The following is a 94,253-nucleotide window of genomic DNA, read 5'->3' on the forward strand; positions in this document are numbered from 1 at the left end:
TCCTTGCCAAGTCAGGCGCTTCGTCGAACCGTCAGCTAAATTTACTCTATAAATCTGTGGGTTACCACCTCTGTCTGAGGTAAAAATCAAAGAGTCGCCGCTCGGATCCCAAAATGCCTCGGTATTGTTCGCGCGGCCACGGGTGATCTGCTTCAATTCCTTGGTTTCCAGGTCTTTGATATAGATCTGCAAGCTGCCGCTCTTCGACAACACAATCGCCAGCTTCTTGCCATCTGGCGAGAAACGCGGGTTGCCGTTATGGCGCGGGAACGACGTCACCATTTCACGGGTACCCTTGTAGATATCCATGATAAAGATCTGCGCCTGCTGGTTCTCGAAGCTGACGTAGGCCAACTTGCTGCCATCCGGCGACCAAGACGGCGACATCAACGGTTGCTGTGATTTCAGCACCAAGCGCTCGTTGAAGCCATCGTAGTCGGCCACGCGCAGCTGGTACGGATACTGGGCCTTGTCATCAATCACCACATAGGCGATGCGGGTCAGGAACGCCCCTTTCTCGCCCGTCAGCCTTTCGTACACAATATCTGAGATACGGTGGGCATAATGGCGCAGGCGTGACTCTTTCACCGTAGCCCGGTTGTTGATCATCAAGTGATCCTTGGTCAGCACCAGTTCGCCGTTTTCCAAGCCGCGGCTCTGGCCGCTGGTCAGCTGGCCGCGAACCACGTCGATCAGCTGGTAGCTGATGACATAGTTACCCTGCTCGTTCATAGTCACCGTACCGGTCACCAAGGCATCGACGCCCATTGATGTCCAGGCGTTATAATCGACTTGGTCTTCGCTCGCGGGGGTTTGCGGCATACTGCTGGTCGCGACCGGCGAAAACTTACCGCTTCGGCGCAAATCAGACGCAATGACCGCCGAGATATCGGTCGGCATCTGACCGGCCCCTTCCCACTTGAACGGCACCACACCGATCGGACGGGCCGAGTCCACCCCTTCGGTGATCACCAATTCCAGCTCTGCCTGTGCGATTTGGCTGAAACTCAACAGTGCCACGCACAAGCCCATTAACCAACGTTTCATCATTATTCCTTCCTTATTGCGGGCTTACTGTCAGTCTGATGCTGCGAAGCTGCTCAACCACGGCAGGGTCTTCCGGCATCGGGAACTGGCTCACCTTGACCACCGCGGCTTTGGCTGCCCGGCAGACAGCACTGTCGCCGCCATCTTCCGACGCATCTAGCACCAAACCATTACTCGACAGGCGCATGCGGATCACACACTCCTTGCCGATAAAGCTCTGCTCCACCAACAAATTCTGCTGGATCATCTGGGTGTAAATCGCCCCGTAGCGATCGCGCACGTCAGATATACTTTGGGCGCGGGCATCACCACGCTGCTCTGATTCAGCTTCCAGGCCGGCAAACATATCATTCAACGCTGCTTCCTGCTGGCGCTGTAGCTCACGGGCTTCCGCGGCCTTGCGTTCGGCTTCCTTACGGGCAGCCTCCGCTTTGCGCGCTTCTTCCTCGGCTTTCTTCTTGGCTGCAACCTGTGCCTGACGCTCAGCTTCGGCTTTGGCGGCAGCCGCTTCTGCCTGGCGCTTTGCTTCTTCAGCTTTACGCTGCTCGGCGACTTGACGCTGGCGCTCTGCCTCAGCTTTTTTGGCTGCTTCCTGTTTCGCTTTACGCTCAGCTTCTGCTTTGGCGGCTTGCTCGCGGGCAACACGGGCGGCTTCGTCCGCTTTACGCTTTTCTTCCGCGGCTTTGGCTCGCTCAGCCGCTACGCGCTTGCGCTCTTGCTCGGCTTCGCGGGCTTCTTTCTCAGCTTTAAGCTTATCCGCCTTGAGCTGACGCAGTCGCTGCTCTTCTTCCTGGCGCATTTTTTCCAAGGCATCAGCCTGCTGCTCCAAGCGCTTGAGCCTGTCCTGCTCGGCAGCTTTTGCCGCTTCGCGTTGCTGGCGGATACGCTGTGCCTGCTGGTTCACCAAAGCCGGATCGACCACCACCGCCTGAACGATGCTGCCCGAGGGCTTAGGTTTTGTCATGATGAAATCCGTTCCCCACAACAACATAGCGACCAGTGAACCATGCATAATTAACGAAATAATGAAGGCAGCACTATATTCTCTTTTTTTCATCCTGCCCGCCTGCTTATTGTTCGAGAGGTTCGGTCATCAGACCTACCGAACCAACACCGGCCTGGTTTAGGGCATCCAGCGTCTCGATAATGTAGGCGTATGGCGCACGCGCATCCCCACCGACGAGTACCGTCGACTCGGGGTTCAACTGCAGCTCTGCACGCACACGGGTAAGAAGTTCATTGAGGCCTAGACCACGTTGCATCTCCTGATCATCCACACTGATGCCCAGATGCCCGTCGCGGTCCACTTCCACAATGATCGGTGGCTTTTCGTTATTCTCACCGACCAGCTCAGCCGCCGTTTTGGCCGTAGTGGTGCTCGGTAAGTCAACATCAACTCCCTGGGTAATGAATGGCGCCGTCACCATGAAGATAATCAGCAGTACAAACATCACATCGATATAGGGCACAATGTTGATCTCACACGTCACCCTGCGTTTTTTCGGTTGATAAGACATCGCTTCTACTCCTGGTGAGCAGCAAATGCCTGGCGGTGCAAGATGCTAGAAAACTCATCCATGAAAGTGGCATAAGAGTGCTCAAGCTTGGCCACCTGGTTGGTCAACTTGTTGAAGAAGATAACCGCCGGGATCGCCGCGAACAGGCCAATGGCTGTTGCAATCAATGATTCGGCAATACCCGGGGCAACCATCGCCAGTGTCGCCTGCTTCACCGCACCAAGGGCGATAAAGGCATGCATAACCCCCCATACCGTACCGAACAAGCCGATGTACGGGCTGATCGAGCCAACTGTAGCCAGAAACGGCAGATTGGTTTCGAGCTCTTCCACTTCACGAGACATGGCCACACGCATCGCGCGCCCAGTGCCTTCCATCACCGCTTCAGGCGCCTTGCCGTTATTGCGATGCAGGCGGGCAAACTCCTTGAAACCCGCATGGAAAATTTGCTCGGTGCCGGTCAGGCTATCCTTGCGCGCTTCCACTTCTTGGTAAAGCTGCGACAGATCCACGCCAGACCAGAAACGGTCTTCAAAACGCTCCACGTTAGATTTAGCCCGTGACAAGACTTGGGAGCGCTTGATGATCATGGTCCAGGATGCAACAGACATACACATCAAAATGATCACAACAACCTTACCCAACAGGCTCGCCTGTAGGAAAAGGTCTAAAATCGAAAGTTCAGTCACTTAGTTATCTCCGATAAAATATGTTCTGGGATCTTGATAGGTTTCAACGTATCGGGGTGGACACAGGCTACCTGAATCGATGCGCTACACAAGGTTTGCCCGTTAGTGTTAACTAAAACCTGACAAAATTCGATTGATGCCCGGCGTATAGTATTAGGCCAGGTCCGTACAACAAGTTGATCATCCAACTTGGCGCCCTTGAGATAATCAACCTCCATATGGCGCACAACAAAACTGACTTTTTCGGCGAACAAGTCGTTAAGACTGACACCGACAGAACGGAAGAGTTCCGTCCTCGCCCGCTCAAAAAACTTAATATAGTTAGCATGATAAACCAGGCCACCGACATCAGTGTCTTCGTAGTAGACCCTGATCGGCCAGTCAAAAGGATGCTCTTCGGTCATTACCATTCCAACCTTGGTGTTCTCTCACTTATACCCAAGCTACTTCAAGTTGAAGGTTCAGCGAGAATTTATAAGCTTATAGACAAGGCATTGTTTAGATGATCTAGTGGCTCTAAATCGATAAACAATAACGCAGGATAGAAGCTTATAAAACTCGCCCTTCGGGAGGGTGTCAGCCCATTCACTCCTTCGTTGAAGCTTTTTGAAAGGGAATGCCATTCCTGCAAACCTTCGCCTTGTATTGAATGGGCTTACATCCCTCTGAATCCTTCACCTTGAGGTAACTTGGGTATATCAATGTATTTAGGCTTTTACTCAAGGGCTTACTATACCTAACTTGGCTACCGGATTGGAATCATGCATTCGCAGTAAACACACAGAGTTTTCCTTTTTGATGATCTTGTCACTGCCTGCCATCCGCTGCCGACACACTCTAAGGTTGCATTTTATCCAGTTACAAAAAAACAGCCCATTACTCAATTGCAATGGGCTGTTTCAATTGTATGTTTTTGTATCAGCGCGAACAGATTGACATCAAATCATTATGTTAGGCGCAAAAACAAAATATAAGCCAAGATAGGCAACGAGGCGTATGGCGTGAAAAACACCTGCCAGTACCAACGGCGTGGGACGAAGCCCACCCCGAAGACCATGGCGGCACACGTTGCCCAAATCAGGGCCGGCGAGATAATCGGTCCGAATCCGCCAATCGCCTGGGCGAAGAGTGTGGGCTCCCACACCACCAGCCCTGCCGATGCCATCGACATCAGCAGAGACGCTAAGCGCAGCAGACCGAAGTCTAGCCACTGGTGGGCACGCTTCACCCAGTGATCGAGGTTACTCACCGATATCCTCTTTATCCATATTTTCTGTCGCTTCAAGCCACAGCGCGTTGATGATACCGAATGAGCAGGCCAGAAGCACACCCAGGATCCAAGCGAAATACCACATAGTCTGTCTCCTTAGTACAGTGAGTTCTTGTTCTCTTCGATATATTTGGTATCAAGGCGGCCAAACATCTTGTAGTAACACCAAGACGTGTACGCCAGGATAATCGGTACCATCACTGCCGCAACACCGGTCATGATGTTCAGCGTCAGCTCAGAAGACGTCGCATCCCACATGGTCAAGCTGTGGTTTGGCACCAGGCTTGAAGGCATGATGAACGGGAACAAGGCAAAACCCGCCGTCAAAATCACGCCCGCCATAGTCAGGCTAGAAGTGATGAATGCCAGTGCGCCGCGGTTGGCACGAGAGCTCAGTACGGTCAGTACAGGCATCACTACCGCTAGCGCCGGTGCAATCCACAGTAGTGGGTATGCGTCAAAGTTAGCAAACAGCGCACCGCTCTGGCGCATGACTTCTTTGGTCAGCGGGTTAGAAGGCGCATTGGTCATGATTTCAGAGGTCACGATGTAACCTTCGATGCTCTGAGCCCAGATACCTGCAATGGCAAAACAAACTGCCGTACCCACTGAGGTAAGCATGGCAACGCGGCGAGCGCGCTCGCGGATAGCGTCGGTGGTTTTCATCTGCAGGTATGCCGCACCCTGGGTGGTGATCATCAAAATGCTCACGATACCGCACAGTAGGGCAAACGGGTTAAGCAGGCCGAAGAACGACCCCTTGTAAGTCGGGATCAGGAACTCGTTCAGCTCGAACGGTACACCCTGCATCAAGTTACCGAACGCCACACCGAAGATCACCGGCGGTACGAAGCTACCGACGAAGATGGCTTTATCCCACGTTTCACGCCATTTTGGATCTTCAATCTTTGAACGGTAGTCGAAACCGATCGGACGAAGCCATAGTGCTGCTAGCGTAATGATCATCGCAAAGTAAAAGCCAGAAAACGCTGTTGCGTAGACCAATGGCCATGCTGCGAAGAGTGCACCACCCGCGGTGATCAACCAAACCTGGTTACCGTCCCAGTGCGGGGCGATTGAGTTAATCATTACCCGGCGTTCGTTGTCTGTCTTGCCGATAATGCGCGACAGTACACCCACACCCATATCAAAACCATCAGTGACTGCGAAGCCGATGCATAGCACACCGATTAGCACCCACCAGATAAATCGCAATACTTCATATTCAAACATTGCTTAACTCTCCCTGATTATGCTTCAACCTGACGCGATACCACGTTCTGTGGTGCATCGGTTTTTTCAAAGTGGTAGCGGCCCGTTTTCAGGCTGCTAGGACCTAGACGAGCAAACTTGATCATCAGGTACAATTCAGCAATCAGGAACACTGTGTACAGTGCAATAATTGCCAGCAAAGAAGTAATGATGTCTGAAGCAGCAAGGTTAGATGCCGCCATCGATACCGGCAAGATCTCACCCACCGCCCATGGCTGGCGACCGTATTCGGCAACGAACCAACCGGCTTCTACTGCAATCCAAGGAAGTGGTAGGCCGTATAGCGCCGCTTTCAGCACCCACTTGTTCTCGGTGATCTTATGACGGCAAGACTGGATGAATGCCGCACCGATAATACCCAGCATCAGGAAGCCACATGCCACCATGATACGGAAGCTCCAGAACAGCGGCCATACTGTTGGGATAGAGTCATCCGCAGCACGGGCGATATCTTCTTCTGTTGCGTCCACAACGTTTTCAGCATAAGGCTTAAGCAGGAAACCGTAACCAAGGTCGTGCTTCACTTCGTCGAATGCTGCAATGTTTTCTGGAGTCTTGTCACCGGCACGCAGTTTCTCAAGCAAGCCGTAAGCCACCATACCGTTACGGATACGCTCTTCGTGCTCGTCTTTTAGATCACGCAGGCCGGTCACTTCGGTGTCGAAAGAACGCGTAGCGATGATACCCATGACATAAGGGATCTTGATCGCGTAATCCGTTTCCATCGTTTCCTGGTTAGGGATACCGAACAGAGTAAAGGCCGCAGGCGCTTCTTCGGTGTGCCATTCAGCTTCGATGGCCGCTAGCTTAGTCTTCTGAACGTCACCTAGCTCGTAACCTGATTCGTCACCCAACACGATGACAGATAGGATTGACGCCATACCGAACGCTGCTGCAATGGCGAATGAACGACGGGCAAAGGCAATATCGCGGCCTTTAAGGATGTAGTAAGAACTGATAGCCAGTACGAACATCGCACCTGTTACGTAACCAGATGCTACGGTGTGAACGAATTTCACCTGCGCAACCGGGTTTAGTACCACTTCTGCAAAGCTCACCATTTCCATACGCATGGTTTCGAAGTTGAACTCTGCCCCGACAGGGTTCTGCATCCAACCATTTGCCACCAGAATCCATAGCGCCGAGAAGTTAGAGCCAAGAGCAACCAACCAAGTAACAGCAAGGTGCTGGCGCTTGGATAGACGATCCCAACCAAAGAAGAACAGGCCGACTAGGGTAGATTCAAGGAAGAAAGCGATAAGGGCTTCGATAGCCAGCGGCGCACCGAAAATATCACCTACGTAGTGGGAGTAGTATGCCCAGTTAGTACCGAACTGGAACTCCATGGTAAGACCCGTGGATACACCCAGGGCGAAGTTAATGGCAAAAAGCTTACCCCAGAACTTGGTCATGTCCTTGTAGATTTGCTTTCCGGTCATTACGTAAACCGACTCCATGATGGCTAGTAGGAAAGCCATACCGAGAGTCAATGGGACGAACAAAAAGTGATACATCGCTGTTAATGCGAACTGTAACCGCGATAGTTCGACGATATCAGTGAACATTGAGAACTCCTTCTTTCGCCAGGCTGACTGACGACAGTACAACACAGTGCACTTATGGTTGGGCTTAGCAAAATGTAGCCAAACGACGCCGCAATTTTTTTCACCTTCCTGGCTGTCACCATCTTATAAATCAATGACATCCTTGATATGTTGCAACGCTGTACCAAATTAGTTAATTTGTTGTTAAGCTACAGCTAATAAAGTCATTGCTAATATTACTGGCATTCTCTCTCATGCTCAATGGATTTATCGCACAATTTGCTTTGATAAATATCAATAAACCTTGCTCATTTATTGACCACCCGCACCTTGGTTGACCCAGATCAAACTTTCCAGCCCTATACAGCCCACTCCAACCAAGACATCAAAACTACACTTTTTCAAATCGTGATTGAACGTATTAATGCCATTTCACTTTCTGTTTTATCACTTCATATATGGCTTATTTACCCTTAGAAAAAAGAGTATTGAATATGATTGAACTACATATTCAGCTAACACTAACCTTTAGCCGCTACTGACAAACAAGTCGCTACGGCCAGTAGCCGATAGAAATAAAGATTAGAAAAAATAATGCTAAAGCGAAAATTAACTCGCTTTTGGATAAATTTAAAATGCCTATAATCAGCCCCAGAAACAGATAAGGCCGCCCAGAGAGTAAAAGTCTTCTTTTTGGCGGGTTGTAGGCTGTTTCCCCAACCATTGAGATTTAGATTGAGGAAGTAGATATGGCTCGTATTTTTGAAAAAATCATTGCGCTTTACCAACCAAGCTTTGCGGAAATGTACAAAAGCAACTGCTAAAAACCGCTCACAAAGCAAGCAGGCGCTCTACCGGCTGTGAAATGGACCGGATTTTCTTTCTGTGATTTCGATTCGAGATGTCACGGAGATGTAACGAAAGACACAGCCATAAAACAAAAATCGTTGTGCTAGGCGATAAAAACAAAAACGAGGCCATAAGGCCTCGTTTTTTGTTTTCAAGCATTATGGTCAGTGCTTATTTACTCTCAGGCACATCAAACCCAAAATGCAGGTAAGCGCGGTGGGTGGCAATACGACCACGCGGGGTACGCTGCAGGAAACCCTGCTGGATAAGGTATGGCTCAAGCACATCTTCGATAGTGTCGCGCTCTTCACCAATTGCCGCGGCAAGGTTATCGAGGCCAACTGGCCCGCCCATGAACTTGTCGATGATTGCCATCAGCAATTTGCGGTCCATATAGTCAAAACCACTGCTGTCGACATCCAGCATATCCAAGGCTTTGGCTGCCACATCTGGGCAGATATGACCATTGCCTTTTACTTCGGCAAAGTCACGTACTCGGCGTAGCAGGCGGTTGGCAATACGCGGTGTACCACGGGCGCGCATCGCCACTTCCAAAGCCCCCGCTTCTTCCATTGAGAGGTCAAGACAGTTTGCACTGCGCTGGACAATCCCCTTAAGATCTTCCACCTTGTAGTATTCAAGGCGTTGGGTAATACCAAAACGGTCACGCAGCGGTGAGGTCAACGAACCTGCCCGGGTCGTCGCACCAATCAGGGTAAAAGGCGGCAGGTCAATCTTGATAGAGCGTGCTGCCGGGCCTTCTCCGATCATGATATCCAGCTGGTAGTCCTCCATCGCCGGATACAGCACCTCCTCGACCTGTGGGCTAAGACGGTGGATCTCATCGATGAACAGTACATCATTTTCTTCCAGGTTGGTCAGCAGCGCCGCCAAATCACCGGCTTTTTCCAATACCGGTCCCGACGTGGTGCGGATGCTCACGCCCATCTCGTTGGCAACGATGTTAGCCAGGGTGGTCTTCCCCAATCCCGGCGGACCGAAAATCAGCAAGTGATCCAAGGCTTCATCTCGCAGCTTGGCCGCTTTAATGAAGATCTCCATCTGATCCCGGACATGGTCCTGGCCCTTGTAGTCTTCGAGCAGCTTAGGGCGGATTGCGCGATCGATAATGTCCTCTTCGCGCGTTGTCGGGTAATCACTGGCGACCAGTCTGTCTGCTTCTATCATCGAGCCTTACCTACATTCAACATCAATAAAAACAGCCTTAAACCATCGAGCGCAGCGCGTCGCGGATAATGGCTTCGCTGGTCATCTCCGGCTGGGCCACCTGGGCCACCACCTTCGAGGCTTGCTGCGGCTTGTAGCCAAGGGCGACCAGGGCGCTGACCGCTTCGTCTTCGGCACGGGCCTGCGAGGCCGTATCCTGTACTGGCGCATTCGATGCCGCAGTATCAAGTGCCGGGGTAAACAGATCGCCCTCACCCCACCCCTTGAGGCGGTCTTTCATTTCGACCACCAAGCGCTCGGCCGTCTTCTTGCCGACGCCCGGAATTTTCACCAGTGTCGTCACATCTTCGTTTTCAACGCTGAGAACAAACTGGCTGGCTGTCATCGCCGATAGGATAGCGAGGCCAAGCTTAGGACCCACACCATTGGCCTTGATCACCTCGCGGAACAGGTCGCGCTCGCTTTTTTTGTTGAAGCCATACAGCAACTGCGCATCTTCACGCACTACGAAATGGGTCGAGATAATGGCTTCCTGACCAACTTCCGGCAATTCATAAAAGCAGCTCATCGGCATCTGGACCTCATAGCCCATGCCGTTCACCTCAAGCAATACCTCAGGTGGTTGTTTTTCAATGATGATTCCACGTAGTCGGCCAATCACAGCAAGATCTCTTTTCTCAATCCACAAAATTGGCTCTAGGATAGTAAAGAGCTGGATGTATATCCAGCTCTTTTTTCATTCCTGCTGACTGCCCGCCCCCAAGGCTATGCACGTTGCTGGCGCATGCCCACTACCTGGTTAAGACTCTCGGCCAGGGTATTTAGCCGCTCGACCTGTTCAGCCAACAATGCCCCCTGTGAGGCCACGGCATCGGATACCTGGTTGGTTTCCACCACGCTGCTGGCCACGGCCTGGCTGGCACAGGTCAGCTCCCTGAGCGCTTCCACCTGCAGGCTGATGGTGTCAGCCAGCTGGGTGACATCGCCCGACACGCTGCTGACCTGCTCAATGATCCCGCTAAGCTCCGCCGTGCTGCTCTCAATAACCGCCTGCCCCTGCGATACCTCGCGCCGGCTGCGCTCTAGCAAAGCACGGATGTCCACCGCCGAGCTATTACTCTTGGCAGACAGCTCGCGCACCTGATCGGCAACAACGGCAAATCCCCGCCCCTGCTCGCCAGCCCGAGCCGCTTCTATCGCCGCATTGAGCGCCAGCAAATTCGTTTGCTCGGCCACGGACGTGATCACATCGGCCACCGACATGATTTCATCATTACTGCTAAGGATACGGGCGATCGCTTCCTTCGAAGCCTGGAGAGACTCAGAGCTAGTCTCAGCCTGGCGGTAGATAATATCGCTGCGCTGTTTAAGCTCAGTCACAAACTGATCGGACGCTTCCATACCCTGAGTGAGGTGCTTGACCTGCTCGCTCATTTGCTCAGCGGCGCTGGCTTGCGACTCGCAATTTACGTTCAGTGTCCCCACCTGGTGGTGAAGCTCGGATGACTGCTGTTCAATCACGTTCGATACCTGGGTCAGTGATTCGGCATTACCACTGGCTTTATCCAGCACTTCAGCCAGCTGGCTGGCCCCTTGCTTGGCCTGCTCGGCAATCGCCTCGCTCGATTTGTGCGCGGTTTCTGCCTGCGCGATAGCCTGATGCCGCTGGCGCGATGCCCAAGCCTGGGCAATCACAATGACCACCAGAGGCAATAGGAAGCCGGACCAGGTTTCAATCATCTGGGAAGTTGAGCTCAATTCGACATTCGGGAATACCCGGCCCGACAAGTGACTATTGACCATCCAGCCGGAGACCACAACCACCAGCAGTGACCATGCGGTTGCCATCAGCAGCCTTGCCGACAAATAAAAGGCGACAATCAGCAAGGGCGACCAGAACGCCTGGGTCGATTCCACGATACCGCCCGTTTGGTAAATAATATTAACCGCATGGATCACCATCCCGAGAAAGCCAACATTCAGGGCAATGACCGGTTGCCGGCTGAAACGGAAGATCACGCCGGCGAGGCATTCGAAGGATACCAGCAACACCGAGGTCATCACCAAGGCGCTGTGGCCATGCTCGTACCACTTGAACAGGCTATAAATCCCGACGAAAAAAGAGGTTAAGGTAAAAAACAAGAAGGTATCGACATAGCGCGCATCATCGCCCTGCCAACTTGCAGTTGTCGGCATAAACAGTGCCCGCCAGAGTGCCAAAGGCGTCATGGAATCCGTTCCTTATTCTGTCTCGGTTATTATTGTCAGATATCGTTGGGGCTGATCTGCAGAGATCACCATCACAGGGTCATATGACCTCCGACCAATATAGCCATCAAACATTGTCGTAACAAAACAAAAAAGCAGCCAAAGGCTGCTTTTTTGATCAAACACTCATTACGCATATATCTTTGTAACGATATAATACTTTGTATTAAAGGCAGTTATCGATATCGGCCCCGCCGTGCCCCGCGGGCTTGCCCCGCCATCGCCACCAGTGTTTTATGGGTATGGGCATGGCAAATCGCCACCGCCAAGGCATCGGCCGCATCGGCCTGCGGTTTGCCCGGAAGCTTTAGCACCGAGCATACCATATGCTGCACCTGCGCTTTATCAGCCCCGCCGGTTCCCACCACAGCCTGCTTAATTAGACGCGCGGCGTATTCATTGACCGGCAAATCGGCATTCACCGCCGCCACAATGGCACTGCCTCGGGCTTGGCCCAGTTTCAGCGCCGAGCTGGCGTTCTTGCCCATGAACACTTCCTCGATAGCAAAGACATCGGGCTGAAACTGCGTGATCACCTCGCTCACGCCGGCATAGATTTGCTTGAGACGGCCTGGGATATCCTCGACAGACGTACGAATACAGCCACTGCCGAGGTATTCAAGATGCCGCCCGACTTGGCGGATCACGCCATAGCCGGTGATCCTCGAACCGGGGTCGATCCCTAAAATAATAGACATACTCTTTAAGCGTTACAGCTGCGCCGCAACCTCATCCGAGATATCGCCATTGTGATACACTTCTTGGACATCATCCAGATCTTCCAGCGCATCGATCAGGCGAAGCAGCTTAGGCGCAGTATCGGCGTCCAAGTCCGCCTTGGTCGATGGCACCAAAGTCACCTCGGCGTTCTGGGCTTCAAAACCAGCTCCATCCAGAGCATCTTTTACCGGACCAAAATCAGCTGGCGTGGTGTAGACGTCGATAGAACCGTCATCGTTGGTTTCGACATCATCAGCACCGCCTTCCAGTGCCGCTTCCATCACAGCATCTTCATCCAGGCCCGCTGCGTATGAGATAACCCCTTTCTTATCGAACAGGTAGTTGACGCTACCGTCGGTCCCCAGGTTACCGCCAGCCTTCGAGAACGCGTGACGCACACCCGATACGGTACGGTTGCGGTTGTCGGTCATACACTCAACCATGACCGCCGTACCACCCGGACCGTAACCTTCATAGATCACGGTTTCCATATTGTCATCGCCTTCACCGCCTGCACCGCGGCTGATCGCGCGGTTGACCGTATCACGCGTCATGTTGTTCGACAGTGCCTTGTCTACCGCTGCGCGCAATCGCGGATTATTATCAGCCTCAGGGCCACCTTCTTTGGCCGCAACCACGATCTCGCGGATCAGCTTGGTGAAAATTTTACCGCGCTTGGCATCCTGTGCCGCCTTACGGTGTTTAATGTTGGCCCATTTACTATGACCTGCCATATCACACTCCCATTTATTGCTCGCCAACTGGCGAAGTTCCACAAATGACCAACCTAGTTTTTATTGATTAAGTACCGGGACCGGCTTGGAAATTAAGGCTGGCTTTAAATCTCTGAGCACCATAGCACTATTTCTATCCTATGGCTTTTGTACCCCTAAAACAAAGACTGGCCTTTCGGCCAGTCTTAATCAAGGTTGTTGCTTACTCTTGCTCGGCGCTTTCTTTCGCCAAGTTGACCGCAATCGCCAGCTCTTCTAGCGCGGCTGGGTTAGCCAGGCTCGGTGCGTCTGTCAGTAGACACGCTGCCGCCGTTGTTTTCGGGAAGGCAATCACGTCACGGATGTTTTCCGTACCGCAAAGTAGCATCACCAAGCGGTCAAGGCCGAACGCCAGACCCGCGTGCGGTGGCGTACCGAACTTCAGAGCATCTAGTAGGAAACCGAACTTCAGCTTCTGCTCATCGGCATCGATACCTAGGATATCGAATACCGCAGACTGCATCTCAGCGTTGTGGATACGCACAGAACCACCGCCCACTTCGTAGCCGTTGATAACCATGTCGTAGGCGTTGGAGTTTGTTGCCGCTGGGTTCGCCTTCAACTCTGCTGGGCTCACGCCCAGTGGAGAGGTGAATGGGTGGTGCATCGCGTGCAGGTTACCTTCGTCGTCTTCCTCGAACATTGGGAAGTCGACAACCCATAGCGGTGCCCAAGCCTTAGTATCAGTCAACTCAAGATCCGTACCCAGCTTCAAACGAAGTGCGCCCATTGCTTCTTCAACAACACGCTTCTTGTCTGCGCCGAACAGGATGATATCACCAGACTCAGCCTGAGTACGGTCAAGCAGCTTGGCAACGACTTCTTCGTTCAGGAACTTTGCCACTGGAGACTGAACACCCTCGAAGCCCGCTTCGCGGTCGTTCACCTTCATCCATGCCAAGCCTTTCGCACCGTAGATACCAACAAACTTGGTGTACTCGTCGATTTGCTTACGCGTTAGCTGTGCGCCACCCGGCACGCGGATCACTGCCACACGGCCTTTCTCGTCGTTGGCTGGGCCTGAGAACACTTTGAAATCAACATCTTTCAGGATGTCAGCCACGTCAACTAGCTCAAGCGGGTTACGTAGGTCTGGCTTATCAGAGCCGTAACGGCGCATTGCTTCTTCGAATGGCATGATTGGGAACGTGCCAAGATCGACGTTTAGAAGCTCTTGCCACATTTCAGTGATCATGCGCTCAGTCACGCCACGTACCTGCTCGGCAGACATGAATGAGGTTTCGATATCGATCTGGGTGAATTCTGGCTGACGGTCAGCACGTAGGTCTTCGTCACGGAAACACTTCACGATCTGGTAGTAGCGATCGAAGCCAGACATCATCAGCAGCTGCTTGAACAACTGTGGAGACTGAGGCAGAGCATAGAAGCTACCTTTGTGAACACGGCTCGGTACCAAGTAGTCACGAGCACCTTCTGGTGTCGCTTTAGTCAGTACTGGTGTTTCGATATCCAGGAAGTCGTTGCTGTCTAGGAAGCGGCGAACAAAGCTCGATGCTTTCGCACGCAGCTTGATGCGGTCGCTCATTTCTGGACGACGAAGGTCTAGGTAACGGTACTTAAGGCGCTGCTCTTCAGTGTTCTTCTGGTTGAAGTCTAGCGGTAGAACGTCAGAGCGGTTGATGATCTCAAGGCCTGTCGCCAGGATTTCCACTTCACCGGTCGCCATGTCTTTGTTGACTTGGCTCTCAGGACGTACGCGTACTTCACCAGTTAGGCGAATACAGAATTCGTTGCGCAGTTGGTTAGCGATCTCGAATACATCTTTCATATCCGGATCAACAACAACCTGAACAATACCTTCACGATCTCGCATATCAATGAAGATAAGACCGCCTAAATCACGGCGACGGTTAACCCAGCCGCATAACTCTACTGTTTGCCCTGCTAGGGACTTGTTCAGGTGACCACAATATTGGGTGCGCATATGAAATTCCCGATCTGTTTACTAACTTTCCTGTGCGTATGGCTGTGCCCAAAGCAGTCGGCCACACACAAACTGAATCCTTCTCGGCCATTTTGGTTAAACATCACGCAACTAGCGCGCTCAGTCTGTCCGAGAGACAAAAATAACGAGGCATTATATACCCAAGCGCCTTCAACATACATGATCCACGAGAATTAATTGGCAATCCGCCTAAACAGCGAACCATTGAGCTGGTAGCCAACTTCTGGCCAAGCACTTTGTATTTTGAACATGCTGGGGAAATAAAGCGAAATACCACTTTAGGAAAAAGTACCCAATGAGATCAAGGAAAAATCCTTTTTCAGAGGCTTAAAAGATTGACCTAGCACTCAAACCCTAAGCACAATAACCAGTAAACCCTGTTTGGAAGCCTCGCCATGCCTTCAACTTACGCAAACCTCCCCATTCGCCTCGGCCTTGCCATGTGGTCCCACAACCACTGGCAGCAAAGTGTGTACGGCAGTGGTTGCAAACCGGGCGACAGGTTGGCGAGGTATGCCGAAGTGTTCCACACGGTCGAAGGCAATACCACCTTCTATGCCACCCCAGGGAGCCCGACCGTCAAGAAATGGCACGAGGCAACCGGCGATCATTTCCGCTTTACCTTCAAGCTGCCCCAGGCCATTACCCACCAAAACCAGTTAGTGCATTGCGATCAGCTACTGGCCGACTTCTTTACCACGATGGCCCCGCTCGAAGGCAAAATCGGGTTATGGAAAGTCCAGCTTCCAGCCCAGTTCGGTCCGGCCGCGCTGCCTGCTCTGGAAAAGTTTCTGCAAAGGCTGCCTGCCAGCTACCCCGTCGGTGTCGAGGTGCGCCATCCGGCTTTCTTTGCCAAGGGGGAAGAAGAAAAGCAGCTCAACCGATTGCTGATCGAGCACGGCGCCAACCGCATTATCATGGACAGCCGCCCGGTGTTTGCCGCTCCCCCGACGACGGAGGCGGTGATCGACGCCCACCAAAAGAAGCCCAAGGTCCCGGCCCATGCTATCGCAACGGCCGCCCGCCCGATGATCCGTTTCATCGGCCATCCCATTGATGCCAGCAACGACGCCTTCTTTGCCAACTGGCTGGTCCGCCTGCCGCAGTGGCTGCGCGACGGAAAAGAGCCATATTTGTTCATCCACACCCCGGACAACAACCACGCCCCAGAGCTGGCAACAAGGCTCTACCGTCTGCTGCAGCAAAAAGCCGTCGACGCAAAGCTACCGGATGTCGAGCTGCCGAAGGCCGAGCCGGACCCGCAGATAGCCTTGTTGTAGGCGATGGGCGCCTCACAACTCTCGATGTGGGCTTAGACACAGTGGTAATTTGACTCATCGGAGGCATAAGAAATAGGATAGCCATACACATGACAATCATGTTCAGCTACATGCCGTCAACGAAACAAATACCCTCTGGTTAATATGAGTTACCCAAATGTCTAATGTCGTTCAGTTCTCTATGTTCAGTGATAGTAAGAAAAACACCACTACCCCGGCAAACAAATCACTAAGCCCTAAAGCGTTACGGGAACAGGCGGCATTAAAACAAGACTACCGCTGTTATTTCTGCGGCAACCGTAAGGAGCCTAAAGAGCTCAACTGGCTTGATAAGGCTGGATTTAAGGTAAAGGCTCATGTTGTCTGTGGTACTTGCAGCTCTGCTGCTAAGTCACGTTCAATGGATGAACTACGAATAATCCTTGCTCTGAAGGCTATGGATTACAGAACGATTAAGCTCCCGCAGTATCTTGAGTTAAGAGAAAAAGGTATTCAGATAGACGGGGTACGTGAATACAGGTTCTACTTTGAAACTGTTGAGTGATTAGACACTAATAACCCAAGCCTCACCGAACCGCTTTCAACAAAAAAGCCCCCCGCAGGCTTAAACTACGGGGGGCGGTATCTTGCAGTGACAGCCTATGGCTATTACTGCAAAATCTGGCCCTTGTACTCGCCGTTAAGCGTCTCTAGGTACGCCGTGATCTTGCCGAGCTCGGCTTGCGACAACCGGACGCCCACCTGGTAGTACGCCATCTTGTCGACCGCTTCAGCCAAGGTTGCCACGCTACCATCATGGAAATACGGTGCAGTCAGGGCAACGTTACGCAGGGTCGGCACCTTGAAGCGGTGCATGTCGCGCTCTTCACCGGTGGCATTGAAGCGGCCGTAATCCACTTCGGTGACATTACCGCGATCGGCAAAGTAGTCTTTCTTGAGCCCCATGATTTCAAAACTCTGCCCGCCCATGGCCTCACCGACGTGGCAGGTACTGCATTTGTATTGCTTGAACAGCGCGTAGCCTTCCTGCTCGTCCGCCGTCAGGGCATCATGGTTGCCTCGCAGGAACTGGTCAAAGCGGCTGTTCGGCGTTACCAGGGTTTTCTCAAACTCGGCAATCGCATCGGTAATGCTGTGCTCCGTGATCCCCTCGGCATAAATCGCAGCAAAGGCGGCATTCATTTCTTCGTCAATTGCCAGCTTGTCGATGATCTGGTCCCAAGACTCAGATGCCATCTCCAGGGGGTTGAGCGGAGGGCCACCGGCCTGCGCCTGCAAATCATGGGCACGACCATCCCAGAACTGGTGAGTATTGAAAACCGAGTTAAACACCGTCGGCGCATTGATTGGGCCAGTGGCGCCGTCGACACCCACCGAGCTCACCAGGCGGTCAACACCACCGGTTTCCAGAGCGTGGCAGCTGGCACAGGATACGGTATTGTCGCCTGAAAGGCGGGTATCATGATAAAGCTTGTCACCCAGCTCGACTTTCGCCATATCGACATCGAACGTGGTACGGATTGGCTGCACCGCTTCGTATTTGAATTCTTTGGTGATCTTGGCCTGGCCCTGGTGGTGACGCAGACGCTCCTGCTTCACCCAGTCTTGGAGTGTCGCGGTTTCTTCTGGTGACAATTTCGAGCGCCAGTGCATGGTCAGGTACAGAGCCGGCGGCATCGAGTTGTCTGCCATCACCGACTCCAGCTTTGCCAGGTCAACTTCGGAGACAAGTTCGCCGGTTCGAACCTGCTCCATCATCGCTTCGATGTTGAAATGGCGCATTGCGCGGGTTACGTCAGCGTCCATCAGTTGCTTGGCGACAGGCAGCTGACCGTAAAAAGGCATTTCGCTATCACTGGTATGGCAGTATGAACAACCGTTTTTGTTCAGTACATCGAACGCTGCCGTTGAAAGCGGATTGATATCCTGTTTGGCCATTTCATGGTAGCGGTCAATCGCCAGTTGCTGGTCAAACTTATCGACCACATAGACTGTGGCCAAATAGCCGGCCAGCCCCAAGCCTACTGCATAATATAATTTACGCATTTTCTACTCCCCAAAAAAATTGTCGGGGAAGATAAAAGTATCGCCAATCCATTGCCAATTGAAAAAAACGTAATCCCCCATTCATTTATCCGATAAAACATTCACTTAACATAAATAGGCCAGGCAATACGCAGCTGGGTGCACTTACTGACAGCAAGCACTAGCCAGCAAACACTTTGTTAACAAATATTTCGTTACAACTTGGTTTAATAATGACAGCAGCAAACATGCGGAAAGGTCGGCAGCAAAAGCAAAATCAATAAAGACAAATGGCCCGTTTTTCACTACAATACGCGACCTTTCAGCGGTGATGGATCACCTCAGTATGAAGATAGGCGCCCTCTGCGTGACAAAGTTCATACTTATCATTTGGAATTTCTGTTTTTTTGTATAGATGAGGTTCGTGAAGATGGCCGGTCACGACAATATTTTTGCGGCACCGATAGATAAAATCGGTGATTTCACATTTGACGAACGCGTAGCCGAAGTTTTCCCGGATATGATTCAACGCTCGGTGCCGGGCTACAGCAATATCATTTCAGCCATCGGTATGTTGGCTGAACGCTTCGCCAAGCCGCATTCGAAAGTTTACGATCTGGGCTGCTCACTGGGAGCGGCAACCTTGTCAATGCGCCGCCATATCCAGCAAGAAGGTTGCGAAATCATCGCGGTCGATAACTCCAGCGCCATGGTTGAACGCTGCCGCTTGCATATCAATGCCTATCGCTCCGATACCCCAGTCCAAGTGCTGGAAGCAGATATCCGTGATATCGAGATCAGCGATGCCTCCGTTGTAGTACTCAATTTTACCCTGCAGTTTTTGGCACCGGATGACCGCCAGGCGCTGCTGGAGAAAATCTACGCCGGCCTGCGCCCGGGGGGGATTTTGATCCTGTCTGAAAAATACATCTTTGACGATGAGCGTGCCCATGAGCTGCTTATCGACCTGCACCATGACTTCAAGCGTGCCAATGGCTACAGCGAGCTGGAAATCAGCCAAAAGCGCAGTGCCATTGAAAACGTCATGCTGCCTGACAGCATTGACACCCACAAGCAGCGCTTCAAAAAAATTGGCTTCTCAAGCTCAGAAGTCTGGTTCCAATGTTTCAACTTCGGCTCGATGTTTGCCATCAAATAAGGTTTCTATTGTCTATGTTTACTTTTGCTGAGTTTTACCAGCTGCTGGCCCAGCATGAAACACTGCGCCCTTGGCTAAACACCCTGCCAAAACAACTGAGTGATTGGGAAGAAAAAGCCCACGGCGACATGGCGCGCTGGATGCGTGCCCTGAAAAAATTCCCAACTGACAAGCCGGACATCATTGACCTGAAACATGCGGTCAGCGTTCGCAATGAGGGTGGCATTGCTGAAGGCGAGCAAAAGCGTCTAGAAAGCCTGCTGCGCCTGCTCCATCCGTGGCGCAAAGGCCCTTACGATATGCATGGTATCCATATCGATACCGAGTGGCGTTCAGACTGGAAATGGGACCGAGTTCTGCCGCATATCTCCCCACTAAAAGGCCGCACCGTATTGGATGTTGGCTGTGGTAACGGTTACCACATGTGGCGTATGCTGGGCGAAGAAGCCAAACTGACCGTGGGTATCGACCCGTCCAATCTGTTCCTGATCCAGTTCGAGGCTATCAAGCGCCTGATGGGCATGGACGAGCGCGCCTACCTGCTGCCGCTAGGCATCGAACAGTTGCCAGAGCTGAAGGCTTTCGATACCGTTTTCTCCATGGGGGTACTGTACCACCGCCGCTCACCGCTTGATCACATCATCCAACTGAAGAACCAGCTACGCAAAGACGGCGAGCTTATCCTAGAAACGCTGGTTATTGACGGGGACGAGAACGATGTGCTGGTCCCGACCCACCGCTACGCCCAGATGCACAACGTTTACTTCTTCCCATCAGCCAAGGCGCTGAAGGTGTGGATGGAAAAATGCGGTTTGGTCGATGTCAAAATCGTCGACGAATGCGTCACCACCGCCGACGAGCAGCGCTCGACAGACTGGATGACCAATAATTCCCTACCGGAATATTTGGACCCTTCTGACCCGACAAAAACGGTTGAAGGATACCCAGCCCCTAAACGAGCAGTGCTGATTGCTCGAAATCCTGACTAACTACTGACAAGGGGGTGCTGTTCGCATCCCTTTTTGTAGGTTAAAATATTGCCGCCTAAGAAAAAATAGAAGTACCTCCGGGAGACATAATGCTTCGCCGCTTTGTACCATTACTGACCTTTGCTGTCCTTTCAGGCTGTAGCCTCACCCAGCCACAACAAGATCATGAACAAACCATGCAGGCTATTAACGTCATGGAAGATCGTGTCAATTTTCAGCTTGCAACCATGATCAAACAAATAGATGACCAAAACGCCTATATTGCTAACCTGGAGACGAAAATCTCTACCTTGTCTGATGACATGAGTCAGCACTACAGCGATTCCGCCCTGCTTGCCTTCAGCGAAGAGGAAGAAGAGGCGGCCCCTGTCCCCGAAATCCGAGACAACGATCCGCGTATTGCCCACGGCAAAGTGATCCTTGGCGAAGAAGAATGGGTATGGCTGGATGCAACCCAGAGCTTTTATAAGGCCCGAGTCGATACGGGGGCGACAACCTCGTCTGTCAGCGCCACCAATATTCAGATATTCGAGCGTGACGGCAAAGAGTGGGCCCGTTTCAATATGAACCATACTTCGGACGAGGCCCCAAGTGAGGCCGACATGGTCGAAGCCCCTGTGGTTCGCTGGGTCAAGATCCGCCAGGCCAGTGCAAGTGACCTTAACCGCCGCCCGGTCATTGAAGCATGGGTAAAACTCGGCCAGCTTCATGAAAAAGCACAATTTACGTTGGCAGATCGCACTCAGATGACCTATCCAGTATTATTAGGACGTGAGTTTTTCAAAGACATAGCACTTGTTGATGTAGGTAAAAAGTTTGTTCAGGGAATGAATGAGCAGCAAGTACAACAAAACTAATAACAAATTTTGAGGATGTCATGACATCAAGAATCCCGTTTTATTTTCTTATTACCCTGCTAGTCATCGCAGGGGCGGCATTGAGCATGTACCGCCACGATGTCTATGGGGTGCCATGGACTCCGGGTGAAGAACGCGCGCTATGGGAACTCGAGGCTCGCATTGAATTTGATGCCATTGGTGATCCGGTCAAAGTCTCCATGGCCGCGCCGGAAACCCAGCAGGGGTTTACCCAAATTGATGAAAGCACCTCATCGCCGGGCTATGGTGTCGCTCTGATTGATACCAACAAAGGCCGCCGGGCCGAATGGTCTATCCGCGAAGCGACCGGTAAACAAATCCTTTATTACAAAACCCAAATGCTGGTCGACGATCAAGCCAGCTACAGCATGCTGCCACCCAAGGGCAACACGGTCGCTGTCAGCCTTGATAACCCGCAGCAGACAGCTGCTACGGCCCTGCTCGACCAAGCTCGCAGCTTATCCTCCGATAACGTTACCCTGACTCGTGAGCTGATTAAACAATTCAATGACCGCAACAACCAGAATGCGGCCTTGTTGCTCAACAGCCTAAGCCGCGAGCAGGCAATCATTAACCTGCTTTCTCTGGAAAAAGTCCATGCCCGCATTGTCGGCGGCCTGCAGCTAGAAGATGGCCGACGCCGCCAGAGCATCACCCCGATGGCCGAAGTATGGGACGGCAAGACTTGGCAGCTGTTTGACCTGCAAACCGGCCAAGAAGGCAAACCGGACAACATCCTGCTTTGGAACCAGCAGGGGCACTCGTTACTGGACGTTATTGGTGGCCGCAACTCCAACATCAGCTTCTCGATCATTGCCCAGGACATCACTCCGCAGCAGGCAACACGTGAGAAAGTCCAGGCCGAAGATCTGCTGAACTTCTCAATCCACAGCTTGCCGGTTGAAGAGCAAGCCATGTTTAAGACCATTATGCTGGTCCCTATCGGCGCATTGATTGTGGTCTTCCTGCGTATCATCATCGGCCTTAAGACTTCGGGTACCTTCATGCCGGTCCTCATCGCGGTAGCCTTTGTCCAGACCCAGCTTGTCACCGGTATCCTTGGCTTCCTGTTGATTGTCGGTACCGGTTTGGTGATCCGTAGCTACCTGTCCAAGCTCAACCTGCTTCTGGTGGCGAGGATTTCCGCGGTGATCATCACGGTAATTATGATTATCTCCATCTTTACCGTCGTGGCCTTCAAGATTGGTTTGGTCGAAGGCCTGACCATTACCTTCTTCCCGATGATCATCCTATCGTGGACCATCGAGCGTATGTCAATCCTGTGGGAAGAGGAAGGCGCGAAAGAAGTGTTGATCCAGGGCGGGGGCTCACTACTGACCGCAGTCTTCGTTTACCTAGCAATGACTAACCCGTTGATCCGCCACCTGACGTTCAACTTTATCGGTATTCAGCTGATCATCCTGGCGTTGATCCTGATGTTGGGTAACTACACAGGCTACCGTTTGAGTGAGCTGCGCCGCTTCAAGCCGCTCGCGGAGGACTAAACTATGTCACTGTTCTCACAGTTTACGTCCCCCTTCAAACTGCGTGAGCGCGGGATCATGGGGATGAACCAGCGCAACCACAGCTACATTGGCCGCTACAACGACCGTAGCCTGTATCCACTGGTGGACGACAAGCTCAAAACCAAGCTGATTGCCAAACAGGCTGGGGCCACGGTTCCGGAACTGATTGGCGTCATCGACAGCCAGGTGTTCGTCAAGCGCGTTCACGACATGGTCAAAGACTGGCCGGGTTTTGTGATCAAGCCAGCCCAGGGCTCTGGCGGTAAAGGTATTCTGGTGGTGGTCAAGCACAAGGATGGGGTTTATGTAAAACCGTCCGGTGCCGAGATGAACAAGCAGGATGTCGAGCGACACATCACTAACACCCTGGCGGGGCTGTTCTCGCTCGGTGGCAAGAACGATGTGGCAATGATCGAGAACCTGATCCAGTTCGATAATGTGTTCGACGGCTTCAGTTACGAAGGCGTGCCCGATGTCAGGGTTATCGTCTTCAAGGGCTATCCTGTAATGGCAATGATGCGCTGCTCGACCTCGGCCTCTGACGGCAAGGCTAACTTGCACCAGGGTGCGGTAGGGGTCGGCATCGATATTGCCACCGGTAAGGCTATCCGCGCCGTGCAGTTCGACCAACCGGTTGAACGCCATCCTGACACCGACCGTAAACTGAGTGAATTGGCCGTTCCCAACTGGCACAAGCTGCTGACATTGGCTTCAAGTGCGTGGGAGATGACCGGATTGGGCTATATGGGCACCGATATGGTCCTTGATAAGATCCAGGGGCCGATGGTACTGGAGCTCAATGCACGCCCGGGTTTGGCGATCCAGACCGCTAACGGTGCCGGCCTGCTACCTCGGCTACGGCACATCGAAAACTTGGGAGTTCCGGCCAAGCCACCAACACCAGAAGAACGTGTTGCCTATGCTGCTGAACAGTTTGGTGTCAAATCAAAGTTCTAGCAAAGCAAGTGATAACTCTCACATTAAGCCCCAGACTTGTGCTGGGGCTTTTTTATTCTGGCGTCATATGGCAATAATAGACTTCATTTTCCCCGGATAGTATCTTCCCTGCAGCGCAAAGGACTTATCAATGCACCCCATTTCCCAGCAACATGATCCCCTTTTCGATCAGTATATCGACCGCACCGGCAGCAACAGTATCAAATGGCAAAAGTACCAGGGCCAGGATGTACTGCCAATGTGGGTTGCTGATAGTGACTTCAAGGTTCCCCAAGCGATCACCGACGCCCTGCATAACCATGTTGACCATGGTATCTTCGGCTATGGCAGTGCACCCACGGCGCTGACAGAACTAATTATCGAGCGGATGCAGCGGCTGTACCGATGGCATGTTGAGCCTGAGTGGATAGTCTATCTGCCGGGATTGGTATGCGGCATCAACCTGGCGGTCCGCTCTGTTTGCAATGATAAGCAAGGGGTGGCTTGTCCAAGCCCGATATATCCGCCATTCAAGTCATCAGCCAAACTGGCTAAGCGTCCACTGAGCAAACTACCGGTAGAGATCGAGGATAAACGCTGGTTAATGTCCCTTGATGACAGTGCCTTACTACCTGATACGCGATTATTGCTGTTTTGCAACCCACTCAACCCCGGTGGCACAGTGTACCGCAGAGACGAGCTACAGGCTGTTGCTGACTTTGCCAACCAGCAGGACTTAATCGTCTGCTCTGATGAAATTCACTGTGATTTGATACTCGAGCCTGGCTGCCAGCATATTCCCTTTGCCAGCCTCAGCGAAGAGGCTTCACAGCGCTCTATCACCCTGCTTGCTCCCAGCAAAACTTTCAACATCGCCGGCCTCGGTGCCTCGATGGCCATTATTCCCAACTCGGCCTTGCGCAGAGATTTTATCCGCACAAAAGCCGGCATTGTGCCTGACGTCAATGTGCTGGCCTACACCGCAGCCCAGGCAGCCTATGAGCAAGGGCAACCTTGGCTCGACAGGCAGCTAGCCTACCTGCGACGAAATAAAGAAACCGTTGAGCACGCTATCAATGCCATGCCCTTCCTGAGCCTCCCCCCTATCGAGGGGACTTATCTGGCATGGATTGATGCGACGAAGCTGCCAGTGGCTTCTCCCTTTAAGTTCTTCGAGCAGGCTGGCGTGGGGCTATCACCCGGGGCAGATTTCGGCAATCCCGACTTTGTTAGGCTCAACTTTGCTTGCCGCCATCAAACACTGCTCGAGGCACTCGGCAGAATGGAAAAAGCCGTAATGGCATTGGAGAATGAACAAATGGCGAAAGAGTAACCACTTACTTGCCGTTTCACTTTTTTTATTAAAGAAATCATAGGCTGTACCGATACAAACTTCACAACACTGGTTCGGTTATCGGTACAGCAATTGATGCAAATTCATTCACTCGACAAAGCGCAGCTGATCAACGAAGTTCAGCTTGGCAGCCAGCTCAGCCATGCGGTTGAAGGCGGGCGTCGTGCTGATTTTGCCCTGATGCTGGCCCTGCTCTCCCCCGAGCAGCTTGAGATAACCCCGGTTGACGCACTGCCTGCCGCGGGCAAGACAGAAAGCGAGCTGCGGGCTTACTTTGAACTGCCAGACCCGCAGCCGCTGTCGACCACAGAAAGTAGCTACCAGAATGCAGCTCAGCAAGCCAAGGCGTTCCACCAAAGCGGCTTGGCCGACGCTCGTCTGCTTGATGGCCTCAAACCCACCCCACTCTCCTACCCGCCGCAAGGAACCAAAGGCATGCCGGAAGAGGTGTACCATAACCTTTCAGGCCATGAACGCCGCCTGCTGCCGCCTACCGAAGACGCCACGATAAAAGCCTCACCGCAGGATCTGTATCTTTCACTGGTACAAGCCAAGCGGTTTGCCGAAATGTACGGTGTTTAAACCAGCACAATTTCCGGCGACGAAAGCGAGAGCCAGCGTTGCTTGCTCCCCCCATGACACGGTTGTTGCATTGACCGTATTATCATTACAGCATTAAATTCGTGACCGCCCTCATAGCATCATCACTTTTTCGCTGCACTATGATCACACTTCACTAACATTTTATGGCTGGGTCGTAAGTTTGGGGGATTATTCACAGACAAGCGCACCATTGCTCCGTAACCTGAATCCATGACTCGCAAGTTGGCTTTTGACAGTGTCATATAGGAAGAACTATGAATATTGCACATTCAGTCATACTCATCACCGCGGCAGGCAGCCCCTTGGGTAAAGCGCTATCGCTCCATTTTGCTTCACTGGGGGCAAAACTGGCATTGGTCGATGAGCGCCAACACGCCCTTGGCCAGACCCTACAAGCTTGCCAGGCTGTTGGAGCCTCGTGCCAGTCCTATCTGATCCCGGACCTGAGCGAGCGGACAATTGCCACGCTGATCAATAACGTCCACCAACATTTTGGCAGGATCGAAGTCTTGGTTAACTGCTGGGTAGGCTCAGAGTTGCCGTCTCTGCTTAGCCCATCTTCAGTCGATCAATTCAGCCGTTCGATGAGCGAAAAAGCCACCCCATTCTTCACCTTCGGCAAGCAAACCGCCCATTACATGCGCGATCACAACTGCCCCGGGGTAATCATCAACCTGGCGGCCAATGAAGATTGCCAGCATAATTATATCCACTCAGGTTCGAAAGCCATTGTTTCGGGCTTGACCCAAAGCTGGGCCAAAGAACTGGCAGAATTCAACATTCGCGTTGGCGGTGTGGTGCCGCTGACCATCGACTGCCCTTGCAATAACCACCATCATAAGCTCAGCTCGCCACTTCAATACGAGATAGCCCGCAGTGCAGAATATATCGTCGCCAACGACTACTTCAACGGCAGGATGATTGAAGCCGAAGTGAGCTAAAGCCTCCTTGCCCCGGTAAATTGACAGTCCTTAAACGAAAAAAGCCCGCCAAAATGGCGGGCTACATAGGTAGTCTAAAGTGCGCTAGCTAAACAATGATTAAGCTTCTGCTTTCTCTTTTTTAGCTTTTGGTGCTTTCACTGCTTCCTGGTCTTCTTTTTTCTTGATGACCGTTGTGCCTTCGAAAGTTTCACCTTCAACAAACGCCTTACCGTAGTAAGAAGCTAGTAGAACTTCTTTTAGCTCAGCAATTAGCGGGTAGCGTGGGTTCGCACCAGTACACTGGTCATCGAACGCTTCAACCGCTAGCTCATCAAGCTTCGCAAGGAAGTCAGACTCAGCTACACCCGCAGCCTGGATAGACATTGGGATTTCTAGGTTAACTTTCAGCTCATCCAACCATGCTAGAAGACGCTCAATCTTCTGTGCAGTGCGATCACCTTCCTGAGATAGGCCTAGGTGGTCAGCAACTTCTGCATAACGACGGCGTGCCTGTGGACGGTCGTACTGAGAGAATGCAGTCTGCTTAGTTGGGTTGTCGTTTGCGTTGTAACGAACAACGTTAGAGATCAGCAGTGCATTCGCTAGGCCGTGAGGTACGTGGAACTCAGCACCAACCTTGTGCGCCATTGAGTGACAAACACCTAGGAAGGCGTTGGCAAACGCGATACCAGCGATAGTTGCTGCGTTGTGTACTTTCTCACGAGCGATTGGGTCGTTAGCACCGTTCGCGTAGCTTGAAGGTAGGTACTCTTTCAGCATCTTAAGTGCTTGTAGAGCCTGGCCGTCAGAGTATTCGTTCGCAAGAACAGATACGTAAGCTTCTAGGGCGTGAGTTACCGCATCGTAACCACCGAACGCGGTTAGCGACTTAGGCATGTTCATCACAAGGTTGGCATCAACGATAGCCATTTGTGGTGTTAGCTCGTAGTCCGCTAGAGGGTATTTAGCACCGGTTTTGTCATCAGTAACAACCGCAAATGGCGTAACTTCAGAACCTGTACCAGAAGTAGTTGTGATACATACCAACTCAGCTTTCTTACCCATTTTAGGGAACTTGTAGATACGCTTACGGATGTCCATGAAGCGCATTGCTAGTTCTTCGAAGTGTGTTTCTGGGTGCTCGTACATAACCCACATGATTTTCGCAGCATCCATTGGTGAACCACCACCTAGAGCTAAGATCACGTCTGGCTGGAAGCTTTGCATTGCAGCTGCACCTTTCTCTACAACAGATAGAGTAGGATCGGCCTCTACATCGAAGAATACTTGAACTTCAATACCCTGAGCTTTCAGTAGTTTTACTACCTCATCAGCGTAACCGTTGTTGAATAGGAAACGGTCAGTTACTAGGAATGCACGTTTCTTGCCTTCTAGGTCGCCAAGTGCGATTGGCAGGCTACCACGACGGAAGTAGATTGACTTAGGTAGTTTGTGCCACAACATGTTTTCAGCTCGCTTAGCTACAGTTTTCTTGTTGATAAGGTGCTTAGGACCTACGTTCTCAGAGATAGAGTTACCACCCCATGAACCACAACCCAGTGTTAGAGACGGTGCAACGTTGAAGTTGTACAGGTCACCGATACCACCGTGAGTTGTAGGGATGTTTACAAGAATACGTGCAGTCTTCAGCTTGTCACCGAAGTAGCGGATGCGGTCTGCATTCACGTCTTGGTTAGTGTAAAGACCAGATGTGTGGCCGATACCACCGATTTCAACCATAGTTACCGCCTGAGCAACTGCATCTTCGAAGTTGTCAGCGCGGAATAGACCTAGAGTTGGAGACAGTTTTTCGTGAGCGAATGCATCGTCGTAAGACACTTTGCCCAGACCTTCACCAACAAGAACTTTAGTGTCAGCTGGTACTTTAACGCCTGCCATTTCAGCGATTGCTGGCGCTGGCTGGCCTACGATTTTCGCGTTTAGGTTACCGTCGATAAGCAGTACTTTACGTACTTTCTCAGCTTCTGCCTTAGATAGAACGTATGCTTTGTGAGAAGCGAAACGCTCTTTCACTTCGTCGTAAACTTCGTCAACAACGATTGCAGCCTGCTCAGAAGCACATACTACACCGTTATCGAAAGTCTTAGACATCAGGATAGAAGCAACAGCACGCTTAACGTCTGCAGTTTCATCGATAACAACTGGAACGTTACCCGCACCAACACCGATTGCAGGCTTACCAGAAGAGTAAGCTGCTTTAACCATGCCTGGACCACCAGTTGCAAGGATAAGTGCAATGTCATCATGCTTCATCAGTGCGTTAGATAGCTCTACAGAAGGCTGGTCGATCCAACCAATGATGTCTTTTGGCGCACCAGCAGCGATAGCCGCTTCTAGAACCAATTTAGCTGCATCGTTAGTAGAGTTCTTCGCACGTGGGTGTGGCGAGAAGATGATACCGTTACGGGTTTTAAGAGAGATTAGAGATTTGAAGATAGCAGTAGAGGTTGGGTTTGTGGTTGGTACGATACCACAGATGATGCCAACAGGCTCTGCGATAGTCATAGTACCTAGGTTGTCATCCTCTTCCAGGATGCCACAGGTCTGCTCATCTTTATATTTGTTGTAGATAAATTCTGAAGCGAAGTGGTTCTTGATAACCTTGTCTTCGACGATACCCATACCTGACTCTTCTACCGCTTGTTGCGCTAGAGGAATACGTGCTTGGTTGGCAGCTAGTGATGCAGCACGGAAGATTTTGTCAACTTGCTCCTGAGAGTAAGTCGCAAACTCTTTCTGAGCCGCTTTAACGCGTGCAACCATTGCATCTAGTTCAGCCATATTAGTAACAGGCATAGTTAACTCCTAACTTAAGATTGAAAACTTTTTAGTAAGGATGCGTACACATCCTAAGGGTTACCTGGCGAGCATCCGGCTCCAAAAAACAACCTGGTAACACACATACTTAGTAAATTGCTTTCAAAACTGATTATATTCTTTCACACCTCGAAAAAAATTGATTTAGATCACTTGTAACCATTTAGAGTTACACTTTGTTATTTTTTGACGCATATCACCCAAAAGCAATAACCTAAACGGTTGTTTTGTGACCATTGCGCTTGATGAACAACAAAGCAGAGCCAAATCCCGCGGTTATCTAGCCATATTATTACGTAATAAAGCTACACAATTTGTCATATCGATACCATAACGAGAGCTAAATCACATTTTTTTGTCGTACTTGAATCAGTTTTGTTTCATTAATGTAGCACGCGATCTACTCATCAAAGAGTAACCTAAACCAACCGCTTTTACACCACCGCAACAACAATTTCATAAATAACTTTATATTGCGGTAGGTATAACTATTTTTAATTGGTTAAATGCAAACGATTGGCTTAAAGTATCGCCGATCAACAGGTTTGTACTGTTTTTATCAAAGGTTAGATCATCGGCTGGCCCCCTATTGTTGACTCGGCCGCGCTTGCTCACCGTGCGACTTTTCTAATCTTTGGCAACATTGGCTTCCTGTTGGGCTCTAAACTCCCATAATTAGTACTAAACCCCATATGCAACCACTTGAATTAGCTATTTTTCTGCAGTTTTTTGTCGGTCTGATCGCTGCCGTCAACCCCATCGGAATCATGCCGATCTTTGTCTCGCTGACTGGCCATATGAGCCCGGAGGAGCGAAACAAAACGGCCCTGACCGCCAATATCGCCGTTGCCGTGATCCTGACCGTGTCGCTCCTTGCTGGTCAGTTATTGCTGGATATGTTCAGTATTTCCCTCGATTCGTTCCGTGTTGCCGGTGGCCTGCTCCTATTGACCATCGCTTTCTCAATGATGAGCGGTAAGTTGGGTGAGGATAAACAGAACAAGCAGGAAAAATCCGAGTCCATCAGCCGCGAGCAGATTGGTGTTGTTCCGCTGGCAATGCCGTTAATGGCAGGCCCGGGTGCCATCAGTTCCACTATCGTGTACGGCTCCCGCTACCCGGGGATGAGCAGCACGGTTGGCATTGCCATGACTATCGTGGCGTTTGCGTTTTGCTGCTGGCTCTTGTTCCGAGCCGCCCCGATCATCGTCCGTTTTCTAGGCCAGACCGGCATCAACGTCATCACCCGTATTATGGGCCTGATCCTAGCAGCACTCGGCATCGAGTTCATTGCCAACGGACTACGCGCCCTATTCCCGGGACTAGCCTAACCCCAGCCCACTCTGTGGCCGGATAGCTCTCCGGCCATAGAACGCCGCCAGTCCGTTCGCGTCCGCATTCTCCCCAACAAGCTCGCACCAAGCCCTTCACCTTCATGCCAAAGGACTATTTTGCTTACTACGACCCAACTATTTGGTTTATTATTTATATACTTATATAAATAACTAAGGACTCATTGCTTTGGTTACCCTGACCCGCAAACAGCGCCTTTACCAAATCATCTTCGGCACCCAAACCAAAGCTGGCCGGAATTTCGATATCGCGCTAATTGTCGCGATCCTTTGCTCTGAAGTCGTTTTGATCCTGTCTACCATCCGCTCTGTCGATTTCAAATACAGTGAAACGCTCACCACGCTTGAATGGACATTCACCCTGCTGTTTACCATCGAATATGCATTGCGCCTGTATTGCTCCCCCAAACCATGGGCGTATGCCCGCAGCTTTTATGGTGTCATCGACCTCATTGCCGTTCTGCCCAGCTATCTCGCGTTTCTATTTCCGGGCTCGAACTACCTGCTTATCATACGCCTGATCCGTGTCATGCGAATTTTCAGGATCCTCAAGCTTGCCCGCTTCCTCAAAGACTCCAATATCCTGTTGCGAGCCCTCCTGATGGCACAGCGCAAGATCTTGGTGTTCTTCAGCACTGTGGCCATCTTGGTTACTGTCCTGGGTTCATTACTCTACATCGTCGAAGGGCCCGACAACGGCTTTACCAGTATTCCCACCAGCATCTACTGGGCCATCGTCACGATTACGACAGTGGGTTATGGCGATATTGTGCCGCAGACAAATATCGGCAAAGCCATTGCTTCTTTTACCATGCTACTGGGCTACTCGATCTTGGCAGTACCGACCGGGATCATTACCGCCGAGCTCAGTCAGGAGATGCAGACCCAGCGACATTTGATCCGCTGCACTAACTGCTCGGCCAGCGGCCATGAGAGTGATGCTAATTTCTGCAAAAAATGCGGGACCGAGCTTCCCGAACACCTTTGATTTGCCTGCTGACGCCGTCCATATTCGGGCTCTAACAACAAAAACGGCACCCTTACAACAGGGTGCCGTTTTTTAATTTTGTGGATTTATCGCGCTTTACTGTTGGCGATTTAAATAGTCCGCCGCCTTATCTGGAAAATCAGTAAATACGCCGTCAACATTGGCTGTTCGGTAAAAGATGTCCAGCATGTCATTGAAGTCATTGGCATAGGCTGGAATGCGTCCTTCGTCGGAACGGAAGGTGTACGGGTGAACCTGCATCCCGGCGTCATGGGCAGCCTTGACCAGCCCCGTCAGCCTGATGTTACCTTTTACTGATTCATCAGACACCACCATCGGCTTCCAAGGACCGATGCCATCGGCGTATTTTGCCACCGCGGCCATGCCTCCTGGTTGGAACATCCAATCATAGCTGTAAGGTTTCGCACTGCCGTCCTCACCATACACCATGGTTTCATTCCAGTCGGTATAAGCCATCAACTGAACCAGTTTGACCTCCATTCCCATCGCTGGCATCAACTCATCGTGAATACGCTTGAGCTCGTTGTAGTCGAATGTTTGCAGGTATACCTTGCTGTCTTTACTGGTATAGCCGTATTGCTTGAGCGCCTTAAGCACGGCCGCACTGATATCCTTGCCTTCATGGCGGTGGAACCAAGGTGCTTTGATTTCAGGATAAATACCAATATCGTAGCCGAGGGTCTTGTTCAGCCCTTGGATCATCTCGATCTCTTCTTCGAAAGTCGGCACCTTGAAGTCAGACTGCCACATTGGAAAACGCCCCGGGAACCCCTGCACCTGTTTGCCCTCTTCGAGCTTGAAGCCTTCAGTCACACTGAGCTGCTTGATTTCGGCCAGGGTAAAGTCAATCGCATAATAGCGGCCATCATCACGGGCACGGTCTGGGAATACCGCAGCCACATTGGTGACACGGTCAAGGTAGTGGTCATGCAATACCACCAGCCGGTTATCTTTGGTCATCACCACATCCTGCTCGATGTAATCCGGCTTCATGGCATAGGCCAGCGCTTTAGAGGCAAGAGTATGCTCGGGCAGGTAACCGGAGGCTCCGCGGTGGGCCACCACCACCTTATCGGCGTTGGTTTGAGCGAAGCACGGGGAAGCAATTAGGGCACTGCCTATCACGGCAGCAAGGCAAGCTGTTTTCATTATTATGTCCTAGTCAACGCGTTATGATTATCTGTTTTTAATATAAAACATAAAGATATGAACACATCATAGTACAAGCATAATAATGACTCACCAGTATTTCAGTAGCATGACTTTCGTTATGTGTGATCGATAACGCTCGAAATTGAACGTAAAATTTTCGAATGGTGATCTTGGTGTAACTTTTGATTATTAGGCATAAAAAAAGCCGGAGTTTTCACTCCGGCTCATTGAATTCAAAGAAGGTTATCCTTTACTTACGGCGCCAAGTCGTACCTTGAGGGCCGTCTTCCAGGATAATACCCATCGCGGTCAGCTTGTCGCGGGCTTCATCCGCTGCCGCCCAGTCTTTCGCTGCACGGGCATCCAGACGCTGCTGGATAAGTGCTTCGATTTCAGCGACGTCTTCGTCTTCACCGGCACCACCTTGTAGGAAGGCTTCCGGCTCTTGAGCCAATAGGCCAAGTACATCTGCCAACTCACGCATGCGTGCACCCAGTGCAGAAGCCGCATTGATATCTTCCGCTTTCAGGCGGTTGATTTCGCGCGCCATATCAAACAGCACAGAGTAAGCTTCAGGCGTGTTGAAGTCGTCGTCCATCGCTTCTTTGAAGCGGGCAACAAACTCATCACCACCGGCAGCAGCAACCGAAGTATCAAGACCACGGAGTGATGTGTACAGGCGCTCAAGCGCTGAACGAGCCTGCTTGAGGTTATCTTCGCTGTAATTCAGCTGGCTACGGTAATGGCCAGACATCAGGAAGTAACGCACGGTTTCGGCATCGAAGTAACCCAGTACATCACGGATAGTAAAGAAGTTACCCAGCGATTTGGACATCTTCTCGCGGTCAACCATTACCATGCCGCTGTGCATCCAAGTATTCACGTACTGGGAGCCCGTTGCACAGCATGACTGGGCAATTTCATTTTCATGGTGCGGGAACTGCAGATCAGAACCACCGCCATGGATATCGAAGTGATCACCCAGGATAGCCGAGTTCATTGCCGAACATTCAATGTGCCAGCCCGGGCGGCCTGCGCCCCATGGTGATTCCCAAGTTGGCTCACCCGGCTTGGACATCTTCCATAGCACGAAATCAAGCGGGCTACGCTTGGCTGTTTCGATATCAACACGGGCACCGGCTTGTAGCTGATCAAGGTCTTGCTTAGACAGCTTGCCGTACTCGTCGAACTTGCTCACTTCGAACATCACATCGCCATTGTCTGCCACATAGGCAAAACCACGCTCGATCAGGCGCTCACACATCGCGATAATTTCAGCGATAAATTCGGTCGCGCGAGGCTCGATATCCGGGCGCTTCATGCCCAGTGCATCAAAGTCAGCGTGCATTTCGCCGATCAAACGCTCAGTCAGAGAGTCACAGCTTTCGCCATTTTCCGCTGCGCGCTTGATGATCTTGTCATCAATGTCAGTGATGTTACGAACAAAAGTCAGATCGTAACCCGAATAACGCAGGTAGCGAGACACCACATCGAATGACACAAACGTACGACCGTGGCCGATGTGACAGAGATCGTAGATGGTAACCCCACAGACATACATGCCAACTTTACCTGGCTGAATGGGTTTAAATTCCTCTTTTTGTCTTGTCAGTGAGTTATAGATCTTCAACATGTCTCTTCGATACTCATTTGGTGGGGTTGCAATTCAAGAAGGTAATTACACCTTTATTGGCCGCCCATAGCAAGGAAAATCACGCCATCGGGACGATTCTGCCACAATATCGTCAGGGATACTGCCGCCTTCACTTTGCCTGTCCAAGGTGCCAAGCCTTCACGCATATTCTATAGTTAAGCAAAAGGTCAATATTTCGCCTATTTATCACAGAGTTTGCCATTGGCAACAGTTAATATTGACGCCTATGTCGGGTAAGATAGAATCCAACGTTTAAAGCAATATACACCTATTTAAAGGACAAGCTCATGGTAACGCTTCACACTACTTTTGGTGACATCAAAATCCAACTAAACACTGAAAAAGCACCTGAGACCTGTGCAAACTTTCTACAGTACTGTCGTGACGGTTTCTATAACGGCACTCTGTTCCACCGCGTTATCGATGGCTTCATGATCCAGGGCGGCGGTATGGCTTCTGGCATGGAAGAAAAAGAAACTCGTGCACCAATCAAGAACGAAGCCAACAACGGCCTAAGCAACAAAGTCGGCACACTGGCTATGGCGCGTACTATGGAGCCGCACTCTGCAAGCTCTCAGTTCTTCATCAACGTTAACGACAACAAATTCCTGGACTTCAAATCAGAAACACCTGATGGCTGGGGCTACTGCGTATTTGCTGAAGTGGTTGAAGGCATGGACGTAGTGAACAAGATCAAAGGCGTTGCAACGGGCAACTGGGGCTACGTGCACCAGGACGTACCGGTAGAAGAAGTTGTTATCAACAACGTGACTATCGAAGAGTAATGCTTCACAAAGGGTGGCCAATGTGCCACTCTTCCCCTCTATGACCACACTTTTTATTTCCGATCTGCACTTGAGTGCCGACAGGCCTGACATCACCGCCTGTTTCCTTCGCTTTATGTCCACCGAAGCCCGTGGCATCGATGCCCTTTATGTATTGGGCGATCTATTTGAAATGTGGATTGGCGATGATGATGATTCCCCGTTCCACCAGCAAATAAAATCAGCCTTCCGCCAGCTCACCGACAACGGCGTGCCGTGCTATTTTATCCACGGCAACCGGGACTTCCTGATAGGCAAACGCTTCAGCCAAGAAACCGGGGTCGAGCTGCTGCCCGAGCACACTGTGGTTGATCTCTATGGCACTCCAACCCTGCTCCTGCACGGTGACACTCTGTGCACGCTCGATGAAGGCTATCAGCGCTATCGCAAGAAGGTACATAACCGCTTTATTCAATGGCTTTTTTTCCGCCTGCCGCTGCGCTACCGCCAGCGTATCGGTGAGAAGATGCGAAGCGACAGCAGCCAGACCAACCGGACCAAAAGCCAGGCCATAATGGACGTCACCCCCGGTGAGGTTGTCCATGTCATGGCAGAGCTTGGGGTCAACCAGATGATCCACGGCCATACGCACCGGCCTGACGTCCATACCCTGTCCGTCAACGGGCAAGATGCACGCCGCATTGTGCTAGGCGACTGGTATAAGCATGGCTCGGTATTGATTTGTACCCCGCAGGACTGCCAGCTTGAAACGCGCGATTTTCAGCCTTAGCTGCCTGTAGCTACAACCAAACACAGGCGGCCCGGCCAAACACCGTGCCAATAAAAAAGGTACGCCATGCGTACCTTTTTCAATTCCAGTGGGATAGCCCCTACTCGGTCGAACCTGCCAGCGCCTCTTTGCCAGCAAGTACGCGCTCTTTTGCCCACGAGCGATACATGGTGATAGCGGTATAGAGCACCACGCCAATCACCAGCCATGCCAGCAAGTGCAAATCAAGCGACTTTACGAGATACGCCGCAATCACCACGCCAATTGGGCCTGTAATCGCCACCACCAACGCCGCACGACTGTTGATGCGGTTCATCCGAATGAAACCACCCGCCGAGAAGAAGCTCAAGAAGGCACAAGAACACATCATAATAGGAAATGCCGCCAGCGGATGCATGCCCAACAGGTAGACCATGGTCATGCAGGGGGCGTAAAGGCCGATACCGACAGTCATCAAGGCACCAAACAGGAAATTACCGGCAATCGCCACCGCCAGTTTCCAGCCCGTCAGACCAAGCTCTAAGCCACCGAGCGGGAACAGCTTGAGCTGTCCGGCCAGCATCAGGCTGGCAACCACCAGCAGAGCCCCACTCATTACCAAGCGGATCAACTGACGATCCCAACTGGAAACTAAACGCGCACCAAAAGTTGCCCCTAGGCAGGCTGCCAACACCATAGAAACCATTGTCGTCGGATCGACGTCCACAGCAGTCAGGAAAATCAGGGACTGAACCACGGTCGCCAGTACCGCCTGGCAATTGAGCGTACCCGGCAACAGCTGATCGTCAATCAGCTTGAATTGTTTATAACCGGCCGTTTTAATGGCAAAGCTGCCCACACCCAAGGTGTCACAGAAGTTAGCGAAACCGCCAATCAGGCCAATCGGTAAAATTTTAGTTTGTGCTTCCTGCTCTCGATTTTTTCGCCATGAAAGGAGCAACATAGCGATAAAAACCAGTCCACCTACAAGCAATCCCGCTTGTATGACTGCAAATACTGTCATGAGTTACACAAATTTTTTTGGAAAGCCGCGGATTATCTATCATGAACACGAATAATTCCATGCGTAACATCATGGCAATTTCCCAAAAAAATGTAAGACTGTCCTAATAGGCCGGTTTTTGTCATAATTTGCACGAAAAGCCATACATAGGCCAAATGAGGTAACAGCACTCATAATGGTGTAACTAGGTAATAACAAATATTTGCTTACATGAATTCATATCTTGCCAGACAGCCGGTATTAAACAGGGAAAAAGACACTATCGGTTATGAGCTGTTGTTCCGAGACGGCCCGAAAAACAGTTTCCCAGAAATTGGCGATGAGCAAGCGACTCACCGCCTGTTGACTGATAACTTTTTAAGCTCTGGCAATAATGAGGTAACCTCGGGCAAAAAAGCCTTCATCAACTTTCCCCACAGCAGCCTGATCAACCGTATTCCTCTGCTTTTCCCTAAGAAAAGCTTCATCATAGAAATACTGGAAACCTGCCAGCCCAACGATGAGCTGCTCGAGGCGGTAAAAGAGCTTCATCATGCCGGCTATACACTGGCACTGGATGATTTTACGCCCACACCGGAATGGAACCGTTTTATCCCCTTCGTTCACATCATCAAGTTTGATCTCCGGGTAATGCCAATAGCCAAAGCTGGTTTTTTCATCCGACGGCACAGGGATAAAGGCAGCCGTATTACTTTCCTGGCCGAAAAGGTCGAGACTAATGATGAGTTCATGGCAGCCAGTGACGCCGGCTTTGATCTCTTTCAGGGCTATTTCTTCAGCCGCCCGGAGATCGTTCGCAAGAAGGCTCTCAAGCCCTCGGCCCTGACAACCCTGAGGCTATACCGAGAAATCAGCCGCCCGGAAGTCAACTTTAGCAAGGTTGAAAAGATCATCGCTACCGATGTGACGCTATCTTACAAATTACTTCACCATGTCAACAACATGACCTACACCCGTGCCAAACCGATCTCCTCATTCAAACAGGCTTTGGTGTATTTGGGTGAAGAGAAACTACGCCGCTTTGTTACCTTTGTCGCTACCTCCCATGCAGTTGAAAACAAGCCCGAGTCACTTTATTTCCTATCGCTACAGCGCGCTCGTTTCAGCGAGCAGCTTAGCCAGCAGCTAAAGGTCAATATTGACAGTAACCAAGCCTTCCTCACCGGCTTATTCTCGCTACTTGACTGCATCCTTGATCAACCCATAGAAGCACTGATCGATCAATTGCCGCTCGACACTCCCGTGCAGCATGCCCTTATCAACCGCCAGGGCCACCTAGGCGGAATACTGCGCCTAGCCATTGCCTATGATCAAGCAGACTGGAAAACGATCAATCGACTCTGTCAGGCTCTCAACATCAATGAATCAGTCGTTGCACAGACCTACCTCGAATCTTTAAAATGGGTCACTGTTTTTGAGCAAACCTTACCGAGCAAACCATGACCCAACACACTCAGCCGTGTCCATGCGGCAGTCAGCGCCCACTGACTGAATGCTGCCAACCAATCCACCGTAACCCAAGCTTAGCCATCCACCCAGAACAGCTAATGCGCTCCCGTTACAGTGCCCATGTCCTTGGCCTGGTCGATTATGTTGTAGCGACCTACCACCCCTGCTGTGAAGCAGAGCAACACCGTGAAGCGATTGCCAAATCGGTACACAGCCAGTGGCTGGGCCTGGAAGTGATCAGCAGCGAAATAGCGACGGAGAACGAGGGTTTTGTCGAGTTCAAGGCATTCTACCGAGACGGCAACGATCAATACTGCCTGCACGAACGATCTCGCTTCCTCAAGGAAACCATCAATGGCCTGCCACAGTGGTTTTATATCGATGGTGAATATCCAGAGCCCCCTGCGCCCGATGAGAGCAAACCCGCACCGGCAGCCAGCGACAAGATCGGCCGCAACGATCCTTGCCCGTGCGGCAGTGGCAAAAAATACAAAAAGTGCTGTGGCTAATGACGGTAGGGCTACCTGGATATTCCGCCTCGCTCAGCTCCCCTATTTCGATAGGGGAGTGGACGCCAAGAAAGGTTATTCACCAAACCGAATAAACCGCAGCACACCAACCCACTCATCCCGCCCATCAATCGTTAACAACTCGTATATCTTCTTGTTGCAAGGCGCTCTTTTCACCTTCCGAATATAAAGCATAAAATCGTTTAAGATCTTCGCACTACGCCGCTATTTGATTGAGATCCATTCGCCACAAACCCCCACCCCGATAAAAAATTAAAATTTCCGTAAAATTGCTATTGCAAATTAAATCCAGCTTCGTTAGTGTGAAACACAAGCAAGCGTTAATAATGATTTATACAGAGTACATAACTATGCGTATCCCAATGGTAAACCTACATCACCATCATCATCCTGATTAGTCTTTCGGGAGGATACGCCTCGCTCTGGAAGACGCAATAATACTCTTCCAGCGGTCGTGATAGCACAGATTACAAGACCCTCGGAAGAGACATCTTCCGAGGGTTTTTTCGTTTTCAGGCTCAACATCGAGTACAGGGATTAAAACAATGCAGACACAACGACTACGAATTGCCATTCAAAAAAAAGGACGCCTGAGTAAAGAGTGCCAGGAGCTACTCAAACGTTGCGGCGTGAAGTTCAACATGATGGGTGAGCGTTTAGTGGTTCACTCTGAAAACATGCCAATCGACCTATTGCTGGTTCGCGATGACGATATCCCGGGTCTGATCATGGACGGTGTGGTTGACCTCGGTGTCATTGGTGAAAACGAGCTAGAAGAAGTAGGCCTTGAGCGTGAAGCCCGTGGCGAGCCTGCCAACTACATCAAACTACGCCGCCTGGACTTTGGTGGCTGCCGACTGTCCATTGCCATCGACAAGGATGCCGAGTACAACGGCCCGCAGGATCTGCAAGGTAAGCGTATTGCAACGACTTACCCACAGTTAGTGAAACGCTACATGGATCAGCAAGGCGTGAAGTTCAGCACCTGTATGCTCAACGGTTCTGTGGAAGTCGCCCCGCGTGCCGGCCTGGCCGATGCCATCTGTGATCTGGTATCGACGGGTGCAACACTGGAAGCCAATGGCCTCAAAGAAGCCGAAGTGATCCTGCGCTCAAAAGCGGTACTTATCCAGCAAACCGGCGAGCTGTCAGCCGACAAGCAAGCATTGATTGAGCGCCTGCTCACCCGTATGCAGGGCGTTATCCAGGCTAAGGAATCCAAGTACATCATGCTGCATGCACCAGCTGAGCGCCTTGACCAAATCAAAGCCCTACTGCCAGGTGCCGAAGACCCAACGGTATTGCCGCTGTCTCAGGACAAGAGCCGCGTTGCGGTACATCTTGTCAGCTCTGAAAACCTGTTCTGGGAAACCATGGAACAGCTTAAAGAACTGGGCGCGAGCTCAATCCTTGTCCTGCCTATCGAAAAAATGATGGAGTAAGCAATGAAAACAGTTGTGTGGCAATCCCTGAGCAAAAGCCAACAAGAAAGCCTGCTAGAGCGCCCGGCGATCACCGAGGGTGCCAATATTACTGCGATTGTCGAAGACGTCATTGCTGACGTCTGTGAACGTGGTGACCAAGCCCTGCTTGAGCTAACCGAGAAATTCGATGGCATCAAGCCAGATAGCATCAAGGTCGGTCAAGAAGAAGTCACTGCGGCTTCGGAAAGATTGAGCGATGAGATGAAGCAGGCGCTGCAACAGGCATACCAAAATATTGCGACCTTCCATCAAGCACAAAAACAGCCGACACTGCGTGTCGAAACCCAGCCTGGCGTGGTGTGTGAGCAGGTAACCCGCCCGATCAACTCTGTGGGTCTGTATATCCCTGGCGGTAGCGCACCGCTGCCATCAACGGTCTTGATGCTGGGCGTACCCGCCCAAATTGCCGGCTGCCGCCAAGTGGTGCTGTGCTCGCCGCCACCGATCGCTGACGAGATCCTGTATGTCGCCCAGCTATGTGGTATCAGCGAAATCTACAACGTCGGCGGGTCTCAGGCGGTCGCCGCCATGGCCTACGGTACCGAGACCGTGGCCAAGGTCGACAAGATTTTCGGTCCGGGCAATGCCTTTGTCACCGAAGCCAAACGCCAGGTCAGCAATGATTTCCGCGGTGCGGCAATTGATATGCCAGCCGGCCCTTCAGAGGTTTTGGTGATTGCCGACAGCAGCGCCGACCCTGATTTCATTGCTGCGGACTTACTCAGCCAGGCCGAGCACGGCCCAGATTCGCAGGTAGTGCTGGTGACACCGGATCCTAGCATTGCCGATCGCACCGCCGATGCCATCCAACAACAACTCAAAGCTCTGCCACGTGCTGACATTGCCCGCCAGGCACTGGGCTCAAGCATCTTGATTGTGGCGGAAACCCTGACCCAGTGCGTGTCGATTTCCAACCACTACGGTCCTGAGCACTTGATTGTCCAGACCCGCAACCCGCGTGATCTGGTCTCTCAGCTGGACAATGCCGGTTCGATTTTCCTTGGCAACTGGTCACCGGAGTCGGTCGGCGACTACGCCTCCGGCACCAACCACGTTCTGCCGACCTACGGTTATACCCGTACCTATTCCAGCCTAGGGCTGGCTGACTTTAGCAAACGTATGACAGTGCAGGAATTAAGTGCTGATGGCCTGCAAGAATTGGCACCGACTGTTGTTGCCATCGCCGAGGCGGAAGGTCTCGAAGCCCACAAACGTGCGGTGACTATCCGAGTTGAAAAACTGGCCGCGGCTCAAGATGTATCAAAAGGGGTATAAGATGAAAATTGACCAACTGGCACGCAAAACTGTCCGCGAGCTGACCCCTTACCAGTCAGCACGACGCTTAGGCGGCAGCGGTGATATCTGGCTCAATGCCAATGAGTCGCCGTTTGCCAACGAGTACAACATCAAGTGCGATCGCCTCAACCGCTACAGCACTTGTCAGCCAACAGAGCTAATTGACGCCTACGCCGATTATGCCTCGGTACGCCCTGAGCAGGTACTGACCTCACGCGGTGCCGATGAGGGGATCGAGTTGCTGATCCGTGCCTTTTGCGAGCCGAACCAAGACAGCATCCTGTATTGCCCGCCCACTTACGGCATGTATGCCATCAGTGCGGAAACTTTCGATGTTGCCACCAAGGCCGTCCCTCTGACCGAAGAGTGGCAACTGGATCTCGACGCCATCCACGCCAACCTCGGCGGTGTAAAACTGGTCTTTGTCTGCAGCCCGAACAACCCGACCGGCAACCTGCTGAACCGCCAGGATATCGAATCCCTGTTGGATATGACCCAGGGCCAAGCATTGGTTGTGGTTGACGAGGCCTACATTGATTTCTGCCCGGAAGCCACCACAGCCAATATGCTGGATCAGTACCCGAACCTGGTGGTACTGCGCACTTTGTCAAAGGCCTTTGCCCTTGCCGGCTTGCGTTGCGGCTTTACCCTTGCCAATGCCGAGGTGATTGAGCTGCTGCTGAAAGTCATTGCCCCCTACCCGGTACCTGTGCCGGTGACCGACATCGCAGTACAGGCACTTTCACCGGCAGGTCGCGCCAAAACCAAGTTTCAGGTGCTGGATATCAGTGCCAACCGGGCTTACCTCCAGGCAGGGCTAGGGATGCTGGACGGCGTTACGGTATATGAGGGTTATGGTAACTACCTACTGGTGAAATTCCCCGATGCGGATGCCCTGTTTAATGCCTTATGGGACCACGGCATTATCCTGCGCCGCTCACCGATAGAGAACTGTATCCGGATCAGTATCGGCAGCCGCGACGAATGCGAAAAAACTCTGGCCTTCATCCGAGAGCAGCTAGGACAAAATTAACAGAAAGGACAACACTGTGAGCAAGGAAAAAATCTTATTTATCGACCGTGACGGCACCCTGATTGTCGAACCACCCGTTGACTTTCAGGTCGACCGCCTCGACAAGCTCAAGCTGGAGCCCTTTGTGATCCCAGCCTTGCTGAAGCTGCAGGATGCCGGCTACAAACTGGTGATGGTCACCAACCAAGACGGCCTGGGCACCAGCAGCTACCCGCAGGAGGATTTCGATGCGCCGCACAATATGATGATGGAGATCTTCGAATCCCAAGGGGTGAAATTCGATGATGTCCTGATCTGCCCGCACTTCGATGAAGACAACTGCAGCTGCCGGAAGCCCAAACTGGGCTTGGTCAAAGGCTACCTCCAGCAAGGCAAGGTCGACTTTGAAACCTCGGCGGTGATTGGCGATCGCCAAACCGACCTGCAACTGGCAGAAAACATGGCGATCCGTGGTATCCAGTACAACCCTCAGACCATGGGCTGGCAACAGATCGTTAAAGATCTCACCACCCGCCCGCGGATCGCCGAGGTAGTGCGTACCACCAAGGAGACCGATATCCGGGTCAAGGTGAACCTCGACGAAACCGGCGGTAACCGCATCAGTTCCGGCCTCGGCTTTTTCGACCACATGCTGGATCAAATCGCGACCCACGGCGGCTTTCGGATGGAGCTGACCGTCGACGGTGACCTGCACATCGACGATCACCACAGCGTAGAAGATGCCGCGCTGGCTCTAGGCGAAGCGTTGAAGACAGCGCTAGGCGACAAGCGGGGTATTGGCCGCTTTGGCTTCAGCCTGCCAATGGACGAATGCTTAGCACAATGTGCCTTGGATCTGTCCGGCCGTCCGTACCTGAAGTTCGATGCGACCTTCAGCCGCGAGCAAGTGGGTGATTTGTCGACAGAAATGGTCTCGCACTTCTTCCGATCGCTGACCGATACGCTGGCGTGTACCCTGCACTTGTCATCAAAGGGAGACAATGACCACCACATTGTCGAAAGCCTATTCAAGGCCTTTGGCCGCACCCTGCGCCAGGCTATCCGCGTTGAAGGTAATGAGCTACCGAGCAGCAAGGGAGTGTTGTAATGACAGCGTCGAGCCAACAAGTCGTCATCATCGATACCGGCTGCGCCAATGTGTCATCGGTGCGCTTTGCCATCGAGCGTTTAGGCTATCCGGTGACCGTCAGCAAAGATCCCAAGGTGGTCTTGGCGGCGGACAAACTGTTCCTGCCGGGCGTCGGCACCGCTAGCGAGGCAATGAAAAACCTCGAGGAGCGTGACCTTATCACACTGGTTAAGCAGGTCGACAAGCCGCTACTAGGGATTTGTCTTGGCATGCAACTGCTCGGCGAGTTCTCTGAAGAACAAGGTCAGAACGGGACTGAGCAGGTGAATTGCCTTGGCCTGTGCGGCGCACCGGTGAAAAAGATGCAAACAGGCGAGTTGCCCCTGCCCCACATGGGCTGGAATACCGTCACCGCAGAAACGTGCCACCCGCTGTTCAAAGATATTCCTGCAGACAGCTATTTTTACTTTGTGCACAGCTATGCCATGCCGGTGTTTGACGAACCACAGGCTGGTCGTACCATTGCACGCTGCGAATACGGCCAAGCGTTTACCGCTGCGGTCCAGAGCGGCAACTATTATGGCGTTCAGTTCCACCCTGAACGCTCGAGTAAAGCTGGCTCCCAGTTGATCAAAAACTTTCTTGAAATGTAAGGACACCAAAAGGACTTGTTATGATTATTCCCGCTCTCGATTTAATTGAAGGCCAGGTTGTCCGCCTGTTTCAAGGAGACTACGGCAAGGTGACCGAATACAAAGTCGATCCTGCCGAGCAATTCAACCTCTACCACCAAGCTGGCGCAAACTGGCTGCACTTGGTTGATCTTACCGGTGCCAAAGATACTTCTGCCCGCCAGCTCGATTTGATTAGCAAACTGCTGGCCAGCACACCGGCCAATATCCAGATCGGTGGTGGCGTCCGCACCGAGCAGGATGTCGCAGACCTGCTCAATGCCGGTGCCCAGCGTGTGGTGATCGGCTCAACGGCCGTCAAGCAGCCAGAGCTTGTAAAAGGTTGGATGGAAAAATACGGCCCCGATCGCATTGTGCTGGCGCTTGATATCAATATCGATGCCAACGGTAAACGCAATGTGGCGGTGTCAGGCTGGCAGGAAGATTCAGGCGTAACCATCGAAGCGCTGTTGAATGACTTTTTGACGGTTGGTCTGCAGCATGTGCTATGTACCGATATTTCCCGAGACGGCACGCTGGAAGGCTCAAACGTCGAACTGTACCAAGACTTGTGCGCCCAGTACCCGCAGGTTCAATTCCAGTCATCAGGCGGCATAGGCTCGCTGGATGACATCTCAGCCCTCAAAGGCTCTGGGGTTGCTGGCGTGATCGTCGGCCGAGCTCTGCTCGATGGCAAATTTACCGCAGAGCAAGCCTTTGCTTGCTGGGCAGAATAAGGCAAGGAGAAAAACCATGTTAGCTAGACGAATTATTCCCTGCCTTGATGTAAGAGATGGCCAAGTGGTCAAAGGAGTGCAGTTCCGCAACCACGAGATCATTGGGGACATCGTCCCGCTCGCCAAGCGCTACGCCGAAGAAGGCGCCGACGAACTGGTGTTCTACGACATCACCGCCTCCAGTGATGGCCGGGTGGTTGATAAGAGCTGGGTTGCCCGGGTAGCCGAAGTGATCGACATTCCTTTCTGTGTCGCCGGCGGGATCAAGTCCGCCGAGGATGCCAGTCGTATCTTGCAGTTTGGTGCCGACAAGGTGTCGATCAACTCACCGGCCCTGGCCGATCCAAACCTGATCACCGAGCTGGCCGATAAATTTGGTGTTCAATGCATAGTGGTCGGTATCGACTCCTATTTTGATGCCGATAGCGGTAAATACCAAGTCTACCAGTTCACCGGTGATGAAAACCGCACCAAGGCAACCCGCTGGGAAACCCGCGATTGGGTGCAAGAAGTCCAGCGCCGAGGTGCCGGTGAGATTGTCCTTAACATGATGAACCAGGACGGCGTGCGTAACGGCTACGATCTCACCCAGCTCAATATGGTACGTGAAATCTGCCATGTGCCGCTCATTGCCTCTGGCGGGGCCGGTGAAATGGTGCACTTTGCCGATGCCTTCAAGCAAGCGAATGTCGACGGCGCCCTCGCCGCGTCGGTGTTCCACAAACAAATCATCAATATCGGTGAACTCAAGCAATACCTGAAACAACAAGATGTGGAGATCCGACTATGAGCCTAGCAAACAGTATCAATTGGGACAAAGTAGACGGACTGGTGCCGGCAATTGTCCAGGACAATAACAGTGGTCAAGTACTGATGCTCGGCTACATGAATGATGAAGCTCTGAGTAAAACCCTTGAGACAAAGCAAGTCACTTTTTGGTCTCGGACCAAAGCGCGCTTGTGGACCAAGGGCGAGACCTCGGGCAACGTGCTGCAGCTAAAAAGCATCAAGCTCGATTGCGATCAGGACACCCTGTTGGTGAAAGTCGACCCTATCGGCCCGACCTGCCACCTGGGTACCACCACCTGTTTTGACAATGACACTGCCGAAGAAGGACAAGTCGAGCAGCCTGCTCTGGTGTTCCTTCATCAACTTGAGCAGGTCTTGGCTGCTCGTAAAGGTGCCGATCCTGAGTCGTCCTACACTGCCAGCCTGTATGCCCGTGGGACCAAGCGGATTTCGCAGAAGGTGGGCGAAGAAGGGGTTGAAGTCGCGCTTGCGGCAACGTCGGGTGACAAGGCGGAGTTAGTCTGTGAGTCAGCCGATCTGATCTACCACTTACTGGTACTGCTGCAAGATCAGGGGATGTCCCTGTCGGATGTCACCGCCAAGTTGCAAGAGCGCCACAAATAGCCGAAACAGTACCCCCGATAAAACAAAGCCCAGAGTGATCTGGGCTTTGTTGCTTATCGAACCATATACGCTAGGAATCAGCAACTTACTAACGGCCAAGCGCCTCTTTATAGTGCTTGCGGCACACCGAAACATAGCGGTCATTGCCGCCGATTTCGACCTGGTCGCCGTCAGCAATCGCCTTGCCGCTGGCATCTTGACGGATCACCATATTGGCTTTACGACCACAATGGCAAATAGTTTTCAATTCTACCAATTTATCTGCCCACGCGAGCAAATAACGGCTGCCTTCAAACAGCTCACCACGAAAGTCACTGCGCAAGCCATAGCAAAGCACCGGAATATTCAGCTTGTCGACGACTTCGGTTAATTGGTACACCTGCACTTTGGTCAAGAATTGGCATTCATCAATCAGCACACAGTCAACTTTCTTGGTCGCATTCATATCCTGCAGACGAGCATACAGATCATCGCTGGTACTGAACAGCTCAGCATCTTCCTGCAAACCAATTCGCGAACTGACCTTGCCTTTACCGTAACGGTCATCAATTGCAGCGGTGAAAATCACCGGCGTCATGCCGCGCTCGCGGTAATTAAAAGATGACTGCAATAATGTTGTCGACTTACCCGCATTCATTGCCGAGTAATAGAAATACATCTGGGCCATTAAGCTTCCCTAGTAATACGATTGGTGCGTAAAAAATCAGCCGAGATGCTACAGAAAAGCCCTTCAGATTGAAAGGCGCAAGCTCACCTTCTTTATGACCAATTGAGATTAAATCAAAGAAATTTGGACTAACGAGCAAAAATAAAAAAGCCTGTATCAAATACAGGCTTTTTCATCAGCATGCTATCAGCATTAAGCGTTCGCAGCCGCTTCCTGAGGACGGCGTGCAAGCCAGTACAGGGCGATACAAGCCAGGGCAAAGGCGAAAGTTGCCGTCATGAACGAAACCGCGAGAGAGCCAGTAAAGCCCAGTACCAGGAAACCAACGGTCGATACCACAGCCACAGACAGTGCATAAGGCAGCTGCGTTGATACGTGATCAATGTGGTGGCAGCGAGCACCGGTTGACGACAGGATAGTCGTATCGGAAATTGGCGAGCAGTGATCACCAAATACCGAACCGGCCAATACCGCGCCAAGCATCGGCAACATCAGCATAATGTCGGTGGCAGCAGCCAGATCACCGGCAATCGGCAACATAATACCGAACGTCCCCCACGACGTACCGGTCGAGAATGCCATCAGGCCTGCTAGCAAGAAAAGAATCGCCGGCAGCATCATTGGATTAATGCTACCCTCAACCAAGGTCGATAGGTATTTACCCGTCGCCATGTCACTGATCACCGAGCCGATGCTCCAAGCAAACAACAGGATCAAGATCGCGCCAAACATCGACTTGGCCCCAATCCACAGCGTAGAGGCCACATCTGCCATTGGAATGCGCTGGCGGAAAACAGGGATAAGTGCAGCAGCCAAACCAACCAGGCCACCGTATACCAGAGACATACCGACATCGGTATTCTCGAACGCACCCAGAACGCTAAACGCGAGACCATCCGCTGCCAGCGCCTGATAGCCGGTAAACAGCATAAAGAAGAACGTTGCCACAATCAGGGTTACGATTGGCATTACCAGATCGGCAACACGACCATTCTTGCTTTCTTCAATTTCCAGTTCGTCGTTGAGATCCTTGGCACGGCTGTCTACATCACCCTCGTCGAAACCACGGCAGTGACTCGCTTCCAGTTCATGCTTTTTCATCGGGCCCACATCAATTTGGAACCAAGCCACGACAAACACCATCAACAGAGCGAATACCGCATAAAAGTTCATCGGTGCCAGCTGCATAAATGCGCCTAGCGGCGAGTATTCCGTCACCCCGTGCGACACCAAGATACCGCCGATCAAGGTAATGATATATGCACCCCAGCTAGAAGCCGGCATCAACACACACATTGGTGCGGCAGTTGAATCTAGAATATAAGCCAACTTGGCACGGGAGACATAGAAACGATCAGTCACCGGGCGAGAAATCGAGCCAACCGCCAAACTATTGAAATAGTCATCAACAAAGATAAATACGCCTAAGAAGGCAGCCAGCAGTTTAGCACCGCGCTTGCTCTTGATTTTCGTCTGGGCCCATTCAGCAAACGCACGAGTACCGCCAGAAAGTGTCAGCAAGGCCGTGGTCATACCCAGCAAAATAAGGAAAGCAACAATACTCATGTTCCAGCTGTTGATGGCACCGTCTTCAATAAACAGCCCTTCAACCGTGGTACCGATATAGCTGGCCGTACCACCGACAGAGAAATCTGTCAGCAGGAATGCGCCCAACAGGACACCGACACCCAAAGAAACTAAAACACGACGAGTTAGGATAGCCAAGCCCAGCGCAACCAAAGGAGGCAACAACGACATGGCAGAATGTGAAAAATCTACAATATTCATGATCTCGACTACAACCGATCCTGGTTGGAGATCTACTGCTTAACACGACATCTTGTCGTGTGTAGAAGAGCATTAGGAAGAGAAGTTACCCTTTTCCGACTCCACAGTAGCGCTCCATAGTTAATGTAATTATATACTATGGCAGTGTTGCCCCTGTTCGGTGACAACCCCAGCAAGCAGGCTTGATAGTCCATACTTACTTCGGCATCGGCTCCTTTCGCAAACCCTCATCGGAATCACCCTAAGATTTACTACTAATAGACGATGCGCCTCTACCCTTAGTCTAGGTATGGTCAATTCTACGGAATAGATATCCAAATGCAATAAGTTAGGATGAAAAAAATCACAAAAATAGTGAATAGTCTTGCCTGGAAGTACAAAAATCATCCACTTAATAGCAAATTATTATACCTTCCACATATGAAATTGATGGCAAATATTTAACAGCCCCCGTAGATTTTGGATAAGAATATTTACTTATCTTGACCATTACAATTTATTACAAATGAGAAATGAACCTGATAAATGACAAAAAATTAAATGAACCCTTCATTTTTTATTTGGCATCACTGTATTAAAAGTATTATTATTGCAATTATTGAATCGTCACTGCTATTATTAATTTATAGTTTTAGGCCTACAGGAAATAAAAAATGTCTGATGCAATGAAAGCGCTACTTAACCTTCGCAGCCTTCGCGCACTTTCTCGCGAATATTCTCTTGAACAACTACAGGAAGCGCTAGAAAAACTTCAAACTGTTGTTTCTGAGCGTGAGGAAGCAGAAGCTGAAGAGCTAGCTAAAGAAAAAGAACGTACAGAGAAACTAGCCCAATACCGTGAAATGCTTCTTGCTGATGGTATTGACCCTGAAGAACTTCTAGCCACGCTAAATAAAGCACCAAAAGCAAAGCGTGCACAGCGTCCAGCGAAATACCGTTTCATCGATGAAAATGGTGAAGAGAAAACTTGGACTGGCCAAGGCCGTACTCCAAGCGCACTAAAAAAAGCTCTGGACGAAGGCAAGTCTCTAGAAGATTTTGAAATTTAATATTTCGAATATTCTTTGCTAATTATCGAAAAAACCCGGCCTAGCCGGGTTTTTTTATATAAACAGCCAGCACAGCAATCAAGCGGACAAGTAGTTGATTTTAAACAACAAGTAACAATCAGCACCTCCGAGTGCCTTACTTACCCCCCATAGCTAACGGTTAATTTAATTTCACGCCAAACCAATAAGCCAGCACATGACTTTCTCCAGAGCACAAAAAACCAGACTTATTAGTCTGGTTTTTTTCATGTTTGGGGATCAGCGTATTTGATCAGCCAAATGGCTTACGGCCAAGGCGAAATAATGCGAACGGTTCCACTTGAGCAACGACTGATAATTACCGTAAATCAAATAGGCACGACCTTGTTTATCATCAGGTTGAATAAGCCAGGCATCTATTTCAACACTAGGAAGCGCCTTGCCGTTGAGACGCCGAACACCTAACTGCTGCCATTCTGCCAAACTACGGGCTTTGCTCATTTCTACACCAAGCAATGACGCATCAATTGAAGCGGGGGCTGAAACTTGCCGGCCCCAGGTATATTGATCATCCCAACCGGCTTTATTCAAATAATTCGCCGCAGAAGCAAAAACATCAGCCTCTGTCTGCCAAATATCAATCCTACCGTCATTGTTGCCATCGACAGCATACGACAGGAATGAGGTTGGCATAAACTGTGGCTGCCCCATAGCTCCCGCCCAAGATCCTTTCATATCTTCAGGGCTAATATGACCGGCATCCAATATTTCCAATGCAGCCATTACCTGCCCACGGAAAAACGCTTCACGCCGACCTTCATAGGCCAGTGTAGATAACGCTTCAACCACATTATAATTACCCATCAAGCGGCCAAAATTACTTTCAACCCCCCATAAAGCGACAATAAATCGTGGTTGCACGCCGTACTGCTTACCGATTTTATCTAACGTAGATTTATGCTGGCGATATAGCTCATTGGCCTGCTTGACTTTCCAAGCGGGCACCGCACGAGGAATATACTCATCCAGAGTTAATTTTCGCTCCGGTTGATTTTTGTCCGCTTTTACCGCACGCTCAACAAACGTTATACCATCAAAAGCAGAGTTGATAATCGACTCTGAAATTCCTTTTTCTCGGGCTTCTACTTTCAGTCCTTCGACGTATTTATCAAACCCCTCATCGGCACAGACAGCCGATGATAGTCCTAACCCTAAGGCCACTAAGGCCGATATCAATCGCTTATGCATAGTTTATCCTTGGCTGCTGGCGGCTTTATCCGCTTTGTATTGCTCTAGTAAGTTTGGCACGGGAGGCGGTACCTGCAGGTAATACCCGCTCGCCTTGAGGTCCGCTTTTACTTTTTCTATATCGGCCTGTGCCAGCTTATGTCGTTCTTCTAACTTAATTACCATGACAAATTGTGGCGTACCAAATGTTCTCAACAACGTTTCAGGCACGGCTGAAAAGTCGTCTTTGGTGTTGATATAAAGATAGGTGTTGTCTTTTTTGGGGCTTTTGTAAATTGCACACAACATATTGTCGGTAACCTGTTTGTTAATTCCGCTATTTTGTCAGACAACAATTCACCGGGATCATTCCCTATACCAAGGGGAGATCGCCTACTTGATGAGACGGTTGTCTGAATTTCCAACGCAAAAGCAAGGATAGCTTGCTGATATACGCTTTGGAATATAACATGCAAGTTACCCAAGAGATAACGTTCCCGAACGACTAATTTATCGACAGTCATCAGCGCACATGACAAAATCTGCAGAACTCAAAGGGGGCTCTTTCACCCTCTCAGCCCTCCACCTCGTGGACGGCGACATACAGCAAGCAATCAACTTTCTCAAAGATAAAGTTGAGCAGGCTCCTCATTTCTTTTCCGCCGCCCCGATCGTTATCGATGTCAGCCAAGCCGGAAATAAGCTGGATTTTGCATTGCTAAAAAGCCAAGTTCACGAAGCTGGCATGATTCCTGTTGGGATCAGTGGCTGCAAGCAACCGGAGTTGCAACAACAGGCTAAGCAGGCTGGTTTTGCCATTATGAATGCGGCCAAACAGGCAAAAGCCGCCGAGCCTGTGATGACACCGACAAAAATCATTAAAAATCCAGTTCGGTCAGGACAGCAAATTTATGCTAAAAATAGTGATCTGATAGTGCTTGGACATGTCAGTGCGGCAGCTGAAATCATTGCCGATGGCTGTATCCATGTCTACGGAACCCTACGAGGCCGTGCTATCGCTGGGGCCAGTGGTCAACAAGAGGCAAAAATTTTCTGCCATAACTTACAGCCTGAGCTCATTTCTATCGCAGGGAACTATTGGTTAAGCGACAAAATTCAACAAGAGTTCTGGGGCAAAAATGTCGTTATCTCGCTTGCTGAAAACAATTTGAACATAGAGCACATGGCTCTATAAGGTTTAATAAGGAATTTATGATGGCACGTATTATCGTTGTTACCTCAGGTAAAGGTGGCGTTGGTAAAACTACCTCGAGTGCAGCTATTGCATCGGGCCTTGCGCTAAGCGGCAAGAAAACAGCGGTGATCGATTTCGATATCGGCCTGCGAAACCTTGACCTCATCATGGGCTGCGAACGCCGAGTCGTGTATGACTTCGTCAACGTGATTAATGGTGAAGCCAACCTCAACCAGGCTCTCATCAAGGACAAGCGTGTCGACAACCTGTATGTCCTCCCTGCTTCACAGACCCGCGACAAAGATGCATTGAGCCGTGAAGGCGTCGAGCGTGTATTGAATGATCTGGCAGCGATGGACTTTGAGTTCATTATCTGTGACTCACCTGCGGGTATCGAAACCGGCGCGCTCATGGCGCTTTACTTTGCCGATGAAGCCATTGTCACCACCAATCCAGAAGTCTCTTCTGTGCGTGACTCAGACCGTATTCTAGGCATTCTCGACTCCAAGTCTCGCCGTGCCGAGCAAGCGGATGAGCCGGTGAAAACTCACCTGCTACTGACCCGCTACAATCCAGCCCGCGTCACTCTGGGCGAGATGCTAAGCGTGGGTGATGTCGAAGAAATCCTGCACATACCGTTACTCGGCGTGATCCCAGAGAGCCAGGCCGTACTGAATGCCTCGAACAAGGGTGAGCCGGTGATTTTCGATAAAGAGTCGGACGCAGGTATCGCCTATGGAGACACCGTTGCCCGACTTCTGGGTGAAGAGCGCCCGTACCGCTTCCTTGAAGAAGAGAAGAAAGGCTTCCTAAAACGTCTGTTCGGAGGATGATAATACGATGGCATTGTTAGAATTCTTCCGCCCCAAGAAACCAACGACTGCCAGTGTAGCCAAAGAGCGCCTGCAAATTATCGTTGCCGAACGCCGCTCTGCCGATCAGAGTGCACCTAGCTATTTACCGCAGTTGAAGCAGGATATTCTGGATGTGATCCGAAAATACGTCCAAATCAGTCCAGAACAGGTCACCGTTAACCTCGATCAGAAAGAAGAAGACCTTTCGGTTCTTGAGCTCAACGTTACCCTGCCAGACGAAGAGAAGTAATCCGGCAGGCTCCATATCCGAAAAAAAGCCCCGCTCGATAGTTGAGCGGGGCTTTTTATTTCCAGGCGCATAGCAAAAACAACTTAGCCTTATTTCGACTGCAGCAAAGGTAGCACTTTGCTTTCAAACAGCGGTTTACGCCAGGTCTTTAGCATGTCTGGCAGACTGTCGGACGGCGAGTCTTTTTTCCAGGCCCAAGAGATCAGCTGGTTAATCTGTTTCTTCGACGCCAAAAATTCGGACATCAAACCGGTTTCCTGCTCAACTGCCGATACCACATCCTTGATATGCTTCACTTTCTGCTTATATCCCGGCAAATCCACCAGTCTAGTGATTTTTTCCGGGTATCGGTCTTCAGGCATATCATCTACATCATGGACCATTTTCAGCAGCCGGTTGGCATGACGCTGAATTTCCATGTTATCGAAACCTTCTTTTGCCATCACCGCCTTCGACTTAATTCCGTAACGGGCCAACTTCCACAGGTGCAGCTCTTTGACGATAAAGTTCAGGGCCAAATCGCGCTTACGCGCTTCCAGTACCCGCCACTTGGCCGCCTTTTGCAAAATAGCCAGCTGCTTGGGATTAAGCTGCCACGCATTCTTGATGTCGAGGTAAGCTTTGTCCGGATCGATAGTCTTAACACGCTTGAGCATCAGACCCGCACACTCCTGCGCCAATGCTTCCTGCCAACCTTTAGCCTCGACTAGCGGCATCAGTTTCTGGTACAGCGGCAGCAGATAGTAAACATCGGCTGCGGCGTAATCGAGCTGACGCTCGGTCAATGGACGGGCTAACCAGTTGGTACGCGCCTCCCCCTTATCAAGCTCAATACCCAAGTAGTCTTTCACCAAGGTCCCGAAGCCTGCAGACACCCCATAGCCGAGGAACGAAGCCATGACCTGGGTATCAATCATCGGTACCGGCAAGCAGCCTGCGTAGTACTGGAATACTTCCAAGTCTTCACCACAGGCGTGCAGCACCTTGATCACCGACTGGTCACGCAGCAGCTCCCACAGCGGCTCCAAATCATCAATTGCCAATGGGTCAATCAACGCCAGGGACTCACCGTCAAACAGCTGGATCAAACCCAGTTTCGGGTAGAGGGTCCGGGTTCTGACAAACTCGGTATCCAACATGACGGCCGACTGACGGCGCGCCTGCAGGCATATTATTTCCAACCGCGTGCGGCTGGTGATCATTTCAAAATTCACAGTTATCTCACCAATGATACCAAGCGGAAAAATAGGCCTATGAAACAGGACATTATCTGGCTCGGTACAAAATGCCGGCTTGGCGCCGGCATTATGTGTCTTTAATTGAAAATACGATTAGGCATCCTGAGCTTGCTGGTTCGACTCTTCACGCAACGCGCGACGCAAGATCTTGCCGACATTGGTCTTTGGCAGTTCATCGCGGAATTCAACAATCTTAGGGATCTTGTAACCGGTCAAGTGCTCACGGCAGTGCTCAAGCAGCTCTTCACGGGTCAGGCTGGCATCGCGCTTGACCACGCAGACCTTCACAACCTCGCCGGACACTTCATGCGGTTCGCCAATCGCCGCCACTTCCAGCACTTTGCTGTTAAGGGCAACCACGTCCTCAATCTCGTTCGGGTATACATTGAAGCCCGACACCAGGATCATGTCCTTCTTGCGATCGACGATGTGCAGGAAGCCTTCGTCATCGAAACGGACAATATCACCCGTGGACAGCCAACCGTCGTCGGTCAGCACTTCTTTACTGGCCTCAGGGCGCTGCCAGTAACCTTGCATCACCTGAGGACCTCGAACCTGAAGCTCGCCGGTCTGATCATTCCCCAGCACCTGCCCCTCGTCATCAACAATACGGACATCGGTCGACGGTACCGGCAAACCGATAGAGCCATTGTAGTCGGTCAAATCATACGGGTAGGCGGCCACCAGCGGCGAGCACTCGGTCAGGCCGTAGCCTTCCAGCAGGTAATTGCCGGTGATTTGCTTCCACTTGTCTGCCACCGCGCGCTGGACGGCCATGCCTCCGCCAACGGATAGACGCAGCTCGCTGAAGTCAATCTCATGGAAATCTTCATTGTTAACCAGCGCATTGAACAGGGTATTGACCCCAGTGATCGCGGTAAACGGATAACGCTGCAGCTCTTTGACAAACGTCGGAATATCACGCGGGTTGGTGATCAGCAGGTTACGTCCCCCCATTTCAATGAACAGCAAGCAGTTCACTGTCAGGGCAAAAACATGATACAGCGGCAGTGCAGTCACAATCAGCTCGCGGCCTTCGGTCAGAACCGGGCCATAAGCCCCCTTGGCCTGCATCACATTAGCCAGCATGTTGCGGTGGCTAAGGATCGCCCCCTTGGCCACCCCAGTCGTCCCGCCGGTGTACTGCAAGAAGGCCGTATCGTCACCTGACATGAACGGCTTGACATACTGCATACGACGACCTTTGCGCAGGGCCATACGCATCGACGTAGCGTGCGGAAGGTGGTACTTCGGCACCATCTTCTTGATGTACTTGACGACAAAGTTAACCAGCGTCCCTTTGGGGCGTGACAGCTGATCACCGAGGCTGGTTAGCACCACATGCTGGACACTGGTATTTTTAACTATGCTTTCTAGGGTGTGGGCGAAGTTAGAAACAATGACGATCGCCTTGGCACCGGAGTCGTTCAACTGGTGCTCCAGCTCACGCGGGGTATAAAGTGGGTTAACATTAACCACCACACAACCGGCACGCAAAATACCAAACAGGGCAATGGGGTATTGAAGCAGGTTTGGCATCATCACCGCCACGCGATCGCCTTTTTTCAGCTTCAGTTCATTTTGCAAGTAGGCGGCGAAGGCCCGGCTACGCTCTTCCAGCTTGCGGAAGGTCATTACCTGCCCCATATTGATAAACGCTGTCTGATCAGCGTACTTCTGTACCGACTGCTCAAACATTTCAACCAACGACGGGTACTGATCCGGGTTGATTTCAGCCGGTACATCTTCCGGATAGCGGTTAAGCCAAACCTTATCCACTTTGCACTCTCCTTTTTGAAATTGGCATGGTGCCTATCTGTGCTGGCGGGTAGTTAAACATCTGTTTAGACCGCAATTACAGCACAATTAACATAGAAGTAACACTAGCCTATCTGGCTAATGCATTAAATTTTGAGCTGAACAACACTATATGTTCAGCTACCTGTTCGGGACTTTGAAGATGGCAATGATGGCCACCGGCAACCTTGATTTGCTCAAGCTGTTGCCACCCCTGATCGTCCGGCTGCTGCAGTTTCAGCTGGCGATAACCCGATTCCCCGATAATCGAGAGTATGGGACACTGCACCGACGACACCAAGGCCGAAACCTGTGAGTGGGCCATGCGGTAAAGCGAATCGCAGCGCAGACGATTGTCATGGCGCCAATACCACCGCCCGTCGCGCAGGCAGACTGCCCGCTCGACCAACGGCCTGATTTGCTCTGGCGTAACATCATTGACCGCACAGCGCAGATCAAGCGCCTGCTGGAACGCCCCCATCGAACGGCTCTGGCGCTGTTGTGCACGGTCTCGGTAACGTTGGCGACTTTCGATCCCCTGGCGCAGCCTCTGCGGGGCATCATGCTCTGCCTCAGATAATGGCGCCAAGCCCTCAATCAAAACCATCCCATTCACTTTGTCGACAAACGCGGCGGCATAGCAAACCGCGACCAGCGCCCCCATCGAATGGCCAACCACTGTGACCTGGGGCTGATCCAACAAAGCGACCAACTGGGCCAAGTCATCAACATAATCGATAAAATGATAAAAATTATCGGCCGCTCTCGGTGCCGATAACCCATGGCCGGGCCAATCTATCGCCACGACATGAAACTGCTCGGCCAGTTTACCCAATAACGGCGCAAAGCTGGCGGCGTTATCCTGCCAACCATGCAGCATCACCATCACCGGTTTATCCCGTAGTGCGACCCTTAACTGGGCCTTGGTCGTGACAGGACGTTCGGTTGCAAACGAGGCTAACCCCGACAGCCTCTGCTCGGCCAGCTGAAACTCAATCTGAAACATGGCTATCTACTTGGTCACCCGCTCCCTGACTTCTGCCCGGGAAAAACCGCTATTAATGAGGCTTGGAGAACAATACAGGCCAACGCAGCTTCTAAAACGATCAAAATCATCGATCCAGACTTCCTGCTTTACTTGCCAGAGCTGGGTACCCGATGCCGCAACAACCGGGAAGCGGTATTGATACTCGCCAACCCGGCCTTCTTCTTCACCGTCAACCTGCCCAGCGACAGAAATCAACCGCCCCGGGTGGTATTCCATCGGTTCGAGAAAGCCATCGACATACGCGACAAAACGCCGCTGGGTCTTGCTGCCAAGCTTGGGTTTGGCATCACGGCCAATGGGCATGGCCACGATTTCCAGCCGGGTTTGGTGCTCACCATTATCAACCGCTGCTATCACCCCCCCGAGCCGAACAGCCAGCCCGAGCTCCTGACCCGCAGGATCACTCAGTGCCGTGACATCAGTGATCGGATTTTCGCTGTCGGTCCTGAGGCTCTCAGGCACCGCGGCGCAGCCTATCATAGTCGCAGCAAGCAACCCAACGATTAGCTTCCTAAACATAGGTAACTCCATGGTAAATGATGAATATCCGCGCAATTTATCGACTGTCAGGCAACTAATCACGCTTAAACATATACATCGACCCCAACCAACATCGAGAGTTCATCCCGCTTTTGCTGGTGCATTACCCCTAAATAACTCTCCAGCGCCTGGCGGTTCTTACCCTCGGGTTGATCGTAGTGAATATGAGAGTGAGCGGCGCTCAGCACTTCAGGATCACGAACAAATTGGGCGACGGCTTTGGCTACGGGGGTGGGTTCACTGGCATCCAGTACGGAATTGCGGGCGAGTTTCGTCTTCGACGGGGCTTGGGGAATAGTGACGGGGAGGCGCTGAATAGAAACCATAGGAAACGTCCAGTATCCAAATAATTGCCGAGCATGCTAATACAATAGTATGCATACACGGCAATGAGGCAAGTGTATTATTCGCGACCTGGCAATTTTTTCCAGGTTACAGTATCGCGCAGGTACACCGGGCTTGCTTCTTCGGCAGCAACAGCCTCACCACGTGCAAATGCATATTTGGCTAAATGCACCATATCGGCCGCATCCGGGTACAGAACCGAGCCAGACACCGCTTCGACAGGCAGTTGTGCCAATACCTCAGCATAACTTTCCCAACCTGTACCCGCTGTTAACCACTGGCCTTCGCTCACCGGCAGTTGCGTGATCAGGCTCTCAGGCTTGATAACCAGCTCGCTACCCTGCAGCACCCAGTCACCGTCAGCTTGGCGGCGATACTGACCCCAATAGATTTCGTTCATGCGGGCATCAATGGCCGCCATGACTTGCTCAGCCTGATGCTGGCGGTAAGTTCCTTGAGCCATTGCCGCCAAGGTCGAAATGCCCACCATTGGCAAGTCCGCACCGAAAGCCAAGCCCTGCGCGATACCAATACCGATTCGCACCCCGGTAAAGCTACCCGGGCCACGGCCAAATGCCAATGCATCAAGCTGATTGAGCTTAAGTCCGGCCTGAGCCAACACGCTATCGACCATTGGCAATACTTTAGTGGTGTGCTCACGCGGAGCGTATTCACAGTGAGAAATCACTTCATCGCCCACCAACAGGGCAACGGAACAGTTTTCGGTGGCAGTATCTACTGCAAGGATTTTGTTGCTCATTCAAGCCTCTGAATGCTGTTCCTCGGTGGCGGCAGGCGTTTGCTGGCCATTCACCGAAGATAAAAATTGCCCGACACCAATCACATCCCGGGTACGTGGGATAGGCGGCAGGCTGTTAAGGAATACCGCGCCGTAAGGGCGCGTCACTAACCGGTTGTCACAGATCACCAGGACACCTTTGTCCTGCTTGTCGCGGATCAGTCGGCCGACCCCCTGCTTGAGGGTGATCACCGCATCCGGGATCTGTACTTGCGCAAAAGGATCGCCACCGCGTAAGCGGCAATCCTCAATACGCGCTTTCAGCAGCGGGTCATCCGGCGCTGTAAAGGGTAATTTATCAATGATAACACAGCTTAGGGCCTGTCCTCTAACATCCACCCCTTCCCAGAAAGCGCCGGTAGCTATCAATAAGGCATTGCCCCGCTCGAGATATTCTGCCAACAGCTTTTGCTTGGTGGTTTCCCCCTGGACCAGTACGGGCAAATCGAGTTTGGCGCGGAATCCTTCGGCTAAATCCCGGACCATCTGGTGTGAGGTACACAGGAAGAAGCAGCGCCCTTTATTGTCCTCAATTACCGGAGCCAACATCTCCACCAACCTCTCGGCAATGCCGAAGCTATTAGGTTCAGGTAAAAAGCGAGGTACACAAAGCAATGCCTGCTGCTGGTAATCAAACGGGCTTTCCAGCGAAAACTGCTGTTTGGGTTTAAGCCCAAGTCGCTCGCTGAAATGACTGAAATCATCATTCACCGCTAAGGTGGCCGAGGTGAAAATCCAGGCGCCCCCCTGCTGCTCAATCTGCTCACTAAACTTATCGGCAACCGACAACGGGGTAATGTGCAAACTGAAATGGCGCGGGGTACACTCATACCAATATGAATACCCGGTAATGCTGGTATCGCAGACTCGCTCTAATCTTGCCTTGATAAGGGTCGCCCGCTCAAACGCCGAGTCCAACAACTGACTCCGCCCCAGCGCCAACTTCAGGACTTCATGGGTCAAGTCCAAGGCATCGCTCAAACGGGTAATTTCACGCTGAATTGTCGGGCTGGCAATCGCTTCTCGCCAGTTGCCACGAAAGCCTGGCTCCCCCAGCACAATTCGCATATCGGCAGCAGCCTGGTGTAACCTGTCGGCGGTTTTTTGCAGCTGGCGCATGTCCTTGGCTTCAGTGCGATAGCCTATCTCAACATCTTTGGCCAACTCTTGGAGCTGGCGGCTGGACAGACTTTGGCCAAAGTACTGGCTGGCGATATCTGGCATCTGGTGGGCTTCATCGAAAATAAACACCTCGGCCTCGGGGATCAACTCGCCAAAGCCGGTTTCCTTAATCGCCTGATCAGCCAAAAATAAATGGTGATTGACCACCACCACATCGGCCTCCATCGCCCGGCGGCGCGCTTTGACCACGAAGCACTCTTCGTAGGACGGGCATTCTCGGCCCAGGCAATTATCGTTGGTGGAAGTGATCATCGGGATCACCGGGCTATCTTCGGCAATGTCATCGCACTCTCCCAAATCCCCACTCTTGGTCGATGACGACCAACTCCGCACCTGGACCAGCTGGCTCAGCAATTTCGGATCGGTGTGGACACCATGGCTTTCCGTGATCTGACGGCTGAGACGGTCAAGGCAGAGATAGTTCGACCGCCCCTTGAGCAAAGACACCCGGCCGGTAAAACCGAGGGCATCGGCCATCAACGGCAGATCCCGGTGGAACAATTGTTCCTGCAGGTTCTTTGAGCCCGTGGAGATAATGGTTTTCTTACCACTGACAAGGGCCGGCACCAAATACGCGAATGTTTTGCCAGTACCCGTTCCCGCTTCGACGACTAGCTGGCTCTCGGTCTTGATGGCATCGGCCACGGCTTGCGCCATATCGATTTGCGGCTGGCGAGCCTGAAACCCTGGGATGGCTTTATCTAGCGCACCTCCGGAGGCAAAAAACTTGGCTATCATTGGCTATTGACTATCTGGCTAAAGAAAAACGGGCTATGAGCTGCGCCGTCGATTGACCGATCATTATGCCAATATTCCCCCCTAGCAGCCATGATTTATTGGCAGCGAAAATTTAGCCTTTGACCCCGAAAGCGATCCAAGGTAAATACTATGAAACTGAATTTGATAAATTAGTAGTTCAAGGAAGAGCACCATGGAAAAGAAAACCCTGCTGACCGACTGCCCGGATGCAATGGGTCTGATCAGTAAAATCACCAACATCTGCTATAAGCACCAACTCAATATTGTCCACAACAATGAGTTTGTCGATCACTCGCACAACCAGTTCTTCATGCGCACCGAGTTAGAGGGTTATTTCAATGACGAAACCTTCCTGTACGACTTGGATCGGGCGCTCCCCGAAGGGAGTCATCGCCGCCTCATTGGCTCGGACCGCAAGCGTATTGTGATCATGGTGACCAAAGAGGCCCATTGCTTGGGGGATATCCTTGTCAAGACCTTTGACGGTACCCTGGATATCGAGATTGCCGCCATTGTTGGCAACTATGATCATCTGGCCGATCTCGCCAGCAAGTTTGACATCCCTTTCCACCATGTCAGCCATGAGGGACTGAGCCGCGACGAGCATGAGGCGCTGCTGCTCGACGCTGTACAGCAATACGCGCCGGATTACGTGGTGCTGGCTAAGTATATGCGGATCCTCACCCCCAATTTCGTTGCTCAGTTCCCCCATAAAATCATCAATATCCACCATAGCTTCCTGCCTGCGTTTATTGGTGCCAAGCCTTACCTGCAAGCATTCGAGCGCGGAGTGAAAATCATCGGTGCCACCGCCCACTTTGTTACCAACGATCTTGATGAGGGCCCGATCATTACCCAGAACGTGATTCCTGTTGACCATAATTTCAGCGCCGAGGACATGGCGCGAGCGGGGAAAGATGTTGAAAAGTCGGTGCTGAGCAAAGCGCTGGGCTTGGTCATCGATGACCGGGTATTTGTCTATGGGAACCGGACGGTAATTTTGTAATCACCACGCCACATACCTTACCTACCAACAGTATTTAGCAAGGTTGAGATTTCAAAACCTACCCGCCAAGGATGGCGGGTCGGAGCGACAGGGATGTCTTCATGCGTTTTTGAAATTTTACCCTGCTAAATGCAGGAATCTAGGAGTACGCTTACTCCCCTTCACTTTCAATTACCGCCTTCAACGAATGCGGGTGCAGCTTGATACATACCCCATCATGCTTGAAGGCATAAGTCGGGTTCGACAGACGCTCTTTTTCGCCCGATGGGCTGCTGGCTTTGACCTTGATGCCCTTGCCTGCCAATTCATCCCACTGCCCTGCCAGCTGCGGGAATGCCTCATCAAGGGTTATTTTTAGTGCCTCGGTATCGGCTGCTGGTGACGGGATCACAAACTCGACATGCTCCCACCCTTCTTGCGGGTAGGCTTTGTCGCCCGGGTAAGGTAATTCCAACGCTTCAATCTGCCATGGGCCACAGCTTAGCGGCTGGTCAAAACCTATCACCACAATCGGGCGGCCATTGATTTCGTTGGTCGACCATTCTGTGCCATAAGCCAGCCAGGCCTGGTGCAATTGTTCAGCCGTTTCCCAATCATTGACCCGCAAGGCAATGTGATCAGCCTGGTAATCGGCAAGTGCCAAGCCCAACAGGTCGGCAAGGCGCTCAATTTTCGCCATGAACACGGGTAAAACGGCCAACATTTGCTCGGGTAACAGGCCCTTTTGTTCTAGCTTGTACATCTCTTTTCTCCGATTATTTACGCTGAGCGTTTGAACGCATAATTATCCATAGTTTTCGACTTGACAACAGCCCTATTCGCATCGGCAAAGCCCTTGTGCTTGCTAGACTCCTGCATAATTTTCACCCTGTTATGGTTATTTAAAAAAAATCGCAATCTATTGCCTTTACGGCTTGCCAAAGCACCTAAATTTGTGGGTATTATTAGGGCAATGCAACCAGCGTATTCAAGATGTTTCCCCTCTACCCACTTCTGAGGCGGCCCCGTCAAAAATACTCACGTTATAAAATTATCACTTGGTGCTATCTTTATAGGCCAATGATCGTGATTATTTTTGACGGTCATATCCCTTGAATACGGTGCCGTTTTTGCCTCGCCAATATGCATTTCATTTGGCGTTACAAACGATTTAAAGGATAAGCGTGTGAACATTCAAGCACTCATTAATGACAAAGTCTCTCAGGCGCTAGAAGCCGCAGGCGCACCTGCCGGCAGCCCTGCCGCAGTTCGCCAGTCTGCCAAAGTACAATTTGGTGACTACCAAGCCAACGGTGTTATGGGCGTAGCCAAAAAACTGGGTACTAACCCTCGCGAGTTCGCACAAAAAGTTATCGAGCAGCTAGACCTTGACGGTATCGCTGAAAAAGTGGAAATCGCCGGTCCAGGCTTTATCAACATCTTCCTAAGCAAAACTTGGCTTGCCGAGCAAGCGGAAAATGCACTGAAAGATGCGCGTCTGGGTGTTGCGAAAGAAGAGCAAAAAACCATCGTGGTTGATTACTCTGCCCCGAACGTAGCCAAAGAAATGCACGTCGGCCACCTGCGCTCAACCATCATCGGTGATGCCGTAGTGCGTACCCTTGAACACCTGGGCCATAAAGTGATCCGTGCCAACCACCTTGGTGACTGGGGTACCCAGTTCGGTATGCTAATCGCCAACCTTGAGCGCCATGAAGCACAGGGTGGTGATATTTCAATGGATCTGAGTGACATTGAAGGCTTCTACCGCGAGTCCAAAAAGCTGTACGACGAAGATGAAGAGTTTGCAAAGACTGCGCGTAACTATGTTGTACGTCTTCAAAGTGGTGACGAGTACTGCAAGTCAAAATGGCAGACACTTGTCAAAATTACCCTGGAGCAGAACCAACATAACTACGACCGTCTGAACGTCTCTTTGACAGACAAAGATGTGATGGGTGAAAGCATGTATAACGACATGCTACCAGGCATCGTTGCTGACCTGAAAGAAAAAGGTCTGGCGGTGGAAGATGACGGCGCGCAGGTTGTGTTCCTAGACGAATACAAGAACAAAGACGGCGAGCCTATGGGTGTTATCATCCAGAAGCGCGACGGCGGTTTCCTATACACCACCACTGATATCGCTTGTGCAAAATACCGTTACGAGCAACTTGGTGCCGACCGCGTACTTTACTTCATCGACTCTCGCCAGCACCAGCATCTGATGCAAGCTTGGACTATCGTTCGCAAAGCAGGCTACGTGCCAGAGGAAGTGAGCCTAGAGCACCACGCCTTCGGTATGATGCTGGGCAAAGATGGGCGTCCGTTCAAAACCCGTGCCGGTGGTACTGTTCGCCTGGCCGATCTTCTTGATGAAGCTGAAGAGCGTGCATCGAAACTGATCGAAGAGAAGAACCCAGAGCTAGATGCAGCTGAGAAAGCGAATATCGCTAACACAGTGGCAATGGCAGCCGTTAAGTATGCGGATCTTTCTAAGCACCGTACTACTGACTACATCTTCGACTGGGACAACATGCTGGCCTTTGAAGGCAACACGGCACCATACATGCAGTACGCCTACACCCGTGTTGCTTCAATCTTCAAGCGTGCCGGTGTTGAGCTTACCGATCTGACTCACCCAGTGGTGATCAACGAAGAGAAAGAGCAGGTACTTCTTTCTAAGCTGCTGCAGTTCGAAGAAGCGGTACAAACCGTTGCCCGTGAAGGCCATCCTCACGTGATGTGTTCATACCTGTTCGAGCTGGCTGGTAACTTCTCAAGCTTCTACGAAGCCTGCCCAATCCTAAATGCTGAAGAAGACGTTAAGCAGAGCCGCCTGAAACTGGCACTACTGACAGCGAAGACCATCAAACAAGGTTTGGATCTTCTGGGTATCGAAACCCTTGAGCGTATGTAAAAAAACGCCGGCATAAAGCAATAAATTCCTAATAATTCATAGCCTTCTAGGGTATCCTTAGAAGGCTATTTTATTATCTATGGCAATAAAAACCACCCGAACCATCACGACCATAAATAAGCATTCATAGCAATTGACTGAAGATGACCCGTAAGAATGGATATTAGGTATGAACAACGATAGCTTTGCGAAATCAACGGAGATTTTGAAGCAAGCCGTTCCCCTGATGATTAAGCATAAGGTACCCACCACCCCAACCAACTATGCCCTGTGGTATACCTATAGCTCTCAGCAGAATCCTCAGCTTAATATGGCGCTGGACAGCGGTATTGAGTCCATTGGACATTGCACCCCGACGCTGTGTGAAAGCCTATACCAAGACCACCTCGCCAAGCAGACGGACAACGACGTCAAACAACTCAAGCTAAGCCTTACCGCTATGATGCAGGAGTTGTCCCATAGCATGGCCGACACCCTATCAGATACCAATAATTTTCACGATGCGCTGGAGAGCACGTTCGGGCGGCTTGAGCAAGTAGGCAAAGAAGGGATCTCACTGGAAGAGACCGTCGCCCTGGTGCGCGAACTGCTCCGCGAATCACAGCAGATGCGCCAGTCAACCGGGCTGTTCAAAGGCCAGCTTGATTCAGCGCAACAGGAGATCCAAGCATTGCGGGCTGCACTGAACAAGAGCCAGCAACAAGCCAACGAAGACGCCCTGACCGGACTCTACAACCGCCGGGCCTTTGATCAGGATATTCAAAGCTATCTCGAGAACCAGATCCCTATCAGCCTAGTACTGCTGGATATTGACCACTTCAAATACTTCAACGATGAATTCGGCCACCTCATGGGGGATCAGGTCCTGAAGATGGTGGCCAAAAGACTCAACGAATGCTGCCGCGATTATGCCAAAGCCTACCGCTTCGGCGGAGAGGAGTTTGCCATTTTACTTCCGCATAAGTCACTGCCCTCTGCTCGCCAGCAAGCCGAAACCATGCGAAAAGCTATTGAAAAGATTTCCGTACTCGATAAGAAGTCCGGGCAGCGAATCAACTCGGTCACCGCCTCGTTTGGAATTAGCAGCTCAGAGGAAAGAGAACACTGTATGGCACTCATCGAACGGGCCGATCATTTCCTCAAGCAAGCTAAGCAACTCGGTCGAAACCGTGTCCTGCCAATTTCCTGATCTCACAAGGGCCGGCACCTCCGGTCAGTCCTCCGACTGACCGCCCTGCCCGCACCTAGCTACTGACCAAATCGTTGTCCACCTTTGTTTAGCCATTCCAGCTCTTCCTGGGTCGACAGGCGACCAAAGGCAGCATTGCGATGAGGGAAGCGACCAAAACGCTTAATCACCTCATGGTGGCTGACCGCATACTGGTAGAACCCCTCAAATATACTGGTATGAGCCGGTGTCACCGCCTGCAGCAACCGATCAAAGCGAAAAACCGATTCTTCCTGATCCTCGAAAGCTTCTGAGTGCTCAAGGGGAAGATAGAAAAAGACACGTTCGATTGGAGTTAACTCCAAATCTTGATTATTCGCCAAGCCACGCTTGCACAAGGCTAAGGCCAGCGAATCATAACGAAACGCCGCGCTTAATCCACGATAAATATTGCGGGTAAACTGATCGAGCAATATGATCAGCGCAAGCGTTCCCCTTGGCTCCTCTGTCCATCGGCTGAGCTCACCCCGCCCAGCCTGGCTCACGAGGTGACGAAAGCGCTCTGCGATAAGTTGATCTGTTTCTTCCCCGCCACGAAACCACAGCTGATTGCGATCGGTGGCCGTCACCTCTTCACCGATCTCGCCAAACCAAAAGTCCAGCACCTCTTGATATTGAGCCACCATGTATCATTCCCTCCAAGCACTTCGTCACGATACCGCTACACAGCGGCCAAACCCAATCCAACTTCCCGAGAACCTGCTCGCCTACGCATAAAAAAACTGCCTGCCTTAGCAGAAAGCATTGCGGCTGCTTTATATTCACACTATCTTACAGTCATCAGTGCCGCTCCTGATACCTATACGCCCAAGCTACCTCAAGGTTACTTGGGTATATCCTACCCCAAAGCAAATTTTTGGCTGTTGGCAAATATCCCAGCATGTGAGCTGCACAATACAAATAAGGAATAATCCCATGCATTTTTCACTTCATCCGAGACTGGCAGCAGATACCACGGTGATCGGCAACCTTCCCCTGTGTCAGGTATTGTTATCCAAAGAAGCCCTGGGTCCTTGGCTTATTTTAGTTCCCCGTAAGGCCGAACTCCGTGAAATCCATCACTTGCCTGAACCTGATCAGATGCAGCTGATGAAAGAGTCCAGTGCTGTCGCGGCCTTACTAGAAAACGACTACCAGGCCGACAAAATCAATGTGGGAGCCTTGGGCAACCTTGTCCCGCAGTTGCATGTCCACCACATTGCCCGCTTCAAGGATGATGTCGCATGGCCGGGACCGGTATGGGGCAACACCGACGGAACGCAGCGTAGCGAATCGGTGCAGCAAGCCCTCGCAGAAGAGCTCAGGGCCGAGCTAAGCCATATCGATGGCTTTAGTGCAGCAGAGTAACAACGCATTAAAAAAGGCAACCCGGAGGTTGCCTTTTTATTTCATGCCGCTGCCTAGCCACGCATGACGGTGACAGCTAGCTCATCAGATTTGAGGGGACGATACCAGATCTCTTTGGCACTCTGACAACATCCATCACTGTCGCAGCCGACCAGCTCCTTGCCCAACTTGCCTTTGCGGATCCACACATCCAGCATAGCCTCGACCCCGTCTTCCGACAGACCGAACCGCATTGCCAATGCCTTGCGGCTGGCGCGCCCGTGTTGCTCAATATACTGTTTCAGCTGCTGCAGGATCATAGTGTGACGAGCTCCTCTGCTTGCATCTGCTGCCCTTTACGCTTGAAAGTAATGAACAGGCCGGCATTGATTGCGGTGAACACCCCAATCCAAAGCATACTCGTCGCCGGGTGATCCGCGAAGTGAACGATCTGGTAATAATACGTCGCGAAAGTGTATGCCAGCAGCATGGTATAACCTGCAATAAACAACGAGTACTTCTGGCCGAACTCACGCACATAAGCCCCCATTGCTGCCGCACATGGCGTATAGAGCAGGATAAAGATCAAATATGCCATAGCCGCCGCAGAGCTCACAAAATGAGCCTGGATATTACCAAAGATAGATGCATCCACGTCCTGCTCCTCGGCAGCCGCAGCCTTATCTTCAAGCTCACCAACAGTGATACCCAGCGGATCGGAATAGCTCAAATCAGCCAGGTTAGCGCCAATACTGGATACCGCTTCCCCAAGGCTCCCCATCAGGTCGTACTCGGCTTCTTCTTCACCCGCAGCGGGTGCATACAGGTTATTCAAGGTACCCACTACCGCTTCTTTAGCAAAAATCCCCGTTAGGATCCCCACGGTCGCCGGCCAATTGTCTTCTTTGATACCAATTGGAGCAAGTACCGGTGTCACCACCTGGGCCGTCTTAGCCAATACCGAGTTCGGCGTATCTTCGTTACCAAATGAGCCATCGGTACCCAGCGAGTTGAAAAAGCTCAGAATAGCCACTACCACAACGATAGTCTTACCGGCACCCAGTACGAATTTTTTCAGTTTCTGCCAAGTTTTGATCCCGACGTTACGCATCGTTGGCATTTCATAATCAGGCATCTCCATGATGAAGCTATCGCTGCTGCCCGGATAGATGGTATGACGCAATACCAGACCAGTCAGTACCGCAGCGGCAATGCCCAAGAGGTAAAGTGCAAATACCACGTTCTGGCCATTCTCAGGGAAAAAAGCGGCGGCAAACAGGGCGTAGACCGGAAGGCGCGCCCCGCAAGACATGAACGGAGCCATCGCAGCAGCCAGCTTGCGCTCACGCTCCTGCTCCAGCGTACGGGTTGCCATGATGGCCGGCACGTTACAGCCAAAGCCCAACACCAGTGGGACGAACGCTTTGCCCGGCAAGCCGACTTTCTGCATCACTTTATCAAGCACAAAAGCCGCACGCGCCATGTAACCGGAACTTTCCAACATCGCCAGGAATAGGTACAAGCAAGCAATCACCGGAACGAAGGTTGCCACCGTCTGGATACCTCCGCCGATACCGTCAGCAATAACGGTTACCAGCCATACCGGTAGGTGATCATCGAGCAAGTAATGTCCGCCGTCTACCAGGATCGCACCGACACTGATATCGAAGAAGTCGATAAAGGCACTACCGATGTTGATAGAGAACATGAACATCAGGTACATCACAACAAAGAAAAATGGAATACCGACCGCACGATTGAGCAATACGCTGTCAATTTTGTCGCTCAAGCTACGGCTCAGTTTGCCTTCCTGTCGGCGTACCTTGCTGCATAGTTGATGCAAGAAGCTATAGCGAACATCGGCAACCTGAATATCGGGATCCACCTGAACAATCAGGGTATTACGGATATTGCATACCTGATTTTTTTGCTCTTCCGATAACAGGTTAATCACCAAAGTATCGTTTTCAAGCGCCCTGATAGCTTGGGCGCGGCTGTTTAGCTGACCTTCGCTAAAGTGGGCTTCTGTCTCAGCAATAGCCTGCTCAAACAGAGGACCGTAATCCAGGGCCAGTTCATTGGCAGCAATACCCTGAGCCAGCATCTTATGTAGCTGGGTTTTAAATTCTGCGACTTGCTTAAGGTTGTTTGCCGACAGGCTCATCACCGGACACCCCAGGGCTTTTTCCAGCCCTTTGATATCTAGCTTTTGGCGCTGGCGCTCAAGCACATCCATCTTGTTCAGTACAACAACCATTGGGCGACCCAATTCGCGAAGCTGTAGTGTCATATACAGGCTGCGCTCAAGGCATGATGCATCCACCACATTGATGATCACATCAGCCGGCATGGTCAAGATCGCACGTGAGGCAATGGCTTCATCCAAGCTGTTGACATCATTGGCACTATCAAGATTATAGATCCCAGGAAGATCGGTCAGCGCAAAGCTGTCTCCCGCGCACTCGTAGCGGCCAGTCTTCTTCTCGACCGTGACACCGGCCCAGTTACCCACCTGCTGCTTGGCCCCGGTCAGGCCATTGAACAAGGTCGTCTTACCGCTGTTCGGGTTACCTACTGTCAGAATGTTATACTGCATCAGTTCACCTCTACATCAATACTTGCGGCTAGCTGCTTACGCAATGCGATGTCCACACCTCGCACCCGCACCTGCAAAGGATCACCGAGAGGTGCCACGCGAATAACACTCACAGGTGTATTCGGCAGCATTCCCATCACCATAAGCTTTTTGCGGGTAGCTGCTGGCAAGCCAGCTAAACTGGCAACCCTTCCCTCAGCCCCGCATGACATTTCTGACAGTTTCATTCTAAATCGCTACCCTAAATAAGAATAATTAGCATTAATGCTTACAATGTTACAGATTGAAACACATTCAATGTTGTTTTAAATCAATAAATCACCCTCATTTTTGCATTCATTGTTTGCAATATTGACACGCGGCACAATTTTCAATCCCTCCGACTAAAAAACAGCATATACAGTTAATTCAGCAACATGAAAATATTTACTAAACATGAGTTTACAGACTTGATTCAGCACATCCGGCTGTTATACCTACACTAACAGCAATAGAGGAAGGATTGACCGCCAGAGGGGTGGCGCCACCGGAATGGTCGCAGGCCTAGCTAAACGTACACAGGCAGCCGCAACGAGCGGCGGCTGGCGAGGGAGTCACTTTGGTGAGCATTCTATGGCCGTGGGCTCAATCATGTCACGGCCATTTAATCTTGCTTTACTCGGCCGCAGGCAAATTCTGCTGGGGTCTGCCCGCTATAGGCTTTAAACCTGACACTAAAATAGGCGGGATCCTTGAATCCGCAGGCGAGCGCAACATCTGACACCTTATCCCCCTGCTTAAGCATCACTGCCGCCTGCTCAAAACGAAACTGAGTGACATAGTCTTTAAACGACAGGCCGAACGCTTGTTTGAAATGCCGCTGGAATGTACGTTCCGACATATAAAGGGCCTTGGCAGCCGCTGAAGTACCAAAGTCAGAGGAATGGAAGTGCTCGGAAACCAGCGAATGGACACTTTCCTGCCACACCTTTCCACGATGCTCAGCAGCCTCCGTACTTTTCACGGCTTCGGCACGCCGAGCATCCAGCAACTTTTCGATCTCCACTTGCATTGGCTGTCCCTGCAATGGCTCGTTCAACACCAAATCAGCCCAACTGACGTTTCTCAGGTACTGGACGTCAAGCCGTGCAGAGTTACTGAGTAAAACAAACACCGGGCCATTGCCGCAAAAAAAATGCTCACTCAAAGCCTTGAGCAACTGCTCATCACTTGGTAACAGCACCTGATGGTCAATAACCACCACGTCAGGCAGCGGGTCATCGAGCAAAATCAAATCTTCGTAATCGCCCCGGGTATAGGTGACATGGTAGTGCTCGGAGAGCAGCTTAGCCCACTCCGTTTCGGCAAGGGTGTGCTCGCCAATCACCATTAGCCACGGATATTGCTCCATTGTATCCTGGGGCACAGGGCTAACGTGATCATCTCCAGACCTGGAAACGGACAACGGTAACCGAATGATAAATTCACTCCCCACCCCCTGGTAGCTGATCACAGAAATCATACCGTGGTAACGCTCGACCAGTTGCTTGACGGTGCTTAACCCCAAGCCAAATCCGGCTTCAGGGGAAAACTGAGGCTCTTCTTGGTAGTAACTATCGAACAAGTGTGCTTTGGTCTGATCCGTCATTCCCTGGCCTGTATCACTGACCGAAATGATCAGCTGCTGCTCCCGCTCTTTGACACTAACCGTGATCCCCCCCTTGTTGTCTGTATACTTCAGCGCATTGGACAACAAGTTGCCGAGCATGATCTCAAGATGATAAGGCGCCAGGCAAATTGATGTATCGGCACCCGTCTGATCCTCGAGGCAGAGCGCAATCTGCTTCCTCTCGGCTTCAACTTGCCAGCTCATACAGCACGCTTGGATGATAGGACTTACCAGCTGCTCACAAGCTTTTTCTGGCTCCATCAAGGCAAAAACGTCACGAGATAATATCTGCTCCGCAACATGCAGAGCATGAGCGACATTCCTTTCGGCAATATCAACCTTAGCCGGAGCCTGACTAAGTGGACGAAGATCAGACAGCAGCCCCATTGTTAGCTGCAAAGGGGTTCTTAGCTCGTGGGATAGCTGCGCCATAACATGCTGCCTTACATCCAAAATACGTTGCAAATGCACGTTGCTGGCATTGAGCTGTTTCTTCTGGAGTTCAATTTTTGCTGTTTTTTGATACACCGATTGCTTGAGTTGCTGTGCCTGCACCTTGAAAAGTTTGCTCCGCCAGTAGAAGAACAGCAAGATCAAGACCAGCACGGTTACGGCCAATATGCCAAATAGAGCCTGGTAAACTTGCCATGAAGATTGCACCCTGAAGTCATAACTCAAGGCCAGTGGATGGTTGCCCGAAGGGCTAACCCGGCGCACTTCCAGCGTATATCGGCCCGCCGATAAGACACCGACAGGCAATAGTGGCTGGGAAACAATGTTCCACTCACCGATCTGATTGTTTTCACCCACCAGCCGGTATTGGTACAGCGCTGATCGTGAAGGCAATACCTTCAATTTGAAGGCTATCGATGCCCCATACGGCAGTCTTCGTAGCTGGCTCCAGCTATCCCCCAGCGGCCAAATATCATTGTCAATCCACACCGCGCTCAGAACCAACTCCGGTTCATCCGAAAACTCATCAAACAAGGCTCGCTCTGAAATCCGCAGCAATCCTTGCCGGAAACCCAACACCAATGCCTGCCCATTGTCTTGCAGGCAAGCCCGAGAGCCAAGATCCTCTGAAAGCAGGCCGGAATTAAACCCAAGGTGCCTCTTTAAGTCGGCATAGTAACTGATATACGAGAGCCCATTACTGGAGGAAAGCCATATCCCAGTACTTCCCCTGGCAATACAATAAGGCTGTGCAAACTCAGGGGTGAGTTTCACCTCTTGCAATTTGAGTGGCTTAAGTGTCTGAGAGACCTGTAGCGTATAATTCGTTGCGATCCATAACTGCCCCATGCGATCTTCGAGAATATCAACAATCCCCCCTTGCTTGGCCGTATCGGGGACAAGGTGGAGTCCCCCCGCATCGAATTGATAAAGACCATAGGTTGTCCCCACCCACACTTGGTGTTCGCTGTCTTCAACAATACCGGTGATCTGCTCTCCTCCGGCGGGCTCCGTAAACCAGTGACGACCAAAGGACATCCATTCCCTAAATTCAGGCCAATAACGATACAATCCACCTTCGGATCCTACCCAAAGCGAACCAAAATGATCGACCATAATTCTTTCTAGTGGCTGCTCTTTGATGTCTTCCGGTATCTCTATGATCTCCATACGTGACAGACGAATATCATACAGAGTGATCCCGTCTGCCTGCAAAATCCAAAGCTGGCCATCAGACAGAACCAATTGCTCTACTCTCCCCACGCTTTCAATGTGCTCAACAACATCAAACCCGGAGGAAAGTTTGAATACCCCATTATCCGTTGCCAACCAATAATGGTCATCACCACCATAAACGACGTCGCTAATAAAGTTGGCATCGATCTGCCCTGACCGCTCACCCAAACGGATCCGGCTGAATAAATGAGAGCCGGCCGGAAGCAGGCTTACTCCTTTCGGCGTCGAGACCCATAAATTCCCCAGCGGATCCTGGTGAAGCCCCTGTACCCGCCGGTCAGGCAAAGCATAGCGATCATAGTCAGAGGGCATAAAGTGCGCCTTTATCTCCCCCGCATCCGTCATCAGGTACAGCCCCATGGTAGTCCCCACCCACACCCCCTGCGGTGTCGGTTGCAAACTCAGTACTGCGGGCTGGCTTCCATTCTCACCAAGAATTGTCAGAGCACCGCTGTTGCCTCTAATCACTCCCTGGTGAGTACCAAACCATGGTTCGCCATGCAGGTCTTGAGCAACAGCGGTAATGTGGTGATCGGCCAAGAGTTTAGTGGGTGGCTCATCGAGCGACAGGTATTGGTAGACACCTTGCTGGGTCGCAACATAAAGATGCTTATCCGTCACATACAAACCAGCAAGCTTGATCGGATAGGGAAAAGGAACAAACTCAACGTCTGGCTCGGTATCAGTTAACCGATACAATCCCCGGCGATTGGCAAACCAGGCTGCATCGCCCCTCGCAATCACCGATTCCACGGGTATTTGGCTGATATTGCGTCTTTCAAGACTGGCTGAGTGTGGAGAATATGAATAGGCATGATTATCTTTAACCAACCAAAGTGTATTACCAACCATCGCAGCATCGGTCACACCTGTCACGGGCCTACCCGTTCTTTCAACCGCAGGCTTAAGGTTAACGCCGTCATGGAAGAGTAGCTGTCCCCGGCTATCTACCAGCCACAAGCCTTTGTTTGTATCGTTAACGATTTTTCGGACAGACAAGGTCCCCAGCCCGCTGAACTCGGGCATTGGACGAAACATATAGCTTGAAGCAAATACCGCCGCCGAGCTCGTCAAACCGATACCCAATAGCAGTAACACAAGTAAAAACCGTCTGACCATAACAGCGCAAAAAATACCTAGCCCTTAAAATCTCCCACATTATGCAGTATTGATAGACTGAATATAAGCAGACATTTATAAATTGAGGCAAGATGCATAAAAAAAACGCACCTGAGTGCGCCTTTTTATCTAAATCATGGTGTAACACGTTGATATGTTGATTTAACTTTTATCTCAGGCACTGACTGAAGCTTTGCCCCAATTGATTGAGAAACTCAACGTAGCTACCATCACCGTAGGCAATATCCGTCCCCATTGGATCTAAAGTGCCGATATTGACCTCGGTTCCCCGGATCACGCTATCAACCACGGCAGGTGAAAACTGTGGTTCGCTAAATACACAGTGGGCATGCTGCTCTTTGAGTGCATTACGAATTGATATTAGTGTTTTCGCTCCTGGACGACGATCGGGGTCAACCGTGAAGTGGCCAAGGTTGTTCAAGCCAAACTGTTCTTCAAAGTAGCCGTAGCCGTCATGGAAGACAAAGTAGCCACGATCAGAAACCGGGGCCAGCCTCTGCTCGATAGAAGCCATTGCCGCTTTCACTTCAGTGGTAAAGTTAGCCAGGTTAGCTTCAAATTTCTCTTTATGGCTCGGGGCAATTTCGGCCAATTTCGTAGTGATCACCTGCGCCGCCTGTATAGCCTGCTCAGGACCTAACCAAAGATGAGGGTCAACCCCCTCATGACTGTGGCCATGATGGTCATCGTGTCCATGCTGCTCATGCGCATGGCCTTCATGATCATCGTGCCCGTGCTGCTCCTGACCATGGCTTTCGTGATCATCATGCCCGTGCTGCTCCTGACCATGGCCGTCGTGATCATCGTGTCCGTGCTGCTCGTGACCATGGCCTTCGTGATCATCGTGTCCGTGCTGCTCGTGACCATGGCCTTCGTGATCATCGTGTCCGTGCTGCTCGTGAGCATGCCCTTCGTGATCATCGTGTCCGTGCTGCTCGTGAGCATGCCCTTCGTGATCATCGTGTCCGTGCTGCTCGTGAGCATGCCCTTCATGGCCATCGCCATAGTGGCGGAAGCTGATACTGTCTTGCGCCGTCAATGTCAGCACATTTTCTTTACCTTCAAGCATCCGAGTCAGAAACTGTTCCAATTCAGGCCCGACCCAAATCACCAAATCTGCCTCATTGAGCTTTCTGGCATCGGATGGGCGCAGCGCATAATCATGCGGTGAGGCCCCCGCCGGCAAAAGAGTCTCCGTCGACGTTACTCCCTGGGTCAACTCCTGGACGATCATGGTAATTGGCTTAACAGTTGAAACCACCTTAAGTTCTTCGGCATGCAATGAGGGCGCAGCTAAAAGCCCTAAAGTGCTGCAAGTGAGGAGTAAACGGCGCATAATAGGTTCCCTGAATAATTCTTGATTACAACAACTGCCAAGAATGTTATATTATAACATCTCACTTTGGCAAATATCTAAGCAAAGAAAAATATGACCTCCTTAGTTGAATTACAGTCGGTCACAGTCACCTTCGCCGAACGGCACGTACTGGATCAAGTTTCGCTCAAACTGGAGCGGGGACAGATCACGACCCTGATCGGCCCAAATGGTGCCGGCAAGTCGACGCTTGTCAAAGTCATTACGGGGTTGAACAAACCAACAGTCGGGAAAGTTATACGCCAAAAAGGACTTCGCATAGGCTATGTACCGCAAAAATTGGCACTCAACAGCACACTGCCACTCAGTGTCGACCGTTTCATGCGTTTGGCTGGCCGCTACAAAGAGGCGCAGCGCCTTGAGGCGCTGGAGTTAGTCAGCGGCAAACACCTTCACCACAGTAATATGCATTCGCTATCTGGTGGCGAGATGCAGCGGGTTCTGCTCGCCCGAGCCCTATTGCAACAGCCTGATTTGTTGGTGCTTGACGAGCCAGTACAGGGAGTCGATGTCAACGGTCAGCTGGAATTGTACAGCCTGATCCAGTCACTCCGTGACAAACTTAACTGCGCGATCTTGATGGTATCGCACGACCTGCACCTCGTGATGGCAAAAACCGACCATGTCATTTGCCTGCACCACCATATCTGCTGCTCGGGCGAGCCGGAAGTGATCACCCACCACCCCTCGTATGTGGCACTGTTCGGCCGCCACCAATGCGAACAATTGGCACTTTACCAGCACCACCACAACCACGAGCATGATTTATCTGGCAACCCCGTCGGCCCTTGCCAGCACGAGCACCAACATAACGAAAAACACGAGACCAACAATGCTTGATTTACTACTTCCCGCACTGATTGCGGGTATCGGCATCGCCGTCCTGGCTGGCCCACTCGGCTCTTTTGTCGTATGGCGCAAGATGGCCTATTTCGGTGATACGCTGTCCCATGCTTCCCTGTTGGGCATTGCGCTTGGTTTTCTGTTCAATATCAATCTCAACCTTGCACTGCTTATTTGCTGCTTGGCCCTTGCGGTTATCTTGGTCAGCCTGCAGAAGCAGAAATATGTGGCGACCGACACCCTGCTGGGGATCCTTGCCCACAGTGCCCTGTCGCTAGGCTTGGTCGCGGTAAGCTTCCTCGATCACGTCCGCATTGACTTGATGTCGTATCTGTTTGGCGATTTACTGGCTGTTACCCCTGCTGACTTGCTTTGGATCTACGGTGGCGGTGCCGTCGTTATGACCCTATTGATCACCCTATGGCGCCCGCTGCTTTCGATGACCATCAACGAAGAGTTGGCGCAAGTTGAGGGCGTGAATGTTGATCTCATGCGGCTGCTGCTGATGCTGATGGTCGGTATGGTGATTGCGGTTGCGATGAAGTTTGTCGGTGCCCTGATCATCACATCCCTGCTGATCATCCCTGCTGCAACAGCGCGTAGGTTCTCACGCAGCCCGGAGATGATGGCAGCATTGGCGTCAGGCTTGGGAGTTATTGCCGTCATATTCGGCCTGGCCATGTCCTGGCATTACGATACTCCGGCAGGCCCATCGGTAGTCGTTGCGGCAGCAGGCCTGTTCCTACTCAGTCAGTTCAAGCGCAGCGAAGCCTGATTGTATCCCAGCGCCAAATCAATGATACAGCAGCCCAATCTCGGGCTGCTGTTCCAATATCCTCTCCATAGAACATCCATTTGAACAAGCCCTTTAGTTAAACAAGCTTCGATACCGGCTATTACAGGTGCTCTTTACCTGCATCGCATACCTCCCTTAAGCATTTACTTTGCCAACCAGTGCAGAAATCTGCCAATAAAAAACCCGCCAGGTGGCGGGTTTCATTAGAGCTTGGAGGTAATTACCAACCAGTGACTTCGCGCAGTGCTTTACCAATATCGGCAAGGCTCTTCACGGTTTTCACACCCGCAGCTTCCAGCGCCTGGAACTTATCTTCGGCCGTACCTTTACCGCCAGAAATAATCGCACCAGCGTGGCCCATGCGCTTGCCTGGAGGTGCCGTCACACCCGCAATGTATGAAACCACCGGCTTGCTGACATTTTGCTTGATGTATGCCGCCGCTTCTTCTTCGGCCGTACCGCCGATCTCACCGATCATCACAATCGCCTCGGTCGCCGGATCGTTTTCGAACAGCTCAAGCACATCGATAAAGTTCGACCCTGGAATTGGGTCACCACCGATACCGACACAAGTTGACTGGCCGAAGCCTTCATCTGTGGTTTGCTTCACCGCTTCATAAGTCAGCGTACCCGAGCGAGATACGATACCGACTTTGCCCGCTCTGTGGATGTGGCCCGGCATGATCCCGATCTTACACTCGTCCGGCGTGATCACCCCCGGGCAGTTTGGACCAATCATACGCACACCAGCTTCATCAAGGCGTACTTTCACATCCAGCATATCCAGCGTCGGAATACCTTCAGTGATGGTGACAATCAGCTCGATACCCGCATCAATCGCTTCAAGGATCGCATCCTTGCAGAATGGTGCCGGTACATAGATCACAGTTGCCGTTGCGCCAGTGGCTTCAACGGCTTCACGCACGGTATTAAATACAGGCAGACCAAGGTGCGTAGTGCCGCCTTTACCCGGAGAAACACCACCGACCATCTGTGTTCCGTACTCAATGGCTTGCTCTGAGTGGAATGTACCTTGACCGCCAGTAAAACCCTGACAGATCACCTTGGTATCTTTGTTAATTAGCACAGACATTATTTACCCTCCGCTGCAGCAACAACTTTTTCCGCTGCTTCAGTTAGGGAAGTCGCAGCAATGATGTTCAAACCACTCTTCGCCAGGGTTTCCGCCCCCAGCACCGCATTGTTACCTTCAAGGCGAACCACTACCGGTACTTCAACACCGACTTCTTCGACTGCACCGATAATGCCTTCGGCAATCAGGTCACAGCGGACAATACCACCGAAGATGTTAACCAACACCGCTTTGACATTGGTGTCGGAAAGGATGATTTTGAATGCTTCGGTCACACGCTCTTTGGTTGCACCGCCGCCTACGTCAAGGAAGTTGGCTGGCTGACCGCCGTGCAGGTTAACGATATCCATGGTACCCATCGCTAGGCCAGCGCCGTTAACCATACAGCCGATATTGCCATCAAGTGCTACATAGTTCAGCTCCCACTGTGCCGCATGTGCTTCACGCTCATCTTCCTGTGAAGGGTCGTGCATTTCACGCAGCTTAGGTTGGCGGTATAGGGCATTGGAGTCAATATTGATCTTACCGTCCAGACACAGCAGGCTGTCATCACCGGTGATCACCAACGGGTTGATTTCCAGCAGGGCCAGATCATAGTCGGCAAACATGTTGCCGAGCCCCAGGAAAATCTTGGTGAATTGCTTGATTTGGTCGCCTTTCAGACCCAGTTTGAATGCCAACTCGCGTCCCTGGTACGGCTGCGGGCCAACAAGCGGGTCAATCGCTGCTTTGTGGATAAGCTCCGGGGTTTCCTCAGCCACTTTTTCGATTTCCACACCGCCTTCGGTCGACGCCATGAACACGATACGACGTGTGCCACGGTCAACTACCGCACCTAGGTACAGTTCGTTAGCGATATTCGAGGCTTCTTCAACCAGAATTTTTGTCACCGGCTGGCCATTTGCATCAGTCTGATACGTTACCAGATTCTTACCCAACCACTTCTGGGCAAAACCCTTGATACCATCTTTGGTGTCGTGCAGTTCAACACCACCCGCTTTACCGCGGCCACCGGCATGGACCTGACATTTCACAACCCATTTATCACCACCAATTTTGCTTGCTGCTTCAGCAGCTTCCTGTGGTGTGTCGCAAGCGTAACCTTCTGGAACTGGCAGACCGTACTCGGCGAACAGCTGTTTCGCCTGATATTCATGCAAATTCATGATGTTCTATCCGTTTTCATATCCCTTGGGGAATCGTTATATCCATGTAAAGTACTCTTTGGTACTTCTTCGATTGTAACTGCAAAAGTGGCAGGCCAACTGTCGAGCCTCACTGGCCTGCCTGCAGGGTTACACGTCTAGAAGCAGACGTGTTGGATCTTCAAGTAACTCTTTGATAGTAACCAGGTAGCCAACCGACTCACGACCATCAACCAGGCGGTGATCGTAGGACAGTGCCAGGTACATCATCGGCAGGATTTCCACCTTGCCATCCACCGCCATCGGACGATCTTGGATCTTATGCATTCCCAAAATAGCCGACTGTGGTGGGTTGATAATTGGTGTCGACATCAATGAGCCGAATACACCACCGTTAGTGATGGTGAAGTTACCGCCTGTCAGCTCATCCACTGTCAGCTTGCCGTCACGCCCCTTGATGGCCAGGTCGCGAATACCTTTCTCGATTTCCGCCAGGCTCAGCTTGTCGCAGTCACGCAGGACCGGCGTCACCAAACCGCGCGGCGTTGAGACCGCGATGCTGACGTCAAAGAAGTTGTGGTAAACAATGTCGTCACCGTCAATCGAGGCATTCACCTCAGGGTAGCGCTTGAGCGCTTCCACCACGGCTTTCACATAGAAAGACATAAAGCCCAGACGAATGCCGTGGCGTTCTTCAAAAATGTCTTTGTACTGCTTGCGCAGATCCATGATTGGCTTCATGTTGACTTCGTTGAACGTCGTCAGCATCGCCGTGCTGTTCTTCGCTTCCAGCAGACGCTCCGCGACACGCTTGCGCAGACGGGTCATCGGCACACGCTTCTCGCTACGGTGGGCAATCGGTGCTTCCGCTTTCGCCTCAACCTCTGGGGTGGCCGGTGCCGCTACCTGCTTGCCTTCTTTGACGAATGCTTCGACATCTTCACGGGTGATACGACCGCCCACACCCGTGCCCTTCACGTCCGCGGCATTGATGCTGTGCTCGGCCAACAGGCGGCGAACTGCAGGGCTCAAGGCTTCACTGGTCTCATCACCCAAAGCCGCAGTGTTGCGCTTGTTCGGCGACGACTCCGCTTCTGCAGGGACATCCTGGGTCGGCTCACCAGCCACCGCACCGGCTTTGATCTTGCCGATCAGTTGCTTGGTCAGTACTGTCGTGCCCTCATCTTCAAGAATTGCTTCAAGAATACCATCTTCCGGTGCCGGTACTTCCAACACCACTTTGTCTGTTTCGATATCAACCAGAACTTCATCACGGGTTACAGCATCACCCGGCTGCTTGTGCCAAGTTGCTACTGTTGCGTCTGCAACTGATTCAGGTAAATCGGGAACCAGAATTTCGATCGTCATATCGGTTTTGTCCTTTTTGTTCCAGTTCTTATTAATCTATGGTCAATGCGTCTTCGATCAACGCTTTTTGCTGTTTCAGGTGAACCGACATGTAGCCAACAGCCGGTGATGCTGAAGCCGGACGGCCTGCATATTCAAGCTGGGCGCCGGCCGGAAGCGCAGAACGGAAGTTGTGCTGGCTAGAGTACCAAGCACCTTGGTTCTGAGGTTCTTCCTGACACCAAATAAAATCAGTAACATGTTGATAGTCCGCCAGGGCAGCTTCAACGTCTTCTTTCGGGAACGGATAAAGCTGCTCGATACGCACGATCGCCACATCGGTCTGCTCGTTCTTACGGCGCTGCTCAAGCAGGTCGAAATACACCTTGCCCGAACAGAACACCACGCGCTTGACCTGTTTCGGATCAAGATCGTCAATCTCACCGATTGCCGGCTGGAACGTTCCGTTTGCCAAATCATCCAGGCTCGAGATACACAGCGGGTGGCGCAGCAGCGACTTCGGCGACATCACCACCAACGGACGACGCATCGGGCGAACCACCTGACGACGCAGCATGTGGTAAACCTGTGCCGGCGTCGATGGGATCACTACCTGCATGTTCTGTTCAGCACATAGCTGCAGGTAACGCTCGAGACGAGCCGACGAATGCTCGGGCCCCTGCCCTTCGTAGCCGTGTGGCAACAACATGGTCAGACCACACATCCGGCCCCACTTTTGCTCACCCGAACTGATAAACTGGTCAATCACCACCTGGGCACCGTTGGCAAAATCGCCAAACTGGGCTTCCCAAATAGTCAGGCCGCTAGGTTCAGCCGTAGCATAACCGTATTCAAAAGCCAGCACCGCCTCTTCAGACAGCACCGAGTCGAAGACCTGGAACGGGCCTTGTTTGTCATGGATATTAGCCAGCGGGATATACGTACTCGCATCGCCCTGGTTATGCAGGACCGAATGACGGTGGAAGAAGGTACCACGACCAGAATCCTGACCGGTTATACGGATACGCTTACCTTCATCAACCAAGGTGGCATACGCCAAGGTTTCCGCCATCCCCCAGTCAACCGCTTTTTCACCTTCTGCCATCGACATACGGTCGTTATATAGCTTCTGGACACGGCTCTGGAGCTTGTGGCTGTCAGGGAACTGACAAACTCGATGAGCCAGCTCTTGCAGACGACCGAAGTCAACCTGGCTTGCCCAGTCCACCGTCCAGTCATGACCGATATACGGTTCCCAGTCAACCGAGTGAAGTTTCATCGGGCGCCACTCTTTGACCACACACTCGCCGCGGTCAAGTGCATCGCGGTACTCGTTGATCAGTGACGTCGCGGTTTCCAGATCAACCGTCCCTTCGTCGGTCAATGCATCGGCATAGATCTTACGCGGGGTTGGGTGCTTCTTAATCTTCTGGTACATCAACGGCTGAGTCGCATTGGGCTCATCCGCTTCATTGTGACCATGGCGGCGGTAGCAGACCAAATCAATCACTACATCGCGCTTGAAGGTATTGCGGAAATCCAGGGCAATACGGGTGACGAAGGCCACCGCTTCTGGATCGTCGGCGTTAACATGGAAAATCGGTGCCTGTACCATTTTGGCGATATCGGTACAGTACTGGGTCGAGCGGGTATCATGCGGGTTAGAGGTCGTAAAGCCGATCTGGTTATTCACCACGATACGCACCGTTCCCCCTACCTGGTAACCACGCGACTGGGACATATTGAATGTTTCCGCAACTACACCCTGGCCGGCAATTGCCGAGTCCCCGTGGATGGTGATCGGTAAAACCTGCGAGCCATCTCTATCGCCTAAACGGTCTTGTCTGGCCCGTACCGAACCGACTACAACCGGGTTGACGATCTCAAGGTGGGAAGGGTTAAATGCCAACACGAGGTGCACATCACCACCCGGCGTCGCAAAATCGGCCGAGAACCCCTGGTGATATTTCACATCACCTGTGCCCCAGGTTTCATCATGCTTACCGGCAAACTCATCGAACAAGTCCTGCGGTTTTTTACCCAGCACGTTGACCAGCATATTGAGTCGGCCACGGTGAGCCATGCCAACAACCACTTCACGGGCACCATTGGTACCGGCATAGCGGATCAGCTCTTTGACCATCGGGATAAGAGCATCCCCCCCTTCCAGCGAGAAGCGCTTGGCACCCGGAAATTTCGCGCCCAGGTAGCGTTCAAGCCCTTCCGCAGCGGTAAGCTCATCCAAAAAGGTCAGTTTTTCTTCCTGGGTGAAAGTGCCGCGCCCAACCACAGACTCAAGGCGCTGCTGAAGCCAACGCTTTTCGTCTGTATTGGTGATATGCATGTATTCTGCACCGATGGAACCGCAATAGGTCTTTTTCAGCGCATCGTAAAGTTCTGACAACTTCATGGTCTCCTGCCCGATGGCAAAAGAGCCGACATTGAATGTCTCGTTGAAGTCATCGACGGTCAGGTTATGGAACTCAGGATCGAGATCGGATACCCGCTCCTGCTGCCATAGCCCCAACGGATCTAAGTTTGCATGCTGGTGCCCGCGGAAACGGTATGCGTTAATCAACTGCAATACCTTAACCTGCTTAGCATCAACATCTGGATCGCTGACGGTCGCACTTAGATGGGTTGTTTCCTTCGCTAGACGCCGGAAATAGTCGCGAACACGCGAATGAGGCTGTTCGACAACCGTCTCATTCACGACAGGCAAATCACTGAACACGTGACGCCACTCTTCATCTACTAATTCTGGGTCGCTAAGATACAACTCGTAGAGTTCCTCTACATAAGTTGCATTGGCGCCAGCCAGGTGTGAAGACTCAAGCCAAGCCTTCATAACGCCGTTCTGCATTGTTTTCCCTTAACCACTAGTTATCGCCATTTTCCCGGTCTTGCTCACCGGAATTGAGGCTGACTCCAGAGAGCGAATCATGAAGCCAGCATATCGATAATTCTATTATTTATACCGCACGTTTTAACAACATCGACTTAATGTGTCCAATTGCTTTCGTCGGATTTAACCCTTTAGGACAAACATTTACACAGTTCATGATGCCATGGCAACGAAAAACGCTAAAAGCGTCGTCCAGATCGGATAAACGTTCGTCTGTTGCTGTGTCGCGGCTGTCAATTAGCCAGCGGTAAGCCGCTAGCAGGCCAGCAGGTCCGATGAATTTATCCGGGTTCCACCAGAATGACGGACAAGAGGTTGAACAACAGGCGCACATAATGCATTCATACAATCCATCAAGGTGAGCTCGCTCCTCCGGCAGCTGCAGGTTCTCGCGCGCTGGTGGTTGAGCACCCTCATCAATCAGGAAAGGCTTCACTTTGGCGTAGTTGGTGTAGAACTGCTCCATATCGATAATCAAGTCACGGATCACCGGCAGGCCCGGCAGCGGGCGGATCACTATGGTGCTCTGATCGGTCAAAGCCGAGAGCGGCGTGATACAGGCCAGGCCATTCTTACCGTTCATATTGATACCGTCGGAGCCACAGACCCCTTCACGGCAGGAGCGGCGGAACGCCAAGGTCGGATCTTGTTCTTTCAGCAAAATAAGCGCATCGAGCACCATCATGTCGGAGCCTTCGGGCACCTCTAGGGTGTAGCCCTTCATGTGCGGCGCGTTGTCTACATCAGGGTTGTAGCGGTAAATCGAGAAATTCAGTTTCATGGTTCTATCCTCCCCTTAGTATGTACGCGCTTTCGGCGGAAATGCCTCACGATGAATTGGTGTCATGTTGACATCACGCTTGGACATCTCTTCGGTCTCAGGGTTGTAGATCGAGTGACATAGCCATTGTTCATCATCGCGCTCAGGGAAGTCGAAACGGGCATGGGCACCGCGGCTTTCGGTACGGTAGTTTGCCGCCACCGCCGTGGCATAGGCCGTTTCCATCAAGTTCTCTAGCTCCAGACATTCAATACGCTGGGTATTGAATTCTGTCGAGGTGTCGTCAAGGCGGGCATCTTTGAGGCGCTCACGGATCACTTTGAGCTCTTCCAACCCAGTGGCCATTGCTTCGCCTTCACGGAATACCGAGAAGTTATTCTGCATACAAGTTTGCAGATCTTTACGGATCTCAACCGGGTCTTCGCCTTTCTGGGTGTTGTTCCAACGGTTCACACGAGCCAAAGACGCTTCGATATCTGAATCGGTTGCTGGGCGCGCTTCAGCTTGCGCCAGCAGAGTTTCGCCCAAGTGCAGGCCGGTCGCACGGCCGAATACCACTAAGTCAAGCAGTGAGTTACCGCCAAGGCGGTTAGCACCGTGGACAGACACCGAGGCAATCTCACCACAGGCAAACAAGCCCTGTACTTCAACGTCAGCCCCCGCAGAAGTCTGCTTGATAGCCTGGCCAGATACCTGCGTCGGTACACCGCCCATCATATAGTGACAAGTCGGAATAACCGGGATTGGCTCTTTGACCGGATCAACATGGGCAAAGGTACGGGACAATTCACAGATACCCGGCAGACGTGACTCGAGCACATCCTTACCCAGATGATCCATCTTCAGCTTGATATGCGGCCCCCATGGACCGTCACAGCCGCGGCCCTCACGGATCTCAACCATCATAGAACGGGCAACGACGTCACGGCCTGCCAAGTCTTTGGCATTGGGCGCATAGCGCTCCATAAAGCGCTCACCGTCTTTGTTAAGCAGGTAGCCCCCTTCACCACGACAGCCTTCGGTTACCAGTACCCCGGCACCGGCAATACCGGTTGGGTGGAACTGCCACATTTCCATATCCTGCATCGGTACACCGGCACGCAGTGCCATCCCCACACCGTCCCCAGTATTGATGTGGGCATTGGTGGTGGACGCGTAAATGCGGCCGGCACCACCGGTGGCAAGGATGGTCGCTTTCGCTTTGAAATAGCAGATCTCACCGGTTTCCATGCAAAGCGCGGTACACCCCAAGATCGCACCATCCTGGTTCTTCACCAAGTCCAGCGCATACCACTCGGAGAAAATCGTGGTTTTGTGCTTCACGTTTTGCTGGTAAAGCGTATGCAGCAAGGCATGACCGGTACGGTCTGCCGCCGCCGCGGTACGCGCCGCCTGTTCGCCACCGAACTCTTTCGACTGGCCGCCGAACGGGCGCTGATAGATAGTCCCGTTATCGAAACGCGAAAACGGCAAGCCCATCTTCTCCAGTTCAATCACTGATTTAGGGCCATTTTTACACATATACTCGATGGCATCTTGGTCACCGATATAATCAGACCCCTTTACGGTGTCGTACATGTGCCACTGCCAGTTATCTGGGTGAGAGTTACCCAGTGCAACGGTGATCCCGCCCTGTGCCGACACCGTGTGGGAACGAGTTGGAAAAACTTTGGAGAGCAGCGCACACTTTAGACCCTGCTCAGAAATTTGTAGTGCCGCACGCATACCTGCACCGCCTGCACCAATCACTACCGCATCAAATTCACGAACTGCAATGCTCACTTACGCACCCCACACAATAAAGAAGCCTGAAAACAGGTAAACAAAAAGAACCGCAACAACACCAAATTGGATACCCGCTCGAAGTGCGGCAGGCTTGATGTAGTCGGTCAGCACTTGCCACAAGCCAATCCAGGCATGAATGAGGATCGACAGCAGTGCCAACATCGTGAAGACCTTAGTACTGAGCTGGCCAAAAAAAGCCGTCCAGGTTTCGAAGGTCAGTTCCGGGCCAAAGGCAAAGAAGCCCACCATATAAAGGGTGTAAAGCGTAAGAATGATGGCGGTAGCACGGATCAGGATAAAGTCATGAATTCCATTACGGCCGACTGTTGAGACATTATTTACCATACCAGGCCTCCTGCAAGCAGAGACAGAACACCGACAATGACAAAGCTCACTTTGGCACTTTTGATCCCGGTTTCCATTTCTTCAAAATATCCCATATCCATTAGCAAATGACGGATCCCCACCACAATGTGGTAGAACAGCGCCGTCAAAATGCCCCACAGCACCAGTTTCACGAAGAAGCTGTCTACGATCGCAGCAGCGTTCGCAAAACCTTCAGGGGATGACAGGGAAAGGCCCAGTAGCCATAGCAGGATAGCCACAGCAACAAAGGTGATCACGCCAGAGACGCGATGCAAGATAGACGCTATCGCAGTAAGGGGAAAGCGAATCGTCTGTAGGTCGAGGTTGACAGGTCTTGGCTTATTTACTTTCACGGTGATTGCCCACTCAGCTCCATTGAAGCAATGTTATTGTTATCACTCCCTGCTTCTACTGACGCCGAACACGCGCGTTAACATAACTGTAACTCGAGGTTGCAATTATGTTCTACATGCAAATGTAAAACAGTGCCTTCCCTAACTTACTCTAATTATTGATAACTTTGGCATTTGCGTCTGGCGGCGGCAGAACCAGAGACCTGCCGCGAGTATACGCCGCGCAACAATCAATTACAAACCCGGTTACATGGCCTCTAACACGCTTTTAGAAATTTGCATCTTTTTACCTAAACTTATTAACAAGCGCACACAAGCAAGCACAAAAATTGACATTTGGGCTTCTGATCGGTACAACAAATGTACATCCGCCTTGGATTAGGATTATAAAAAACAAAGGAGATTGTTATGGCAGACAAGAAAGCTACTCTTCACATTGAAGGGAAAGCACCCGTCGAACTGCCGATTATCGGGGGCACTGAAGGGCCTGAAGTAATTGATGTACGTAAGCTTGGAGCTAACGGTTATTTTACATTCGACCCTGGTTTTCTAGCCACTGCATCTTGTGAATCTCAAATTACTTACATTGATGGTGATAAAGGTATTCTGCTTCACCGCGGATACCCGATTGACCAATTGGCCAATAATGCCGACTATTTGGAAGTGTGTTACATCCTTCTTTACGGTGAGGTTCCGACCCGCGAGCAGTACGAAACATTCCGTACCACAGTCACTCGTCATACCATGGTGCATGAGCAGATCTCAAGCTTCTTCCACGGCTTCCGCCGTGATGCTCACCCAATGGCTGTTATGTGTGGCGTGGTAGGTGCACTTGCTGCGTTCTACCATGATTCACTGGATATCAATAATGATACCCACCGTGAGATCACTGCGTTCCGCCTATTGTCGAAAATGCCGACACTAGCAGCAATGTGTTACAAGTACTCTATCGGTCAGCCATTTATCTTCCCACGCAATGATCTGGACTATGCAGAGAACTTCTTGCATATGATGTTTGCAACGCCGTGTGAAGAGTACGACGTCAGCCCTGTGGTTGCCCGTGCCATGGACAAGATTTTCACCCTGCACGCTGACCACGAGCAAAATGCGTCGACCTCGACTGTACGTCTAGCCGGTTCATCAGGCGCTAATCCATTTGCCTGTATTGCGGCAGGTATCGCGTCACTGTGGGGCCCTGCACACGGTGGTGCTAACGAAGCCTGCTTGAAGATGCTGGAAGAGATTGGCAGTGTTGATAAGATCCCAGAGTACGTTGAGCGTGCGAAAGACAAGGATGATCCATTCCGTCTGATGGGCTTTGGCCACCGTGTCTACAAGAACTACGACCCGCGTGCGACAGTAATGCGCGAAGCTTGCCACGAGGTACTTCAGGAACTGAACATTCAGGATCCGCTGCTGGATGTTGCGATGGAGCTGGAACGTATTGCCCTATCTGATGAGTACTTTATCGAGAAGAAACTGTACCCGAATGTCGATTTCTACTCAGGTATCATCCTGAAGGCTATCGGTATCCCGGTTTCTATGTTTACGGTTATTTTCGCTATGTCCCGTACCATCGGTTGGATTGCCCACTGGAACGAAATGCACAACGATCCGGGCAACCGTATCGGCCGCCCTCGTCAGTTGTACACCGGTTACAACCAGCGCGAGTTCAAACCGCTGCATGAACGCGAATAATCACAGTTCGTTAAATGAAAGGGCCTTCGGGCCCTTTTTGTTTTAAACAACGGGACCTAGTAACTGGATCCTAGTTCCTAGAAAGAACAAAGAGCAAAGAGCAAAGAGCAAAGAGCAAAAGCTAGACTCTAAAGATTAAATCTAAGGACTAGCGCACTGTATTTTAGCTTTCCGCTTTTAATCTTTTCCTAGGAACGAGGATCGCTCTTAATCTCGTCTCTGCTTTAAACAACAAAAGGGCCCGAAGGCCCTTTTTATTTTCTATTTATCAGCTGTTTGTAATTAAACAAACTTGATCTTGGTTACTTCTTTCAAGCCAGATAGAACCAGCGTTGGCAGTGATGCGGCCAAGAACACCGTGATTAGGTGGCTACCAGACAGACCTTCTGTGCTGAAGATGAACTGGCCAACGCCGGTGTAAATCACCCCCAGAGACAGCGTTGCAGACAGCGCTACCGCACCCAACAGTGATTTGTTGGTGAATGGGTTCTTGCGGAACAGCGTGCTGAACGAGCGTGAATCAAAGATGTGCCATAGCTGACAGAACACTAGCATTGCAAAGGCCATTGTCTGTGCGTAGTTAGCACTTAGGCCTGCGTTCATCGCCCAGTTGAATGCCAGGAAGCTCATTCCCCCCTGTGCTAGACCACGGATAACGATACGGGTACCTAGGTGGTCGCTGAAGAAGCTCTCGTTACGCTTGCGCGGTTTACGCTCCATCAGGTCTTTCTCTTCTGGGTCAACACCCAGCGCCAGTGCAGGCAGACCATCTGATACCAGGTTGATCCATAGAATCATTAGTGGTGTCAGCGGCAGGGCAACTTCTGGACCCATGAACAGGAAAGCAAACAGGATTACCGATACTTCACCGACGTTGGCAGTCAGGGCCTGGCGGATGAACTTACGCAGGTTATCGAAGATCTGACGCCCCTGGCGTACCGCTTTAACAATCGTGCTGAAGTTGTCATCCAGCAGGATCAGATCACCTGAATCTTTAGCAACAGAAGTACCAGTGATACCCATCGCCACACCGATGTCTGCACGGCGAAGTGCTGGTGCATCGTTCACCCCGTCACCTGTCATTGCAGCGACTTCGTTGTTGTACTGCTGAGCCTGTACGATACGTAGCTTATGCTCTGGCGTTACACGGGCAAATACGGCAACGTTCGGACAGATACGACGCAGTTCTTCATCGTCCATGTCATCTAGCTGGCTACCCGTAACTACGAGGTCTTCCTCGCTACGGATAATACCGATGTCACGAGCGATAGCTGCTGCCGTTAGTGCGTGGTCACCGGTGATCATGACCGTACGAACACCCGCATCGTAACAGCTATCTACCGCTGCGCGTACTTCAGGGCGCGGTGGATCCATGATGCCGTACAAGCCAAGGATCGTCACATCCTGCTCAAGTTCGGTGTGGTCACGCTTGAGGTCGTCCTCAGACAGCTCACGGAAACCGACTGCTAGGGTACGTAGTGCCTGCTCGGCGAAATCCTGAATAGCCGCTTCGTAGCTAACAACCATCTCTTCTGCTGGGTTGGCCGCTACCGCAAGGTTACCTTCCATTGAGGTTGGCTGGTGAGCAACAACTTCACCGTTAACCATGAAGCCTGACGCATTGCGCAGAACCACATCTGGTGCACCCTTGATAGCAAGGAAGTGCTTACCCTGTAGGTCTTTCACGATAACCGAGGCCATCTTGCGTCCAGAATCGAACGGGAACTTCTCAACGATTGAGTAGCCGCCGCTTGACAGCATTTCAGCCTGCTGTAGCCCTGCTTTCGCTGCAGCAACAATCAATGCGCCTTCGGTTGGGTTACCGCGTACTGTCGACTTGTCACCGTCCTGGATGTATTCAGAATCATTACACAGCGTCGCAACAACCAGGCCTTTCATCATCTCTGGGCTGTCTTTAGCGTCAGTGCTGTGCGATAGCGGCTTGAACTCGCCCTCAGGAGAGAAACCTTTACCGCTCACTTCCCAGTAACGGCCAGACGCATCGTAAGCTTTCATCACCTGCATCTGGTTCTGGGTTAGGGTACCTGTCTTATCTGAGCAGATCACCGTTGTTGAACCGAGTGTTTCAATCGCCGCTAGCTGCTTAGCCAGTGCGTTACTCTTAACCATGCGGGTTGAACCCATGGTCAAAACGATAGTCACAACCGTAGGCAGACCTTCAGGAATTGCCGCCACAGACAGTGAAATACCCGTATTCAGAATTTCAAGCCACGGCATACCGTGGTAAAGGCCGATCACACAAACTACCGCTACTACGCCCAACGCGACAACCATGAGCGATTTGGCGATCAGGTCCATACGCTCTTGCATCGGGGTCTTGGTTTCTTCGGTGTTTGCCATCATGTCGGCAATGTGGCCCACTTCGGTCTGCATACCGGTACCGACAACGATACCCAGGCCTGTACCTGAAGTGACCATGGTGGTCATAAAGCCCATGTTCTTCTGATCGCCAAGACCGATGTGCCCATCTTCCAGGGCATCGGCTTTCTTGTTAACCGGCTCAGACTCACCGGTCAGAGCGGCTTCATCGATAGACAGACGGTTCGCTTCAATGATACGCACATCAGCAGCAAGAATGTCACCAGTGCTTATTTTAAGCACATCACCCGGTACAATCTCACGCGCTGGGATATCTACCCATTCACCATTACGACGGACCTGCGCCATAGGGGCAGCCATGTCGCGCAATGCTTCCATCCCTTTCTGGGCTTTGAATTCCTGCCAGAAAGCGATCACCACGTTGATGACAATGATGACACCGATAGCTACGGCATCAATCAAGTGACCAGTGAAGAAGGAAACAATCGCACCAATCCCTAGGATGAAGATCAATGGATTCTTGAACTGATGCGCCAGCAGTTCCAGTACCGTTTTGCCGGCCTGCTCCTGCAGCTCATTAGAGCCAAACTGCTCCTGACGCTTTTTCACTTCTTCAGAAGATAAACCATTCTCGGTTGACGTACCCAAATTGGACACAGTACTGGCAACCGTTTCGGTAAACCACTTTTTAGTCATGGGGGAATCTCCAATTAAATACATTCAGTCGACATCAGTACAATTTCAAACTGATAAAAAGCATTCGCTGAATAGGTCAAAGTAATTTAAAACTCGTTATTAAAGGCATCATGCCAATTAATTTTTGTCACATCCCTGAATACTTTCTGAATAAAGTATTCGAGTTCATTACAACGAGTAAATTTAAATTAACCGATAAATTGGTTGGTTGTAATTATATTTCGCTAGGCCGCACCAAGATTCAGGATGAATCTTTGACAATTATCAAAATCCAAACCGAATGTGGCCGATATCCCAGCAAAAAGTTGAAACAAAGTGTGAATTAGACCCAGATCTAACAGAAACAATACCTCCGAAATATCGAATTATGAAATTTTACAACACAAAATAAAAGGCTTAATGCGCTAACATTAAGCCTTTTATTGCCATTATTTTGGTTAAAAACGCGTTAAACCGGGTTATCTACATCAATAAACATAACATCAAAATTATGTTTATCGGCCAAATACTCGCCTAAAGATTTAATTCCATAACGCTCGGTCGCATGGTGGCCTGCACTAAAATAATGAATACCTAATTCTCGGGAAATATGAACTGTTCTTTCGGAAATTTCTCCAGAAATAAATGCATCCAAACCTTTATTTGCTGCTAATTCTATAAAGTCCTGGCCTCCACCAGTACACCATCCCAAGGTTTTAATTTCTTTTGGCGCATGATCGCCAATATGCAACGGCTCACGGTGTAAGGCAATGGAAAGCCTCGCGGCCAGCTCCTCACCACTCAATGGCTGGGCCAATTGGCCATAAATGGCGACAGAGTTCGGGTTACCCTCTTCTAAACCACCAAGCACTTCAATATCGAGTAACTCAGCCAGCTTGGCGTTATTACCTAATGTTGGATGGACATCCAATGGCAGGTGGTAGGCATACAAATTGATACCACTCTCAATAAGGGCCTTGATACGACGATATTTCATGCCGCGAATTTCTGCTGCCTCGCCCTTCCAGAAAAAACCATGATGAACCAGCAGCGCATCGGCTTGCTCTTCGATTGCCCGGTCAATCAATGCCTGGCAGGCCGTTACCCCTGTAATGATTTTCTTGACCTCAGACTTACCTTCAACCTGCAAACCGTTCGGGCAGTAATCTTTGATTAGGTGCGGGCTAAGCAACTCATTGAGCACTGATTCTAATTGGATATTGTTCATCGTCTATTTCCTTCTCCTCGATAGCGATATTCTATACCCAATATCCAGTCGCTGTTGACCTTTTCCTGTGCCTATCACCAGAACTGTTTAGAAATCTAACCCCCAAGTAACTTCAAGATGCTTGGAGATTAATCGAGTAGGAGGAGGCCTCACGGCCTCCGTCCTCTCACACCACCGTACAAGCGTGGGTCGCATACGGCGGTTCCGAATATATTTTCAGTGACTCATACCCATCTCTCAATGAGTACATGCCCATC

At 51.4% G+C, this 94,253-nt stretch carries 83 protein-coding genes, 1 pseudogene, 1 riboswitch and 1 other annotated feature (1 of these 86 only partly in view); of the genes and pseudogenes, 35 read left to right on the forward strand and 49 right to left on the reverse strand.

Going from position 1 to position 94,253, the window contains the following annotated elements; all coding sequences use genetic code 11:
- The 15 genes from tolB to aspS form a co-directional block, all read right to left on the reverse strand.
- On the reverse strand, nucleotides 1–1,050 hold the 5' portion of the coding sequence (gene tolB / locus C9J03_RS14285; RefSeq protein WP_044622855.1) for a Tol-Pal system beta propeller repeat protein TolB. 300 nt of this gene lie to the left of the window's left edge; 1,050 of the gene's 1,350 nt are visible here — the first part of the coding sequence; the start codon lies at nucleotides 1,048–1,050; its stop codon lies beyond the left edge, outside the window.
- A 10-nt stretch (nucleotides 1,051–1,060) separates the two neighbouring features.
- Nucleotides 1,061–2,104: a cell envelope integrity protein TolA gene (gene tolA / locus C9J03_RS14290; RefSeq protein WP_044622854.1), complete on the reverse strand. Its 1,044-nt coding sequence runs from the start codon at nucleotides 2,102–2,104 to the stop codon at nucleotides 1,061–1,063.
- Nucleotides 2,105–2,117: 13 nt separating this feature from the next.
- Complete coding sequence (tolR, locus tag C9J03_RS14295) at nucleotides 2,118–2,564, reverse strand: protein TolR (protein ID WP_039459142.1); 447 nt, start codon at nucleotides 2,562–2,564, stop codon at nucleotides 2,118–2,120.
- 5 nt (nucleotides 2,565–2,569) lie between these two features.
- Entirely contained in the window at nucleotides 2,570–3,253 is a 684-nt protein-coding gene (tolQ, locus tag C9J03_RS14300) for a protein TolQ (protein WP_039459139.1), read from the reverse strand.
- Nucleotides 3,250–3,657, reverse strand: coding sequence for a tol-pal system-associated acyl-CoA thioesterase (ybgC, locus tag C9J03_RS14305; RefSeq protein WP_044622853.1), 408 nt, complete (start codon nucleotides 3,655–3,657; stop codon nucleotides 3,250–3,252). The genes tolQ and ybgC overlap by 4 nt, the downstream gene beginning before the upstream one ends.
- Nucleotides 3,658–4,199: 542 nt before the next feature.
- Nucleotides 4,200–4,502 (reverse strand): cyd operon protein YbgE, encoded by a 303-nt coding sequence (ybgE, locus tag C9J03_RS14310; RefSeq protein WP_039459131.1) that lies wholly within the window; start codon nucleotides 4,500–4,502, stop codon nucleotides 4,200–4,202.
- Nucleotides 4,495–4,608: a cytochrome bd-I oxidase subunit CydX gene (gene cydX, locus C9J03_RS14315; RefSeq protein ID WP_044622852.1), complete on the reverse strand. Its 114-nt coding sequence runs from the start codon at nucleotides 4,606–4,608 to the stop codon at nucleotides 4,495–4,497. The genes ybgE and cydX overlap by 8 nt, the downstream gene beginning before the upstream one ends.
- An 11-nt stretch (nucleotides 4,609–4,619) precedes the next feature.
- Nucleotides 4,620–5,756 (reverse strand): cytochrome d ubiquinol oxidase subunit II, encoded by a 1,137-nt coding sequence (cydB, locus tag C9J03_RS14320; protein WP_044622851.1) that lies wholly within the window; start codon nucleotides 5,754–5,756, stop codon nucleotides 4,620–4,622.
- A 17-nt stretch (nucleotides 5,757–5,773) separates the two neighbouring features.
- A complete protein-coding gene (gene cydA / locus C9J03_RS14325) occupies nucleotides 5,774–7,360 on the reverse strand; it encodes a cytochrome ubiquinol oxidase subunit I (protein WP_044622850.1) in 1,587 nt (528 codons plus the stop codon).
- A 999-nt stretch (nucleotides 7,361–8,359) separates the two neighbouring features.
- Nucleotides 8,360–9,376, reverse strand: coding sequence for a Holliday junction branch migration DNA helicase RuvB (ruvB, locus tag C9J03_RS14330; protein WP_039458815.1), 1,017 nt, complete (start codon nucleotides 9,374–9,376; stop codon nucleotides 8,360–8,362).
- Between the two features lie 37 nt (nucleotides 9,377–9,413).
- Nucleotides 9,414–10,037 carry a Holliday junction branch migration protein RuvA gene (ruvA, locus tag C9J03_RS14335; protein WP_039458819.1) on the reverse strand — a complete coding sequence of 208 codons (624 nt, stop codon included), beginning with the start codon at nucleotides 10,035–10,037 and terminating at the stop codon, nucleotides 9,414–9,416.
- Nucleotides 10,038–10,141: 104 nt separating this feature from the next.
- Complete coding sequence (locus C9J03_RS14340; protein WP_044622849.1) at nucleotides 10,142–11,605, reverse strand: methyl-accepting chemotaxis protein; 1,464 nt, start codon at nucleotides 11,603–11,605, stop codon at nucleotides 10,142–10,144.
- Nucleotides 11,606–11,820: 215 nt separating this feature from the next.
- A complete protein-coding gene (gene ruvC / locus C9J03_RS14345; protein ID WP_044622848.1) occupies nucleotides 11,821–12,342 on the reverse strand; it encodes a crossover junction endodeoxyribonuclease RuvC in 522 nt (173 codons plus the stop codon).
- Nucleotides 12,343–12,354: 12 nt separating this feature from the next.
- Nucleotides 12,355–13,098, reverse strand: coding sequence for a YebC/PmpR family DNA-binding transcriptional regulator (locus C9J03_RS14350; RefSeq protein ID WP_039458826.1), 744 nt, complete (start codon nucleotides 13,096–13,098; stop codon nucleotides 12,355–12,357).
- A gap of 202 nt (nucleotides 13,099–13,300) precedes the next feature.
- Nucleotides 13,301–15,082 carry an aspartate--tRNA ligase gene (gene aspS / locus C9J03_RS14355; protein ID WP_044622847.1) on the reverse strand — a complete coding sequence of 594 codons (1,782 nt, stop codon included), beginning with the start codon at nucleotides 15,080–15,082 and terminating at the stop codon, nucleotides 13,301–13,303.
- 416 nt (nucleotides 15,083–15,498) lie between these two features.
- Between aspS and C9J03_RS14360 the strand changes: the two genes are divergently transcribed.
- Nucleotides 15,499–16,383, forward strand: coding sequence for a DUF72 domain-containing protein (locus tag C9J03_RS14360; protein WP_044622846.1), 885 nt, complete (start codon nucleotides 15,499–15,501; stop codon nucleotides 16,381–16,383).
- Between the two features lie 157 nt (nucleotides 16,384–16,540).
- Nucleotides 16,541–16,927 (forward strand): hypothetical protein, encoded by a 387-nt coding sequence (locus C9J03_RS14365; protein ID WP_044622845.1) that lies wholly within the window; start codon nucleotides 16,541–16,543, stop codon nucleotides 16,925–16,927.
- Nucleotides 16,928–17,031: 104 nt separating this feature from the next.
- Here C9J03_RS14365 and C9J03_RS14370 read toward each other — a convergent pair whose 3' ends face one another.
- Nucleotides 17,032–18,429, reverse strand: a complete 1,398-nt coding sequence (locus tag C9J03_RS14370) for a cytochrome c peroxidase (RefSeq protein ID WP_044622844.1) — start codon at nucleotides 18,427–18,429, stop codon at nucleotides 17,032–17,034.
- Between the two features lie 409 nt (nucleotides 18,430–18,838).
- On the opposite strand from C9J03_RS14370, the gene cmoA reads away from it, so the two are divergent.
- From cmoA to C9J03_RS14410, 8 genes are all read left to right on the forward strand, one after another.
- Nucleotides 18,839–19,567: a carboxy-S-adenosyl-L-methionine synthase CmoA gene (gene cmoA / locus C9J03_RS14375; RefSeq protein ID WP_044622843.1), complete on the forward strand. Its 729-nt coding sequence runs from the start codon at nucleotides 18,839–18,841 to the stop codon at nucleotides 19,565–19,567.
- 14 nt (nucleotides 19,568–19,581) lie between these two features.
- Nucleotides 19,582–20,556, forward strand: coding sequence for a tRNA 5-methoxyuridine(34)/uridine 5-oxyacetic acid(34) synthase CmoB (gene cmoB / locus C9J03_RS14380; protein ID WP_044622842.1), 975 nt, complete (start codon nucleotides 19,582–19,584; stop codon nucleotides 20,554–20,556).
- Nucleotides 20,557–20,645: 89 nt separating this feature from the next.
- Nucleotides 20,646–21,413 carry an ATP-dependent zinc protease family protein gene (locus C9J03_RS14385; RefSeq protein ID WP_044622841.1) on the forward strand — a complete coding sequence of 256 codons (768 nt, stop codon included), beginning with the start codon at nucleotides 20,646–20,648 and terminating at the stop codon, nucleotides 21,411–21,413.
- A 20-nt stretch (nucleotides 21,414–21,433) separates the two neighbouring features.
- On the forward strand, nucleotides 21,434–22,939 hold the full coding sequence (locus C9J03_RS14390) for an inactive transglutaminase family protein (protein WP_044622840.1): 1,506 nt from the start codon (nucleotides 21,434–21,436) through the stop codon (nucleotides 22,937–22,939).
- A gap of 9 nt (nucleotides 22,940–22,948) precedes the next feature.
- Nucleotides 22,949–23,917 (forward strand): alpha-L-glutamate ligase-like protein, encoded by a 969-nt coding sequence (locus C9J03_RS14395; protein WP_197078628.1) that lies wholly within the window; start codon nucleotides 22,949–22,951, stop codon nucleotides 23,915–23,917.
- A 130-nt stretch (nucleotides 23,918–24,047) separates the two neighbouring features.
- Entirely contained in the window at nucleotides 24,048–25,229 is a 1,182-nt protein-coding gene (locus C9J03_RS14400; RefSeq protein WP_044622838.1) for a MalY/PatB family protein, read from the forward strand.
- A 96-nt stretch (nucleotides 25,230–25,325) separates the two neighbouring features.
- Nucleotides 25,326–25,832, forward strand: coding sequence for a VC2046/SO_2500 family protein (locus tag C9J03_RS14405; protein WP_044622837.1), 507 nt, complete (start codon nucleotides 25,326–25,328; stop codon nucleotides 25,830–25,832).
- 275 nt (nucleotides 25,833–26,107) lie between these two features.
- On the forward strand, nucleotides 26,108–26,794 hold the full coding sequence (locus C9J03_RS14410; RefSeq protein WP_044622836.1) for an SDR family oxidoreductase: 687 nt from the start codon (nucleotides 26,108–26,110) through the stop codon (nucleotides 26,792–26,794).
- A gap of 99 nt (nucleotides 26,795–26,893) precedes the next feature.
- On the opposite strand, the gene adhE is transcribed toward C9J03_RS14410, so the two are convergent.
- Nucleotides 26,894–29,593 (reverse strand): bifunctional acetaldehyde-CoA/alcohol dehydrogenase, encoded by a 2,700-nt coding sequence (adhE, locus tag C9J03_RS14415; protein WP_044622835.1) that lies wholly within the window; start codon nucleotides 29,591–29,593, stop codon nucleotides 26,894–26,896.
- Between the two features lie 713 nt (nucleotides 29,594–30,306).
- Between adhE and C9J03_RS14420 the strand changes: the two genes are divergently transcribed.
- Both C9J03_RS14420 and C9J03_RS14425 read left to right on the forward strand, forming a co-directional pair.
- On the forward strand, nucleotides 30,307–30,945 hold the full coding sequence (locus C9J03_RS14420; RefSeq protein ID WP_044622834.1) for a YchE family NAAT transporter: 639 nt from the start codon (nucleotides 30,307–30,309) through the stop codon (nucleotides 30,943–30,945).
- A 190-nt stretch (nucleotides 30,946–31,135) separates the two neighbouring features.
- A complete protein-coding gene (locus tag C9J03_RS14425; RefSeq protein WP_044622833.1) occupies nucleotides 31,136–31,954 on the forward strand; it encodes an ion transporter in 819 nt (272 codons plus the stop codon).
- A gap of 96 nt (nucleotides 31,955–32,050) precedes the next feature.
- On the opposite strand, the gene glpQ is transcribed toward C9J03_RS14425, so the two are convergent.
- Both glpQ and cysS read right to left on the reverse strand, forming a co-directional pair.
- Nucleotides 32,051–33,124, reverse strand: a complete 1,074-nt coding sequence (gene glpQ / locus C9J03_RS14430) for a glycerophosphodiester phosphodiesterase (protein ID WP_044622832.1) — start codon at nucleotides 33,122–33,124, stop codon at nucleotides 32,051–32,053.
- Nucleotides 33,125–33,377: 253 nt separating this feature from the next.
- Complete coding sequence (cysS, locus tag C9J03_RS14435) at nucleotides 33,378–34,760, reverse strand: cysteine--tRNA ligase (protein WP_044622831.1); 1,383 nt, start codon at nucleotides 34,758–34,760, stop codon at nucleotides 33,378–33,380.
- Between the two features lie 308 nt (nucleotides 34,761–35,068).
- Between cysS and C9J03_RS14440 the strand changes: the two genes are divergently transcribed.
- A complete protein-coding gene (locus tag C9J03_RS14440) occupies nucleotides 35,069–35,566 on the forward strand; it encodes a peptidylprolyl isomerase (RefSeq protein WP_044622830.1) in 498 nt (165 codons plus the stop codon).
- 40 nt (nucleotides 35,567–35,606) lie between these two features.
- On the forward strand, nucleotides 35,607–36,335 hold the full coding sequence (lpxH, locus tag C9J03_RS14445; protein ID WP_044622829.1) for a UDP-2,3-diacylglucosamine diphosphatase: 729 nt from the start codon (nucleotides 35,607–35,609) through the stop codon (nucleotides 36,333–36,335).
- A gap of 100 nt (nucleotides 36,336–36,435) precedes the next feature.
- Here the strand turns inward: lpxH and C9J03_RS14450 are convergent, their stop codons facing one another.
- A complete protein-coding gene (locus C9J03_RS14450) occupies nucleotides 36,436–37,338 on the reverse strand; it encodes a sulfite exporter TauE/SafE family protein (protein WP_044622828.1) in 903 nt (300 codons plus the stop codon).
- Nucleotides 37,339–37,548: 210 nt separating this feature from the next.
- Between C9J03_RS14450 and C9J03_RS14455 the strand changes: the two genes are divergently transcribed.
- From C9J03_RS14455 to hisIE, 10 genes are all read left to right on the forward strand, one after another.
- The gene (locus C9J03_RS14455; RefSeq protein ID WP_044622827.1) at nucleotides 37,549–38,781 is read left to right on the forward strand and encodes an EAL and HDOD domain-containing protein; all 1,233 of its coding nucleotides are present in this window, start codon (nucleotides 37,549–37,551) and stop codon (nucleotides 38,779–38,781) included.
- Complete coding sequence (locus C9J03_RS14460) at nucleotides 38,778–39,296, forward strand: YchJ family metal-binding protein (RefSeq protein WP_044622826.1); 519 nt, start codon at nucleotides 38,778–38,780, stop codon at nucleotides 39,294–39,296. Before C9J03_RS14455 ends, C9J03_RS14460 begins: the two co-directional genes overlap by 4 nt.
- A 394-nt stretch (nucleotides 39,297–39,690) precedes the next feature.
- Nucleotides 39,691–39,827, forward strand: a sequence feature (His leader region).
- 35 nt (nucleotides 39,828–39,862) lie between these two features.
- Nucleotides 39,863–40,759, forward strand: a complete 897-nt coding sequence (gene hisG / locus C9J03_RS14465; RefSeq protein WP_044622825.1) for an ATP phosphoribosyltransferase — start codon at nucleotides 39,863–39,865, stop codon at nucleotides 40,757–40,759.
- 3 nt (nucleotides 40,760–40,762) lie between these two features.
- Entirely contained in the window at nucleotides 40,763–42,076 is a 1,314-nt protein-coding gene (hisD, locus tag C9J03_RS14470) for a histidinol dehydrogenase (protein ID WP_044622824.1), read from the forward strand.
- Between the two features lies 1 nt (nucleotide 42,077).
- A complete protein-coding gene (gene hisC, locus C9J03_RS14475) occupies nucleotides 42,078–43,130 on the forward strand; it encodes a histidinol-phosphate transaminase (protein ID WP_082060579.1) in 1,053 nt (350 codons plus the stop codon).
- A gap of 16 nt (nucleotides 43,131–43,146) precedes the next feature.
- Complete coding sequence (hisB, locus tag C9J03_RS14480) at nucleotides 43,147–44,217, forward strand: bifunctional histidinol-phosphatase/imidazoleglycerol-phosphate dehydratase HisB (RefSeq protein WP_044622823.1); 1,071 nt, start codon at nucleotides 43,147–43,149, stop codon at nucleotides 44,215–44,217.
- Nucleotides 44,217–44,852, forward strand: a complete 636-nt coding sequence (gene hisH / locus C9J03_RS14485) for an imidazole glycerol phosphate synthase subunit HisH (RefSeq protein ID WP_044622822.1) — start codon at nucleotides 44,217–44,219, stop codon at nucleotides 44,850–44,852. Before hisB ends, hisH begins: the two co-directional genes overlap by 1 nt.
- Before the next feature lie 20 nt (nucleotides 44,853–44,872).
- Complete coding sequence (gene hisA, locus C9J03_RS14490; protein ID WP_044622821.1) at nucleotides 44,873–45,607, forward strand: 1-(5-phosphoribosyl)-5-[(5-phosphoribosylamino)methylideneamino]imidazole-4-carboxamide isomerase; 735 nt, start codon at nucleotides 44,873–44,875, stop codon at nucleotides 45,605–45,607.
- Nucleotides 45,608–45,623: 16 nt separating this feature from the next.
- Nucleotides 45,624–46,397 (forward strand): imidazole glycerol phosphate synthase subunit HisF, encoded by a 774-nt coding sequence (hisF, locus tag C9J03_RS14495; RefSeq protein WP_039463240.1) that lies wholly within the window; start codon nucleotides 45,624–45,626, stop codon nucleotides 46,395–46,397.
- Nucleotides 46,394–47,020, forward strand: coding sequence for a bifunctional phosphoribosyl-AMP cyclohydrolase/phosphoribosyl-ATP diphosphatase HisIE (gene hisIE / locus C9J03_RS14500; RefSeq protein ID WP_044622820.1), 627 nt, complete (start codon nucleotides 46,394–46,396; stop codon nucleotides 47,018–47,020). Before hisF ends, hisIE begins: the two co-directional genes overlap by 4 nt.
- Before the next feature lie 88 nt (nucleotides 47,021–47,108).
- Here hisIE and C9J03_RS14505 read toward each other — a convergent pair whose 3' ends face one another.
- Both C9J03_RS14505 and C9J03_RS14510 read right to left on the reverse strand, forming a co-directional pair.
- Nucleotides 47,109–47,687 carry a thymidine kinase gene (locus C9J03_RS14505; protein ID WP_044622819.1) on the reverse strand — a complete coding sequence of 193 codons (579 nt, stop codon included), beginning with the start codon at nucleotides 47,685–47,687 and terminating at the stop codon, nucleotides 47,109–47,111.
- Nucleotides 47,688–47,879: 192 nt separating this feature from the next.
- On the reverse strand, nucleotides 47,880–49,475 hold the full coding sequence (locus tag C9J03_RS14510; RefSeq protein WP_044622818.1) for a Na+/H+ antiporter NhaC family protein: 1,596 nt from the start codon (nucleotides 49,473–49,475) through the stop codon (nucleotides 47,880–47,882).
- Nucleotides 49,476–49,574: 99 nt separating this feature from the next.
- Nucleotides 49,575–49,758: riboswitch (Lysine riboswitch) on the reverse strand.
- Between the two features lie 370 nt (nucleotides 49,759–50,128).
- Here C9J03_RS14510 and C9J03_RS14515 point away from each other — a divergent pair.
- The gene (locus C9J03_RS14515) at nucleotides 50,129–50,524 is read left to right on the forward strand and encodes an H-NS family histone-like protein (RefSeq protein ID WP_039463251.1); all 396 of its coding nucleotides are present in this window, start codon (nucleotides 50,129–50,131) and stop codon (nucleotides 50,522–50,524) included.
- A 258-nt stretch (nucleotides 50,525–50,782) separates the two neighbouring features.
- Here C9J03_RS14515 and C9J03_RS14520 read toward each other — a convergent pair whose 3' ends face one another.
- Both C9J03_RS14520 and C9J03_RS14525 read right to left on the reverse strand, forming a co-directional pair.
- Nucleotides 50,783–51,751, reverse strand: coding sequence for a lytic murein transglycosylase (locus tag C9J03_RS14520; protein WP_044622817.1), 969 nt, complete (start codon nucleotides 51,749–51,751; stop codon nucleotides 50,783–50,785).
- Nucleotides 51,752–51,754: 3 nt separating this feature from the next.
- Nucleotides 51,755–52,039, reverse strand: a complete 285-nt coding sequence (locus C9J03_RS14525; protein WP_044622816.1) for a YcgL domain-containing protein — start codon at nucleotides 52,037–52,039, stop codon at nucleotides 51,755–51,757.
- A gap of 223 nt (nucleotides 52,040–52,262) precedes the next feature.
- Here C9J03_RS14525 and minC point away from each other — a divergent pair, with 223 nt between their 5' ends.
- Genes minC through minE form a run of 3 tightly spaced genes read left to right on the forward strand, consistent with a single transcriptional unit; the run spans nucleotide 52,263 to nucleotide 54,029 of the window.
- Nucleotides 52,263–52,925 carry a septum site-determining protein MinC gene (gene minC, locus C9J03_RS14530; RefSeq protein WP_044622815.1) on the forward strand — a complete coding sequence of 221 codons (663 nt, stop codon included), beginning with the start codon at nucleotides 52,263–52,265 and terminating at the stop codon, nucleotides 52,923–52,925.
- Between the two features lie 20 nt (nucleotides 52,926–52,945).
- Nucleotides 52,946–53,758 (forward strand): septum site-determining protein MinD, encoded by an 813-nt coding sequence (gene minD, locus C9J03_RS14535; protein WP_044622814.1) that lies wholly within the window; start codon nucleotides 52,946–52,948, stop codon nucleotides 53,756–53,758.
- Between the two features lie 7 nt (nucleotides 53,759–53,765).
- Complete coding sequence (gene minE / locus C9J03_RS14540; RefSeq protein ID WP_044622813.1) at nucleotides 53,766–54,029, forward strand: cell division topological specificity factor MinE; 264 nt, start codon at nucleotides 53,766–53,768, stop codon at nucleotides 54,027–54,029.
- Between the two features lie 89 nt (nucleotides 54,030–54,118).
- On the opposite strand, the gene rnd is transcribed toward minE, so the two are convergent.
- The 7 genes from rnd to C9J03_RS14575 all read right to left on the reverse strand — a co-directional run bounded on the left by rnd (nucleotide 54,119) and on the right by C9J03_RS14575 (nucleotide 61,716).
- Complete coding sequence (gene rnd, locus C9J03_RS14545; RefSeq protein WP_044622812.1) at nucleotides 54,119–55,243, reverse strand: ribonuclease D; 1,125 nt, start codon at nucleotides 55,241–55,243, stop codon at nucleotides 54,119–54,121.
- Nucleotides 55,244–55,360: 117 nt separating this feature from the next.
- Nucleotides 55,361–57,046, reverse strand: coding sequence for a long-chain-fatty-acid--CoA ligase FadD (gene fadD / locus C9J03_RS14550; RefSeq protein WP_044622811.1), 1,686 nt, complete (start codon nucleotides 57,044–57,046; stop codon nucleotides 55,361–55,363).
- Nucleotides 57,047–57,155: 109 nt separating this feature from the next.
- Nucleotides 57,156–58,070, reverse strand: a complete 915-nt coding sequence (locus C9J03_RS14555; RefSeq protein ID WP_052829729.1) for an alpha/beta hydrolase — start codon at nucleotides 58,068–58,070, stop codon at nucleotides 57,156–57,158.
- A gap of 6 nt (nucleotides 58,071–58,076) precedes the next feature.
- Nucleotides 58,077–58,631: a Slp family lipoprotein gene (locus C9J03_RS14560; RefSeq protein ID WP_044622810.1), complete on the reverse strand. Its 555-nt coding sequence runs from the start codon at nucleotides 58,629–58,631 to the stop codon at nucleotides 58,077–58,079.
- Nucleotides 58,632–58,696: 65 nt separating this feature from the next.
- Nucleotides 58,697–58,978, reverse strand: coding sequence for a hypothetical protein (locus C9J03_RS14565; protein ID WP_044622809.1), 282 nt, complete (start codon nucleotides 58,976–58,978; stop codon nucleotides 58,697–58,699).
- Between the two features lie 77 nt (nucleotides 58,979–59,055).
- Complete coding sequence (tsaB, locus tag C9J03_RS14570; protein ID WP_044622808.1) at nucleotides 59,056–59,757, reverse strand: tRNA (adenosine(37)-N6)-threonylcarbamoyltransferase complex dimerization subunit type 1 TsaB; 702 nt, start codon at nucleotides 59,755–59,757, stop codon at nucleotides 59,056–59,058.
- Complete coding sequence (locus C9J03_RS14575; RefSeq protein ID WP_044622807.1) at nucleotides 59,758–61,716, reverse strand: DNA repair helicase YoaA; 1,959 nt, start codon at nucleotides 61,714–61,716, stop codon at nucleotides 59,758–59,760. It abuts the gene before it with no gap.
- A gap of 193 nt (nucleotides 61,717–61,909) precedes the next feature.
- Between C9J03_RS14575 and purU the strand changes: the two genes are divergently transcribed.
- The gene (gene purU / locus C9J03_RS14580) at nucleotides 61,910–62,743 is read left to right on the forward strand and encodes a formyltetrahydrofolate deformylase (RefSeq protein ID WP_044622806.1); all 834 of its coding nucleotides are present in this window, start codon (nucleotides 61,910–61,912) and stop codon (nucleotides 62,741–62,743) included.
- A gap of 151 nt (nucleotides 62,744–62,894) precedes the next feature.
- Here the strand turns inward: purU and C9J03_RS14585 are convergent, their stop codons facing one another.
- Complete coding sequence (locus C9J03_RS14585) at nucleotides 62,895–63,485, reverse strand: VOC family protein (RefSeq protein ID WP_044622805.1); 591 nt, start codon at nucleotides 63,483–63,485, stop codon at nucleotides 62,895–62,897.
- Between the two features lie 423 nt (nucleotides 63,486–63,908).
- Here C9J03_RS14585 and argS point away from each other — a divergent pair, with 423 nt between their 5' ends.
- Both argS and C9J03_RS14600 read left to right on the forward strand, forming a co-directional pair.
- On the forward strand, nucleotides 63,909–65,639 hold the full coding sequence (gene argS / locus C9J03_RS14595) for an arginine--tRNA ligase (protein WP_044622803.1): 1,731 nt from the start codon (nucleotides 63,909–63,911) through the stop codon (nucleotides 65,637–65,639).
- 169 nt (nucleotides 65,640–65,808) lie between these two features.
- A complete protein-coding gene (locus C9J03_RS14600; RefSeq protein WP_044622802.1) occupies nucleotides 65,809–66,828 on the forward strand; it encodes a GGDEF domain-containing protein in 1,020 nt (339 codons plus the stop codon).
- 59 nt (nucleotides 66,829–66,887) lie between these two features.
- Here the strand turns inward: C9J03_RS14600 and C9J03_RS14605 are convergent, their stop codons facing one another.
- Nucleotides 66,888–67,493, reverse strand: a complete 606-nt coding sequence (locus C9J03_RS14605) for a DUF924 family protein (protein WP_044622801.1) — start codon at nucleotides 67,491–67,493, stop codon at nucleotides 66,888–66,890.
- Nucleotides 67,494–67,782: 289 nt separating this feature from the next.
- Here C9J03_RS14605 and C9J03_RS14610 point away from each other — a divergent pair, with 289 nt between their 5' ends.
- Nucleotides 67,783–68,214 carry an HIT domain-containing protein gene (locus tag C9J03_RS14610; protein ID WP_039463299.1) on the forward strand — a complete coding sequence of 144 codons (432 nt, stop codon included), beginning with the start codon at nucleotides 67,783–67,785 and terminating at the stop codon, nucleotides 68,212–68,214.
- A gap of 53 nt (nucleotides 68,215–68,267) precedes the next feature.
- On the opposite strand, the gene C9J03_RS14615 is transcribed toward C9J03_RS14610, so the two are convergent.
- The 5 genes from C9J03_RS14615 to C9J03_RS14635 all read right to left on the reverse strand — a co-directional run bounded on the left by C9J03_RS14615 (nucleotide 68,268) and on the right by C9J03_RS14635 (nucleotide 76,602).
- Nucleotides 68,268–68,513, reverse strand: coding sequence for a FeoC-like transcriptional regulator (locus C9J03_RS14615; protein WP_039463300.1), 246 nt, complete (start codon nucleotides 68,511–68,513; stop codon nucleotides 68,268–68,270).
- Nucleotides 68,510–70,789, reverse strand: a complete 2,280-nt coding sequence (gene feoB / locus C9J03_RS14620) for a Fe(2+) transporter permease subunit FeoB (RefSeq protein ID WP_044622800.1) — start codon at nucleotides 70,787–70,789, stop codon at nucleotides 68,510–68,512. Before feoB ends, C9J03_RS14615 begins: the two co-directional genes overlap by 4 nt.
- Complete coding sequence (locus C9J03_RS14625) at nucleotides 70,789–71,016, reverse strand: FeoA family protein (RefSeq protein WP_039463305.1); 228 nt, start codon at nucleotides 71,014–71,016, stop codon at nucleotides 70,789–70,791. The genes feoB and C9J03_RS14625 overlap by 1 nt, the downstream gene beginning before the upstream one ends.
- 416 nt (nucleotides 71,017–71,432) lie before the next feature.
- The gene (locus C9J03_RS14630; protein ID WP_162845571.1) at nucleotides 71,433–75,224 is read right to left on the reverse strand and encodes an ATP-binding protein; all 3,792 of its coding nucleotides are present in this window, start codon (nucleotides 75,222–75,224) and stop codon (nucleotides 71,433–71,435) included.
- A 190-nt stretch (nucleotides 75,225–75,414) separates the two neighbouring features.
- A complete protein-coding gene (locus C9J03_RS14635) occupies nucleotides 75,415–76,602 on the reverse strand; it encodes a zinc ABC transporter substrate-binding protein ZnuA (RefSeq protein ID WP_044622798.1) in 1,188 nt (395 codons plus the stop codon).
- Between the two features lie 93 nt (nucleotides 76,603–76,695).
- Here C9J03_RS14635 and znuC point away from each other — a divergent pair, with 93 nt between their 5' ends.
- Both znuC and znuB read left to right on the forward strand, forming a co-directional pair.
- The gene (znuC, locus tag C9J03_RS14640) at nucleotides 76,696–77,481 is read left to right on the forward strand and encodes a zinc ABC transporter ATP-binding protein ZnuC (protein ID WP_044622797.1); all 786 of its coding nucleotides are present in this window, start codon (nucleotides 76,696–76,698) and stop codon (nucleotides 77,479–77,481) included.
- The gene (gene znuB, locus C9J03_RS14645; RefSeq protein ID WP_044622796.1) at nucleotides 77,474–78,259 is read left to right on the forward strand and encodes a zinc ABC transporter permease subunit ZnuB; all 786 of its coding nucleotides are present in this window, start codon (nucleotides 77,474–77,476) and stop codon (nucleotides 78,257–78,259) included. Before znuC ends, znuB begins: the two co-directional genes overlap by 8 nt.
- A 241-nt stretch (nucleotides 78,260–78,500) precedes the next feature.
- Here znuB and sucD read toward each other — a convergent pair whose 3' ends face one another.
- The 8 genes from sucD to sdhC all read right to left on the reverse strand — a co-directional run bounded on the left by sucD (nucleotide 78,501) and on the right by sdhC (nucleotide 88,055).
- A complete protein-coding gene (gene sucD, locus C9J03_RS14650; RefSeq protein WP_039463316.1) occupies nucleotides 78,501–79,373 on the reverse strand; it encodes a succinate--CoA ligase subunit alpha in 873 nt (290 codons plus the stop codon).
- Nucleotides 79,373–80,539 carry an ADP-forming succinate--CoA ligase subunit beta gene (gene sucC, locus C9J03_RS14655; RefSeq protein WP_044622795.1) on the reverse strand — a complete coding sequence of 389 codons (1,167 nt, stop codon included), beginning with the start codon at nucleotides 80,537–80,539 and terminating at the stop codon, nucleotides 79,373–79,375. The genes sucD and sucC overlap by 1 nt, the downstream gene beginning before the upstream one ends.
- A gap of 129 nt (nucleotides 80,540–80,668) precedes the next feature.
- The gene (gene odhB, locus C9J03_RS14660; RefSeq protein ID WP_044622794.1) at nucleotides 80,669–81,886 is read right to left on the reverse strand and encodes a 2-oxoglutarate dehydrogenase complex dihydrolipoyllysine-residue succinyltransferase; all 1,218 of its coding nucleotides are present in this window, start codon (nucleotides 81,884–81,886) and stop codon (nucleotides 80,669–80,671) included.
- Nucleotides 81,887–81,917: 31 nt separating this feature from the next.
- The gene (sucA, locus tag C9J03_RS14665) at nucleotides 81,918–84,728 is read right to left on the reverse strand and encodes a 2-oxoglutarate dehydrogenase E1 component (protein ID WP_044622793.1); all 2,811 of its coding nucleotides are present in this window, start codon (nucleotides 84,726–84,728) and stop codon (nucleotides 81,918–81,920) included.
- Between the two features lie 109 nt (nucleotides 84,729–84,837).
- Nucleotides 84,838–85,551, reverse strand: coding sequence for a succinate dehydrogenase iron-sulfur subunit (locus tag C9J03_RS14670; RefSeq protein WP_044622792.1), 714 nt, complete (start codon nucleotides 85,549–85,551; stop codon nucleotides 84,838–84,840).
- Between the two features lie 15 nt (nucleotides 85,552–85,566).
- On the reverse strand, nucleotides 85,567–87,333 hold the full coding sequence (gene sdhA / locus C9J03_RS14675) for a succinate dehydrogenase flavoprotein subunit (protein WP_044622791.1): 1,767 nt from the start codon (nucleotides 87,331–87,333) through the stop codon (nucleotides 85,567–85,569).
- On the reverse strand, nucleotides 87,334–87,681 hold the full coding sequence (gene sdhD / locus C9J03_RS14680; protein WP_044622790.1) for a succinate dehydrogenase, hydrophobic membrane anchor protein: 348 nt from the start codon (nucleotides 87,679–87,681) through the stop codon (nucleotides 87,334–87,336).
- Nucleotides 87,675–88,055, reverse strand: coding sequence for a succinate dehydrogenase cytochrome b556 subunit (sdhC, locus tag C9J03_RS14685; protein ID WP_044622789.1), 381 nt, complete (start codon nucleotides 88,053–88,055; stop codon nucleotides 87,675–87,677). The genes sdhD and sdhC overlap by 7 nt, the downstream gene beginning before the upstream one ends.
- Nucleotides 88,056–88,463: 408 nt before the next feature.
- On the opposite strand from sdhC, the gene C9J03_RS14690 reads away from it, so the two are divergent.
- Nucleotides 88,464–89,753, forward strand: a complete 1,290-nt coding sequence (locus C9J03_RS14690) for a citrate synthase (RefSeq protein WP_039463342.1) — start codon at nucleotides 88,464–88,466, stop codon at nucleotides 89,751–89,753.
- 282 nt (nucleotides 89,754–90,035) lie between these two features.
- Here C9J03_RS14690 and C9J03_RS14695 read toward each other — a convergent pair whose 3' ends face one another.
- The 3 genes and pseudogenes from C9J03_RS14695 to C9J03_RS27180 form a co-directional block, all read right to left on the reverse strand.
- Nucleotides 90,036–92,789, reverse strand: coding sequence for a cation-translocating P-type ATPase (locus C9J03_RS14695; protein ID WP_044622788.1), 2,754 nt, complete (start codon nucleotides 92,787–92,789; stop codon nucleotides 90,036–90,038).
- A gap of 448 nt (nucleotides 92,790–93,237) precedes the next feature.
- Nucleotides 93,238–93,996, reverse strand: a complete 759-nt coding sequence (locus tag C9J03_RS14705; protein ID WP_044622786.1) for a Nif3-like dinuclear metal center hexameric protein — start codon at nucleotides 93,994–93,996, stop codon at nucleotides 93,238–93,240.
- Nucleotides 93,997–94,162: 166 nt separating this feature from the next.
- Nucleotides 94,163–94,253 (reverse strand): annotated as a pseudogene (locus tag C9J03_RS27180) (group II intron maturase-specific domain-containing protein); the annotation flags it as partial.

It is taken from the genome of Photobacterium gaetbulicola (assembly GCF_003025515.1).
In the GTDB taxonomy this organism is placed as follows: Bacteria; Pseudomonadota; Gammaproteobacteria; order Enterobacterales; family Vibrionaceae; genus Photobacterium; species Photobacterium gaetbulicola.

Bases quoted from the DNA above. Each gene is read 5' to 3' on its own strand.
- sucC (WP_044622795.1), bottom strand. From the start codon at position 80,539: ATGAATTTGCATGAATATCAGGCGAAACAGCTGTTCGCCGAGTACGGT.
- znuC (WP_044622797.1), top strand. From the start codon at position 76,696: ATGACCTCCTTAGTTGAATTACAGTCGGTCACAGTCACCTTCGCCGAA.
- tolA (WP_044622854.1), bottom strand. From the start codon at position 2,104: ATGAAAAAAAGAGAATATAGTGCTGCCTTCATTATTTCGTTAATTATG.
- C9J03_RS14515 (WP_039463251.1), top strand. From the start codon at position 50,129: ATGTCTGATGCAATGAAAGCGCTACTTAACCTTCGCAGCCTTCGCGCA.
- C9J03_RS14625 (WP_039463305.1), bottom strand. From the start codon at position 71,016: ATGAAACTGTCAGAAATGTCATGCGGGGCTGAGGGAAGGGTTGCCAGT.
- C9J03_RS14670 (WP_044622792.1), bottom strand. From the start codon at position 85,551: ATGAAACTGAATTTCTCGATTTACCGCTACAACCCTGATGTAGACAAC.
- odhB (WP_044622794.1), bottom strand. From the start codon at position 81,886: ATGACGATCGAAATTCTGGTTCCCGATTTACCTGAATCAGTTGCAGAC.
- C9J03_RS14605 (WP_044622801.1), bottom strand. From the start codon at position 67,493: ATGGTGGCTCAATATCAAGAGGTGCTGGACTTTTGGTTTGGCGAGATC.
- cydA (WP_044622850.1), bottom strand. From the start codon at position 7,360: ATGTTCACTGATATCGTCGAACTATCGCGGTTACAGTTCGCATTAACA.
- C9J03_RS14400 (WP_044622838.1), top strand. From the start codon at position 24,048: ATGCACCCCATTTCCCAGCAACATGATCCCCTTTTCGATCAGTATATC.
- minD (WP_044622814.1), top strand. From the start codon at position 52,946: ATGGCACGTATTATCGTTGTTACCTCAGGTAAAGGTGGCGTTGGTAAA.
- tolR (WP_039459142.1), bottom strand. From the start codon at position 2,564: ATGTCTTATCAACCGAAAAAACGCAGGGTGACGTGTGAGATCAACATT.
- C9J03_RS14365 (WP_044622845.1), top strand. From the start codon at position 16,541: ATGTCTAATGTCGTTCAGTTCTCTATGTTCAGTGATAGTAAGAAAAAC.
- C9J03_RS14565 (WP_044622809.1), bottom strand. From the start codon at position 58,978: ATGGTTTCTATTCAGCGCCTCCCCGTCACTATTCCCCAAGCCCCGTCG.
- C9J03_RS14340 (WP_044622849.1), bottom strand. From the start codon at position 11,605: ATGACGCCTTTGGCACTCTGGCGGGCACTGTTTATGCCGACAACTGCA.
- C9J03_RS14405 (WP_044622837.1), top strand. From the start codon at position 25,326: ATGCAAATTCATTCACTCGACAAAGCGCAGCTGATCAACGAAGTTCAG.
- ruvC (WP_044622848.1), bottom strand. From the start codon at position 12,342: ATGTCTATTATTTTAGGGATCGACCCCGGTTCGAGGATCACCGGCTAT.
- hisF (WP_039463240.1), top strand. From the start codon at position 45,624: ATGTTAGCTAGACGAATTATTCCCTGCCTTGATGTAAGAGATGGCCAA.
- aspS (WP_044622847.1), bottom strand. From the start codon at position 15,082: ATGCGCACCCAATATTGTGGTCACCTGAACAAGTCCCTAGCAGGGCAA.
- C9J03_RS14385 (WP_044622841.1), top strand. From the start codon at position 20,646: ATGCTTCGCCGCTTTGTACCATTACTGACCTTTGCTGTCCTTTCAGGC.
- ybgC (WP_044622853.1), bottom strand. From the start codon at position 3,657: ATGACCGAAGAGCATCCTTTTGACTGGCCGATCAGGGTCTACTACGAA.
- sdhD (WP_044622790.1), bottom strand. From the start codon at position 87,681: ATGGTAAATAATGTCTCAACAGTCGGCCGTAATGGAATTCATGACTTT.
- C9J03_RS14610 (WP_039463299.1), top strand. From the start codon at position 67,783: ATGCATTTTTCACTTCATCCGAGACTGGCAGCAGATACCACGGTGATC.
- C9J03_RS14420 (WP_044622834.1), top strand. From the start codon at position 30,307: ATGCAACCACTTGAATTAGCTATTTTTCTGCAGTTTTTTGTCGGTCTG.
- C9J03_RS14350 (WP_039458826.1), bottom strand. From the start codon at position 13,098: ATGGCAGGTCATAGTAAATGGGCCAACATTAAACACCGTAAGGCGGCA.
- hisH (WP_044622822.1), top strand. From the start codon at position 44,217: ATGACAGCGTCGAGCCAACAAGTCGTCATCATCGATACCGGCTGCGCC.
- cydB (WP_044622851.1), bottom strand. From the start codon at position 5,756: ATGTTTGAATATGAAGTATTGCGATTTATCTGGTGGGTGCTAATCGGT.
- C9J03_RS14460 (WP_044622826.1), top strand. From the start codon at position 38,778: ATGACCCAACACACTCAGCCGTGTCCATGCGGCAGTCAGCGCCCACTG.
- C9J03_RS14615 (WP_039463300.1), bottom strand. From the start codon at position 68,513: ATGATCCTGCAGCAGCTGAAACAGTATATTGAGCAACACGGGCGCGCC.
- C9J03_RS14555 (WP_052829729.1), bottom strand. From the start codon at position 58,070: ATGTTTCAGATTGAGTTTCAGCTGGCCGAGCAGAGGCTGTCGGGGTTA.
- hisC (WP_082060579.1), top strand. From the start codon at position 42,078: ATGAAAATTGACCAACTGGCACGCAAAACTGTCCGCGAGCTGACCCCT.
- C9J03_RS14510 (WP_044622818.1), bottom strand. From the start codon at position 49,475: ATGAATATTGTAGATTTTTCACATTCTGCCATGTCGTTGTTGCCTCCT.
- znuB (WP_044622796.1), top strand. From the start codon at position 77,474: ATGCTTGATTTACTACTTCCCGCACTGATTGCGGGTATCGGCATCGCC.
- cysS (WP_044622831.1), bottom strand. From the start codon at position 34,760: ATGTTGAAGATCTATAACTCACTGACAAGACAAAAAGAGGAATTTAAA.
- ruvB (WP_039458815.1), bottom strand. From the start codon at position 9,376: ATGATAGAAGCAGACAGACTGGTCGCCAGTGATTACCCGACAACGCGC.
- C9J03_RS14450 (WP_044622828.1), bottom strand. From the start codon at position 37,338: ATGACAGTATTTGCAGTCATACAAGCGGGATTGCTTGTAGGTGGACTG.
- C9J03_RS14360 (WP_044622846.1), top strand. From the start codon at position 15,499: ATGCCTTCAACTTACGCAAACCTCCCCATTCGCCTCGGCCTTGCCATG.
- tsaB (WP_044622808.1), bottom strand. From the start codon at position 59,757: ATGAGCAACAAAATCCTTGCAGTAGATACTGCCACCGAAAACTGTTCC.
- hisD (WP_044622824.1), top strand. From the start codon at position 40,763: ATGAAAACAGTTGTGTGGCAATCCCTGAGCAAAAGCCAACAAGAAAGC.
- purU (WP_044622806.1), top strand. From the start codon at position 61,910: ATGGAAAAGAAAACCCTGCTGACCGACTGCCCGGATGCAATGGGTCTG.
- C9J03_RS14560 (WP_044622810.1), bottom strand. From the start codon at position 58,631: ATGTTTAGGAAGCTAATCGTTGGGTTGCTTGCTGCGACTATGATAGGC.
- C9J03_RS14520 (WP_044622817.1), bottom strand. From the start codon at position 51,751: ATGCATAAGCGATTGATATCGGCCTTAGTGGCCTTAGGGTTAGGACTA.
- adhE (WP_044622835.1), bottom strand. From the start codon at position 29,593: ATGCCTGTTACTAATATGGCTGAACTAGATGCAATGGTTGCACGCGTT.
- C9J03_RS14695 (WP_044622788.1), bottom strand. From the start codon at position 92,789: ATGACTAAAAAGTGGTTTACCGAAACGGTTGCCAGTACTGTGTCCAAT.
- C9J03_RS14410 (WP_044622836.1), top strand. From the start codon at position 26,108: ATGAATATTGCACATTCAGTCATACTCATCACCGCGGCAGGCAGCCCC.
- hisG (WP_044622825.1), top strand. From the start codon at position 39,863: ATGCAGACACAACGACTACGAATTGCCATTCAAAAAAAAGGACGCCTG.
- minE (WP_044622813.1), top strand. From the start codon at position 53,766: ATGGCATTGTTAGAATTCTTCCGCCCCAAGAAACCAACGACTGCCAGT.
- lpxH (WP_044622829.1), top strand. From the start codon at position 35,607: ATGACCACACTTTTTATTTCCGATCTGCACTTGAGTGCCGACAGGCCT.
- hisA (WP_044622821.1), top strand. From the start codon at position 44,873: ATGATTATTCCCGCTCTCGATTTAATTGAAGGCCAGGTTGTCCGCCTG.
- glpQ (WP_044622832.1), bottom strand. From the start codon at position 33,124: ATGAAAACAGCTTGCCTTGCTGCCGTGATAGGCAGTGCCCTAATTGCT.
- C9J03_RS14575 (WP_044622807.1), bottom strand. From the start codon at position 61,716: ATGATAGCCAAGTTTTTTGCCTCCGGAGGTGCGCTAGATAAAGCCATC.
- C9J03_RS14585 (WP_044622805.1), bottom strand. From the start codon at position 63,485: ATGTACAAGCTAGAACAAAAGGGCCTGTTACCCGAGCAAATGTTGGCC.
- cmoA (WP_044622843.1), top strand. From the start codon at position 18,839: ATGGCCGGTCACGACAATATTTTTGCGGCACCGATAGATAAAATCGGT.
- C9J03_RS14440 (WP_044622830.1), top strand. From the start codon at position 35,069: ATGGTAACGCTTCACACTACTTTTGGTGACATCAAAATCCAACTAAAC.
- sucA (WP_044622793.1), bottom strand. From the start codon at position 84,728: ATGCAGAACGGCGTTATGAAGGCTTGGCTTGAGTCTTCACACCTGGCT.
- C9J03_RS14390 (WP_044622840.1), top strand. From the start codon at position 21,434: ATGACATCAAGAATCCCGTTTTATTTTCTTATTACCCTGCTAGTCATC.
- cydX (WP_044622852.1), bottom strand. From the start codon at position 4,608: ATGTGGTATTTCGCTTGGATCCTGGGTGTGCTTCTGGCCTGCTCATTC.
- C9J03_RS14505 (WP_044622819.1), bottom strand. From the start codon at position 47,687: ATGGCCCAGATGTATTTCTATTACTCGGCAATGAATGCGGGTAAGTCG.
- hisIE (WP_044622820.1), top strand. From the start codon at position 46,394: ATGAGCCTAGCAAACAGTATCAATTGGGACAAAGTAGACGGACTGGTG.
- C9J03_RS14635 (WP_044622798.1), bottom strand. From the start codon at position 76,602: ATGCGCCGTTTACTCCTCACTTGCAGCACTTTAGGGCTTTTAGCTGCG.
- C9J03_RS14690 (WP_039463342.1), top strand. From the start codon at position 88,464: ATGGCAGACAAGAAAGCTACTCTTCACATTGAAGGGAAAGCACCCGTC.
- feoB (WP_044622800.1), bottom strand. From the start codon at position 70,789: ATGCAGTATAACATTCTGACAGTAGGTAACCCGAACAGCGGTAAGACG.
- C9J03_RS14370 (WP_044622844.1), bottom strand. From the start codon at position 18,429: ATGCGTAAATTATATTATGCAGTAGGCTTGGGGCTGGCCGGCTATTTG.
- C9J03_RS14455 (WP_044622827.1), top strand. From the start codon at position 37,549: ATGAATTCATATCTTGCCAGACAGCCGGTATTAAACAGGGAAAAAGAC.
- C9J03_RS14600 (WP_044622802.1), top strand. From the start codon at position 65,809: ATGAACAACGATAGCTTTGCGAAATCAACGGAGATTTTGAAGCAAGCC.
- sucD (WP_039463316.1), bottom strand. From the start codon at position 79,373: ATGTCTGTGCTAATTAACAAAGATACCAAGGTGATCTGTCAGGGTTTT.
- C9J03_RS14705 (WP_044622786.1), bottom strand. From the start codon at position 93,996: ATGAACAATATCCAATTAGAATCAGTGCTCAATGAGTTGCTTAGCCCG.
- cmoB (WP_044622842.1), top strand. From the start codon at position 19,582: ATGTTTACTTTTGCTGAGTTTTACCAGCTGCTGGCCCAGCATGAAACA.
- minC (WP_044622815.1), top strand. From the start codon at position 52,263: ATGACAAAATCTGCAGAACTCAAAGGGGGCTCTTTCACCCTCTCAGCC.
- C9J03_RS14525 (WP_044622816.1), bottom strand. From the start codon at position 52,039: ATGTTGTGTGCAATTTACAAAAGCCCCAAAAAAGACAACACCTATCTT.